The organism is Streptomyces flavidovirens DSM 40150 (assembly GCF_000429085.1).
GTDB lineage: Bacteria > Actinomycetota > Actinomycetes > Streptomycetales > Streptomycetaceae > Streptomyces > Streptomyces flavidovirens.
This window is the reverse complement of sequence record NZ_AUBE01000002.1, coordinates 385322-498015: the sequence shown is the minus strand read 5'-3', so window position 1 is coordinate 498015 and position 112694 is coordinate 385322. Positions and strand designations below refer to the sequence as shown.

The window sequence follows — 112694 nt, the reverse complement described above, 5'->3', positions numbered from 1 at the left end:
GCCCTGGGCGGCGGGTGGCTCCTCGTCTTCGCCTCACGGCGCATCAGCCGCGCCCAGGCGAAGTGGGCGGTGCTCGGCCTGCCGGGACTGGTCGCGGTGGGCGGGTTCGTGTGGCTGTGGGGCCGGACCGAGGGGCGGTGGGGCGAGCCGATCGCGCAGGGCGCGATGGGCGAAGCGCTCTCGGGCGCGTGGCCCGCCGTTGTACGGACGGCGGCCGTCGCCTCCGCGCTCTACCTGGGGTGGCGGGCGCGGAGGCGGTAGGCGCTTTCTTACTTCTTTGTCAGGTGGCTCTGCATCTCGTCGAGGATCTTGTTGGCGGCTGTGTAGCCGATGCCCTGGATCCACAGCTCGTCCTCGACGCCGAAGACCTTGCCGGCCTTCGCGGCGGGCATGTTCTTCCACAGCCCGCTGTCGAGGGTCTGCGTCCGCTTGGCCTTCTTCGGGTCGCCGTACGTCGAGTGGAAGACGACATCGGCGTCCTCACCCGCGAGGTTGATCTTCTCGGGGCTCACGTCGTACGAGAAGCCGTCCTTCGCCTTGTCGGCGATGGCCGGGCGGCCCAGGCCGACGTCGGCCAGGACGGTCGCGATGTAGTTCTGCTTGCCGTAGATGCGGATGTCCGCGCCTTCGATGAAGCGCACCACGTTGACGTTGGTCTTGGCGGCCTTGTCCTTGCCGCCGATCGCTTCGGTGACCTTCGCTGCGTGTGCGGTGTAGTCGGCCACTGCTTGTTCTGCTTCGGCCTTCTTGCCGAGCGCGTCGGCGTGGACCTGGAAGTTCTCCTTCCAGGGGTAGCCGGTGTTCTCCGTCATCACGGTCGGCGCGAGTGCCTTGAGCTCGTCGTACAGGGCGCCGTGCCGCACCTTGCTGGTGAGGATCAGGTCGGGCTTGAGGGCGGCGACGGCCTCCAGGTTGGGGGTCATCATCTCGCCGACGTCCTTGATGCCCGCGACCTTGTCCTTGGGCAGGTAGCTCAGGAAACCGGGCTCGGCGGTGGTGTGCGTCGCGCCGACCGGCTTCACGCCGAGGGTGATCGCGGAGTCCAGCTCGGCGGTGTCCAGGACGACGACGCGCTTCGGGTTGTCCGGGACCGACACGTCGCCCATGGCGGTCTTGACGGTGTGCGTCTTGTTTTCGGCGGAGGGCGCCTTGTCGGCGTCCGCGTCGGAGGAGCCGCAGGCGGAGAGCGTGAGGGCGGCGGTGGCGGCGAGGCAGCCGGCGACGAGGCCGCGGCTGCGGAGGATTCCGGTCATGAAGTGGGCGCCTTTCAGGTTGTACGGGGGGTGGCGGCGGGGTCGCGGGGTGGGGCGGTGGTGTTGGGGTCGGTGCCGTGTCGGGGCGTCTCCTCGGGTGCCGAACGTTCGGGTACTGCGTTGGTTCGTTGGCGGTGGTTGCGTTCGACACCCTGCGGGGAGCGCCCCGGCACGTCCCCTCCTGCCACGTCGGTCCGCGAAGCGGGGGTCCACGGCTCGCCGGGGATCACCAGGGGGGAGCCGGTCACCGGGTCCGGGATCACGACTGACGCGAGGCCGAAGACCTCGCGTACGAGGTTCGCCGTGACGATGTCCTGCGGGTGGCCCTCGGCGACGATGCGGCCCTGCTTCATCGCGACGAGGTGATCGGCGTACCGGGCGGCCTGGTTGAGGTCGTGGAGCACCATGACGACCGTCCGGGCGTGCTCGTGGTTGAGCTGGCGCACCAGGTCCAGTACCTCCACCTGGTGGGAGATGTCGAGGTACGTCGTCGGCTCGTCCAGCAGGAGGAGGTCCGTCTCCTGGGCGAGGGCCATGGCGATCCATACGCGCTGCCGCTGGCCGCCGGAGAGCGCGTCGACCGGCCGTTCGGCGAGTGCGGTGACGTCCGTGCGCTCCATGGCGTCGGTCACCGCGCGCTCGTCCTCGTCCGACCACTGCTGCCACCAGTGCTGGTGCGGCTGGCGGCCGCGCGAGACCAGGTCGGCGACGGTGATGGCCTCGGGCGCGACGGGGCTCTGGGGCAGCAGACCGATCGCCTGCGCGATTTTCCTGGTGGGGATCTTTGCCAGTTCGGCGCCGTCGAGCAGCACCGCGCCGTGCTTCGGTTTGAGCAGCCGGCCCAGCGCGCGGAGGGTGGTGGACTTTCCGCACGCGTTCGGTCCGACGATGACGGTCACCCGGCCGTCGGGTACCGCCAGGTCGAGCTCGTGCACGACCGTGCGGTCCTCATAGGCGAGCGTCAGCTCGCGAGCGGTGAGCCTGCTCACGCCTTGCCTCCAGTACGGCCTTTGATGATCAGCCAGATCAGGTACGGGGCGCCGACCGCCGCCGTCAGTACGCCCACCGGCAGTTCGGTGGGCGACAGCAGGCGGCGGGCCAGCAGGTCCGCCACGACGACAATCAGGGCGCCCATCAGCGCCGAGCAGAGCAGCGGGATCTGCGCGGTGCGGGTCATGCGGCGGGCGATCTGGGGTGCCAGCAGTGCTACGAAGTCGACGGGGCCGGCGGTCGCGGTGGCGACCGATGCGAGCACGACGCCGGTGAGGACCAGGCCCAGGCGTACCCGCCCCAGCCGTACGCCGAGCGCGGTCGCGGTGTCGTCGTCCATCGACACGGTGCGCTGGGCGCGGGCGGCCCACAGCACGGCGGGCAGGAGCAGGAGGAGTGCCCAGGCGAGTGGGGCCGCCTCGTCCCAGCCGCGCCCGTTCAGCGAGCCGGTCATCCAGATCTGCGCCTGCTGGGCGACGAGATAGTCGCCCTTGGTGAGGAAGAGGTGGGTGACGGAGCGCAGGGCGATCGCGAAGCCGATGCCGATGAGCACGAAGCGGGTGGCGTGCAGCCCGCCGCGCCACGCGAAGGCGTAGACGAGCGCGGCGGCGAGGATGCCGCCGGCGATGGAGAGGTACGGCAGTACGGCGTACGAGGTGATCCCGAACGTCATCGCCCCGACGGTGAGCGCGCTCGCGCCCTGGCTGATGCCGATGATGTCGGGGCTGGCGAGCGGATTGCGCGCGACGGTCTGGATGAGCGCCCCGGCGATGCCGAACGCCGCCCCGATGAGCAGTCCGACGGTCATGCGGGGCAAGCGGAGGGTTCCTACGACGAGTTCGTTCGCCGATGGCTGTCCGAAGAGGACCTTCAGTACGTCGGCGGGCGGCACGTTGCTCTCGCCGACGCAGAGGTACGCGACGCACACGGTGGCCAGCGCGAGGGTGAGGACCCCGGCGGCGACGGCGGCCCGCCGGTGCAGGAGGAAGCGTCCTTGCCCGAGCCGTACGAGCGCGTACCCGGCGGGCCGCATTCCGACTGCTGTCGCCGCACTGCTCGCCGTCACGCCGGCACCGCCTTTCGTCGTACGAGCGCCACCAGGAACGGCACGCCGATCAGCGCCGTCATCACGCCCGCCGGAACCTCGCTCGGCGGGAACACGATCCGTCCGGCCACGTCCGAGACCAGCAGCATCACGGGGCCGGTCAGCGCGGCCATCGGCAGCACCCACCGGTGGTCGCTGCCGACGATCGCGCGGGCGATGTGCGGGACCGCGAGCCCGACGAAGGCGATGGGGCCGGCCGCCGCCACCCCCGCCCCGGTCAGGATGGTCGCGCCGATGCCGGCGGTGATCCGTACGGTCGCGACGTTCTGCCCGAGCCCCTTCGCGACGTCCTCGCCGAGCGCCAGCGCGTCGAGCCCGCGCGCCACGGACAGGACGAGCACCGTCCCTGCGAGGAGGAACGGCCAGATCTGCCCGACCACCTCCGCGTCACGACCGGCCACGGAACCGACCTGCCAGAAGCGGAACTCGTCGAGCGCCGCCGCCTTCGTCGTCAGGACCGCCATCGTCACGGACGTGAGCAGCGCGTTGATCGCGGCGCCGCCGAGCGCGAGCTTCACCGGCGTCGCTCCGCCGCGCCCGCTCGCCGCGATGGCGTACACCGCGACCGAGGCGAGCGCCGCGCCGGCGAAGGCGAACCAGACGTAACCGGAGAGCGAGTGGATCCCGGCGAAGGCGATCGCCAGGACCACGCCCACCGAGGCGCCCTGACTGATGCCCAGAATTCCTGGGTCGGCGATCGGATTGCGGGTGATGCCCTGGAGCGCGGTTCCGGCGAGCGCCAGCGCGACGCCGACCATGAGCCCGATCAGCGTGCGCGGCACCCGCATGGTCCGTACGATCTCGGCGGCGTCGCTGTGGCCGCCGTGCAGCAGTACGTCGAAGACCTCGGCCGGCGCGATCGACCGCGCGCCGACAGTGAGGCTCAGCAGCACGGACAGCAGCAGGGCCGCGACGGCGGCGGCTGTCCAGCCGATGCGGCGGGTCACCAGCGCGCGTGTGGTGGGGCTGGTGGCGGCTCGCATCGACCCATTCCGCGTCCGGAGGTTGGTAAGGCTTGGCTAAGTGTACGGGTGGGTCCACGGGCCCCCGCAGGCACAATGGCCCTCATGCCCACGCACTCCGCGACGTCTCCGACGTCCCCGCTGCCCCCGCTGACGGTCGGCTTCGACCTCGACATGACGCTCATCGACTCCCGGCCCGGCATCAAGGCCACCTACGAGGCGCTGGCCGCCGAGACCGGTGCGTACATCGACGCCGACCTCGCGATCACCCGGTTGGGCCCTCCGCTGGAACAGGAACTGGCGTTCTGGTTCCCCGAGGAACGCGTCCAGGAGATGTGTGACCGTTACCGCGAGATCTATCCGACGTACGCGATCACGCCAACTCGCGCGATGCCCGGCGCCCGCGAGGCAATAGCGGCGGTACGGGCGGCGGGCGGCCGGGCCGTCGTCGTCACGGCCAAGCACGAGCCGAACGCCAAGCTGCACCTCGCGCACCTCGGCATCGACCCGGACGCGGTCGTGGGCTGGCTGTGGGCGGAGGCCAAGGCGGAGGCGCTGCGCGAGCACGGCGCCTCGGTGTACGTCGGCGACCACGTCGGCGACGTACGCGGCGCGCGGGCGGCGGGCGCCCTGTCGGTGGCCGTGCCGACGGGGCCCTGCGACGCCGCTGAGCTGCGGGAAGCCGGCGCGGACGTGGTCCTGGACGACCTCACGGCCTTCCCGGCCTGGCTGGCCGGCTACTGCGGGACGGTCGCGGCGCGCGCCTGACGGCGCTGCGCGGCGATGGACCTGAGCACCCCCGCGGCGGCGATCGCGAAGCCGGCGCCCATCAGCATGCAGACGGCGTACGCGACCGGCGGGAAGGGTTCCGTGCCGAGGAAGAGCGGCGCCACGGTGACCAGTGTGGCCAGTGCGCCGACGAAGAAGACGATGGCACCGACGCGTACCAGCCGGTCACCGGCGCCGGCCTCGGGCGATTGGGTTTCAGTCATCACCGGGCCAGGGTAGTTCCCTGCCCGGAGGAACCGCCCGGCGACGTCTTGTCACCAGCCCCTGGACCATTAGCCTTGGTGGTGGCGGGTCCAACGACCCGCTGTAGTGCTATCCAGAGCCGTTTTCCCCGGCCGAACGCGTGAGCGGGAGCAGTCCGGGGATCCGACGAGTACGAGGACGAGGACAGACGGTGCCTACCGGCAAGGTCAAGTGGTTCAACAGTGAGAAGGGCTTCGGCTTCCTCTCCCGCGACGACGGCGGCGACGTCTTCGTTCACTCGTCGGTGCTCCCTGCCGGAGTCGACGCCCTGAAGCCCGGCCAGCGCGTCGAATTCGGCGTCGTGGCGGGTCAGCGCGGCGACCAGGCGCTTTCGGTGACGATCCTCGACCCGACCCCGTCCGTCGCCGCCGCGCAGCGCCGCAAGCCCGACGAACTCGCGTCGATCGTGCAGGACCTGACGACGCTTCTGGAGAACATCACACCGGCGCTGGAGCGCGGCCGCTACCCCGACAAGGCGGCGGGCGCGAAGATCGCGGGCCTCCTGCGCGCGGTGGCCGACCAACTGGACGTGTAGCGCGGGTCGGCGGCCTCGGGGGCCCCTGGCTCCGGAGGCCCGGTCCCGGCTCCCTGTTGTCCTCAAGCGCCGAACGGGCTGAACTTGCCGCGCCCGGAAGGTCGGCTGCGTGCGGGCGTGCCCTGCGGGGCTTTCCCCACCCCGCCCCTTCCCGAACTGGGGCTCCGCCCCAGCCCCCGGTCCTCAAGCGCCGGACGGGCTGGAGTGGGCCAGGGGTGGCTGGATAGTGCCGCTGAGCGGGAATGTTCCCGCTCAGCGGGCCAATCAGCCTGTCCGGCGTTTGAGGACACGCCCGGAGGGCGTCCGGGTACCGCTACTCGAAGGCGAGCGCGTCGCGTGGCAGGGGCGGCACCAGGCCCTCCGCCGCCGCACGCGTCAGCAGGCCCCGTACGGCTGCGTATCCGTCGGTGCCCAGGTCCGCGGTGAACTCGTTCACGTACAGCCCGATGTGCTGGTCCGCCACCGCCGGGTCCATCTCCTGGGCGTGTTCCAGTACGTACGGCCGCGACGCCAGCGGGTCGTCCCACGCCATCCGCACCGACTGCCGCGCCGCGTCCGCGAGCTGACGCAGCCGCTCCGCGCCCAGCGAGCGCTTGGCGATGATCGCGCCCAGCGGGATCGGCAGGCCGGTGGTGTTCTCCCAGTGCTCGCCCATGTCGGCCAGCGAGTGCAGTCCGTAATCCTGATAGGTGAAGCGCGCCTCGTGGATGACGAGCCCCGCGTCGACCTTGCCGTCGCGCACCGCCGGCATGATCTCGTGGAACGGCATGACGGCGATCTCGCCGACCCCGTCCGGGACGACGTCCGCCGCCCACAGCCGGAACAGCAGATACGCCGTCGAGCGCTCGCTGGGCACGGCGACCCGCTTCCCGGTCAGGTCCACACCCGCGTCGCGCGTGAGGCTGTGCTGGTTCACCAGCAGCAGCGGCCCGCAGCCCCGCCCGAGCGCCCCGCCGCACGGCAGCAGCGCGTACTCCTGAAGGACCCACGGCAGCACGGCGTACGACACCTTGAGTACGTCGAACTCCCCGCGCTCGGCCATCGCGTTGGTGATGTCGATGTCCGCGAAGGTCACGTCGAGCGCGGGCGCTCCCGGCACGCGGCCGTGCGCCCAGGCGTCGAAGACGAAGGTGTCGTTGGGGCAGGGCGAGTAAGCGATCTTCAGCGGCTCAGCGGTCATATCCATCCCAACCTTCGAGTACGGGCACGAGCTTCCCGAATGCCCCGGTGAGCGCCTCCAGCGCCTCCCCGATGCGCCAGGCCGCCCGGTCGCGCGGGCCCACGGCGTTCGACACCGCGCGGATCTCCAGCACCGGCACGCCGTGCCGGGCGGCGGCCTCGGCGACGCCGAAACCCTCCATCGCCTCGGCGGCGGCGTACGCGTGCCGGGCGCGCAGCTCGGCGGCGCGGGCGGCGGACCCGGTCACGGTGGAGACGGTCAGCACGGTGCCGGTGACCGCGCCGGTCGCGTCCGCCACGGCCCGTACGAGAGCGGCGGGCGGCAGGTGCTCCACGGTGCCGAAGCCGAGGGCGGTCACCGGGAGGTAACCGTCGGGGGTCTCGGCGCCCAGGTCGGCGGCGACGATCGCGTCGGCGACGACGAGGGAGGCGAGCGGGGCGACGCGGGCGAACCCGCCGCCGATACCGGCGGAGATCACCAGGCCGTACGGGCGCGTCGCGGACGCCAGCGCGAGAGCCGTCGCTGTGCCGGCGGCGGCAGCGGCGGGCCCGACACCGGCGGCGATCACATCGACGCCGTCCGCATCGACGCCGTAAACATCGGGCCCCAACGCGCGCGTGACCGCGTCCCGCTCTGCGGGAACCGCGGTCACGACCAGTACACGCATCGTCAGGAGGTCTTCTCCAGCTTGAAGTGCCAGATGCCGGTGAGCTTCTTGCCCTTCGTCTCGACGACGCTGACCTGCGCCTCGTCGGGGCTCGGCGCGCCCGGCTGCTGCTGTTGCTGCTGGGCGAAGAAGGCACTGCCCGGAATGGTGCGGTACGTCTTCTTGAACGGCTCCTGCTCGGCCTGCTGGCCGTTGATGAAGAGCGTCCAGCCCTTGTCCGCGATCTCGGGGTCGACGCCGAAGCGGACCTTGTCGTCCATGGAGACCTTGACGGTCTTCTCGGCCTTCTTGTTCAGGCAGCCCTGGAGCAGGGATTCCTTGATCGGGGAGCCGTCGTTGTAGCACGAGGCCTCGGTGTGCACCGAGTCCGTGCCGACCGTCACGGTCGCGAGCGGTGTCGGCTTGTCGCAGGCGGACAGGACGAGGAGTCCGGCCGACACGGCACCGATCACGGTGGCGGTGCGGCGGGCCTTACCAGAGAGGAGCGCAACGGTCATGGGGCGAAGGCTATCGCCCGCTCCACCTCACGCCACGCGGGGGTGCGGCGTGCCGCGCCGGGCCGCCCCCAGGAGACCCCGTACGGACAGCGCCACACCCGTGGCGAGGAGACCGGCGGCGACCGACATGCCGAGGGAGCCGTACAGCGGCAGGGCGATCCCGACGGCGCCGCCCACCACCCAGGCCATCTGGAGCAGCGTCTCCGACCGCGCGAACGCGGACGTACGCACCTCCTCGGGTACGTCCCGCTGGATCAGCGCGTCCAGCGACAGCTTGCCCAGCGCCTGGCACAGGCCGGCCGTCGCACCGAGCACCGCCACCATCAGCCCGCCGAAGAACAGGGCGGCGCAGACGGCCACGCCCAGCGTCAGCCCCAGCACGGTCGCGATGATGAGTTCGGGACCGCGCGCCTTGAGCCAGGCACCGATGGCCGTACCGCAGGCATTGCCCACACCGGCCGAGACGCCGACGACCGCCAGCGACACGGCCGCGCTCTGCCCGGAGAGCGGATGCTCGCGGATGAGGAACGCCAGGAAGAAGATCAGGAAGCCGGAGAGGCTGCGCAGCGCCGCGTTCGCCTGGAGGCCGTGCAGTACGGAAGGGCCGACGGTCCGCAGGCCGGGGCGGCGCGGCGCGTGCCCGTGCTCCAGCAGCATGGCCTTCCGCTCGCCCTTCGCGGAGTCGACCTTGTGCGGCATCGTGAAGGCCAGGACCGTACCGGCGACGAACAGAGTGAACGCGCCGTACAGCGGCCAGGCGGGCCCGATCTGTTGCAGCCCCACCCCGACCGGCGCGGCGGCGCCCGTCGCGAGCAGCCCGGCCAGGGTCACCCGCGAGTTGGCCTTGACGAGGGAGAAACCGGGCGGGAGAAGACGTGGCACGACGGCGCTCCGTACGACGCCGTACGCCTTCGAGGACACCAGCACGCCCAGCGCCGCCGGGTAGAGCTCAAGTCCGCCCGTCGCCACCGCGCCCGACATGGCGAGCGCGAGCAGCGCGCGGGCCAGCATGGCGCCGGCCATCGCGGCCCGGCGGCCGTGCGGAATCCGGTCCAGGAGAGGGCCGATCACCGGGGCGAGGAGGGTGAAGGGGGCCATGGTGACGGCGAGATAGAGAGCGACGCGGCCCCGCGCCTCGTCGGTGGGGACGGAGAAGAAGACGGTGGAGGCGAGGGCCACGGTGACCATGACGTCGCCCGCGCCGTTCACTGCGTGCAGCTCGATCAGCTTGCCCAGGCCCGACTCGCCCGCGCCGTGCGCGTGCGTGGCGCGGCGGATTCCCTTCGCCGTACCCGTGAAAGGAAGGTGCAGGGCACGGCCGACCGCCCGGCCCGTTCTGCGGAGTGGACCGGATCCGTCGGACGACTGTGCGGCAGCCACCCCGTCATAGTGCCCCAAGCCCTGCCGGGTCGAACGGGAAACGTGGCGGACGGCGCAGGTGAACCACCACTCCGGGCATTCCGGACTCATCGCCGGTGTCCGCGCTGTATCTCTGCGAAATCTCTGGGAATCTCTGCCGGATCTCTCGGGCCTTCCCGCCGCAAAGACGGCCGCACAGGTGGGCCGAGGGCGGCAGAGGGGGTAGCGTGCACAGCGCGCCACCGGCGGTTGTCCTCGGCCGCGCGCCTCTTCGTCATCCCGCAGAATGGGTGGTGGAAAGTGCGCCCGAGACCGAGACGAGTCGGGCGAGGCGCGGACGTCGACGCGGCCCTTTGGTCCGCTCCGCCCGCAGCTCGCACCTCGTATCTCGTACCTCGTACGGGCATCCGTTGGCGCACCCGTGAGACGGCGTAGGAGAGAAGCGAGACCTGTGAGTGCTGCGACGACGCGAAGCCGAACCCCCGACCGCCTGTGCGCCGAGGCGGTAGACCTTGCCCGGCGGGCGGCCGAGGAGGCCGCCTTCCCCGGCGTGGTCGGCGAGCATGTCTCCCTCTTCGCCGAGGGTGACCGGGTGGTCACCCACCTCTTCGAATGCAAGGAACCCGGTTACCGGGGCTGGCGCTGGGCGGTGACGGTCACCCGCGCCTCGCGGGCCAAGCTGGTCACCATCAACGAGACGGTGCTCCTGCCGGGACCGGACTCGCTGCTGGCGCCGGAGTGGGTGCCGTGGAGCGAGCGGCTGCGGCCGGGGGACATGGGTCCCGGCGACCTGCTCCCCACCGAGGCGGACGACCTGCGCCTGGAACCCGGCTACACGGGCGAGGACGAGCCGCCGCCGGACTCCGCCGTCTCGGAGGAGATGGCGGAACTCGTCGAGGCGGAGGACGCCGAGGTCACGGGCGGCCCGCCGGCGACGCTGCCGCTGGTCCCCACGCGGGGGTCGATCGCGGCGGTCGCCGAAGAGCTGGGGATGCGGCGGGCGCGCGTCCTGTCGCGCTACGGGCTGCACATCGCGGCGGACCGCTGGGACGAGTCGTACGGCGCGAAGACCCCGATGGCGCAGGCCGCGCCGGCGACGTGTGTCTCGTGCGCTTTCCTCGTGCCGCTGGCGGGGTCGCTGCGCCAGGCGTTCGGTGTCTGCGCGAACGAGTACTCCCCGGCGGACGGCCATGTCGTGTCGCTCGCGTACGGCTGCGGGGGGCACTCGGAGGCGGCGGTCATGCCGAAGCCGATGCGGCCCGCGCCGCCGGTGCTCGACTCGATGGCCACCGACGCGTTCCCGCTCCGCCCGGACCCGGAGGGCGGCTCGGTCCCGGCCACCCCGGACGCGACGGAGGACCTGGGCCACTCGTGACCCGGGGCGCGGGAGCCCGCCGCCCGGGACTTTCCCCACCCGCCCCTTCCCGCTGTGACACTTTGCGGCTCCGCCGCGTGAGGGGCCAGCCCCAGACCCCGGACGCCCTCCGGGCAACTTCCAGCCCCTCCGGCGTTTGAGGAGCGGGGTCTGGGGCGGAGCCCCAGTTCGGGAAGGGGCGGGTCGGGGAAAGTCCCGCGCAGCGGCTCCCACCGCAGCCGTACCCGTAACCGCCGCACAGCGACCCCGGCGGTGACGTGGCCGTCGCACGGGCGTCGGCGCGGGATACTTGCGCCCCGTAGACACGGGTAGGCGTCAGTAGTCGGCGATCAGCACCAGCGATCAGCCATCCGTACCTCAGGACGAGCGGAGACAAGCGTGAGCGTCAGGGCCACCGACGAGGCCGACCCCTTCGGGACGGCGCGGCTGCGGCGTGGGGTGCTCGATGCGTGGAGCGCCAGTCCCGCCCGGTTCCGCGAGGACGCCAACGCCGAGGAGGACCTCGCCCTCGGCGGCTACCGCGATCGTCTCGTGGTCGAGCTGGCCCAGAACGCCGCCGACGCCGCCGCCCGCGCCGGCGTAACCGGCCGGCTCCGCCTCACTCTGCACGCGGCCACCGCCGACGCCCCCGCGATCCTCGCCGCCGCCAACACCGGCGCCCCCCTCGACGCCGCCGGGGTCGAATCGCTCAGTACGCTCCGCGCCTCCGCCAAGCGCGAGGAGACGGACGGCGCCGTCGGCCGCTTCGGTGTCGGGTTCGCCGCCGTACTCGCCGTCAGCGACGAGCCCGCCGTCCTCGGCCGGCACGGCGGTGTCCGCTGGTCCCTGGCCGAGGCCAGGGAACTGGCCGTGGGCGCCGCCCAGCACGCCCCCGGACTCGGCGAAGAGCTGCGGCGCCGCGACGGCCACGTACCCCTCCTGCGGCTCCCGCTCCCGGCGGAAGGCTCCGCCCCCGCCGGCTACGACACCGTCGTGGTCCTGCCCCTGCGCGACGGCGGCGCCGTAGACCTCGCCCAGCACCTCCTCGAAGCCATCGACGACGCGCTGTTGCTGACCCTTCCCGGCCTCGCCGAGGTCGTCGTCGAAACCCCCGACGGCACCACCCGTACGCTCACGCGCGCCGAGCACGACGCGTACGTACACATCGACGACACCGCACGCGGCGCCACCCGCACCACCCGCTGGCGCACGGTCACCCGCTCCGGCGCCCTGGCTCCCGCCCTCCTCGCCGACCGGCCCGTCGAAGAGCGCCTGCGCCCCCACTGGGCCGTCACCTGGGCCGTTCCGGTGGACAGCGAGGGAGCCCCGCAGCGCCCCCTCACCGCGCCCGTCGTGCACGCCCCGACGCCGACCGACGAACCCCTCGGCGTACCGGCGCTCCTCATCGCGTCGCTGCCGCTCGACACCACCCGCCGCCACCCCGCGCCGGGCCCGCTCACCGACTTCCTCGTGCAGCGCGCCGCCGACGCGTACGCCGAACTGCTCGGCGAGTGGGAGCCGGTGTCCACCGGGACGGTCGACCTCGTCCCCGGCCCGCTCGGCAAGGGCGAGCTGGACGGCGCCCTGCGCGCCGCCGTCATCGAGCGGCTGCCCCGCGTCGCGTTCCTCGCGCCGGCCGCGCCGTCCGAGGAGCTCACCGCGCTGCGCCCGTTCGAGGCGGAAGTCGTCGAGGGCGCGGGCGCCGACACCGTCCGCGTCATGGCCGAAGTGCTGCCGACCCTGCTGCCCGCCGGCCTCGAACGCCGCGCCGAGCTCCGCACCCTCGGCGTCGGCCGCCTCCCCCTCGGCGACGCCATCGAGCGCCTCGCGGGCGTCGAGCGTGAGCCGTCCTGGTGGCGGCGGCTGTACGAGTCCCTGGCGGGCGTCGACCCGGACCGCCTGTCCGGGCTGCCGGTTCCACTGGCAAGCGGCCGTACGGTCATCGGTCCCCGGCAGGTCCTCCTGCCCCTGGCCGGCGACGCGGACGCCGCCGCCCCCGAGCAGCTCGCCCGCCTCGGCCTCAAGGTCGCCCACCCCGACGCGACCCACCCCCTCCTCGAAAAGCTGGGCGCGCTCCCCGCCACCCCCCGCGCCGTCCTCACCACCCCGCAGGTGCGTGCCGCCGTCGCCGCCTCCATGGACGAGGGCGGCCAGATCTGGGACGAGGACGCCCCCGACGCCGAGGAGCTGGCGGAAACCGTCCTGGCCCTCGTACGGGACGCCGACCTGTCGCCCGGCGACGAGCCGTGGCTCGGCGCGCTCGCGCTGACCGACGAGGACGGCGAACTCTCGCCCGCCGGTGAACTCGTCCTGCCCGGCAGCCCGTTCGCGCAGATCATGCGCGAGGGCGAACTGGCCCTGTGCGACGCCGAACTGGCCGCCCGCTGGGGCGAACAGCCGCTCACCGCCTGCGGCGTCCTGGCCACCTTCGCGCTCGTACGCACAACGGATATTGTTCTCGATCCGGACGAGTTCGAGCCGCGCGACGGGGACTTCGCCGAGCCCGACGACGCGGGGCTGCTCGACGCCGTGGACGTGTGGTGCGAGGACATCCTCGACCAGTTGCCGGAGACCTCCGTGCCGCCGGTCGCCACCGAGATCGTCGCCGTACGGGACCTGGACTTGGTCGACGACGACAAGTGGCCGCAGGCCCTCGCGCTCCTCGCCCAGCCGCCGCTGCGGGACGCGCTGACCCAGCCCGTGCGCGTACTCCTGCCGGACGGGACGACGCAGTCCGTACGCCCGTACACCGCCTGGTGGCTGCGCGACCACCCCGTGCTCGGCGGCCGCCGTCCGGCCGGTCTGCGCTCGGCGGGCGGCGACCCCCTCCTCGAAGGGCTCTACACCTCCGCGAACGCGACCGGTTTCGACGACGAGCAGGTGCTGAGGGCGCTCGGCGTACGGACGTCCGTCGCGGCGCTGCTGGACGAGCCCGGTGGCGCGGCCGAGCTCCTCGGCCGCCTCGCGGACCCGGACCGTACGGTCACCGCGCCCCAACTCCACGCGCTGTACGGTGCTCTGGCCGACCTCGACCCCGAGCAGGTCACCCTCCCCGACGAGCTGCGCGCGGTCATGGACGGCGAGGTGCGGGTGGTCGACGCGTCGGAAGCGGTGGTCGCGGACGCCCCCGACCTGCTGCCGCTCACCTCGGGGCTGCCGCTGCTGCCGGTGGCCCCGTCCCGCGCCGCCGACCTGGCGGAACTGCTCCAGGTGCGCCGCCTCAGCGAGTCGGCGGAGGCCGAGGTGACGTCGGAGGGTGTGGAGCGAGAGGTTCCGGAAGCGGTACGGGTCCTCCTCGGTGCCGGCACCCCGGCGACGTATATCGAACACGAGGAACTGCGCGCGGGCGGAGTCGAGCTGGACTGGCGACGTACGCCCGACGGCATCGTCCACGCGGCCACGCTGGAGGGCGTGGCGGCGGGACTTGCCTGGTCGGCGGGCCAGTGGCCGCGTCGTTTCGAGGTGGCGGCACTGATCGAAGACCCCTCGCGGACGGAAGAATTGGCGCGGGATCGCTGGTTCGACTGAGTTAATTGTTTACGAACTCTCCAAGGGATCCCTACACTTCGTTCGACACTCCAAGATCCCGCCGGGGGGAAACGCGGCGGGGTCGCATCCATGTGGGGACTTACATACATGCGCATACGTGCCACTGTGGCCGCCGTTTCCGGCGCCCTGGCTCTGTCCGCCCTCGCTGTCCCGGCCGCTCAGGCCGAGGACGCGCCGAAGGCGGGTGGCCTGTCGGCTTTCTCCGGCCAGGCCCAGTCCGACGACGTCGTCGGTGACACCAAAATCACGAATGTCGTCATCAACGGCGGCAAGAACATCGTTCTCGGCACGACTGCGGCCAAGACGATCACCGTCTCGGTCACGGCGACCGACAACTCCGGGATCGACGACGCGGACGTTGCCCTCTGGCACGGTTCCTCGGTCGACGATCCTGACGGCTTCCTCCTCACGAACGAGGAGACCGCCACCTGCACGGCGAGCAGCGCCACGACAACCTGCAAGCACACCATCACGGTGGACCCGCAGGCCGACCTGTACAAGAACTCCCTGGCCGGCACGTGGAAGGTCGCGGCCATCGCCTGGGCCAAGGACGGCGACTACATGGAGAAGGACGCGTACAAGACACACCGCGTCCAGCGCTTCTCGAAGCTGACGGTCAACGCCGCGCCCGAGCCGGTCGTGAAGGGCAAGCCCATCACGGTCACGGGCAAGCTCTCCCGCGCCAACTGGGAGACCTCCACCTACGCGGGCTACACCGGCCAGCCGGTGAAGCTTCAGTTCCGCAAGGCCGGTACCAGCACGTACACCACGCTCAAGACGGTGACCACGAACAGCACCGGCAACCTGAAGACCACCGTCACCGCCGCTTCGGACGGCTACTGGCGCTGGAGCTTCGCGGGTACGTCCACCACCCCCGCGGTCTCCGCGGCCGGTGACTACGTCGACGTGCGCTAAGCACTGACGCCCCCGTTTCCGGGGGCGGCGGCAGTCGTCCCGGAGCCTCACCCGCTCCGGGACGACTGCCGCGCCGTATGTCGCACGTGTACGTCGCACGTGTACATCGCTCGGCGCGCGCCGAGCGCTCAGGATTCCGCCCTGGGGGAAAAGCGGGGGGGGACCGCATCAATCGTGGGGACATTCATGCGCATTCGTGCCACTGTGGCCGCCGTTTCCGGCGCCCTGGCTCTGTCCGCCCTTGCCGTCCCGGCCGCTCAGGCGGACGGTGGCCACGGTGACACCGCCATCACCAAGGTGGTGGTCAACGGCGGCAAGAACGTCGTGGTCGGCACCACCGAGGTCAGGACGTTCACCGTGGCGGTCACAGCCGCGGACGACTCAGGGATCAGCGGCGCCGACCTCGCCCTGAACGGGCCGGGCTTCGGCTCGCTGGAGCCAGCCGACGTCGACTGCCTGGACAACACCTGCACCGGCACCTTCTCGGTCGACCCCCGCGTCGACCTGGCCTACGCCAACGAGAAGGCCGGCACCTGGTACGTCGACGCCTGGCTGAACGCGGAGGACGGCGACTACGTCTGGAAGCAGAAGGCGGCCTCCTTCAAGCTCCAGCGCCAGTCCACGCTTTCGGTCAACGCCGCGCCCGAGCCGGTCGTGAAGGGCAAGCCCATCACGGTCACGGGCAAGCTGGCCCGCGCCAACTGGGAGACGTTCACGTACGCGGGCTACACCGGCCAGCCCGTGAAGCTCGAGTTCCGCAAGGCCGGCACCAGCACGTACACCACCCTCAAGACGGTGACGACGAACGGCACCGGCGCTCTGAAGACGACCGCCACGGCGGCGTCCGACGGCTACTGGCGCTACGCGTTCGCGGGTACGACCACCACCCCCGCCTTTACCACCGCCGGTGACTACGTCGACGTGCGCTGAGCAGGCGAGGCACGCGAGGCACGCGAGGCACGCGAGGCACGCGAGGCACGCGAAGGACAGCCCCCGCTAAGCGGGGAAGCGGCGGCCGACCCAGCGCCACACCAGCTCCAGGCCGGCCGCCGCCACCGCCGCGACGCCCACCGCCGTCCACGGCATGGTCGTACCGACCAGCCGCAGCGCGAAGAAGTCCTGCAGCCACGGCACCACCAGCACGACCACGAAGCCGAGACTCATCGCGGCCACCAGGCCGACGCGCCACCAGGTGTACGGGCGGGCGATGATCGCCAGCACCCAGATCGACACCAGGAAGAGCGTCAGCGTCGCCACGCTCGTCTCGGCGGGCAGGGCGTCCGGCCCCGAGTAGTGGGTGCGGGCGAGCAGGTACGTACAGAACGTCGCGGACGCGGCGATGATGCCGCCGGGGATCGAGTACCGCATCACCCTGCGGACGAAGTGCGGCTGGGCCCGCTCCTTGTTCGGCGCCAGCGCCAGGAAGAACGCCGGGACGCCGATCGTCAGCGTCGACAGCAGCGTCAAGTGCCGCGGCAGGAACGGGTACTCGACCTGCGAGCAGACCACCAGGATGGCCAGCAGCACCGAGTAGACCGTCTTCGTCAGGAAGAGGGTCGCGACCCGCGTGATGTTGCCGATGACCCGGCGCCCCTCGGCCACCACCGAAGGCAGCGTCGCGAAGCTGTTGTTGAGCAGCACGATCTGCGCGACCGCCCGCGTGGCCTCCGACCCCGAGCCCATCGCGACCCCGATGTCGGCGTCCTTGAGCGCGAGTACGTCGTTGACGCCGTCGCCCGTCATCGCGACCGTGTGGTCCTTCGACTGGAGCGCCGCCACCATCTCGCGCTTCTGCTGCGGGGTGACGCGGCCGAAGACGGCGTTCTCGTCGAGCGCCCGGGCCATCTCCTTCCGCTCGTCGGGCAGCGTGCGGGCATCCACGGCGTTCGCGGCGCCCGGCATGTCGAGCTTGGCCGCCACCGCGCCGACGGACACCGCGTTGTCGCCGGAGATGACCTTCGTGGCGACGTCCTGGTCGGCGAAGTACCGGAGGGTGTCGGACGCGTCGGGGCGCAGCCGCTGCTCCAGGACGACCAGAGCCGTCGCGTCCGAACCGTCCTTGACCCGCGGGTCGTCGAGCGCTCCTGTGACGCGGGTGAGCAGCAGCACACGCAGTCCCTGCTGGTTGAGCAGGTCGATCTCGTCGAGGTACGGATCGCCCTTCGGCAGCAGTACGTCGGGTGCGCCGAGCAGCCACGAGCTGCTGCGGCCGTCGCCCTCGGTGAAGCTCGCCCCGCTGTATTTGCGGGCGGACGAGAAGGGGAGCGACTGCGTGCAGCGCCAGGAGTCGGTTTCCGGGTAGGCATTCTTGATCGCCTGCAGGCTGGCGTTCGGCCGCGGGTCGGACTCACCCAGGGCACCGAGCACGGTGTGTACGTACGTCTCCCGCGCCCGCGCCCCCGTCCCTGTCCCTGTCCCCGTCCCCTGCGCGGTCTCCACGCCCGCCCCGTTCAGGGTCCGTACCTCCGTGACGTCCATGCCGCCCTCGGTGAGCGTGCCCGTCTTGTCGAGGCAGACGACGTCGACCCGCGCGAGGCCCTCGATCGCGGGCAGTTCCTGGACGAGGCACTGTTTGCGGCCGAGCCTGATCACACCTACCGCGAAGGCGACCGAGGTGAGCAGCACCAGGCCCTCGGGGATCATCGGGACGATGCCGCCGACGGTGCGCGCGATCGAGTTCTTGAGCTCGTTGTCCTTGACGACGAGCTGGCTGATGATCAGGCCGATCGAGGTCGGAACCATCAGCCAGGTGACGAACTTGAGGATCTGGTTGATGCCGCTGCGCAGCTCGGAGTGGACGAGCGTGAAGCGGGACGCCTCCTCGGCGAGCTGGGTGGCGTACGCCTCGCGGCCGACCTTGGTGGCGGTGAACGCGCCGCCGCCCGCGACGACGAAGCTGCCGGACATCACCTGGTCGCCGGGCTGCTTGAGCACCGGATCGGCCTCGCCGGTCAGGAGCGACTCGTCGACCTCCAGGCCGTCGGTCTCGACGACCTCGCCGTCGACGACGGCCTTGTCACCGGGCCCGAGTTCCACCAGGTCACCGAGGACGATCTCGGAGGTGGACACCTCGGCGGAGACCCCGTCGCGGCGGACCCTCGGCCTGGCCTCGCCGATGACGGCGAGGCTGTCGAGAGTCTTCTTGGCACGCAGTTCCTGGACGATGCCGATGGCGGTGTTGGCGACGATGACGAAGCCGAAGAGGCTGTCCTGGATCGGCGCGACGAAGAGCATGATCACCCATAGCACGCCGATGATCGCGTTGAACCGGGTGAAGACGTTGGACCGGACGATCTCGGTGGCGGAACGCGAGCTGCGCACCGGTACGTCGTTGATCTCGCCGCGGGCGACCCGCTCGGCCACTTCGGCCGCGGTGAGCCCGGTGGACCTCGGCGCGGCGACGACCCCGCCCGCGTGGTCCGCGTCCGCCCCGCCTGCCCCGTCCGCGTCGTTTGTTCCGTCCGCGTCGATCTTTGCCCGCTGCGTCATGGTTCCGACCGTACGACCGGATGTGCTGCTTGACCCGTCGAGTGGCAGGAGATCGGCCTGGGGTAGGACGGCGGGGCGGCGGGGATGGGCCCTGGGTCGTACGGCGCCCCTGGCTTCAGGGCCGGGGGCAGGGGCAGGGCCAGGTCGGGGTGAGGTTCGGGATCAGGGTCAGGTCCGGAATCAGGGTGTGTCGCGCCGGGCGTCCGCCGCCTTCGCCGCGTCTGCCGCCTCGGCCACCTTCGCCGCCTTCGCGGCCTCCGCGCGCTTGATCGCCGCTTCGCGCCCGCGCACGTACCAAATGCCGATCAGTCCGAGTCCGGCGCCGGCCAGGCAGGTCCACACCCACCACGCCGAGCCGCGGTCGTCGAACCAGCCGTAGAAGGGGAGCTGCACCAAGAAGAGGGCGAACCAGAGGATCGTGCCGCCGACGATGGTGGCGACGACGGGCCCCTCAAGGGGCTCGGGTGCCTCGTGCTTGGGGGTCCACTTCGCCATGGGCACAGTGTAGGCGGCACATACATGAGCGCGGCGAGGCCGGGAGCCCCAAGGTCTACGCGCGGAGATAGCGATCTTTCCCTTATGTATTCATACTGAAACGGCTTTGGTCTGACTGGTTCTGTTCGTCCGAACATCCAGGGTCGACCGTTTCCAGTTCACTCCCTTAGCTCCCCCTTCTTCCGCATGAGGTCACGCATGTCTCCCTCGGCCACGGCTCCGGTCGACGCCCAGCAGCCGCCGTCTCCCCCGGAGTCGCGGAACGGTCTCGACCGCTTCTTCCGGATCTCCGAGCGGGGCTCCACCGTCGCGCGTGAGATCCGGGGCGGTCTCGCCACCTTCTTCGCGATGGCCTACATCATCGTGCTGAACCCGATCATCCTCGGCAGCGCGAAGGACATGTACGGGCACCAGCTCGACGGCGGCCAGCTCGTCACCGCCACCGTGCTGACCGCCGCGTTCTCCACGCTGCTGATGGGCGTCATCGGCAACGTGCCGATCGCGCTCGCCGCCGGCCTCGGCGTCAACACCGTGGTCGCCCTCCAGCTCGCGCCCCGCATGAGCTGGGCCGACGCGATGGGCATGGTCGTACTCGCCGGATTCGTCGTGATGCTGCTGGTCGCGACCGGGCTGCGCGAGCGCGTGATGAGCGCGGTGCCGATCAGCCTGCGCAAGGGCATCGCCATCGGCATCGGTCTCTTCATCATGCTGATCGGCCTGGTCGACTCGGGCTTCGTCTCCCGCATGCCGGACGCCGCGCACACCACCGTCCCGCTCCAGCTCGGCGCCGACGGCCACCTCAACGGCTGGCCGGTGCTGGTCTTCGTCCTCGGCGTACTGTTGACGCTCGCACTGATCGTCCGCAAGGTGCCCGGTGCGATCCTCATCTCGATCGTCGTGATGACCGTCGTCTCCGTCGTCATCAACGCCGTCGCCGACATCCCGTCCTGGGGCCTGACGACGCCCGAATGGCCCGGAAACCCGCTCGCCTCTCCCGACTTCGGTCTGGTCGGCCAGGTCAGCATCTTCGGCGGCTTCGAGAAGGTCGGCCTGCTGACCGGCGTGCTCTTCGTCTTCACCGTGCTGCTGTCCTGCTTCTTCGACGCGATGGGCACGATCCTCGGCGTCAGCGACGAGGCCAAGCTGCTGGACGAGAAGGGCAACCTCCCCGGCGTCAACAAGGTGCTGCTCATCGACGGCATCGCCGTCGCCGCCGGCGGCGCCACCTCCAGCTCCGCTACCACCTGCTTCGTGGAGTCCACCGCCGGTGTCGGCGAGGGCGCGCGCACGGGCCTGGCGAACGTCGTCACCGGCGGCCTCTTCGCCGTGGGGCTGTTCCTGACGCCGCTGGTCACCATGGTGCCGTCGCAGGCCGCCACACCCGCCCTGCTCGCGGTCAGCTTCCTGATCCTGTCCGGCTCCATCAAGGACATCGACTGGAGCGACTACACGCTCGCGATCCCGGCGTTCCTGACGATGGTGATGATGCCGTTCACGTACTCGATCACGAACGGCATCGGCATCGGCTTCGTCGCCTTCTGCGTACTGCGACTGGCGGCGGGGCGCGGGCGCGAGGTGCCGGTGGCGATGTACGCGGTGTCGGCGGTCTTCGCCTTCTACTACCTGATGCCGGCGCTGCAACTCACGTGAGTCATGTGAGTCCTGTGAGTCCTGTGAGTCCTGTGAGTCACGTAAGGCCGTAGAACTTCTCTGTCTCGTCGACCGCCGTCTTGAAGCGTTCGTCGAAGTCGTCGCGAATGAGCGTCCGGACCACATAGTCCTGGACGCTCATTCCGCGTTTGGCGGCATGGTCCCGGAGACGGTCGTGCAGGTCCCCGTCTATCCGCAGGCTGAGCACTGTCGATCGCATGGGGGACAGGGTTACGTTGCCGCCCCCGGCGGCGCGTCACTTTCCGCAGTGGGCTCACTCGTACGGGTGATGTTGGGTGATGTTGTCAATCGGCTGGTCTTTAGGGTTGCTAATGAGCTAGGCTAAGTACATGCCTGACCTGTCGCACGACGCCAATGCTGCCGCCGTGAACTCCCTGCGCTCGGCCGTCATGCGGCTGGGCCGACGCCTGAAGCATCAGCGCGTCGACGAATCGCTGAGCCCCACCGAGATGTCGGTGCTCGGCACCCTCGCCCGCTGCGGCTCGGCCACCCCCGGTGAGCTGGCCCGCAAGGAGCATGTGCAGCCGCCGTCGATGACCCGCATCGTGGCGCTGCTCGAAGCCAAGGGACTGGTCAGGCTGGAGCCGCATCCCGACGACCGCCGGCAGAAGGTGGTCACCCAGACGGAGACCGCCGAGGCGATGCTCGAAGAGAGCCGCCGCAAGCGGAACGCCTGGCTGGCCGGCCTCGCCGAAGGTCTGGACGAGGACGAATGGGCGAAGCTGCGCGCTGCCGCCCCCGTCCTGGAGAAGCTCGCACACCTCTGACCCCGCGCGCCGCCAAGGAGGCGAACCCACTTTGAGTACGGGATCCGGAGCAGACTCCGCCCCCGCACCGAACACCCACGACGAGACTCTTACCAAGCGATACAAGCGGCACAAGCAGCACCAGCAGCACAAGCAACACAAAGGGACGACGGGCATGTTCTCGTCCCTGAAGATCCGCAATTACCGGCTCTTCGCCACCGGCGCCGTCATATCCAACACCGGTACGTGGATGTCGCGCATCACCCAGGACTGGCTGGTCCTCGACCTCACCGGGTCGGCGGCGGCCGTCGGTATCACCACGGCCCTCCAGTTCCTGCCGATGCTGCTCTTCGGCCTGTACGGCGGTGTCATCGCCGACCGGTACCCGAAGCGGACGCTTCTGCTCTTCAGCCAGGCCGCCCTCGGTCTGTGCGGAGTGGCGCTCGCCGCCCTCACGCTCTCCGGCCACATCCAGGTCTGGCACGTCTACCTGATCGCGTTCCTGCTCGGCATGGTCACGGTCGTCGACAACCCGGCCCGGCAGTCCTTCGTGTCCGAGATGGTCGGACCCGACCAGTTGCGCAACGCCGTCAGCCTCAACTCGGCGAACTTCCAGTCGGCCCGCCTGATCGGCCCCGCCGTCGCGGGTGTGCTGATCACGACGGTCGGCAGCGGCTGGGCGTTCATGCTCAACGGCCTGTCCTTCCTCGCCCCGCTCGCCGGTCTGCTGTTGATGCGCCAGAGCGAGATGCACAAGGTGGAGCGGGCGCCGCGCGGCAAGGGCCAGCTCCGGGAAGGCCTGCGTTACGTCAAGGGCCGCCCCGAGCTGATCTGGCCCATCGTCCTCGTCGGCTTCGTCGGCACGTTCGGCTTCAACTTCCCGATCTGGCTGAGCGCTTTCGCCGACGGCGTCTTCCACGGCGGAGCCGGGCTGTACTCCTTCTTCAACATCCTGATGGCGGCCGGCTCGCTGGCCGGCGCACTGCTGTCCGCCCGCCGCCGCTCCTCGCGGCTGCGGATGCTGGTGGCCGCCGCGATGGCCTTCGGCCTGCTCCAGATCACGGCGTCGTTCTCGCCCGCCCTGTGGCTGTTCGCGCTGCTGCTGGTCCCCATCGGCATGCTCGGCCTGACGGTCAACATCACCGCCAATACGAGCGTCCAGATGGCGACCGACCCCGCGATGCGGGGCCGCGTGATGAGCCTCTACATGATGGTCTTCGCAGGCGGTACGCCGGTGGGCGCGCCCATCCTCGGCTGGGTCACCGACACCTACGGCGCGCGCGTCGGCTTCGCGACGGGCGGCGTGATCTCGCTCCTGGCGGGCATCGGCGTGGCGATCGTACTGGCGCGCCTGGGGGGCCTGCGCCTCAAGGTGGACCTGCGCCGGGGAAGGCAGCATGTGGCGTTCGTACCGAAGGTGCCGAAGGCCCTGGAAGAGGGCGCCGTACGCCCGAAGGAACTGGCGACGGTGGCGTGACGCGAGCGTGAAGCGCGTGACGCGCCTTACACGCGACGCGGCCCCGGACACTCGGAGTGTCCGGGGCCGCGTGGTGTTCTGGGGGCTGTGTTGGGTATTGCCTATTGCTGGGCCCAGCGGTCCAGATGCTTGGCGAGTTCGCGCACGCCTTGGGCCCCCGGCTGGAGTGTGGCCAGGGCTTCCCGTAGCTGCTCCTGCTTGGGGCGCAGCCGGAAGCCGTTGGCCGCCATGAACGAACGCGCCGCGCCGAACGCCAAGGTCTTGTTCTCGTGCTCAAGGGGCTTGAGCAGGGCGATCGTCTGCATCAGAGCCGCCGCCTTGAAATGCACGGATTGGTACACCTCGTAGCCGAACGCCTCGGCCCGGGTGCGGGCGCAGGCGGCGATCAGGGAGCCGAGGTCGTCGGGCTGGGGATCGCCATGAAGCTCCTCGGCCGCCCAGAGGAGATCTGTGAGGTCCAGATGGTTCGTCGTCATGCGGCAACGGACTCCGTACTGGGCGGGGCGTCGGTGTCGGCGTCGCCGTCTGTGTGCTGCGCCGCCGCCTCCACCCTGTCAGCCGCGTCGGCCTCCGCGAGTACGTCGCCGTACAACTCCATCGTTTCGCGGAACGCGGCCTTGAAGCGCTCCACGAACTCGTCGCGCTGGAGGGTCGTGACGACGTACTCCTGGACCGTCATGTCACGAGCCGCCGCCCGCTCCTTGATGGACTCAAGGGAGTCGCTGTCTATCCGCACGCTGAGCATCCTGGTAGCCATGCCGCCATGTTTGCATGGTGTCTGCGCAGGTGAAAGTGGAAGTGCACGTTCGGGTGGGAAGCGACCGCAGTCGATCATCACGTGCCGGAAACTGGTCGTATGAGACTCTTCGCCGCCGTACTTCCGCCCGCCGAGGCCATCGACGAACTTGCCGTCGCCGTCGACCGGCTGCGTGCCCTCCCCGGCGCGGGCGGCCTGCGCTGGACGGGCCACGACGGCTGGCACTTCACGCTCGCCTTCCTCGGGGAGGTGGACGAGGAGATCCTCCCCGTCATCGAGGAACGCTTCGGCCGCGCCGCCGCTCGCCAGGACCCCTTCTCCCTCCGCGTCCACGGCGGCGGCCACTTTGGCCGCCGCGCGCTGTGGGCCGGGGCGGCCGGCGGCCTCGACGCGATGCGGCTGCTCGCGGACCGTGCGGACGCGGCGGCGCGGCGGGCCGGGGTGGCGATGGAGGAGCACCGGGCGTACAAGGCGCACCTCACGATCGCCCGGAGCCGCACCGGCTTCGACACGGACCTTCGGCCGTACGTCGAGGCGCTCGCCCACTTCGAGGGCACGGCCTGGACGGTGGGTGAGCTTGCTCTCGTACGCAGCAACCCGCCGGTCCCCGGCGTGCCGGGCGCCCAGCCGCGGTACGAGCCGGTGAGGGTCTGGCCGCTGGGGCGCTGAGGTGGGGGTGGGGGGGAGGGGGACAGAGTGAGCGCAGGGGCGGCAGGGAGGTGCGGTGCTCCGGGCGGTTACGCTCGATGCGTGGACCCGAAAAGCAGAAACCGGATCATGGCCGGTGCACTCGTGCTGTTGCTCGTCGTCGTCGCCGTGGCGGCCGCGGTCGGCGCGTGATCGGCTGACGGGGCGGCCGGGCCGCCGACCCGGCTAGTCGCCTTGGCGGCCGTGGCCGCCGACGCGTACTGCCGACGTAGACGTAGGGCGCCGATGCTCGACGCCCTACGACCGACGTCCGGCGACACCCGGCTCCGCCGTACCTACCAGGCGAAGGCCTCAGGAGACGGCCCCGGCCCCGGGAAGATCTCGTCCAGCGACGCCAGCACCTCCTCCGTCAGCTCCAGCTCCACCGCGCGCAGCGCCGACTCGAGCTGCTCCGCCGTACGCGGCCCCACGATCGGCCCCGTGATCCCCGGCCGCGTGAGCAGCCAGGCGAGGGCCGCCTCGCCGGGCTCCAGCCCGTGCTTGTCCAGCAGGTCCTCGTACGCCTGCACCTGCGCGCGCACGGTCGTGTTCGCGAGCGCGTCCGCCGACCGCCCGGACGAGGAGCGGGCCGCCCCGCCCTCGCGCTCCTTGCGCAGTACGCCGCCGAGCAGCCCGCCGTGCAGCGGCGACCACGGGATGACCCCGAGCCCGTACTCCTGGGAGGCCGGGATCACCTCCATCTCGGCGCGCCGTTCGGCGAGGTTGTAAAGGCACTGCTCGCTCACCAGCCCGTACGATCCGAGCCGCCGCGCGGTCTCGTTGGCGCGCGCGATGTGCCAGCCGGCGAAGTTCGACGACCCGGCGTACAGGATCTTGCCCTGCTGGACGAGTACGTCCACGGCCTGCCAGATCTCCTCGAACGGCGTGCGCCGGTCGACGTGGTGGAACTGGTAGAGGTCGATGTAGTCGGTCTTCAGCCGCCTGAGGCTGGCCTCGACGGAGCGGCGGATGTTGAGGGCGGAGAGGCGGTCGTGGTTCGGCCAGGGAGGCGTGTCGTCGAGCGACATGTTGGCGTACACCTTGGTGGCGAGGACGGTTTTGTCCCGCCGGTCGCCGCCCTTCGCGAACCAGGAGCCGATGATCTCCTCGGTGCGCCCCTTGTTGGCGCCCCAACCGTAGGCATTGGCAGTGTCGAAGAAGTTGACGCCGGCCCCGAGAGCGGCGTCCATGATGCTGTGGCTGTCGGCCTCGCTCGTCTGGGGCCCGAAGTTCATCGTGCCGAGGACGAGGCGGCTTACCTTGAGTCCCGTGCGTCCGAGTTGCGTGTACTTCATGGTTGCCAAGCCAACGCCTTCGAGCGCGCTCGAAGCAAGGGGACGTGCGTGGAAGTCGCCTCGGAATAAAGCGGTTTGAGGCGGCGCTGGCCCCGGCAGATGGCACTGGCCGATTGAAAGGTGTGTGAGCGCGCGATGAGTGATACCCGTTCAGTGGTTGAGGAGCTGTACCGCCGGATAGGCGAGGGCGAGGGTGACTGCGGGGGTGACCGCGGGGCATTGGGTGAGCTCTTCGCGGAGAAGCTGGAGTGGGACATCTACGGTGCGGAGACCGTGCCGTGGGCCGGGCCGCGCGGCACACGTGAGGAAGTCGTGGAGTTCTTCCGGTCGCTGCCGGATCACCTGCGGGCAGAGGAGTTCGCGGTGGAACGCATCCTCGTCGACGGCGAACACGCGGTGGCACTGGGGCACATGAGGCACATCGTGCTGGCGACGGGCAAGGTCTTCGACTCGCCGTTCGCTTTCCACATCAAGGTCGAGGGCGGCCTGATCACGCGCTACATCACGTTCGAGGACAGCTTGGCGCTGGCGCGGGCGTTCGAGAGCTAGGAGAGAGCTGGGGAAGAGCTGGGCCGGGTAGGTCGCCCAGAAACTGGGGCCGGCGCGGCTGGAATCGCCCCCGTGAAGGCCGTTGGCGGGGGAGGGGTGGTGACGGCGGCCCCGCCTGTGGGTGGGGCCTTTCCCGTCCCGGTCCGAGCCCTTCAGGTGGCCGCTCATGCCCGGCCCACGGCGCCCTAACGTGCGGTCTGACCTGGGCTTTTGTGTTCTGTGGGCCTACGATTCCCCCGTCGCGGAAATCGGGGAAGGGGACCGCCTGGACCGGAACATACGCACGGTGGACGATGTGCTGAAGCTCCTGGACGGCCTGTTCGCGCGGGACGCCGACCGCTGGACGGCAGACGCCGCCGAGTGGTGGGACGGCTTCTACGCGGACCGGGACAAGCCGGTGCCGTTCTTCGTGGCGAAGCCGGACGAGAACCTCGTCTCGTACGCCGACCGAGGCCTGATCACTCCTGGCCGCGCCCTCGACCTGGGCTGCGGACCGGGCCGTAACGCGCTCCACCTCGCCTCGCTGGGCTGGGAAGTGGACGCGATCGACCTGTCCCCGCAGGCCATCCCTGGGCGGAGGACCGCGCGCGGGAGGCGGGGGCAGAGGGGGCCGGGGTCCGGTTCCACTGCGCCGACGCCTTCGCCCTCACCGCCGCCGAACTGGCCGAACTGGGTGGCCCGTACGACCTGATCTACGATTCCGGCTGCTTCCACCACCTGCCGCCGCACCGCCGCGTCAGCTACCTCGCGCTTCTCGACCGGGCACTCGCGCCGGGCGGGCACTTCGCGCTCACCTGCTTCGCGGCGGGCGAGCAGGGCATGGGCTCCGAGGTCCCCGACCCGGACCTGTACCGCGAGTCCCGGCTCCATGGCGGTCTCGCCTACACACCGGAGTCGCTGCGGTGGATCTTCTCCGACGGCCTGACGGAGATCGAGCTGCGCCGCATGCACGACGAACCGCCCGAGTCCCCGGCCTTCGGCGAAGCCTTCCTCTGGACTGGCCTGTTCCGCCGCGACGCGCAGATTGGGTGACGATCAGCGGTCGTTGCGGTACGCCGCGACGAAGGCCGACCAGGTGGTGGGGGAGAGGGTGAGGGCGGGGCGGGTGGTGTCTTTGGAGTCGCGGATGTGGATGTGGGTGGGGGTGCTCGCGATTTCGACGCAGGCCCCGCCCTGGTCGCCGCTGTAGCTGCTCTTGCACCAGTTGAGATCTGTATTCATAGCGTGCCTGCCACCTGCTCAATCAGTTTCGCGGAATCTTCGGGGCTGAGTGCCTGGGCTCGCAGAATGCCATACCGGGCGAACAGGTCGCTCAGGTCCGGCTGTTCGGCGACGAAGTAACTGCCGCTTTGGCCTTCGATGTACGCAAGCTGGCGACGTTCCGCTGTGTCCAGCAGAATCATTGGGCCGTTGAGCGCGGCATGAGTCTCGCGGTCCGGCGGCATGACTTGGATCTCGACGTTCCGCAGCCGGGCGATGCCCAGTACATGGTGCAGTTGCTCCTTCAGGACCTGCGAACCACCGATGGGGCGGGTGAGAGCGATCTGCTCCAGAACGAAGCTGATGACTGGCGCGGGCCTGCGCTCGAACAGCTGCTGACGTTCCAGCCGGTTGGTTACCCGGCCTTCGATCTCTTCGTCATCCAGTGGCGGGCAGTGGCAGTTGAAGACAGCTCGCGCGTACGCCTCGGTCTGGAGGAGGCCCGGAACCAGGTGATTCTCGTACCAGTGAACGACGGCCGCCTTCTCTTCCTCCTCCGCGTATTCCTGAAACCAGGAGGGGAGATGGCTGGCCTTCAGCTCCTTCGCGACAGCTACAAGTGCACCTTGTGCACCCAGCACCTCGTCGGCGTTCGGGACGAACCTGTCCTTCGGCGGGCGCTCCCCTCTCTCCACCATGGCGACTTGGGACTTGGAGAAGCCGATGTGGCGGCCGAGTACCTCCTGTGTCATGGATGCGCGCTCTCGGTAGAAGCGCAGCAGCGCGCCGAACATCTTCGTCTTGCCGGAGCCTCGTTTACTGGTGTGCACAAAGTCCTCCCCGGAGTGCACAGACCTGCACAGCCACGTGTGGTGCTGGTCACATTCAACTCCCGTGCGCAATCGTCTGTTTCATGAACAGAGAAACTGCGCCCTCATGGGTGCCCGCCTCCGGGCATGCCCTGCGACATGCCGGAATCCACTTCGACGCGGTCCGGATTGCAGGGATCCTGGGTGAGCAGGCGGCGTACGAACTGCTCCAGTTCACGGACTTCCGGGCCGGGCCGATCGTCCGCGAAGACACCGGCGCGCGGAACATGTACTTCCTGTTGCCACCGCAAACCGCCGCCTCCCATCGCTGGCCGGCAGGCGTACGCGCGCTGAGCCGCAACGCGGGGTGTGCGGCGTTCGTCGGCGTACCGGCGCTGAGCGGGATGACCTGGCCGCTGCGGTGGCAGTCGCGGCCGACGGTGGAAGTGCCGTTCGTCGACGGCGAGTTGTTGGGCGAAATGGCCGAACGGGCGGTCCGTGCTGTACGGTGACCGCGTCATCACGCTCCGTTAAGACGGAGCGGTCCCCGGCGGTGCTAACGACACCGGCCGAGGACCTACACACCGACTGGATCAGAGGTCCAACGGGATGCTTCGGCATGCTATCGCGCCCTCGCGCGATTATCTGAAGGCCCCGCACGCGATCGTGCGGCATTCACGCCTCAACAACGACGCGAAGATGCTCCTGCTGTACGTACTCGGGCTGCCCGAGAGCAGGTGCGGCAAGCCTCTCGGCGAGCACGCCGCCAGGCTGGGGATCAAGCCGCGTGCGTACCAGAAGGCCAAGGCGCTGCTGGTCGAGTGCGGGTTTCTGCGGGAGGACAAGCGGCAGAACGAGCGCGGGCGTTGGGTTACTGAGCAGGTGGTGACCAACGACGTTGCCGTGTCACCGAGTGTGCGTTTTTCGGCGGTCGGTGATTCGACCGATCGGGTGGTCGGCGGCTCCCCTACGGAGGATGAAGAACAGGAGAAGAAGAACACTCCCCACCCCCCACCCGAACCCGGACCCGGATCCGAACTCGGACCCTTCACGGCTTGGGCAGGGGAAGGCGAAGGCGAAGGGGGAGGTGAAGGTGAAGTCTCGTACGAACCTCCTGTCGGGCGCGCGGATGTCCCGGCTGGCGAACCGCCGGACGAGCTGCGTGGTGACTCGCCGAGGCAGAGCGCGTGTTGCTGTCGCTGCGTCGCCTCGACCGGAACCTGCACCTGGGCGTACGGGAGGCGCGGGGGCTGGTGGAGATGGCGGGCGAGTGGCTGCGGCGTGGGGTTTCGCCCGGGGAACTGCGGCGGGCGCTGAGTACGGGGCTGCCGGTGAACGGGGTGAGGTCGGCTGTCGGCTTCCTGCGGCATCGGCTGGTGCAGAAGATGCCGGAGGTGCCGCCCGTCGCCCGCCCACTCGACACGGCGGCGCTTCCGCCGGATCGCGTCCGGAGCGAGTTGGTGCTGTGCGCGGGGCCGGGCGATGACCACGCGTTCAGGCCGGTGGCGGGCGAGACGGAGTGCGGCGAGTGCCGCAGGGCGTCGGCCAGGGCGGCAGCGGGCTACGAGCCCCGGCCGCGTACCGAGACCGTACGCGCGCCATGGCGGGAACGGGTCGCGGCGGCCGGGGTCGGTCCGGCGTGAGGCGGGAGTGCCGCGCGCGGGGGCCACTTGGGGGTGTTACGGGGGCGTTGACCGCTTCTGCTGAAGGGGCCGCCCTTTGCGGGAGTGTGGCGGTGGAGGGGTGGGCGTAAAGGGCGCTCCTGCGTCGCGTCGCCTACGGCGATTCCGCTCCGCTCCACCCTTGACACCCACCCCTCCACCGCTGGTTCTTTACGGGGGGCGGCCCCCGGGGGCGGGCCCCGGCGCAAGCCCGCATGTGTGCTCGGCTGCCGCTGCCGTGTGGCAGGTGTGTGGGTGGGGCGCGGTCGGTCCGGGGGTGGCTCGGCCCCTGGCTCAGCGACTGCGGCAACGGCCGCTGGTGCGACACCGCACTACTCACGCACGCACGCCCAGGTGGGCGGACGGCCGACGGGGTTGGCCGACCTGCGGGCGGCTGTGGCTGATGTGGACGGATGGAGGCCTGGCCGGGGGCGGCAGCTTGGCCGGGGTGACACAAACCCCGCACAAGACGAACCCGTACATCGATTTTATCCCACTATGGCCGCATTGTGCGGACCTCGGCGACGTCATGTGCTGAGTTGGTCGCGCGACGGCAGGTGGGCGTAGCCGCAGGCTCGTCGTTCTGACCTCCCAGAGAAAACACGAGCAACTCGTACAACCTCCTCGCGTCATCGCAGGTCTGATCGAGCGGTACGCACCGATGTGCGTACCGCTCGGCTCCTCAGGAGGGACTTCCTTGACTTCCGTACGCCCCGCTCGACGCCGTCTCGGCGCTTCCGTCGCCACCGTTCTCGCTGTGACGCTCGGTGCAGGGGTCCTTGCTTCGCCCGTGGTCGTGGCCGCTCCCGCTGCCGTGGCCGGGAGCACCGCCGCCGCCACCGACGAGGCGACTCTGCCCCTCGACGTCGAGATCGTCAGCTCCGGCGACACCGGGTACCTCACGTCCCGGAAGGACGACGCCGGGAACGTGGTGCTGGAGTGGCACAAGTACGCCGACGGCTCGGTGGTGCCGGTCGACGCGGGCACCGTGGGGTATGACAGCAACTCCGACATCGTCGTGACCAGCGCCGGCGACACGGTCTTCGTGCGGGACATGAGGGAAGGCGCCACCATGTCCGCGTCCTTCGACCTCGCGTCCGAGTTCAAGCCCGGCGCCAAGCTCGTCGGCGTGGTCGGCGAGAACCTCTTCGTGAAGGTTCCGACGGGCACCGGGGACTACCACGAGCTGTGGCAGCTCACCCCGGTCGACGGGCTCGCCAAGAAGACGAAGCGCTCGTCCAGCTCTTACAGCATCGACTTCAAGGTCATCGCCTCCACGAGCGACGTCATGCTCGTCCTCAGCAGCAACCGGGTGTTCCCGAGCTCGGCGACTTTCCGGACCGAGTACTGGATGACGCGCACGACCGTCAACGGTGACGCGCCCATCGAGCAGGGCAGCAGGTGGCAAACCGCCCCGTGGACCCACGCTTCGACGGGCGCCTACACCGCCGACTACGTGGCGTGGGCCGAGTACCGGGGCGGGGTCACCGAGCTCGTCGTGGACGGGGAGTACGTCGCCACCCGGCGATTCGCCATGGACAGCTCCATGAGCGGCGCCGTCATCGCCGGCATCTCCAGGGACACGCTGCTCTACGGGGTGCCGGGCAAGGCGGGCGACGAGACGCCGAGCCCGCTGTACGCGCGGAGCATCAAGGACTCCACCGCCGCGCCGTACAAGCTCCTGGAGCACTTCTCCAGCGTGACCCGCGCGCCGGACAGCGCCCTGCTCGTGCGTGGCGCCACGGCCGACGCCGACGGGCTGTTCCGGATCTCGGAGGGGGACGACGGCCGCCCGACCGCCACGCTGGTGGCGGACACGGGCCGGGTCATGGACATCCGGGTGACCGGGTCGAAGGTCGCGACTGCGGTGAGCCTGGAGAAGCCGGGCACCACGGTACCGATGGAGTGGACCCTCTCCCGCCCGAACGCCACCGTGGACCTCACGCTCACGCACGCCACCGGCAAGAAGCTCACCAAGCGCCTGTCCCAGCCGGTCTCCGGCAGCCGCTTCTCCTTCGCCTGGAACGGCGTCCTGGACGGCATCAGCGCCCCGAACGGCGCCTACAGCTGGCAGATCACCGCCACCCCGACCGACGGCGGAGGCCCGGCGACCGCCTCGGGGAGCTTCAAGGTCTCGCGCCAGGCCAACCCGCACGACTTCAACGACAACGGCTCGACGGACGTCCTCGCGCGGGACGCCTCGGGTGTGCTGTGGCGGGACGACCTCTTCGACTGGCCGTCGGGCAGCCAGGTCACCACCGCCAAGCGGACGAAGGTCGGTAGCGGTTGGCAGATCTACAAGCAGATCGAGGCTGCGGGGAACCTCGCCGGTGCCCCGGTCGGCGACCTCGTCGCCCGCGACAGCTCGGGCGTCCTGTGGATGTACCTGGGCAAGGGCGACGGCACCTTCGCGACCCGCACCAAGGTCGGCTCCGGCTGGCAGATCTACAACAAGATCACCGGTGGCAGCGACCTCACCGGCGACAAGCGCCCCGACCTCCTCGCCACCGACACCTCCGGCGTCCTGTGGCTCTACAAGGGCACGGGCAGCTCGTCCGCCCCCTTCGCGACCCGCACCAAGGTCGGCTCCGGCTGGCAGATCTACAACCAGATCACCGCCGTCGGCAACATCGCGGGCAGCACGGCCGGCGACCTCGTCGCCCGTGACACCTCCGGCGTCCTGTGGCTCTACCAGGGCAACGGCACGGGCAAGTTCACCGCCCGAGTCAAGATCGGCTCCGGCTGGAACCGCTTCTCCCACCTCGTCGGCGCCGGCGACGTCACCGGCGACGGCCGCCCCGACCTGATCGGCTACGGCCGGGACGGCACGTACGTCTACCGCTCGACCGGCTCGACGACGGCCCCGTTCAGCCGGCAGACGACCACCCTGTACTCGGGCGAGGGCACCAAGTTCAACAACATCGCCTAGGACCCCGTCCGCCGTCCGCCGCGTGAGCCTTCACGCGGCGGACGGCGGGTGGCGGTCAGGCGCGCGGCCGTGGTCGCGCGCCAACCGCGTAGCCGGGCACGGATGGCCAGCGGACCGTCAGTACTACCGACTCTTCTTCCGCGAACCAAGAGTGGTTGACTCCGTGACCCCAGACGACGTAGTCACCCTGTTGTGCCAAAAGCACACTCCGGTTGGGCAGTTCTACGCGAAAGCGACCACTGATGAGCAGCAGGAGAGCCGTTCGTTCCTCGCCTCTCACCCACTGCGCTCGCTCGTCGCCACGCGGGTGAACGCCCCATTTGATCTCTACAGCCTCGCTGTGGCGAGGATCCGCGGCATCCTTGAAGTGTCCGAGGAGCCATCCCCGGTCCAGTGGCGCATCCTCGCCCGCGTTGCCCACGTACACACTGTCGTTCATGCATCCGCACGCTAGCTGTGCCCGCCGCGTTGAAGGGCAGCGGAGTCAGCGCGTCGCTGCGTACGGCGCTCCCAGGCCCCATGCCCCGTGCATCGCGTTCGCGAAAGCCGCCGCCAGTTTGTGTTCGCCTGTCGGGCCCGGGTGCGTGCCGTCGTACGTGTCCTGGTGGATGTCGTACGTCGGGTGAGGGTCCGCCAGCAGTAGGGGGGACTCGTCAGGCGCGTCGAGGTTCGCGACCACCTTCGTCAGCAGCTCGTTGAAGCGGTCGCACTCGGCGGCGAACGGGGCGTCGGACTCCGCCCGGACGTTGGGGATGACGGGGTGGATCACCATCCGCACCCCCGGACCGGCCGCGCGCGCCTGCGCGATGAAGCGTTCCGCGTTCTCGGCGGTCTGGGCCGCGTCCGTGTAGAAGCCGAGGTCTATCAGGCCCAGCGAGACGAGCAGCACGTCCGCCCTCGTCGACGCGACCGTCTCCCGTATCAGCGGAGCCATGTGCAGCCAGCCCTCGCCCCACCCCGACAGGTGACGGCGGGCGTGCGCCGGAAAGGCGGGATCGGCGTACTCGTACGACAACGGGGCGTTCGCGGTGGTGTCGTACAGCTCGGTGCGGGGGCCGACGATCTGGAAGGGGCCGCCGTACGACGCCACCAGGTGCTGCCACATGCGGTAGCGCCACGTGAAGTCGCCGGTGCGCCCGATGGTCATGGAGTCGCCGACGAACAGGAAGCGCATTGCGTCATCATCCCGGATCACCGCCGTGGCCTGCGACGTGATGATGAACACTTGGGCCATGCGCCCGCTCTCGTACCTCGTCGCCGCCGGTTCCGCCGCCGTCCTTCTCCTGCTCGCGTCCGGCACCGCCGTCGCCGACGACGGCTTCACCATCAAGGACTCGCGGATCACCGAGTCCAGCGGCCTCGCCGCCAGCCGTGTCCACCCCGGCATCTACTGGACGCACAACGACAGCGACGACGGGGCGTTCATCTACGCCGTGGACTCCAGGAGCGGCGAGACGGTCGCGACCCTCACCATGCGCGGGGTCGGAGCACCGCGCGATGTCGAGGCCATCTCCATCGGGTCCGACGGGAACGTGTACGTCGGCGACATCGGCGACAACCTCAACGGGAGCTGGAGCCATGTGTGGATCTACCGCTTTCCCGAGCCCAAGCAGCTCACGAACGCGACAGTCGACGCGACCCAGTTCACCGTCAAGTACGCCGACGGGCCCCGCGACGCCGAGGCGCTGATGGTGCATCCCAAAACCGGCCGCGTCTACATCGCGAGCAAGCACGAGGACGGCGGCGGGCTCTACGAAGGGCCCGTCCGGTTGTCGGCCGGCGGTACGAACGTGTTCCGGCGGGTGGGCGAAGTGCCGTGGGTGACGGACGGGGCGTTCTCGCCCGACGGGAAGGAGCTGGTACTGCGCTCATACCTCAGCGCCCGCGCGTACGAGTGGAAGGACGGCGGGCGGCTGGGGGCCGACCGGCGGGTGGGCGCACCGTTCCAGGGGCAGGCCGAGTCGGTGACGTACACGGCTGACGGGACAGCCATGATGTTCGGCTCGGAGGGCGCCGGCAGCGATGTGCGGCGGGTGGAAGTGGAAGGGGAGAGGGATGGGGATGGGGAGCGGGGTGGGCAGAAGTCGCCTTCCCCCGGCGGGAGTTCGGTGGGCGACGGCAAGGGGAGTGGCGGCGGTGGTGGGACGGTCACTCTCGGGCTTGTCGCGCTCGGTGGCGTCTTTGCCGCGTTCCTCGCGCTGAAGCGGCTGGGGCGGCGGCCGTAGGTGGTGGCGTAACGGAGAGTGATCGTTCGGCGTGCGAGGGTGACGAAGCCCTGGTTCGCTGGAGGGGACCCGCTCTTCCTAGCGTCAAGGAGTGACGATGAGCGTTTCAGGCGAATCCAGTGGCCGGGTGCAGCAAATGCGCGAGAAGGCCGAGCAGCTGAGGCAGGCGGCGGAGCGCGCGACCGATCCGCAGGAGCGTCAGAAGCTGCAGGAGAAGGCACAGCGGCTGCAGGAGCAGAGCCGGCAGGAGGGCTCGATGGGCGGCCAGCAGGTGTTCCCGCCCGAGTAGCCGTCCCGGCTGGAGCCGTCCCGGTGGCCTCCCGTTCCGCGTATGCGGACGGGGGGCCATCGGGTCGTTGCCGCCCGCTACCCCGCCCTGGCTACGGACGGAACGTCCGACTTCCCGCCCCGGATTGTGCACAGCGGCGCAGGACCCGCCGCACCGTCGCCCCTAGCCTCACCGGAACAGCACCTACGAGGGGCGGTATCGGTGAACTGGCTCATCCACGACTACCGCGAGAGCGATCTCGCGGCAGTGGTCCACCTGATCGACACCACGGCCGAGCTCGGGCAGGAGTCCGTCTTCTCGCTCGCCGAGTGCATCGGTGCGCTCACCTCACGGCAGCCCGCCGTCGTCGCCGTGCACCAGGGCGTCCCCATCGGTGCGGCGCTCGCGTGCGTGGCCGGTGAGCGTGCCTGGGTGATGCGTATCGCGATCTCCTCCGCCTGGCGCGGACGCGGTCTGGCCAGTGCGCTTCTCGTGGAGCTGGAGCGACGGCTCGTCGCCGCCCGGGTGGGGCGTATCGCGTACGTACTGCCCGAGGAGGATCTCCTCGGCGAGGGGCTGCTCAACGCGGGGTACACCCGCCGGCCCGCCGTGGCGTACTTCGAGAAGGTCGAGCCGCTGCACGGCCCTTCCGCCAGCCTCCTGGAGGATCTCGGCGGGCGCTTCCTGCCCAGCGACCTCTGGGCCAAGGTGGCGGGCATGGAGGCGGAGAAGGACCTGATCGAGCGGCGCGTCGTACTGCCGCTCGCGCAGCCGGAGCGAGCCGCCCGGCACGGCGTACGGCCGCCGCGTGCGGTTGCTCTTTTCGGGCCTCCCGGAACCGGCAAGACGACGTTCGCGCGAGGCATCGCTTCCAAGCTCGGCTGGCCGTTCGTCGAGCTGCTGCCCTCGCGGCTGGCCGACGAGGGCAATCTCGCGGCCGCCCTGCGCGACGCGTTCGCCCGCATCGCCGAGCTGGAGCGGGTGCTCGTCTTCATCGACGAGGTCGAGGAGATCGCTCCCGTACGGACCGAGCCCGCGCAGCCCGGCGGCATGCACGGAGTGACCAATGAGCTGCTCAAGCTGATACCGGGCTTCCGGGAGGGCGACGAGCGGCTGCTGGTGTGCGCGACCAACTCCATCCGGTCGCTCGACCCGGCGTTCCTGCGGCCCGGACGGTTCGACTACCTCATCCCGATCGGTACGCCGGACACGGCGGCGCGGGCGGCGATCTGGGCCAGGTACACGAACGGCAGGGCGGATGTGGACGTGGCGCGGCTGGTGGCGGCCACCGAGCTGTTCACTCCGGCCGACATCGAGCACGCGGCGCGCATCGCCGCTCAGGCCGCGTTCGAGCGGGACCTGGAGGAGATCGGAGCCGGTACGGGCGATCCGCGCGCGCTCGGCGCGAGTACGGAGGACTATCTGGCGGCCATCGCGCAGTGCCGGCCGACGGTGACGCCCGCGATGGTCGATCAGTTCGATGCGGACATCACGGCGCACGCCCGGTTCTGACAACACGCACGGTTCTGACAAAATAGGACAGACGGCTCGGGGATGCTCACGTCAGTGGGAGGCCACGATCATGGCGTCACAGAGCATGCAAACCCCTTCCGCCACGTCTCATCCGGAACCCGCCCCCCACCGAGACCTTTGGCCGGGGATCGCCGGGGTGGTGGGCGGGGCGCTGCTGATCGCCGGGCACATCCTGTGGCTGCGTACGCCCGACACGACCGGTCCGGGCGCGATCAGGAATGTCGTGACCTTCTATGCGAAGGACAGCAATCAGGCGCTGGCGGAGACCTCGGCCCTGATGCTGCTGGCCGCGGGCCTGCTGTTCATGTTCTTCCTGGTCGCGCTGGGGCGCCTGGCGGGCAACCGCTCCCACCTCGTGCTGGTGGGCGGCACCGTGTTCACCGTGCTGCTCATGGTGTCGGCGATCGCCGGCAACATGTTCGCGATCACGGCGAGCACTTCGGACGTGTTCCGCGTCGGCCCGCAGACGGCGCACATCGCGATCCTGCTCCTGGACCTGGCGTACGCCGCGGCGATCGCGTCGATGGCCGGGGCGGCGGTGCTGCTGTTCGCGGTCTGGCGCGTGGCGCGCGAGTCGCGGGCCGTGCCGATGTGGCTCGCGTGGTTCGGGTTCGTGGTGGCGGTGCTGTCGCTGGGCGCGATGTTCAGCGCCTGGGCCACGCCCGTGCTGCTGGGGGTGTGGATTGTGGCGGCCGGTGTGGTGCTCATTCTGAACGCACGGGTGGCGCAGCGGGACGAGGGACAGCAACCGGCCGTGGCGACCGGCACTCCCTGAGTCCCGATACACCGGCTTGACGGGGGAAACGCCCTGACGCGGGGCACGCCGAGGCTGGATACACCGCCCGACGCCGGTCACTTTTCCCGCGCGCGCTCCGCCACCAGGGTCTCGAAGCCGGCGATCAACCGGCGCAGTCCGAAGCCGAAGTGGTCGAAGTCGGTGGCGAAGGCGTTCTCGTCGAGCCCGGCCACCAGCGGGAACACGCCGCTCGCCATCGCCCGTTCCAGGTACGGCAGCTGGCTTCCCCAGAACTCCTCGTGGCTCAGCCCCGTCTCCTTGGCCGCCTCGGTGGCCTCGGCCTCCATCCGGGCGACGCCGATGACGAAGCTCTGGACCGTGATGATCGCGGAGATCAGCTCCTGGTCTCCCAGCCCCATGTCCTGGAGCCCGGCCAGTGACACTTCGAGGCCGCGCACGGCGGACGGGCCGAGGACCGTGCGCGCCTGGTTGAGCTTCAGCAGCCAGGGGTGGCGCCGCAGGAGATCGAGGTGCGTACGGGCCATGGACTCCACGGCAGTCCGCCAGCCCACCGGCTCCCGCGCGTCGACGGCGTCGAGCGGCTCGCCCTGCACGCGGTCGACCATCAGGTCGAGCAGCTCGGCCTTCCCCGGTACGTAGCGGTACAGCGACATGGTGCCGGTGCCGAGCTCGGTGGACAGGCGGCGCATCGACACCGCGTCCAGGCCCTCGGCGTCGGCGATCGCGACCGCCGCGGCGACGATCCGGTCGAGCGTGAGGCCGGGCTTGGGGCCGCGGCTGGGGCGTTCCCCCGTACCCCAGAGGAGTTCCAGACTGCGGCCGATGTCGCCGCTGCCACTGGTGGTGCTCGTGTCGCCCGTCCCGGTCGTCTTGTTCATGGGCCCACTCTAAATCTTCTGGACAGAAACTGAGTACGGTGTACTCTCATCAGAGTACGCCGTACTCAGTTATGTCGTGAGCGGAAGGAATCCCCTTGTGAGTGCCACCGGTTACGCCGTCCGGGCGGAAGGTCTCCAGAAGCGGTACGCCGAGAAGAAGGGCGCGAAGGGCGGTCCCCACAAGCTCGCCCTCGACGGCTTCGACCTCGCCGTCCGCGCGGGCACCGTCCACGGTCTGCTCGGCCCCAACGGCGCGGGCAAGACGACCGCCGTCCGCGCCCTGGCCACGCTGCTCAAGTTCGACGGCGGCCGGGCCGAGGTCGCGGGCATCGACGTGCGCCGCGATCCCCGGCTCGTACGCCGCCGGATCGGCCTCACCGGCCAGTACGCGGCGCTGGACGAGGTCCTGACCGGGCGGCAGAACCTCGAAATGTTCGGCCGTCTCTTCCACCTGGGCGGCAAACGGGCGAGGGTGCGGGCCGGTGAGCTACTGGAGCAGTTCGATCTGGTGGAGGCCGCCGACAAGGGCGTGGGCGCGTACAGCGGCGGAATGCGGCGCCGGCTCGACCTCGCCGCGTCGATGATCCTCGCCCCGCAGGTGCTCTTCCTCGACGAGCCGACCACCGGGCTCGATCCGCGCGGGCGCGGTGAAGTGTGGGATGCGGTACGGGCCTTGGTCGCCGGGGGAACGACCGTACTGCTGACGACCCAGTACCTGGACGAGGCCGACAGGCTCGCCTCGCACATCACCGTCATCGACCGGGGCCGCACCATAGCCGACGACACCCCCGACGGCCTGAAGAACCGGGTCGGCGGCGACCGTATCGAAGTCGTCGTCGCCCGGGCGGCGGACCTCGCGGTGGCCGCCAAGGTGATCGCCAGGGTCTCGGCGACCGAACCGGAGACGGACGAAGTGGCCCTGCGGGCGCACGCGCAGGTGGGCGACCGGGTGGCGGCGCTGACGGAGGTGGCGCGAACCCTCCAGGACGAGGGGATCGCGGTGGAGGACATCGGGCTGCGCAGGCCGAGCCTCGACGACGTATTCCTGCGCCTGACCGGACACCGCGCGGAACTGGAGGCAGCAGCATGAGCACGGCGAACACCCACACCATGAGCACCGCGACGGAACCGGTCCCGACGGGACCCGAACGACGGCTGTACTGGGCCCTGGCGGACTGCTGGAACGTCACCAGGCGCACCCTCACCCACTACCGGCGCCAGCCCGTCACCATCGTCTGGCAGCTCGGATTCCCGATCGTCTCCGTGCTGCTGTACGGGTTCGTCTTCGGCGAGGCGATGGCGGTGCCCGGGGACGGGGACTACCGGGAGTTCCTGATGCCCGGCATGTTCGCCTCCACCATGGCCTTCGGGTTCATGAACACGACGATGGCCGTGGTCACCGACTCCACGAAGGGCGTCATCGACCGGTTCCGCTCCATGCCGATGGCACCGTCGGCGGTGGCGTCCGGGCGAGGCGTGTCCGATCTGCTGGTCGCCTGCGCCGAGTTGACGATCCTCGCGGTGACCGCCGTCCTCATCGGCTGGGAGGCCGAGGGCGGCGCGCCGGCCGCGGTGGGGGCCTTCGGGCTGCTCCTGCTGCTGCGCTTCAGCCTGATCTGGGTGGGCGTCTGGCTGGGGCTGCTGGTGCCCAGTGCGGAAGCGGCCGGCGGGCTCTACGCGGTGGCGTTCCCGCTGACGATGATCTCCAGCATCTTCGTGGCGCCGTCCCTGATGCCGAGCTGGCTGGGTCCGGTCGCGGCCTGGAACCCCGTCTCGTCGACGGTCACGGCGACCCGTGAGCTGTTCGGGCAGCCGGTGAGCGGCGGCACGTGGATCGAGGACAACGCGGTGCTGATGGCGGTGGTCTGGCCGCTGCTGATCACGGCGGTGTTCCTGCCGCTGGCGGTGCGGCGGTTCCAGGCGTTGAGCCGCTGAGTCGCCGGCCCGGTTGAGGGGTGGGCCCGTGAGGGGGGCGGGCCCACCCCGGTGGTGGCTAGGCCGGGCACTCCTTCCAGGCCAGCCGGTAGATGGTCTTGATGTCGCCGTCCGTCGAGTCCATGGTGATGAAGCTGTTCGTCTTCGTCGGGTCCGAGGTGCCCGCGCTGACCCGCAGTTCGGTGTTGATGTTGAAGTTCCGCTTCACGCCGCAGGGCGCCCAGACGAGCTGGCCCCAGTCGGTTTCGTCGGTCGCCTGCCAGTTGTTGTCGTACGGCCCGGTGTGCGGGTGGGTCCTGGACGCCGTGTCGGGCGAGCCCTGGAAGTAGTACGACGCCTTCTGGACGGCGGTGGCGCCGGCCTGGAGGCGGGCGTAACCGCGGTAGTCGGCGCTGGCGACCGCGTAGGTGAAGCCGTGCGGGACATGCACGATCAGGTTGAGCTGACAGTTCTTGCGGAAGTCGGTCGGCTTCGCGCCCAGGCCAACCTGTGCGAGGTAGTCGCTGTACGTGACGGTGAAGGCCGTGTTGTCCGGGGAGACGGCGACGGCGGCCGTCCCTTGCCGGCAGCCCGAGCCGTTGACGGTCGCTATCTCGATGACGATCTTGTCGGGCGGTGCGACGATCCCGTGGGCCGCGGCGTCTTCGGCCGCTGAGGCGTTCTGTGCGAACAGAGTGGAGGCGAGCAGCGCGGCGGCCGCACCGCCGACGAGTAACGCTCGCTGTCCTGGCGTGTGTCCGGGCATGGTGCTCCGATCGGTCGTCGGGCGAACAAGGGGGGTGCAACCGAAGGAACTGTGGAGCGACATGTACATGTCAAACGTTCAAGCGGTTCCGGCCGGTGATGGAAGCGCCGGAACCCTTCGGACTGTAGGCAGCGGGACGCGACCTGGGTAGAGCGGTTATCGGCCGAGCGTGGAACCGGCGCGTCCGGCGGGTGCACGGAAAGGGGCCCGGCGCGACGGTGTCGCGCCGGGCCCCTTGCCGTACCTATGTCGTACAGCTAGAGCTACAGCTACAGCTTCTCGATCACGTAGTCGACGCAGGCCGTCAGGGCCTTGATGTCGGCCGGGTCGATCGCCGGGAACATCGCCACGCGCAACTGGTTGCGGCCCAGCTTGCGGTACGGCTCCGTGTCGACGATGCCGTTCGCGCGCAGCGCCTTGGCGACCGCCGTGGCGTCGATCTCGTCGGAGAAGTCGATGGTGCCGATGACCTGCGAGCGCTTGGCCGGGTCGGTGACGAACGGCGTCGCGTACTTGGACTCGTCGGCCCAGCCGTACAGGTTGGCCGCCGAGGTCGCGGTGCGGCGGACCGACCAGTCGAGACCGCCCTGCGTGTTGAGCCACTTGAGCTGGTTGTCCAGCAGGAAGAGGGTCGCCAGCGCGGGGGTGTTGTACGTCTGGTTCTTGAGGGAGTTGTCGATCGCCGTGGGCAGGCTGAAGAACTCCGGAATGTGGCGGCCGGACGCGTGGACGCGCGCGGCACGCTCCAGGGCGGCGGGGGAGAAGGCCGCGATCCACAGGCCACCGTCGGAGGCGAAGGACTTCTGCGGGGCGAAGTAGTAGACGTCGGTCTCGGCGATGTCGACCGGCAGGCCGCCCGCGCCGGACGTGGCGTCGACCACCACGAGGGAGCCGGCGTCGGCGCCCTCGACGCGCTTGATGGGGGCCGCGACACCGGTCGAGGTCTCGTTGTGGGTGAAGGCGTAGACGTCCACACCCGCCTCGGCCCGCGGGTCCGGGTGCGTACCCGGGTCGGAGGCGATCACGGTCGGGTCGTCCAGCCAGGGCGCCAGCTTGGCGGCCTTCGCGAACTTCGACGAGAACTCGCCGAAGCTCAGGTGCTGGGACTTCTGCTCGATCAGCCCGTGGGTCGCGATGTCCCAGAAGGCGGTGGAACCGCCGTTGCCCAGGATCACCTCGTAACCCTCGGGGAGCTGGAAGAGGTCGCGTACGCCGTCGCGCACCGAGCCGACCAGGTTCTTGACCGGGGCCTGGCGGTGCGACGTACCGAGGAGTGAGGTGCCGGTGGCGGCCAGGGCGTCCAGCGCCTCCGTACGCACCTTGGAGGGGCCCGCGCCGAAACGGCCGTCGGCGGGCTTCATGTCAGCGGGAATCTGGATCTCAGCCACGAGCCGGAGCGTAGCCGGTCGGCGGAGGTACGGGAGGCGCCCGTCCGGCGGGTGAGACGCGGGCTCCGGCGGGTGAGATGCGAGACCGCCCGCCCCGCCTTACCCCGTCCGGCCCCGTTGCTGCTGCGCCGATCTTCACCCTTTCGGCGTACCGAGCCCGAACCCGAACCCGAGCGCGCGTCCGCGGCCTCGCCGGGAGCGGTGCGTCGTCGGCATCCTTGAGCGCATGGCTGAGCAGCGTGACGAGCGCGAGCACGACGGGCGTGACGGGCGTGACCGGCGTGACGGGCGGGGCGAGGGGCGGCGCGGGCACGACACGGCGGCGCTGGCGCGCGAGCTGCGCGCGGCCGTGCGCGGTGACGTCGCCTTCGACGCGGCGGCGCGCGCCCTGATGACGATGGACGCCTCCAACTACCGGCGCGTGCCGCTCGGTGTCGTCGCGCCGCGCGACACCGCCGACGTGGCCGCCGCGCTCGCCGTCTGCCGGGCGCACGGGGTGCCCGTCGTGCCGCGCGGCGGCGGCACGTCGATCGCCGGGCAGGCGACCGGCACCGGCGTCGTCCTCGACTTCACGCGCCACATGCGCGCGATCACGGACCTGGACCCCGAGACCCGTACGGTCGTGGTGCAGCCGGGCGTCGTCCTCGACGATCTGCGGGCCGCGGCGGGGACGTACGGGCTGACCTTCGGGCCGGACCCCTCCACGCACAGCCGCTGCACGCTCGGCGGCATGATCGGGAACAACTCGTGCGGCTCGCACTCGGTGGCGTGGGGCACGACGGCCGACAACCTCTACGACCTGTCCGTCGTCACGTACGGCGGCGACGAGCTGCGCCTGGCCGAGGGCTGGCAGGGCGCACCCGAAGGCCTGCGCGCACTGGTGAACGGCAACCTCGCGCTCCTGCGCACCGGCTTCCCCGAGCTGCCGCGCCGTATCTCGGGATACGCCCTGGACGCGTTGCTCCCCGAGAACGGGGTGAACCTCGCCCGCGCGTTCTGCGGAAGCGAGGGAACGCTCGGCGTGGTGAGTGAGGCGACCGTACGTCTGGTGGAAGCACCCGGAGCACGAGCACTCGCCGTTCTCGGGTACGCCGGTGAGAGCGCCGCGGCCGAGGCCGCGCCCGCACTCCTCCCGTACGGCCCGCTCACCGTGGAAGGCATGGCCGAAGACCTCGTCCCCGAGAACGAACGGAGGCTGCTCCCGCGCGGCTCCGCCTGGCTCTTCGTGGAGATGGGCGGGGACTCGCCCGCCGAAGCGCTCTCCCGCGCCGAGCGGCTCGTGAAGGCCGCCCAGGCGCTCGACGGAACGGTCGTCACCGACCCGGCCGGACAGCGCGCCCTGTGGCGCGTCCGCGAGGACGCCAGCGGTACGGCGACACGGATGCCGGACGGGAGCGAGGCGTGGCCCGGCTGGGAGGACTGCGCCGTACCGCCCGCACGGCTCGGCGCGTACCTGCGGGACTTCAGGTCGCTGCTCGCCGAGCACGGCCTGCGCGGCACGCCGTACGGCCACTTCGGCGATGGCTGCATCCACGTCCGTATCGACTTCGACCTCCTCAGTGAGACCGGCGTACGCCGCTTCCGCGCCTTCTCCGAGGACCAGGCGGAACTCGTCGTCGCCCACGGCGGCTCACTGTCCGGGGAGCACGGCGACGGACAGGCACGCGCGGAACTGCTCCCGAAGATGTACGGGAACGAACTCGTCGCCCTCTTCGGCCGCTTCAAGGACGTGTGGGACCCGGCCGGCGGAATGAACCCGGGTGTGCTCGCCCGCCCCGCCCGGCTGGACGAGAATCTGCGCTTCGCGGTGCTGCCCAGGGAGCACGTGGACGTCGCCTTCGCGTACCCGCACGACGGCGGGGATTTCCCGGCCGCCGTACGCCGCTGTGTGGGCGTCGCGAAGTGCCGCACCGAGTCGGCGGCCGGAGCGGGTGTCATGTGCCCCTCCTTCCGCGTCACCGGAGACGAACAGCACTCCACGCGCGGGCGCGCGCGCCTGCTGCACGAAATGCTCGCCGGGGAAGTCGTCACGGACGGCTGGCGGTCGCGGGAGGTACGGGACGCACTCGACCTGTGCCTGTCGTGCAAGGGGTGCAGGAGCGACTGCCCGGTGGGCGTCGACATGGCGACGTACAAGGCGGAATTCCTGCACCACCACTACAAGGGCCGGCTGCGTCCCGCAGCGCACTACGCGATGGGCCGGCTTCCCGTGTGGCTGCGCGCGGCGGCTCCGTTCGCGGGTGTGCTGGGCGCCGCTTCGCGGGTACGCCCGCTGGCCGCTCTCGTGAAGCGCCTGGGCGGGATCGCCCCGGAGCGCGACCTGCCCACCCTTGCCCCCAGCACTCTGCGGAGCTGGTGGCGGAGGCGGAACAGGGCGGGGCGGGGGCGTGAGCGGTCCGGCGCACCGGGGGCCACCACGGTCGTCCTGTGGCCCGACACCTTCACCAACCACCTCACGCCGGACGTCGGCCGGGCCGCGGTGCGCGCACTGGAAGCGGCCGGTCTGCGGGTCGTGATGCCACCGCGGCAGCTGTGCTGCGGCCTGACGTACGTCTCCACCGGACAGCTCGACCGGGCCCGCGCGGTCATGCGCCGCACCCTGGACGGCATGGAACGCGCCGCCGGGCTGCCCGTCGTCGTCCTGGAACCGAGCTGCGCGGCCACCCTCAAGGCCGACCTCCCCGAGCTGCTGCCGGACGACCCGAGAGCGGCCGCCCTCGCCTCCTCGGTACGCACCTTCGCGCAGACCCTGGAGGAGTACGCCCCGCACTGGCAGCCCCCGAGGATCGACCGCCCGGCAGCGGGCCAGACCCACTGCCACCAGCACGCCGTACTGGGCGACGCGGCGGAACAGCGGCTGCGGGAGCGGGCCGGTCTCACCGGCGCCCTGAGCGGTGGCTGCTGCGGCCTCGCGGGGAACTTCGGATTCGAGCGCGGCCACTACGACGTGTCGGTCGCCTGCGCCGAGGAACAACTGCTCCCGTCGGTACGCGACGCCGCCCGGGAACGGAGCTCCTGGCGGACGGCTTCTCCTGCCGCACGCAACTGGAGCAACTGACAGGCCGCAGGGCCAGGCACCTGGCGGAGGTGCTGGCGGAGGGACTGGACACCTGAAGGGCTGGACGTACAGCACGACCGTCAGTCCGGCGCGGGCGAGGGTGACGCCTGCGGCCGGTTCGTCGGTGCCCGTACCGGCGATGACGGCGTCCCGGCCGGGGGGACGTGGCCGGCCGGGGTGGCCCCGGCCGTACAGGCTCACCAGGGCAGGGCCTCGGCGCCCACGTCGACCAGGGCCGCCAGAAAGTGCTGCGCGCCGGTGCCGAAGGCGGCGGCCAGGGCGTATCCGACGCTGATGTCGTCGGGGTCGGGCACGGTGTCCTCGGCCCACACCGCGATCACGCCGGCATCGCCGTCCGCCTGGAAGGCACCGAGCCGGGCACCGTCGCGCAGCAGCCGGCTCTCGCCGAGGGTGTGCGGCACGAGCCGGTACGTGACGTCGCCGACGCTGGCGTCGACCCGGTAGGACCGGCGGCTGAGATGCCCTCGGGCCGGCACGAGCAGGGCGGTGGTGTCGCCGACCGTCAGGGAGAGGCGGTGCGCGGACCGGGTGCCCACCGGAGTCACACCGTCTGCCCGGCGGCTGTCCGGCCGGCGGCTGTCCGCCGGGTCGCCGTCGGTCCGCATGAGCAGCGCGGTCGGAATGCCGGGCCCGGAAACCTCCACCCGGCCCATCGCGGTGTCCAGCGTGATGGTGACGGGTCCGGCGGCGCCTTCGTCAGCGATGTGGTGGTGCGGAGATCTCATCGAGAAGCGCCTTCCCCAGGTCGTCGACCGGGTATTCGGTGTTGGACAGTACGACGACACCGCGCGGCCGGAGCGGCGCGGGGGCGTGGTCGCGGTCGAGGGCCAGGTAGGAGGCGGACCCGCCCGTGGCGCCGTTGTGCCAGAGGCGGTCACGGCCGTAATCCTCGTTCACCAGCCAGCCGAGACCGATCCGGTTGCCGGGTACGGCCGCGGCCCGCGGTGCCGTCGCCGACTGGCCGGGGGCCGCTCCGCGCGCGATCGCGGTCAGCAGCCGTGCCATGTCCTCCGCCGTCGACCAGACGCCCACTCCGGCCGGCGCGTACCCCACTGAGAGCCACGGACTGACCGGCGTACCGTCCCGGAAATGCGGCTGCGCCCGGTACTCGGGAAGGGTGTCCGCCGACGAGGCGACGCGGGTCGAGTCCATCCCCAGGGGAGCGAGAACGTACTCGCGCAGGACAGTCGGATAGTCGCGGCCGAGGCTCTGCGCGAGCGCTGTGCCGAGGAGCGCCATGCCCAGGTTGGAGTAGGCGAACTTCCCCCGGCGGCCTGCGGCGCTGGTTTCCAGGGCCTTGTCGATGAGCTGCTCGGCGGGGAGCCCGTTGTACGGGTTGCCGCCCCCGGCCGCCGCCCGCAGGCCGCGCAGGAAGCCCAGGGGACCGCGGCGCGGCAGCCGGGGCAGGCCGGACCTGTGCGTAGCGAGGTCGACGACGGTCGCGGCGGCCGTGGCGCGGTCACGGAACCGGCGCTCCGGCAGCAGGTCCGCGACGGTCGTGTCCCAGTCCGTCCTGCCGGTGTCTACGAGGCGGGCGAGCAGCATGCCGGTCAAGGGCTTGGCCAGCGATCCGATTTCGAAGGAGGTCTTCTCGCAGGCCGTGGGAGGACGGCTGCCGAGCGTGGTGAACCTGGTCCGTTCGCCGTCGAGCAGGGCGACGGACAGGACCTGGCGCCGTTCGGCGTACGGCGCGTCCAGGGCGCGTACCCGTTCTGCCAGCGCTTCGTCGCCATGAACCCAGTGGCCGGTCTCACCGCTGCTGCTCAACGGGGGCTTCCCTTCACGTCGGACAGGGGCTCGGACGGGAGGGCGGCGCGGGCGGTCGTCCGTACGATCGTACAGATGATCGTACGGACCGAGTCCTGGCGGCCGTGGCGAGTACGAGGTGCCGGTGGCCCGCGTGGTGCCGCTGTTGGTGATGCTGGCTGCTGCCAGGCGGTGAGGTGCTGAGGCCCCGGTCAGGGGTGTGGGTAGTGGACGGTGGTGTTCCGCTTACCGTGGAGCGCATGGAACAGCCCACCTCCGCCGCGCCCGGCCATGCGCCCGCCCCCGCCCCCGCTCCTTCGATACCCGACGCAGGTCCGGCGGCGGGCGCTTCCGGCGCCGCAGGAGGGCGGCTCGGGGCCCGGCTCGGGCCGGTGGCGATGGTGGTGGGCGGTGGTATGTCGGTGCAGTTCGGGTCCGCCGTCGCGGTGACGATCATGCCGAGCGTGGGAGCGGCCGGTGTCGTCGCCCTGCGGCTCGCGGCCGCGGCCGTGATCCTGCTCGTCGTGTGCCGGCCGCGTGTGCGCGGTTACGCCCGCGCCGACTGGTGGACCATCGCCGCCTTCGGGCTCGCCATGGCAGGCATGAACGGTCTCTTCTACCAGGCGCTGGACCGTATCCCGCTGGGCGTGGCGGTCACCCTTGAGGTGCTGGGACCGCTCGCCCTCTCCGTGTTCGCGTCCCGCCGCGCCATGAGTGCCGTGTGGGCCGCACTCGCGCTCGGCGGCGTCGCGCTGCTCAGCGGCGGCGGCTTCGACCGGCTCGACCTGGTCGGCGCGGCGTACGCGCTCGCCGCAGGCGGCTGCTGGGCGGCGTACATCCTCTTCAGCGCGCGGACCGGGCGCAGGTTCCCCCAAGCGGACGGGCTGGCGCTCGCGATGGCGGTCGCGGCGCTGCTCAGCCTGCCGCTCGGGGTCGCGGAGGCGGGCGGCAGGCTGCTGGAGCCGCGCACGGTGGCGCTGGGGGTGGCGGTCGCGCTGATGTCGTCGGTGCTGCCGTACACGCTGGAGCTGCTGGCCCTGCGCCGGCTGCCGGCCGCGACTTTCGCCGTACTGATGAGCCTGGAGCCGGCCATCGCGGCGGTCGCCGGGTTCCTCGTGCTGAGTCAGGCCCTGTCCGTGACGGACGCGCTGGCGATCGCGCTGGTCATCGGGGCGAGCATGGGCGCGGTACGGAGCCAGGGGCGGCAGGGCCGGAAGGGGCGGCAGGGGCAGCAGGGGCGGCGGGAGCGGTCCACGCCCGTCTTGTGATTCCGGCGCCCACGAATAATGCAAGCACGCTTGCTTGTTTCTTTAGGGGCTGCCATGCTCCGGACACACCGCCCTACCCCGAGGGGAGCGCACCGTGTCCGATCCGGCAGCCGTGCTCGACGATCTCCGCGCCGAAGGGGAGGAACTCGACCACCTGGTCCGGGGCCTGAGCGCGCAGCAATGGGCGCTCGCCACGCCCGCACCACGCTGGACCGTCGCCCACCAGATCGCGCATCTGGCGTGGACGGACACAGCGGCGCTGCTGTCCGTCACCGATCCCGAGGCCTTCGCGGCGGAGGCCCAGGAGGCGCTGGCCGCGCCCGAGCGCTTCGTCGACGAGGGCGCGGAGGCGGGAGCGGAGCTGCCGGTCGACGAGCTGCTGGCGTGGTGGCGCGACGGCCGCGAACAGCTCCAACGAGCGCTGCGGGCGGCTCCGGACGGGGTGAAGTTCCCCTGGTACGGGCCGCCGATGAGCGCCGCTTCGATGGCCACCGGGCGGCTGATGGAGACCTGGGCGCACGGCCAGGACATCGCGGACGCGGTGGGCGTACGACGGGCGCCGACGGCGCGGCTGCGGCATGTGGCCAGGATCGGGGTGCGGGCGCGCGGCTACGCCTTCGCGGTGCGAGGGATCACCCCGCCCGCCGAGGAGTTCCGGGTGGAGCTGACCGCGCCGGACGGGTCCGGGCTCTGGGCGTACGGGCCCGAGGACGCCCGGCAGCGGGTCACGGGACCGGCGCTCGACTTCTGCCTCCTGGTGACCCAGCGGGCCCACCGTGACGACGTGGCGGTACGGGCCGAGGGCGCCGACGCCGACCGGTGGCTGGACATCGCGCAGGCGTTCGCGGGACCGGCGGGCGCGGGTCGGGAACCGAAGCGGCGGGGCGGGGGAGCCGCGTGACCCCCGGTGGCGGGCAGAGCGGCCGGCGGCCGCTGCGGATCGGGAACGCCTCGGGCTTCTACGGCGACCGCTTCGACGCCATGACGCAGATGCTCACCGGCGGCGAACTCGACGTACTCACAGGGGACTACCTCGCCGAACTGACCATGCTCATCCTCGGACGCGACCGCCTGAAGGACCCCCGTCTCGGGTACGCCAAAACCTTCCTGCGGCAACTGGAGAACAACCTCGGCCACGTCCACGAGCGCGGGGTACGGATCGTGGCCAACGCGGGCGGGCTCAATCCGGGCGCGCTCGCTGACGCCGTACGGGAACTCGCGGAACGGGCCGGGGTGCCGCTGCGGGTCGCGCACGTGGAAGGCGACAGTCTGCCGCTGCCCGAAGGAGCGCTCACCGCCAACGCCTACCTGGGCGGCGGCGGCATCACGAAGTGCCTCGCAGCGGGCGCGGACGTGGTGGTGACGGGGCGCGTCACGGACGCGGCACTGGTCACCGGACCGGCCGCATGGTGGTTCGGTTGGGGCCCCGAGGAGTACGACCGCTTGGCAGGGGCGGTGGTGGCCGGGCATGTGCTGGAGTGCGGGGCACAGGCGACGGGGGGCAACTACGCGTTCTTCTCCGGCCGTTCCCGGTCGAGCGACCGGTCGAGCGGCCGGTCGAGTGACCGGTCAAGTGACCGGTCAAGTGACCGGCCACGTGAGCGGCCAAGTGACGTAAGGCGCCCCGGTTTCCCGCTCGCGGAGATCCACGCCGACGGTTCCTCGGTCATCACGAAGCATCCGGGAACGGGCGGTTACGTCGACACGGGAACAGTCACCGCGCAGCTCCTGTACGAAACGGGCGCACCCCGGTACGCGGGCCCCGACGTCACGGCACGACTCGACACCGTACGCCTCGCGCGGGAGGGGCCCGACCGGGTGCGGATCTCGGGCGTACGCGGAGAGGCGCCGCCACCCACCCTCAAGGCCGGGGTGACCCGGATGGGCGGGTGGCGCAACGAGGTCACGTTCGTACTGACCGGCCTGGACATCGAGGAGAAGGCCGAGCTCGTACGGGCACAACTGGAGGACGCGCTGTCGTCGGCCGAACGCCGCCCGGCCCGGGTCCGCTGGGAACTGGTGCGCACGGACCGGCCGGACGCCGACACGCAGGAACGCGCGAGCGCACTGCTGCGACTGGTCGTGCGGGACCCGGATCCGGCGAACGTCGGCCGTGTGATCAGCGGCGCGGCGATCGAGCTCGCGCTCGGCAGCTACCCCGGTTTCCACGTGACGGCTCCGCCGGGAAAAGGGGCGCCGTACGGAGTCTTCGAGGCGGCGTACGTGGACGCGGGGGAGGTGAAGCACGTCGCGGTGCTGCCGGAGGGGGAGCGGGTGCGGGTGCCGCATCCCGCGCGTACGCGGGTCCTTGAGCCGGTCGGCGACGCGCCGGGCCTGCCGCCCCCACTGACCGGTCCGACACGCAGCGCCCCGATCGGCCTCGTCGCGGGCGCCCGCAGCGGGGACAAGGGCGGGGACGCGAACGTAGGTGTGTGGGTGCGGTCGGACGACGCCTGGCGGTGGCTGGCGAACGAACTGACGGTGGACCGCTTCCGGCGGCTGCTCCCGGAGACGGCGCACCTCCCCGTCGTACGACACGTTCTGCCGAACCTGCGAGCCCTGAATTTCGTGGTCGAGGGCCTCCTGGGCGAGGGAGTCGCCTCCCGGGCCCGTTTCGACCCCCAGGCGAAAGCACTGGGCGAATGGCTGCGCTCCCGCCACATCGACATACCGGAGGTACTCCTGTGAAGTGCGGCCACTTTCAGCCCGTCCGGCGTTTGAGGGCCGGGGTCCGGGGCGGAGCCCCGGTTCGGGAAGCGGTGACCCGGTGACCGTGCTCCCCACCGCACTCGACCCTCACGCCCCCGAGTACGCCGCCAACCGCGCCGCCATGCTCGCCAAACTGGCTGACCTCGACGCCGAGCACGCCAAAGCCCTCGCCGGCGGCGGCGAGAAGTACGTCGCCCGCCACCGCGAGCGCGGCAAGCTGCTCGCCCGCGAGCGCATCGAGCTGCTCCTCGACCCCGACACCCCGTTCCTGGAGCTGTCACCCCTGGCCGCCTGGGGCAGCGCCTCACCCGAGTACGCGGTAGGCGCGTCCATGGTCACGGGAATCGGCGTCGTCGAGGGCGTGGAGTGCCTCATCACCGCCACCGATCCCACCGTCCGCGGCGGCGCCTCCAACCCCTGGACCCTCAAAAAAGCGCTGCGGGCAAACGAGATCGCGTACGCGAACCGCCTCCCGTGCATCAGCCTCGTGGAGTCCGGCGGGGCGGATCTCCCCTCCCAGAAGGAGATCTTCATTCCCGGTGGTGCGCTCTTCCGCGACCTCACCCGCCTCTCGGCCGCCGGAATCCCGACCATCGCGGTCGTCTTCGGCAACTCCACGGCCGGCGGGGCGTACATCCCCGGCATGTCCGACCACACCATCATGATCAAGGAGCGTTCGAAGGTCTTCCTCGGCGGCCCGCCCCTCGTCAAGATGGCCACCGGCGAGGAGTCGGACGACGAATCCCTCGGCGGCGCCGAAATGCACGCCCGTACCTCCGGTCTCGCCGACTACTTCGCCCTGGACGAGCACGACGCCCTGCGTCAGGCCCGCCGCGTCGTCGCCCGCCTCAACTGGCGCAAGGCGCAGGCGGACCCGGCACAGGCCCCCGCCGAGCCGCCCAAGTACGACGAGGAAGAACTCGCCGGCATCGTCCCCGGCGACCTCAAGGTCCCCTTCGATCCGCGCGAAGTGATCGCCCGGATCGTCGACGCCTCGGACTTCGACGAGTTCAAGCCGCTGTACGGGTCCAGCCTCGTCACCGGCTGGGCCCGCCTCCTCGGCCACCCCCTGGGCATCCTCGCCAACGCACAGGGCGTCCTGTTCAGCGCGGAGTCCCAGAAGGCCGCCCAGTTCATCCAGTTGGCGAACCAGCGTGACATCCCCCTCCTCTTCCTCCACAACACCACCGGCTACATGGTCGGCAAGGAGTACGAGCAGGGCGGCATCATCAAACACGGCGCGATGATGATCAACGCGGTGTCGAACTCCAGGGTCCCGCACCTCTCCGTCCTGATGGGCGCCTCCTACGGCGCAGGTCACTACGGCATGTGCGGGCGCGCGTACGACCCCCGCTTCCTCTTCGCCTGGCCGAGCTCCAAGTCGGCCGTCATGGGCCCGCAGCAGCTCGCAGGAGTGCTCTCGATCGTCGCGCGCGCGTCCGCCGCCGCGAAGGGGCAGCCGTACGACGATGAGGCCGACGCGGGGCTGCGCGCCATGGTCGAGCAGCAGATCGAGGCGGAGTCCCTGCCGATGTTCCTGTCGGGGCGGCTGTACGACGACGGGGTCATCGACCCGCGCGACACCAGGACCGTGCTGGGGCTGTGCCTGTCCGCGATCCACACGGCACCGGTCGAGGGCGCGCGCGGCGGCTTCGGCGTCTTCCGGATGTGAAGGGCCTCCCGATGAGTTCGATGATCAACTCCGTCCTTGTGGCCAACCGCGGCGAGATCGCCTGCCGGATCTTCCGCACCTGCGCACACCTCGGCATCACCACCGCCGCCGTGTACTCCGACGCTGACAGGGGCGCGCTCCACGCGCGTTCCGCGGACGCCGCGGTACGCCTGCCGGGGACGGCCCCCGCCGACACGTACCTGCGCGGTGACCTCGTCGTGAAGGCCGCCCTGGCGGCGGGTGCGGACGCCGTGCACCCCGGATACGGCTTCCTCTCCGAGAACGCCGGGTTCGCCCGCGCCGTATTGGACGCGGGTCTGGTGTGGATCGGTCCGCCGCCCGAGGCGATCGACGCCATGGCCTCCAAGACGCGCGCCAAGGAACTCATGGCGGCCTGCGGAGTCCCGCTCCTGGCCCCCGTCGCCCCCGACAAGGCCACCGGCGAAGACCTCCCCCTCCTCCTCAAGGCGGCGGCGGGCGGCGGCGGCAGAGGCATGCGGGTCGTACGCGATCTCGCGGTGCTCCCTGGCGAGCTGACCGCCGCGACCGCGGAAGCACGGTCCGCCTTCGGCGACGGGGAGGTCTTCGCCGAGCCGTACGTCGAACGCGGCCGCCACGTCGAGGTCCAGGTGATGGCCGACGCGCACGGCACGGTCTGGGTGCTCGGCACCCGTGACTGCTCGCTCCAGCGCCGGCACCAGAAAGTCGTCGAGGAGGCCCCCGCACCCGGCTCGGACGACACCCTTCGTACGACGCTGCACGACGCCGCCGTGGCGGCGGCAAAGGCGGTGGACTACCGGGGCGCGGGAACCGTCGAGTTCCTGGTCTCGGCCGAGGGCCGCCCGTACTTCCTGGAGATGAACACCCGCCTCCAGGTCGAGCATCCCGTGACCGAGGCGGTGTACGGCATCGACCTGGTGGCGCTCCAGCTGCGCGTCGCCGAGGGCGAGGCCCTGCCACCCGGACCACCCGCCCCTTCGGGCCACGCGGTGGAGGCCCGCCTCTACGCGGAGGACCCTTCCCGTGACTGGCAGCCCCAGACAGGCCCCCTGCACATGCTGAGCGTCCCCGAGGCCCCCGGACTGCGGCTCGACAGCGGGTACGCCGGCGGAGACGTCGTCGGGGTGCACTACGACCCGATGCTCGCCAAGGTCATCGCCCACGCGCCCACCCGGTCCGAAGCCGTGCGCAAGCTGGCCCATGCCCTGGAGCGGGCCACGATCCACGGCCCCGTGACCAACAGGGAACTGCTCGTACGCTCGCTACGGCACCCCGACTTCGCCGCCGGACGGCTCGACACGGGCTTCTACGACCGGCACCTGGACGCGCTCACCGAGGCTTCCCCGGACCCCTCGCAAGGGGCACTGGCCGCGCTCGCCGCAGCGCTCGCCGACGCCGCCGCCCGGCGGATCACCGGAACCACGACGACGGCCCGGCTCGGCGGCTGGCGCAACGTGCCGTCCCAGCCACAGGTGAAGACCTACCGGACCGAGCCCGACGGCACGGAGCACGAGGTGCGCTACCGGGTCACCCGAGACGGCTTCACCGCCGAAGGCACTCCGGGCGTTCGCGTGCACGACGTACGAGCCGATCACGTGACCCTCGAAACCGACGGCGTACTGCGGCACTTCCACATCACCGTGCACCCCGGCGGCCGGACGTACGCCGACACGCCCACCGGCGGCTCGCACACCCTCACCGCGCTGCCCCGCTTCCCCGACCCCACGGCCCGCACGGAGCCGGGCTCCCTGCTCGCGCCCATGCCGGGAACCGTCGTCCGCGTCGCCGAAGGGCTCACGGAAGGCGATCACGTCACCGCCGGGCAGCCCCTGCTCTGGCTGGAGGCCATGAAGATGGAGCACCGTATCTCCGCTCCCGCCTCCGGCACGCTCACCGCGCTCCACGCCGCCCCCGGCCGCCAGGTCGAGGTCGGCGCCCTGCTCGCCGTCGTACAGGCCGCCGAGCCTGGCGAAGAGTCCCAGGAGGAACAGCAGCCATGAGCACCGCCGTGGTGGAAACCGAAGAACACAAAGCGCTCCGAGCGGCCGTCGCCGCTCTCGGGAAGCGTTACGGACGCGATTACATGACCACCGTCGTACGCGAAGGGGCGCACCCCGACGCGCTCTGGGCCGAGGCCGCGAAGCTCGGTTACCTCGGTGTGAACCTTCCCGAGGAGTACGGCGGAGGAGGCGGCGGGATAGCGGAACTGTCCATAATCCTGGAGGAGCTGGGGGCAGCCGGGTGTCCTCTCCTCATGATGGTCGTCTCGCCCGCCATCTGCGGCACCGTCATCGCCCGCTTCGGTACGGACGAACAGAAGGCCGCCTGGCTGCCGGGGCTCGCCGGCGGAAGCCTCACCATGGCCTTCGGCATCACCGAGCCCGACGCCGGATCGAACTCCCACCGGATCACCACCACCGCCCGCCGCGACGGCGACCACTGGCTGCTCACCGGCCGCAAGGTCTTCATCTCCGGCGTCGACATCGCCGACGCGACCCTCATCGTCGGCCGCACGGAGGACGCGCGGACGGGCCGCCTCAAACCGTGCCTGTTCATCGTCCCCCGCGACACTCCGGGCTTCCGGCGCTCACAGATCGACATGGAACTCCAGGCACCGGAGAAGCAGTTCGAGCTGGTCCTCGACGACGTGCGCCTGCCCACCGAAGCCCTCGTCGGCGACGAGGACGCAGGCCTCCTCCAGCTCTTCGCCGGCCTCAACCCCGAGCGCGTCATGACCGCCGCCTTCGCCGTCGGCATGGGCCGCTACGCCGTCAACAGGGCCGTCGAGTACGCCAGGGAACGCACCGTCTGGAAGGCCCCCGTCGGCGCCCACCAGGCCATCGCCCACCCCCTCGCGCAGGCCCACATCGAACTCGAACTGGCCCGCCTCATGATGCAGAAAGCGGCCCGGCTCTACGACGACGGTGACGACCCGGGAGCCGGGGAGGCCGCCAACATGGCGAAATACGCCGCCGCCGAGGCCTGCGTGAAGGCCGTCGACCAGGCCGTCCACACCCTGGGCGGCAACGGACTCACCCGCGAATACGGCCTCGCGTCGCTGATCACCGCCGCACGGGTGGCCCGTATCGCGCCCGTCAGCCGCGAAATGATCCTGAACTTCGTATCCCACCAGTCCCTGGGACTCCCCAAGTCGTACTAGCACGCGGGATTCTGGCCACCACCCATACCGCGGAAGGGACCGTCATGGCGTTCCAGAGCGAGTACGCACCCGTAGAGCCCGTCGAGCTGCCCATCCACGAGGCGGTGCTCGCAAGGGCCGCCGAGTACGGCGACACTCCCGCCCTGATCGACGGGACGAACGGCGACACGATCACGTACAGCCAACTGGACACCTTCCACCGGCGGATCGCCGCCGCGCTGGCCGAGGCGGGCCTGCGGAAGGGCGACGTACTCGCCCTGCACAGCCCCAACACCATCGCGTACCCCGTGGTCTTCTACGCCGCCACACGCGCCGGGGCGACCGTCACGACCATCCACCCGCTGTCCACCGCGGAGGAGCTCGCCAAGCAGCTCGCCGACGCCCGCGCCCGCTGGATCGTCACCGTCTCACCGCTCCTGGGCGTCGCGCGAAGGGCCGCCGAACTCGTCGGCGGGATCGAGGAGATCTTCGTCTGCGACAGCGCGGAGGGACACCGCTCCGTCCTCGACATGCTCGCCTCGACCGCTCCCGAGCCGCAGCTCACCATCGACCCGTCCGAGGACATCGCGGCGCTCCCGTACTCGTCGGGCACCACAGGCGTTCCCAAGGGCGTGATGCTGACGCACCGCAGCATCGCCACCAACCTGGCGCAGCTCGACCCCTTCATCCCCATGGGCCCCGGCGACCGCATCCTCGCGGTGCTTCCCTTCTTCCACATTTACGGCCTCACCGCGCTCATGAACGCACCCCTGCGCAATGGTGCGACGGTCGTCGTACTTCCGCGGTTCGAACTCGACCAGTTCCTCGGCGCCATCCAGCAGCACCGCATCAACGGCCTGTACGTCGCCCCGCCGATCGTCCTGGCCCTCGCCAAACACCCCGCCGTCACGAAGTACGACCTGTCCGGCCTGGAGTACATCGTCAGCGCCGCGGCTCCGCTCGACGCCGCTCTCGCGCAAGCCTGCTCGCGCCGCCTCGGGCTGCCGCCGGTCCTCCAGGCGTACGGCATGACGGAACTGTCCCCCGGCACCCACGTCGTTCCCCGGAACGCGCCGAACCCGCCGCCGGGAACGGTCGGAAAGCTGCTTCCGGGAACGGAAATGCGCATCCTCTCCCTCGACGACCCCGGAAGGGACGTGGGCGCGGGAGAGGAGGGCGAGATCGCCATCCGCGGCCCCCAGGTGATGAAGGGCTACCTCTGCCGCCCCGACGCCACCGCCGCCATGATCGACGCCGACGGATGGCTGCACACCGGTGACGTCGGAAGGACCGACGCGGACGGCTGGCTGTTCGTCGTCGACCGGGTCAAGGAACTCATCAAGTACAAGGGCTTCCAGGTGGCACCCGCCGAACTCGAAGCGCTCCTTCTCACCCATGAAGCGATCGCCGACGCGGCCGTCATCGGCGTGTACGACCAGGACGGCAACGAAGTGCCCATGGCGTACGTCGTCCCGCAGCCGGCCGCGCGCCTCACCGAGGACGACGTCATGGCGTACGTCGCCGAGCGCGTCGCCCCGTACAAGAAGGTCCGCCGCGTGGCGTTCATCGCAAGCGTCCCCAGGGCGGCCTCCGGAAAGATCCTCAGGCGCGAACTGCGCGAACTGCGCGAACTGCGCGAACTGCAAGCACTGCGCGAACGTGCAGGGGAGAGCGCATGACCCTGGTACCCGCCGCGCACGATCGCGGGATCACCACCCTGACGCTCGACTCACCGGAAAACCGCAACGCGCTGTCCGCGCGCCTCGTCGCCGAGCTCGGCGACGCCCTGTCCGCGTGCGCGAAGGACCCCTCCGTACGCGCCGTGCGACTCACCCACACAGGAGGCACCTTCTGCGCGGGCGCCGACCTCAAATCGCCGCCCGGCCCGGCGGCCTTCGTCGCCCTCCTGCGGAGCATCGTCGAACTGCCCAAGCCGGTCGTGGCCCGTGTGGAGGGACACGTACGGGCCGGCGGGCTCGGACTGCTCGGCGCGTGCGACATCTCGGCGGCGGGGCCCGGCGCGAGCTTCGCGTTCACCGAATCCCGGCTCGGGCTCGCCCCCGCCGTCATCTCGATGCCGCTGCTGCCCCGCCTGGACCCGCGCGCCGCCGCCCGCTACTACCTGACCGGAGAACGGTTCGACGCCGCTGAGGCGGCCCGTGTCGGGCTGATCACCGTCGCGTCCGGGGACCCTGACGTGGACGAGGCGCTCGCACCCGTGCTCGACGGGCTGCGCAGAGCCTCCCCGCAGGGGCTGGCCGAGTCCAAGCGTCTGGTCACGGCTACAGTGCTGGCAGCCTTCGACCGGGACACGGACACGCTCGTCGAGCAGTCCGCGCGTCTGTTCGCCTCACGGGAGGCGGCCGAAGGCGTGACGGCATTCCTCGAACGACGGGACCCCGCATGGGTGCTGTGACCCCGACAACCACCCCGGCCACCGGCAAGGCCCCCAAGCAGGACCGCTCCAGGGCCACCCGGCAGCGCCTGCTGGAAGCCGCGGTGTCGTGCCTGGCCGAGCGCGGCTGGGCGGGCTCCACGGTGTCCGTCGTAGCGGAACGGGCCGGCGTCTCACGCGGCGCGGCCCAGCACCACTTCCCGACGCGGGAAGACCTCTTCACGGCGGCCGTCGAGTACGTCGCCGAGGAACGCTCCACGGCACTGCGCGCCCTATTCCCGCACGGCGCCGCCAACCGCACCGCTGTCGTCGGCGCACTCGTCGGCCTCTACACGGGACCGCTCTTCCGGGCCGCCCTGCACCTGTGGGTGGCAGCCTCCAACGAGGACCCGCTGCGACCGCGCGTCACGGAGCTGGAGGCGCGCGTCGGACGCGAGTCGCACCGGATCGCGGTGGAGCTCCTCGGCGCGGACGAGTCCGTTCCCGGCGTACGCGAAACGGTCCAGGGCTTCCTCGACATGGCGCGCGGCCTCGGCCTGGCCACGCTCCTCACCGACGACGCGGCACGCCGCGAAAGGGTGGTGGCGCAGTGGGCGACGCTTCTGGACAACGCCCTTGAGCCCGCGCCACCAGAGGCGCAGTGAAACGGCGCCGCACCCTCCACGAGGGTGCGGCGCCGCCGTACGTGACGAACTCAGCCCGTGATGTCCCTGAAGCCAGGGATCTCCTGCGGCCCCCGCGCCGTGGGACCGACGTACCGCGCCGACGGCCGCACCAGGCGGGCCGTGCGCTTCTGCTCCAGGATGTGGGCGCTCCAGCCGGCCGTACGCGCACACGTGAACATCGACGTGAACATGTGCGCCGGGACCTCCGCGAAGTCCAGCACGATCGCCGCCCAGAACTCGACGTTCGTCGCGAGCACCCGGTCGGGCCGCCGTGCGTGCAGCTCCTCCAGAGCGGCCTTCTCCAGCGCCTCGGCGACTTCGAAGCGCGGCGCGGCGAGCTCCTTCGCGGTACGCCGCAGAACGCGCGCCCGCGGGTCCTCGGCGCGGTACACGCGGTGGCCGAAGCCCATCAGACGCTCGCCCTTGTCCAGCGCCCGCTTCACGTACGCGGTCGCGTCACCGGTGCGCTCGATCTCCTCGATCATGCCGAGGACGCGCGAGGGGGCACCACCGTGGAGCGGCCCGGACATGGCACCGACCGCGCCGGACAGGGCGGCGGCCACATCGGCGCCGGTCGACGCGATCACGCGCGCCGTGAACGTGGAGGCGTTCATGCCGTGCTCGGCGGCCGACGTCCAGTAGGCGTCGACGGCCTTGACGTGCTTGGGGTCGGGCTCGCCGCGCCAGCGCGTCATGAAGCGCTCGACGACGGTCTCCGCCTTGTCGATCTCCTTCTGCGGGACCATCGGCAGGCCCTGCCCGCGCGCCGACTGGGCGACGTACGACAGCGCCATGACGGCGGCGCGCGCGAGGTCGTCGCGCGCGGTCTGCTCGTCGATGTCGAGCAGCGGTTTCAGGCCCCACACGGGCGCGAGCATCGCGAGCGCGGACTGTACGTCGACACGGATGTCACCGGAGTGGACGGGGATCGGAAACGGTTCGGCGGCCGGCAGTCCGGGGTTGAACGCGCCGTCGACCAGCAGACCCCACACGTTCCCGAAGGACACGTGCCCGACGAGGTCTTCGATGTCGACCCCCCGGTAACGGAGCGCACCGCCCTCCTTGTCCGGTTCTGCGATCTCCGTTTCGAACGCGACGACTCCTTCGAGTCCGGGTACGAAGTCGGACATCAGGCGGCTCCTCATGATGTGTTCGACAAGCATCGACAAGCGGCAAAGGGCGTGTGACCAGGGGTCAGGTCAGGTCCAGTCCGGTCAGCTCCGGTCAGGTTCCGGGCATCATCGCTCACCCCGGTGATTTCCCGCGCGGCAGGTGGTCACCCCACCGCTCCGGAAGCAGGCACGATATCCCCTGCTGTATGGAGGTCACAGTGCCCGGCGCCCACATTTTGGCGGGTTCCGCCGATGCGGGGAAGCGTGATTACCGGCACACTGCCCCATTTCCCGGCCGAGGGTTGATGGCACCGGGTGCCGGGCAAACTGGGCCCCTGCGGCAGGATGGCACCGTGCCGAACCGAGATTTCGATCCCGCCGCCATGCGCGAGCACTATCGCAGCGAAGCCTTCACGGAGGCGCAACTCGCCGCCGAACCGATGGGCCAGTTCGACCACTGGTTCAGAGAGATCGCCACCGCCGGCCTCCACGAGCCGAACGCCATGATCCTTTCCACGGCAACCCCCGCCGGCCGGCCCTCGTCGCGCACGGTCCTGCTCAAGAAGTACGACCACCAGGGCTTCGTCTTCTTCACGAACTACGCCTCCCGCAAGGGCCAGGAGATCGCGGCCAATCCGTACGTCTCGCTGCTCTTCCCGTGGCACCAGGTCGCACGCCAGGTGATAGTCACCGGCACGGCCGTGCGGACCGCCCGCGGCGAGACAGCGGCGTACTTCAGAACACGCCCGCACGGCTCACAGCTCGGCGCCTGGGCGAGCGCCCAGTCCTCCGTGATCGCATCCCGCGAAGAGCTGCTCGCCCGCTACGACGAACTGGCGACGCGCTACCCCCACACCGAGCGCGTACCGGTGCCGCCGGACTGGGGCGGGTACCGGGTCGTCCCCGAGACCGTCGAGTTCTGGCAGGGCCACGCGAACCGCCTGCACGACCGCCTGCGGTACGTCGCCGAGGGCGACGCATGGCGCGTGGAGCGCCTCTGCCCGTAGCGCTCTGCCGCCCAAGGCCCGTGGAACGCAGAAACCCGCGGGCTCTGGTCCCTCCGAAGAGGAGCCGGCCGGACTTACCGGCGAGCCCGCGGGTCAGTGACTGCTGGGATTTCGGCCGACGATCTGCCGGCCTGCACACAAGTGCGACGACGGGCCGTCAGCCCGCAGTCACCTCACGAGTCCGAAATGACATCACTTCCGAACCACCTCCCTTCACGTGTACCGCAAGCCTAAGAACCCCTCCCGCTCGCCACAACCGAATTACCGGGGAGCATTTATTTCCCCGAACGAGGTGTGTGCTGCGTCACGTTCCAGTTGAATGATCCGGGTTACGCAGACAGCAGTGCAGCAAAGGCGAACACCTGCAGGGGGTGCCAGGTGAGTGCTTCCCGGATCGGCGAGACCACCGACGCGTTCGGTCCCGACGAGCCAGGGCCCGGTTCCGGCGATCTTCTCGCCGCGCTTCTCGACGGCATGGACGCGGCGCTCTGCGCCTTCGACGCGGACGGGGTGATCACCCACTGGAACCGCGAGGCGGAGCGGATTCTCGGGTGGACGGCGGACGAGGCGGTCGGGCGGGCCGGATTCGCGGGGTGGGCGGCGCGGCCGGCGGACGCGGACGAGGTGCAGGGGCGGCTGATGTCGGCGATGCACGCTCCGGGGCGGCAGGTGCACGAGTTCGCGCTCCTGCGGAAGGACGGCGGGCGCGTTCTCGTACGGACACAGTCGGCGGGGGTGCCGGGCGCGGAAGGCAAGCCCGCCGGGGTGTACTGCGCGTTCAGCGAGGTGCACACGCAGATCGATCTGGAACGGGCGATCGCGCTGAGCGAGGCGCTCTTCGACGACGCGTCCTGGGGCGTCGTTCTGGTGGACGTGGACCTGCGTCCGACCGTCGTCAACGCGCACGCGGCGCGCGCGCTCGGGGTGGGTCGCACGGCGGTGCTGGGGCGGCCCCTCGGGGAGCTCATCGTGCAGGGCATGGAGGAACTGGAGGGTGCCCTCCAGCACGTACTGGCGGAAGGGGCGCCCCCGACCCCCGCCGAGCTGTGGGTGACGCTGCGCGGTGCGGAGCCGGGCGGCAGGGGCGAGCGGCGGCGGTGCTGGCGCAGTGGCTTCCTGCGGCTGGCTTCGCCGCTCGCGGAGGAGCCGGTTCCGCTGGGGGTGGGCTGGCTGTTCCAGGACATCACCGAGGCGAAGACGGCGGAGCAGGAGGCCGCGCAGTCGCGGTTCCGCGGCAATCAGCTGCACCGGGCGGGGCGCGCCGCCGCCGAGTGCGAGGACCCGATGGAGGCCGCGCTGTCGTACCTCGACTTCGCTCTCGCGGGCTTCGCCGACCACGCGCTCGTGGACCTGGTCGGGGGGGATCACCCGGTGCGTCTGGTCCGGGCCGCGGCCACCCCGTCGGGCGCACCGGGACCGTGCCTTCCGGTGACCGGTGGCGCCGGCATCCCGGTTCCGTACCCGCCGGGCCATCCGGCGTTCCAGTGTCTGGACCGCCTCGGTTCGGTACGGGCGAGCGGGGGCCCGGAGGACTGGGCGGCGCGACGCCAGTGGCCGCAGGACACCGTTCACGCCCTGTGTACGGTGCTGCGCAGCCGCGGGCGGACGCTGGGCGTGGCCACTTTCCTGCGCGGCCCGAGCCGCAGCGCCTTCGAGCGTCCGGACGCGACGTACGCGGAGAACATCGCGGTGCGCGTGGCGGCGGCGATCGACTTGGCGCAGACCCTGAAGCCGTCGTAACGAGCCCGCTCGTGAAGGGACCTGGACGGAATCAGTGCCGGTAGAAAATCCGGTCGCGGTACTCCGTCATCACGCGGCCGTTCCACTCGTGGCCGCCGTCGACGTTGCCCGAGCGCAGCAACGGCGGTTCGATGCCGCGCTCCGCCAGGTCGCCGGCCGCGCAGGCCATGACGGCCTGCATCAGAGCGCTCGTGACCACCGTCGACGCGGGAGCGAACGGTGCCTCGATGCCCTCTGCCGTGAGCTCCGCGTCACCGACGGCGATCTTGCTGTCGAGGACGATGTCGCAGTGGTCCTTGAGGTACGTACCGGAGACGTGCCGGGACTTCGTCGCGCGGGTGTACGCCACCGAGGTCACGCCGATGACCTTCAGGCCGAGCGCCCGCGCGTTCATCGCCATCTCCACCGGCAGCGCGTTGCGCCCGGACAGCGAGATGATCACGAGTACGTCGCCCGGCTTGGCGGGGCTGCTGTCCAGCACGGCTGCCGCGAGCCCGTCGACGCGTTCGAGGGCGGAGCCGAGTGTGGCCGGCATGACGTCCACGCCGACGGTGCCGGGAACGGCGAGCAGGTTCATCAGGGCCAGGCCCCCGGCCCGGTAGACGACGTCCTGCGCGGCGAGCGAGGAGTGGCCGGCGCCGAAGGCGAAGAGCCGCCCGCCCGCCGCCACCGTGTCGGCGACGGCGGCCCCGGCGGCCGCGATGTTCTGGGCCTCCTCGTCGCGGACGCGGTGCAGCAGCCCGATCGCGGCGTCGAAGAACTGACCGGCCAGTTTGCTTTCGCTCATCGCGCGGGAGCCCCTTTCCAGCGGTACGTCGTGCGATCGTCGGGCGACGGTGGCGCGGATCACGTTGCGGTCTGGACCAGTGCCCTGTCAATACGGCAACCGATACGGCAACGCCCGGCGCGGCACGGTTGTCGGCGCTATGCGTCAGAATTGGGTCAGGGCCAGCGCACGAGCAATCGAGGGGCACGAATGTCCGGACTGATCGACACCACGGAGATGTATCTCCGCACCATCCTCGAGCTCGAGGAAGAAGGCGTGGTCCCCATGCGCGCCCGTATCGCCGAGCGGCTCGACCAGAGTGGACCGACGGTGAGCCAGACCGTGGCGCGCATGGAGCGCGACGGGCTGGTGACCGTGGCGGGCGACCGTCACCTGGAGCTGACCGACGAGGGCCGCAAGCTCGCCACCCGCGTGATGCGCAAGCACCGGCTCGCCGAGTGCCTGCTCGTCGACGTGATCGGCCTGGAGTGGGAGCAGGTCCACGCGGAGGCCTGCCGCTGGGAGCACGTGATGAGCGAGGCGGTGGAGAGGCGCGTCCTCGAACTGCTGCGTCACCCGACGGAATCTCCGTACGGGAACCCGATCCCCGGCCTGGAGGAGCTTGGCGAGAAGGCCGAGGCGGACCCGTTCCTGGACGACAACATGGTCAGTCTGAACGACCTGGCGCCGGGCCCGGAGGGCAAGACCGTCGTCGTGCGCCGGATCGGGGAGCCGATCCAGACGGACGCTCAGCTGATGTACACGCTGCGCCGCGCGGGCGTACAGCCCGGCTCGGTCGTGAGTGTGACCCAGTCGCCCGGCGGGGTACTCGTAGGCAGCAGTGGCGAGGCCGCGGAGCTCGATGCCGAGGTGGCCTCGCACGTTTTCGTCGCCAAGCGCTGACACCGGCGCCAGGGCGGCAGGTCCGCCGGTCCCGTGGTGGTGGGGGCCGGTCCGGCGATCCTCCGGAATCCCAGCGACCGGACGGATCGCGTGCCAGTCTGTGACCGAGGCACATGACGTGAGGCCGTCGGCCGGTCCGCCGGTTCGTCGGGGAGGGGGCAGGGGATGCGCCCGTCGTGCTGGCACCGCCCAGGTATCGATCGTGTTCGCTGGGAAGGGGATGGCTCCGGCGCCCTGAAGCGCCGGAGCCTGTCCTCCCCTGTGCCGACCCGGAGCCCCGAGCTCCCGGGGTCGGCCCCCGTGGACCGTCTTCCCCGAGCGGCCCGCCTCCCGCTGAAGATCTCCCCTCGGTGGAGGCGGTCAATCCTTGAGCGTGGTCACTCGAACGAGGGGTGTTGCGCGCGGAACCCGTATTTTCGAATACGGGTTCGATAGTCTGACGGGGCTCGACCACTCACTCATTGGACGGACCACCCGGGGGACGAAGGGGGTGCCAGGAACATGGTGCGGCGCATCGACGTGACGGGAGCCGACGGCGTACGCCTCGCGGCCTGGGATTTCGCCGACCCGCCCAAAGGGAGCGGGGAAACCGACCGCGCCCCCGGCGTCTTACTGCTCCACGGACTGATGGGCCGTGCCTCGCACTGGGCGGGCACCGCGCGCTGGCTCTCGGAGCGCTACCGGGCGGTCGCCATCGACCAGCGCGGTCACGGCCGCAGCGACAAGCCGGCCGACGGCCCGTACACCCGCGAGGCGTACGTCGCCGACGCCGAAGCCGCGGTCGAACAACTGGGCCTCGCGCCCGTCACCCTCATCGGCCACTCCATGGGAGCCCTCACCGCCTGGCAGCTCGCCGCCAAGCGGCCCGATCTCGTCCGTGCCGTCGTCATCTGCGACATGCGGGCGGGCGCGCTCGGTGCCGCGTCCCAGCGCGAGTGGGACGACTGGTTCAAGTCCTGGCCCGTCCCCTTCGCCACACTCGCCGACGTACGCAAATGGTTCGGCGAGGACGACCCCTGGGTGGAGCGCCCGAGTCCGGCGCGCGGCGAGTTCTTCGCCGAGGTGATGACCGAACGGGCCGACGGCTGGCGCCCGCTCTTCTCCCGCCGCCAGATGCTGAAGTCCCGTGAGACCTGGGTGTACGACGCCCACTGGGAGGAGCTGGCGCTGGTCCGCTGCCCCGCCCTGGTGGTCCGTGGCCTCGACGGCGAACTGGGCCGGGCGGAGGCACAGGAGATGGTGCGCGTGCTGCCCCGCGGCAAGTACGCCGAGGTGGTGGACGCGGGCCACCTCGTCCACTACGACCAGCCGGAGGGCTGGCGCACCGCGATCGAGCCGTTCCTGGAGGAGACCGCCCAGGAGCCGGTCATCCCTCCCCTGAGTCACTCCTGATACGCGTCACTCCGCCGACTGCCTCAGCCCTTGCTGACTGCCGTCAGGATCTCCGGAAGCCGCGCCGCCGCCTGCGGCGCCGACCAGCGCACGCCCGCCCACGACAGCAGCGCGCCGTACGCCGCACCCAGCGGCAGGACCAGCCACAACCAGCTTTCCGCGGCCGCCACATGGAGCCAGATCGTCAGCGTGATCAGCGGTGCGCACAGCAGCGCCGCCGCGATCATCCCGCCGAGGATCGAGATCCAGGCGAGGCCCGCCTGTCCCGGTGCGACGTTCTTGTGTGTGCTGCCCTGCGGGATCGAGTACGGGAAGCGCACGGACGCCACCGCCCCCGTCGCCAGCATCGCGCCGAGCAGCGCGAAGGACAGGCCGAGCGCCTCGGGCAGGGCCCGCCAGTCACCCACCAGCGCCGCCGTGATCACGGTGACCAGCGCCGAGTACGGGAGGGTGACCACCAGCAGCGCCAGGGCCCGCGCCCGCAGTTCCTCGTACGCGTCGCGCGGCGTGGAGATGGTCATGGCGACCATCCAGAAGGCGGACGTGTCCTGGCCGAACTGGTTGTACATCTGGATGCCGAGCATCCCGGCCGCGAAACACGCGAAGTAGATCGTGCCGGTTCCCTGGAGCGCGTTGAACACCGGCACGATCAGCCCGATCACCAGCGAAGTCACCCAGGCGGCCTTGGTCTTGGGGTCCCGCCACACGTACCGCAGACTGCGCTCGATCACCGTGCCCGTACGCCCGCCCGGCAGGAACCGCCCGCCGAGCCCTCGTGACGCCTCCTGGCGGCCGGGCTCGGCGGCTTGGAGGGTCGAGCCGTCCGGAGACGTCATGAGCTTGACCAGACTCCGCTCCCAGGACCACAACAGCGCCACCAGCGCCGCCACGGCCAGCAGTAGCTGGGCCGCGCCACGGCCGTACGCCCCGTCGCTCACCGCGTCCACCGCGCCGATCGCCGACGCGGGCGGCACCCAGCTCAGTACGTGCGCGACCGGGTCGAGCTTCGCCAGGCCGCCCGCGTCGCTGAGCCGCTGCGCGCCGAAGTTGACCACCTGGATGCCGACGGCGATCACCAGGCCGCTCAGCACGGCCAGATCGCGCCCCTTGCGGCTGCTCAGCAGCCGGACGTTCGCCGCAGCCACGGCCCGTGCGAGTGCGACACACAGCAGCAGCGTCAGCGCCACGGCGAGGACACCGACGGCCGTGGCCGCCGCGCCGCGCGCCACGGAGATCACCGAGCCCAGCGCCAGGCAGAACGTGAACAGCGGCCCGATCCCGACGAGCGACGCCGTCAGCAGTGCCCGGACCAGCGGCCGGGGCCGCAGCGGCAGCATGACCAGGCGGGACGGGTCGAGCGTCTCGTCGCCGCTGGGGAAGAACAGCGGCATCACCGTCCAGCCGAGCCCCAGAAGGGCCGTCAGCAGCACCACGATCGTCGTCGCGTGCTCGTTCCCGCGAAGCGCGATCAGACCGATGAGCTGAAGCGCGGCGAACAGCAGCGCGATCACGCCGGAGAGGATGTACGCCGCCCTGCGGCCGGACGACTGCCGCAGGCCGTTGCGCAGCAGCGACAGCTTGAGCCGTACGAAGACGGACGTGATTCCCGGAACGGTCGTTGTGCCGTTCGCGGGAATGGTCGCCCCGCCCGCGCTCATCGGGCGTCGCCGCCCAGCCAGTCCAGGCTCTCCCCGCTGTCCCGGTCGTTCGCGCCGACCAGTTCGAGGAAGGCGCTCTGGAGAGAGGGCGCGTCGCCGCGTACCTCCGCGAGCGTTCCCTGCGCGCGGATACGGCCCGCGGCCATCACCGCGACCCAGTCGCACAGCGACTCGACGAGCTCCATCACATGACTGGAGAAGACGACGGTCGCACCGGACCGCGTGTACCGCTCCAGCACGCCACGGATTGTCTGCGCCGACACCGGGTCGACGCCCTCGAAGGGCTCGTCCAGGAACAGCACTTGCGGGTTGTGCAGCAGGGCGGCGGCGAGACCGATCTTCTTGCGCATGCCGGTCGAGTAGTCGACGACCAGCTTGTGCTGCGCGCCGGCCAGGTCCAGTACGTCGAGAAGCTGCGTCGCCCGCTTGTCGACCTCGTCGCCGGGCAGCCCCCGCAGCCGCCCGGAGTACGCGAGGAGTTCACGCCCCGACAGGCGCTCGAAGAGCCGCAGCCCCTCCGGCAGTACGCCGATCCTGGCCTTGACCGCCACCGGGTCCTGCCACACGTCGTGCCCGCCGACCAGAACCGTCCCCGCGTCGGGACGCAACAGCCCCGTGACCATCGACAGGGTGGTCGTCTTGCCCGCGCCGTTCGGCCCCACGAGGCCGATGAACTTGCCGGCGGGCAGCTCCAGATCGATGCCCGCGACGGCGATCTGGTCGCCGAAGCGCTTCCACAGGCCCGCTACACGTACGGCGGCGGGCGGCGCAGTGTGCGCTCCGCCCGCCTCTTCTGATCCCACTGCCCTGTCAGGCATGTCGCACAGCCTCCCGGTGTCCCCGTCCCGCTACGGGGAACACCCTACGGTCGGCGTGTGCGCGCCGCCGCTGCCTCCCGCCCGCAGGAGTAGGCCAGGGGGCTGATCAGTTCCTCCACGTCGGGCAGCCACCGGTTCGCCGGGGTGGGGCGGCGCGCCCACTGCACCGCGCCCATCCCGCCGAGCCGGGTCGGCGGCGCCGCGACGTAGTCGCCCTCGCCCCGCGTGACCAGGTCGATCGCGGTCGGCGTCCAGCCCAGCTTCCGCACCATGTCGGGCACCTTGGCGCCGGCGCCCGGCAGTACGAAGAACAGCATGCGGCGGTCGGGTGTGCAGGTCACCGGACCGAGCGTCAGGTCCATGCGCTCCATCCGGGCCAGGGCCAGGAACCCGGCCGACTCGGGAACGTCCAGGGCGTCGAAGGAGCGGCCCGTCGGCAGCAGGATCGAGGCACGCGGCTGTTCCGACCACAGACGGCGCGCCCCGGTGGCGCTGCCTGTCGCCTGTGACGCCCAGTCGGCCGTGGCGGGATGCGCGCCGGGCGAGGCACAGGAGGGGACACCGCACGAGCAGCGCTCGACGCCCTCGTCCGCCTCCAGCCAGGTGCCCGGGAACACGTCCCAGTGCCGTTCTTCCGTGTACCGCACGGCGCAGTCGAGCAGTTGATCGCCGCGCTGCTTGGGGATCTGGGCGGCATCCGTGACTCCGATGGTGTCTTCCACGAACAACTCAACTCCTGCCGTCACCTTGGGTTACGGGCGTGCGGTCGGCTTGCGGAGGAACATCGATCCTGCACGTGGGGCGCACCGGTGCATGGGCGGGGGCGCGCAGGGGGCCGTGCGGCGGTGGGCGGGTAGCCACATGTGTGGAAGCACGGGAATGGCGTCTGAAAGACCGTCAATACCGTCTCTTCCGGCATGTTCCGCATTCTCTGCATATCTGCCGGGCAGTGATCAAGGTGACCGGCGTGATCAGTTCACGGCGTACGACGTACGACTCACGGACCACGACTCACGGACCACTGCGGCACCAGGGGGTAGTCAATGGCAGCCAGGCCTCTCGTCGCCCGCCAGCCGAACGAACGGTTGCAGGCGCTCATTCAGGAAGCCGGGTGCTCCAACGCCGGGCTCGCCCGCCGCGTCAACATGTGCGGCGCCGAACACGGCCTCGACCTGCGGTACGACAAGACTTCGGTGGCCCGCTGGCTGCGCGGACAGCAGCCCCGCGGGCGGGCTCCCGGCATCATCGCGGAAGCGATCGGGCGCAAACTCGGCCGTACGGTCACAATCGACGAGATCGGCATGGCCAACGGCAAGAACCTGTCCTCCGGGATCGGCCTGCAGTTCGCGCCGACCGTGCTCGGCGCGATCGAGCAGGTCTGCGAGCTGTGGCGCAGCGACGTGGGGCGCCGCGACTTCCTCTCGGGTTCGACGGTCGCCGCTTCGGCACTCGTCGGACCGAGCCGCGACTGGCTGATCACGGGAGCGGACACCCAGGTCGCCAGGTCGGCGGGCGGCGGGAGGGTCGGCGCGTCGGACGTGGAGGCGGTACGGGCGACGACGAACGCCCTCGTGGAACTCGACCACCGCTTCGGCAGCGGGCACGTCAGGCCGATCGTCGTGCACTACCTCAACAGCGTCGTGTCCGGGCTGCTGTCCGGCTCGTACCGCGAGGCGGTGGGACGGGAGCTCTTCGCCGCGGTGGCGCGGCTGACGGAACTGGCCGGCTACATGGCCGTCGACACCGGCCAGCCGGGGCTCGCCCAGCGCTACTACATCCAGGCTCTGCGGCTCGCCCAGGCGGCGGGCGACCGTGCCTACGGCGGCTACGTGCTGGCCGCGTCCATGAGCCACCTCGCCGCCCAGCTCGGCAACCCCCGCGAGATCGCGCAACTGGCGCGGGCCGCGCAGGAGGGGGCGCGGGGACAGGTGACGCCTCGCGCGGAGGCGATGTTCTGCGCGGCGGAGGCGCGCGGGCACGCGCTGATGGGCGACGCGCGGGCATGCAACCAGTTGGCGGGCAGGGCGCTGGGGGCGCTGGAGCGTACCGAGGAGGACACGGGCGACGATCCCGTGTGGATCGCGCACTTCGATCACGCGTACCTCTCCGACGAACTCGCGCACTGTCACCGCGACCTGGGACAGGGCCAGGCGGCGGCCCGGCGTGCCCAGGACGCCCTGGACGGCCATCCGGACACGCGGGCGCGGCGCCGGGCGATCGGGCTCGTCGTACTGGCCACGGCGCAGGTCCAGCAGCGCGAGGTCGAGCAGGCGTGCCACACGGGAGCGCGCGCGGTGGAACTGCTGGCCACGTTGCGTTCGAACCGGGGAGCGGAGTATCTGGAGGACTTCCAGCAGCGGCTGGAGCCGTACCGCGCCGAACCCGCGGTACGGGAATTCGGCGCCCGGCTGGAGGCCCGGGCGGCGTAGCCGGGAGCGGGCGTCGTGGACGGGCGGAGCAGGGGAGACGCGTCGGTGGGCCCTTAACAGCGCCGTGCGGACGCATCGTGTTACAGGGCTCCCCGCCGGGCCTCCGGCGGTATGTGTGGGGACCGTGGGCGCGTGGCAGAGGCGCGGTGTCACCCGGTAGCGTGAACCGACGGTTCCGTAGGTCCACACATACGTCCAGACGTAGGAGTCCCGGTGACGCAGAGCGGACAGGGTGACGAGTCGCGGCTTCCCGCCGCGCGGCCGCCCGCGCACGAAGGTGTCGTGCTGCCCGCGGACGGCAGCGGTCCCTGGATACCCGGGGCGCCCGAGGAGCACGTGGCTCCGGCGGGTGGACAGCCGTGGGGCCAGCCGTGGGGGCCGCAGCAGCCCGACGCGGCGCAGCCGCCTCAGCAGCAGCAGTACGGCGCGCCGCAGCCGCAGCACGGGACGCAGCAGTACGGCGGGCAGCCGGCGCCGCAGCAGCAGTACGGTGCGCCGCAGTCCGCGCCTCAGCAGCAGTACGGCGCCCCGCAGCCGGGAGCGCCCCTGCCACCGCAGCAGCAGCCCGGCGCTCTGCCGCCGCCGCAGCCGCAACCGGGGTCGCAGCAGCAGTACGGGGCGCAGCAGTCACAGCAGCCGCAGTACGGTGCCCAGCCCCACATGCAGCAGCAGTACGGCTCCCAGCCCGCGCCTCAGCAGCCCGGACAGCAGCCCGGACAGCAGCAGTACGGCGTCCCGCAGTCGCAGGCCCCGCAGGCCCCGCAGGCGCAGTCCGCCGCACCGCTCCCCGTGCCGCACCAGTACGGCGCTCCGCAGGCACAGCCGCTGCCGCTGCCCGCGGAGGCCCCCGCCGGAGCCCCGGCGGCCGACGCCGACGCCACCCAGTACCTCCCGTACGTGCCGCCGGCCGGGCCCGGCGCCCTGCCGCCCGAAAACCCGGCGGATTCCACGCAGTTCCTCGGCCGGCACCAGAACGGACCCGCAGCCACCGCGCCCGCAGGGGCCCCCGCGGGCGACGCGGACGCCACGCAGTACCTCCCGCCCGTCCCGAACGCGCAGGGCGTGCCCGAGGCACCCTCCGGAGCCCCCTACGGCATCCGGCCCGGCGCTCCCGAAGACCGGCAGCCGCCCGCGGAGTTCGACAACCTCTTCCGGTCCGACGCCGCCCCGCCGACGGCGGACGCCACGCGACAGATGCCGCCCTTCAACGCGCAGCCGCCGCACCAGCAGCAGCCGCCGTACCAGCAGCCGCAGTTCGGAGCCGCGCCCCAGGGCCGCGCCGCACGCCGTAACGCCGCCACCCAGGCGGGACCGGCGGCGCCCACCGGGCCCACCACGCCCACACCCTCGGCGGGGGCCGCACCGCGCCGGCGCAACTCTCCCCTGGTGCTGATCGCCGCCGTCGTCGTCGGCTGTTCCGTACTCGGCCTCGGGGCGGGCGCGTTGCTCAGCGGTGGCGACGAAAAGAAGACCGAGGACAAGCAGCCGGTCGCTGCCGCGAGCCCGAAGGGAGGCGACGCCTCGCCGCAGGCCGCCGCGGACCCCGCGAAGCCGCAGGCCGAGTCGCTCGACGCGCTGCTCGCCGACAGCAACGACAGCCGCGCCTCCGTGATCAGCGCGGTCCAGTCCATCGGAAGCTGCAAGAACCTGCCGAAGGCGGCGAGTGATCTGCGTGCCGCCGCCAAGCAGCGCAACGATCTGGTGACGCGCCTCGACGGCCTGACCGTCGACAAGCTGCCGAACCACGCGAAGCTGTCGGCCTCGCTCACCACCGCGTGGAAGGCGTCGGCGGCGGCCGACGACCACTACGCGGCCTGGGCCGACCAGGTCGCGGGCAAGAAGGGCTGCAAGAAGGGCCACGCGCGGTCGACGCCGCAGCAGCAGGCGGGCAACCGCGAGAGCGGCAAGGCGTCGCAGGCGAAGAAGGAAGCCGTCGGCATGTGGAACGAGATCGCCAAGCGGTACGGACTGACGGAGCGCGACGCCACGCAGCTCTGACGGCAGCGGACAGGAGGGTGGGGGCGGGGGCCCGTACAGACCCCCGCCCCCACCCTCCTGTCCGATCAGCCGGACCTCCGGACCGGCCGGATCAGCCCGCCCCGCCCCTGGAAGGCGCCTGTACCAGCGTGTCGCCCACGTCCACGAAGTCTTCCTTCACGGACACCAGCCGCCCCTGCCGCACCACTTGGAACGTCACGTCCCTGTTGATGACGCGCGGGATGTCCCGTGTCGCCAACATGTGCTCCAGGCGCCAGCTGAGAGTGGGCGTGAGGCCGCCCGTCTCGACTCCCTCGATACGGTTGAGCTCACCGACCACGTCGGACGCCGAAACGCTGTCCTTGTCGCCGTCCCCGCCGCCCTTCGCCAGCGACTCGATGATCGCCTTGAGCACCGTGTACGCGATCCACGTGGTCTGCACGCCGGGATCGGCGGGGTCGATCCGGTTGTCCGCGAAGGCGTGTTCCCGGATCACCTCGCGCATCGGGTCCCAGCGCGCGTCGCTCGCCACCGGGTACCACCCCGTGACGTACGCGCCCTCGAAGGGCCCGTCCTTGCCGCCCGTACGGTCCAGGAGCGGCTGTCCCACGCTTCCCAGGACCGACGCGACCCGGACGTCCCTCGCGGCCTCGCCCTCCAGCCTCCGGAACGAGTCGAAGAACGTCTCCGTACGGTCGCCGAGCACCGCCGTGACGCAGCCCCTTCCGCTCCCGTACATGTCGAAGGCGCCGGCACTGCTGAGCGCCTTCCGGGCCTGTGCGGTGTAGTCGTTCGCGTCCTCCGGCGCCCGGATGTCGGCGGGCGGTTTACGGCCGCCCTCCGCGAGGCCCGAACCGAGGAGCGTCGGCAGGCTGTCACCGGCGACGGTGTCGGGGCGTACCAGGGACACCCGGTCGCAGTCGCGGGAGAGCTGCCTGCCGTTGCCCGCGAGGAGGGCCGCCTGGCCGCCGTTGACGGGGTAGGAGAGTGAGCTGGCGAACTCCTGGTCGGAGGCGCCGTAGCCGCCGAGGAACGGAACGCCGGCGACCTCCAGCGGCGCCATGAAGGCCCGGCCGTGCTGGCTGTACGAGCCGACGACCGCGACGGCCCCCTGCCGCACGGCCTGCTTGGCGCACCTGGCCGCGCCGACGGTGCTGTTGCGCTCGTTGCAGGTGATGACCTTGAGCTCATGGCCGGCGAGGCCGCCGTTCGCGTTGACCCAGCGGGCGTAGGCCTTCGCCATGGCGGGCATGCCTGGCATGTTGGTGGCGGTGGTGCCTTCCGGGGCCCACGTCATGACAGTTAAGGGCTCCCTGGAACCCCCTGCGGCCCCGGGGAGCACTCCGCAGCCGGTCAGCAGCGACGCCCCGACCGCCGTTGCCGTGGCCGCGGCGGTCACTTTCGCAGCATGTGCGAGGAATAGGCGGGTGGAGGATGGGTTGCGCCGTCCGGTCATGTGCATCCACGCTTCCGCCCCATGGGTAACGGGAGAGTGAGCATGTATCAACGCATGGTGACATCGAGGTGAATTACGGGGGGCTGTACGCCCGTGCTGTCAGGGAACGTACGATCTGCAACCGTGCAAGGTTCGGTGAACTCTTCCCGTCGCGGCCGTCGCTCCCCCACCATGGGCGGCATGCCGCTCAATGACATGCCGTGGTGGCGCTGGCGCACGAACGTGCGGTCGGCGCTGCACATGCTCTCCGATCCCGTCTTCCAGCAGGAGTGCTGGCTGGCCGGCATCGAGGGTTACGGAGACGTGACAGACGCCGTGTACCGGCTGGTGGAGGACACCTGGCTGGACAACTGGTCGGCCGAGAAATACGTCGGCACGATCTTCCGGGACGCCCAGGAGGCGTCGCTCGTCGATGTCGCCGTCCTGCGCGTACTGAAAATCATGCATCAGGTGGGCGCGGACGCCCCCGTGTCCGCGTACCTGGAGCACCACGCCTGGCCGGAAGCGGTACGGGCGGCACGCGAGGCGCACGTACGGCTGGCGGCGAACGACGGGGAGGACCCGGACACCGCGCCGCGCACGCTGGAGGTCATCCGCATCCTGACCGGGTCGGCCTGACCCCGGCCGGATATGGAATCCTCGGGGGCATGAGCGACCCGCATCCCGCCCCTTCGTCAGACCGGTCCTCCTCGGACCAGTACGTCCTCACTCTCTCGTGCCCGGACAAGCAGGGCATCGTGCACGCCGTGTCGAGCTACCTGTTCATGACCGGCTGCAACATCGAGGACAGCCAGCAGTTCGGCGACCCCGACACGGGCCTGTTCTTCATGCGGGTGCACTTCTCGGCGGAGGCTCCGGTGACCGTGGAGAAGCTGCGGGCCAGCTTCGCCGCGATCGGGGACTCGTTCCGGATGGACTGGCAGATCCACCGCCCCGAGGAGCGGATGCGGATCATCCTCATGGTCAGCAAGTTCGGCCACTGCCTGAACGACCTGCTCTTCCGGACGCGGATCGGCGCCCTGCCGGTGGAGATCGCGGCGGTCGTCTCGAACCACACGGACTTCGCCGAGCTGGCCGGCTCGTACGACATTCCCTTCCACCACATTCCGGTGACGCGGGACAACAAGCCGGAGGCGGAGGCGCAGCTCCTTGAACTCGTCCGCTCCGAGAACGTCGAGCTGGTCGTCCTCGCCCGTTACATGCAGGTCCTGTCGGACGACCTGTGCAAGCAGCTCAGCGGCCGGATCATCAACATCCATCACTCCTTCCTGCCGAGCTTCAAGGGCGCGAAGCCTTACCACCAGGCGCACGCGCGCGGTGTGAAGCTCATCGGGGCGACGGCGCACTATGTGACGGCCGACCTCGACGAGGGCCCGATCATCGAGCAGGAGGTCGAGCGGGTGGGCCACGACGTCACGCCGGAGCAGCTGGTGGCGATCGGGCGCGACGTGGAGTGCCAGGCGCTGGCGCGGGCCGTGAAGTGGCACAGCGAACACCGCGTACTGCTCAACGGGCGCCGCACGGTGGTCTTCGCCTAGGGCCGGGGGGCAGGTCCTGGGGCCGGGCCGCTACAGGCGGCTCAGTGACGCCGCCGCGAAGAGTACGTCGCGGATGGCCTCCCGGTCGCCGTTCTGGCCCGCCGCCGCTTCCTGTGGCGGTACGTGGCCCGACGCCAGCCGGCAGAACTCGACACCGTCCAGAGCGACGTGGGCGACCTGGTGGGCGGGGGAGCCGACCGCCGCCGGGGAGTCCAGGGCGATGTACCAGTCGCCGCCGCCCGCGCCTTCGATCTCCAGGTGGAGCGAGCGGCCGGGGGAACCGGCGGTCACCAGACTCTGTGACGGGGCCGCGAGGCCTGCTCTGCGGCGGGCCGCGAGGGTTGCCGGGATCAGCCGTGCGGCCAGGTCGATCATGCCGTTGAGGTGAGCGGCGGCCGGCGGCTCGTACGGATAGTCCACGGCGTCCGCGATGTCCCCCGCGTGCACCCAGCACTCGAAGGCCCGGTCCAGCAGCGCGTCGTGCAGGGGCAGCGCGAAGTCGCCGTACGAGACGGAGACGTCCGCCACGCCGCGGCCCGCGAACGAGACCGTGCGGATCAGGTCGTGGCTCTGCTCGCGCCAGGGTTCGCGGACGGCGCGGGTCGGCGGGAAGGGGGATCCGCGCCAGTACAACTCGGTGAGCTCCGCCGGCGACACGGGTCCCGCCGCGCCAATGGGGTCTGCCCTGTTCGAGGGAAGCGGAGAACTTGGGGAAGGGCCGTCGAGGCCGAGCGCCTTGGCGACCAGGCCGTCGACGGTCATCAGGTGGCCGATGACCCCGGCCACCGTTGTCTTGCGGGTCGTCGCCTCCTCGCCCGCGAACCACTTGAGGCGCACCGGAGCGTGCCAGTCCGAGCCGCCGATGTCCCGCAGCAGGGCGTCCAGGCGCGCTGTCTCGGCGTCGTACGGGGTGGCCCAGCCGGGGACGGGGATGCGGGCGGGTCTGCGGCCCAGGCAGCCGTCGAGGACGCGGTTGCGGAGCAGGGGGTCGAGGTCCAGGCTGCGCTCGGCGTGGAGCAGGCCGACTGCGTCACGCAGCCGCAGGGCCTCGTCCGCGCAGGGCGCGCACTCGGTGAGGTGGTCCTCGACGGCCTTCGTCTCGTCGGCCGAGCACGCGGACAGGGCCCAGGCGCCCAGCAGCGACTTGAGTACGCCGTGGGAGAGGGCCGGGGCGGAAGACGGCGGCGGCAGAGGCGGCGGAGGCAGCGGAGGAGGCGGGGGCGCCGGCTCCAGGACCTCGCGGTTGTCCGCGGCCGCTCTCGGCGACGGTATGCGCGGAGCCCGGCCCTCCGGCCGCCCCGGCCCGCCACTTCCACCCGAGCCGTTGCCCTCGGCCCCGTGCGACCAATGCGGCCCGTGCGACCCGTTGCCCGCGCTCACCGGTGCTGCCCGTATCCGGGCGGGGAAGAGAGACCGTCCTGATGGTGCGGGTTCGCCGTGGACAGCAGTTGCAGGCCGAGGCGCAGTCGTCTGCGCGCCTCGTCCTCCGTGACCCCCAGGTCGGCCGCCGTCTGCCGGTAGTCCCTGCGCTGGAAGTACGCGAGCTCCAGCGCGGCCCGCAGCGGGGCCGGCATCGACGTCACGATGTAGTCCGCGCGGGCGGCGGCCGACGCCCTGCGGACCTTCTGCTCCAGCTCCTCCGAAGTGCCGTCACCGCCGTCCGGCAGCGCCGCCGCCTCGGTCTGCCGCAACCTGTGCACGGCCTGCCGGTGCGTGAGCCTGGCCACCCAGGATCTCATCGAGCCCTGCCGGGGGTCGTACGCGTCCGGGTTCTCCCAGACGTAACCGAACACCTCGCGCGTGATCTGGTCGGCCGCCGCGTCGTCGTCGAGCACCCGGTGGGCCAGGCTGTGCACCAGCGAAGCGAACCTGTCGTACAGCTCGCCGAGCGCCGCCGCCTCGCCGCCTGCCAGCCGCTGCTGCATCCTGCGGTCCCAGCGGGGCGGTGTGTCCTTCGCCATGCGGCCCCCAACCCTGTGCGCCTGCCCACCCTGTGCCCCTCGTCACTTCTTTCGAATCTAGTGCCGGCCACTGACAACGTGGCTCCCTTTACGGCAAGTGCGTCCGCGCCCCGGTCCGCGATGATAATGATCCGGCCCCTTCCGGACGGTGTGTTTCATGGGGCGGCGGCGGGGCAGCCGCCAGATGGAAGGACAACTTCCGCTCAGCAGAACGAAAGGTCCAGACGCGTGACGCTGAAGGTGATCGAGGCCGAGCACAACGCCTGGGCCGTACTGCACGTTTCCGGAGAGCTGGACCTCGTGACCTCACCGGCGGTCCGCCAACACGTCCACGACGCCGTCGCGAACGGCCGCCACCGTGTGGTGCTCGACCTGTCCGAGGTGCTCTTCTGCGACTCCAGCGGGGTCGGCGTCATGATCGCCGCCCGCCGCCTGATGCACTCCTGCGGTGGTGACCTGCGGCTGATCCTGCCCGCTCGTGGCGCCGTCGACGGTTCGCACGTCAACCGCGTGCTCGCCGCGCTCGGTGTGCGCCGCCTCTTCGAGGTCTACCCCGACGTGGTCACGGCCGCCGACGACGAAGCACCGGCGCTCTCCGCCTGAGAGGCCGCTCCCGGTGGGGAATTCCCCGGTCCGCCCGCCCACGTCGTACCCTCCCCCCTATGGACAGCGCAGAGTACGAGCGCAAGACAGCGGCCCGGTTCGCCAGTTTCGACCAGGACGGCAACGGATACATCGACCGCGAGGACTTCAGTGCCGCCGCGGCGGCCCTGCTGGCCGAGTTCGGGACGACCGCCCGTTGCGACAAGGGACAGGCGCTCTACGTGGGGGCCGAGGCCTTCTGGCAGGGCATGGCGGGGATCGCCGACGTGGACGGCGACCAGCGGGTCACCCGCGAGGAGTTCGTCACGGGCGCGGTGAAAAGACTGCGGGACAACCCACAGCGGTTCGCCGAGATCGCCCGCCCGTTCCTGCACGCGGCGATCGCCGTCGCGGCCGGGGACGACGGGACGGGAGTCACTCCGCAGGCCGCCGGGCGCGTACTGCGCGTGCTGGGCGTGCCGGAGGAGAAGGCGCAGGCCGTGGCGGCCGCGCTCGACGCGGACGGTGACGGTCTGATCAGCGAGGACGAGATCCTGACCGCCTTCGCCGCGTACTACACGACGCCCGGCCCGGACGAGCCGCAAGACTGATTTCGCGGGCCTACGCCCGCGAATAGCGTTCGCGCAGTCTGTACTTGAGGACCTTGCGCAGCGTCTCGTTGCGCGGCAGCGCGTCCACGACCTCCAGCCGCTCGGGCAGCTTGTGCACGGACAGCCCCTGCGCCCGCAGATACGCCGTGACCTCCTCCAGGGTCAGCGGTGCGGCGCCCGGGGGCTGTTCGACGACGGCGCACACCTGCTCGCCGCGCGCCGGGTCCGGCAGCCCCACCACGGCCACGTCGCCCACGCCCGGGTGCCGGTGCAGGAGGTCCTCGACCTCCTTGGCGGAAATGTTCTCGCCCTTGCGGATGATGATGTCCTTCAGCCGCCCGGTGAGCACCAGATGGCCGCTCGCGGTGAGGTGCCCGACGTCACCGGTGAGCAGGAAGCCGTCCCTGTCGAAGGCTTCCGCGTTCTGGGCCGGGTCCAGGTAGCCCCGGCACACCGCCTCGCCGCGCAGCCGCACCTCCCCGTCCGCGCCGGCGGGCAGCGGCGTGCCGTCCTCGGCGGTGATGCGTATCTCCATCCCTCCGGGAGGGCGGCCCTCCGTCGTCGCCAGGTTCTCCGCCGTGTCGTCCGGGGAGCCCATCGTGATCATCGGGACTTCGGTCATGCCGTAGCCGTGGGTCAGTTGGCAGCCCATCTCGCGTACGACGGCGTGGTAGATCTCCGGCGGTTTGGGCGCCCCGCCGCCCGCGAGCAGCCGCAGGGTGGGAACGAGCCTGCGGGAGGGGTCCTTGCGCTGTTCGGTGAGGAACATCGAGTAGAAGGCGGTGGACCCGCCCGCGACCGTGACGCCGTGCCTGCGGTAGCCGTCCAGGGCCTCGGGCATCGCGAAGTGCTCGAAGAGGACGGCGGGGAAGCCGTACAGGAGAAGCATCACCAGGTAGTCCGGGCCGCCGATGTGCGCGTACGGGAACGCGATCGAGCCGATGTCGTGCGCGGACAGCCGCAGGGCGTGCGCGAGACACGAACCGCCGGCGATCAGTGAACGGTCGGTGTGCAGGACGCCCTTGGGGTCCGAGGTCGTTCCGGAGGTCCAGTAGATCCAGCGGACCGCGGTGCCGTCGGAAGGCGGCGCGGGGAGCGTTTCCGGGTCCCCGTCCGGAACGGTCCCGTACGCCTCGAAAACGCCACGCGCGCCGAGCCGGTGCGCCATCTCCGTTTGGTCGAAGCCGCGCCACTGGCCCGGCACCGCGAAGAAGTTCGCCTCGGACTCCCGCAGGGCGAATCCGACTTCGTGCTCCCGGTAGAACGGAATGACCGGAGTCTGTACGGCGCCGAGCCGGGCCAGCGCGACCGAGAGGAGCACCGTCTCGATCCTGGTCGGCAACTGCCAGGCGACGACGCTTCCGGGGCGCACCCCCTGCCCGTACAGGCCGGCCGCGACACGCTCGGCGCGGTCTCTGAGTTCGCCGAAGGTCAGTACGCGGTCGTCCTGGAGCAGTACGGGCCGCTCGGGGGTGAGCGCGGCGCGGCGGCCGACGAGTTCCCAGAGCGTACGGGAGGTGCCCAGTGCGTGCGCGGTGTCGGTCGCGGAGTCGGTCACGGCAGGCAGCCCCCTCATAGCTGACTGGTGGTCAGATCGCCCGGAGAGCGTAGGGCTCCGCGCCTTGTCGGTCCAGGGGTGCGGAGCTAGCCTGAAACCTGACGGGTCATCAGAAACGCAGATCGCGAACGCCGGAGGACACGCCCATGGAACTGCCTCGGATCGTCAGCGTCGACGACCATGTGATCGAGCCGGCGCACCTCTTCGAGACCTGGCTTCCGGCGAAGTACCGCGACCGCGGACCCCAGCCGCTGACCGCCGGAATCGGCGAACTCGCCTATGTGGCGGGCAAGTACCAGATCACCATGGACCCCGAAGGGCCGCCCACCGACTGGTGGATCTACGAGGACCTGAAGTTCCCGTACAAGCGCAACATCGCCGCCGTCGGCTTCGACCGCGACGACATGACCCTGGAAGGCATCACCCGCGCGGAGATGCGGCGCGGCTGCTGGGACCCCAGGGCCAGGCTCACCGACATGGATCTCAACCACGTCGAGGCCTCCCTGTGCTTCCCCACCTTCCCGCGCTTTTGCGGGCAGACGTTCGCGGAGGCGCACGACAAGGAAGTCGCCCTCGCCTGCGTGCGCGCGTACAACGACTGGATGGTGGAGGAGTGGTGCGGCGACAGCGGCGGCCGGCTGATCCCGCTGTGCATCATTCCGCTGTGGGACATCGGCCTCGCCGTCGCGGAGATCAAACGGAACGCGGCACGCGGCGTACGGGCGGTCACCTTCAGCGAGATCCCCACCTACCTCGGACTGCCGTCCATCCACTCCGGCCACTGGGACCCCTTCTTCGCAATCTGCGAGGAGACCGGCACCGTCGTCAACATGCACATCGGGTCGTCCTCGCAGATGCCCGCGGCGTCCCCGGACGCACCGCCCGCCGTGCAGGCCGCCCTCAGCTTCAACAACGCCATGGCCTCGATGATGGACTTCCTCTTCAGCGGCGTCCTGGTGAGGTTCCCGCGCCTCAAACTCGCCTACAGCGAGGGCCAGATGGGGTGGATTCCGTACGCCCTTGAGCGCGCCGACGACGTGTGGGAGGAGCACCGCGCGTGGGGCGGCGTCAGGGACCTGATCCCCGAGCCCCCTTCGACGTACTACTACCGGCAGATGTTCTGCTGCTTCTTCCGCGACAAGCACGGCGTCGCCTCCCTGGACGTCGTCGGCCGCGACAACGCCACCTTCGAGACCGACTATCCGCACGTCGACTCGACGTTCCCGCACACGAAGGAAGTCGCGCTCGATCACGTGCAGGGCCTCGACGACGAGACCGTCTACAAGCTGATGCGCGGCAACGCCATCCGCATGCTCGGTCTCGACCTGGACCGCGACCGCGTTTCCGCCGCCGCCCGCGTCCGCTGATGGACCTCACGTACACCGAGGAGGAACAGGACTTCAGGGCGCGCCTGCGGGAGTGGCTGGCGGCCGCCCTGCCCACGCTGCCGCCCCGGCCGGACCCACTGGACTGGCCGGCCAGGCGCGCGTACGACACGGCGTGGCAGCGCAGGCTGTACGACGCGGGGTACGCGGGGCTGCACTGGCCCGCCGACGCGGGCGGGCGGGGCGCCACTCCCACCCAGCATCTGATCTTCCTGGAGGAGACCGAGCTGGCCGGGGCGCCGTACGTCGGCGCGAACTTCGTGGGCCTGCTGCACGCGGGGCCGACCATCGCCGCCGAGGGAACCCCGGAACAGCGCGCCCGCTGGCTGCCGCCGATCCTGAGTGGCGACGAGGTGTGGTGCCAGGGTTTCAGCGAACCGGACGCAGGATCGGACCTGGCGTCGCTGCGTACCAGGGCGGTGCGGGACGGGGACACGTACATCGTCACCGGATCGAAGATCTGGACCTCACACGCCGAGGTCGCCGACTGGTGCGAGCTGCTGGTGCGAACCGAACCGGTGAGCGCGGCCGTTCCCCGACACCGGGGCATCACCTGGCTCGCCATGCCGATGAACGCTCCGGGAGTGACCGTCAGACCCCTGCGAACGCTCACGGGAACGGCCGAATTCGCGGAGATGTTCCTCGACGAGGTACGCGTGCCGGTCGCCAACCGCGTAGGGGACGAGAACGACGGCTGGCGCGTCACCATGGTCACCCTGTTCTTCGAGCGCGGCACGGCCTTCGTCGGCGAGGTCGTCGCGTGCCGCAGAACGCTCCGCGCACTCGCTGCCGCCGCCCGCGCGAACGGCCGCTGGGACGACCAGGAACTGCGCCGCACCCTGGGGCGCCTCAACGCCGAATTCACCGCTCTGTGGCGCCTCACCCAGTGGAACGTCAGCGCAGCACAGCGCACGGGGGGCGCACAGGGCGTTCCCGGCAACGGCGGTTCCGTCTTCAAGCTGCGCTACTCGCACGCACGTCAGGAGCTGTACGACGCTGCCGCGCGGGTGCTCGGCCCCGGCTCCCTCGACCTGTCCCACGACTGGACCCCGGACCGGCTGTCGTCGCTCTCGTACACGATCGCGGCGGGCACGTCCCAGATCCAGTGGAACATCGTCGCCGAGCGCATCCTCGGCCTTCCCAAGGGGCGCTGATGGACTTCCGTCTCACCGGTGACCAGCGTGCGCTCCAGGCAGGCGTACGGGCGCTCCTCGAAGGCCGCTTCGGACGGGAGCGGTTGCGGGCGGCGGTCGGCAAACCGGGCCCCGGACCGAACCCCCCCTTGGACCGTGCCCTCTGGCGGGAGCTCGGGGACGCCGGATTCTTCGCGCTGCGCCTGCCCGCGAAGGACGGCGGAGTGGGCCTCGGCCTGCCCGAGGCGGTCCTCGCCTTCGAGGAGGCGGGGCGAGCGCTGCTGCCGGGCCCCCTGGTGGCCACGCACCTCGCCGCCGGCACGTTGCCGGGGGCGGCCACCGGCGAGAGCGTGGTGACGTGGGTGGACGGCGAGCTGGTGGAGTGGCTGGACGCGGCGGACTGTGTTCTGGGTCCAGGGAACGCGGCGGGAGCGGTGCCCGTACGTTCCGTGGACCCGCTGACGCCGCTGCACCGCGTACCGGCCGGGGCGGACGGCGCGAGGGCCGCCCCGGCGCCCGGAGCCGCCTGCCGGTCCGAGGCCGCCGTCGCCGCCCTCCTGACCGCCGCCGAACAGCTCGGCAGCGCCGCCCGTACCACCGAGGCGGCCGTCCAATACGCGGGCGAGCGCGAGCAGTTCGGCCGGTCGATCGGGGCGTTCCAGGCGGTCAAGCAGCTCTGCGCGCAGATGCTGGTACGCACCGAAGTGACCCGCAGCGCCGTGTACGGGGCGGCGGTGACCGGGGACCCGGTGGAGATCGCCGGGGCCAAGCTGCTCGCCGACGACGCGGCGGTCCGCAACGCACGGGACTGCCTCCAGGTGCACGGCGGCATGGGCTTCACCTGGGAGGCCGACGTACACCTGCACCTCAAGCGGGCGTGGGTGCGCGCCGAACGGTGGCCGACAGCGGGGGAAGCGGCGGACGTACTGGCGGGGGCGCTGCTGTGAGCGGCCTGCCGGGCGGGGCGCCGAGCAGGCGGCCTGGTGACTGTTCGCGCACGGGACGCCTACGGTACGTGCCACCTGTGGCCCTGGGTAGTGCGCCGGTCACCCGAATCCTGCGACTGGTGAGCGATTACCGTGCGTCGATATCGGGTTGTGTCCTTCGTGTGACTCGTCACGGGCCGGAGTCGGGGGTGCGCTCCGGTACCCTCCGTGGGATGCGAGTGGTTGTGATGCGCAGCTCTCCCGGCGTTGCCTCGGTGGTGACTCCGGGCCGCGAGATGTGCGCCGCTCGTGCCGTGCGGGGGCGCCCTGCGCGTCCCTGTTCGACTCCCCGCAGCGTGCGTCGCACAGTATGCACCACGCGTACTCCTTCGCGCTGGAATATGCCCGAAGCGCTTGTTGCGGTGACTGTACGTCAACCATGCTGTTCCATAAGGGAATCACGTTCCGTGACCCTGTGGAGACGCGAGGCGATGTGTCCGCCGGTTCGGATGGTGTGAGCGGTGCAGGTGCTTCAGGTGCAGTTGGAGGTAGGGGCCGACCCGGCCGAGGTGGGGCGTGCCCGGCGGTGGGCACGTTCGCGGCTCGCCGGCTCCGGGATAAGGGTCGACGAGCCGCTGGCCGAGACCCTGATCCTGCTCATCTCGGAACTGGTCACGAACGCGGTGGTGCATACGGGCTGTCCGGCCGTACTGCGCATGCTCTTCGGCGCGGCCGACGACGGCACGGTCCGGGTCGAGGTGGCCGACGCGAGTGCCTGCCCGCCGAAACCGCGGCACGCGGACGGCGACGACACCAACGGGCGCGGGCTGGAGCTGGTCGACGGGCTCGCCGACCGCTGGGGCTGGCAGTCCGAGGGCGCGGGCAAGCGGATCTGGTGCGAGGTGGACCGGGGGGCGCCCGTAGTGGCGTCAGGGGCGTACGAGGTGACTGTGTATGAGCCGTCGTGCGCTGTCACCAATAGTGCATAAGTGGCAGATTGACGATCAGGTGTTGACGGTTCGTGATGACCTGATGACCCTTGACTGAGGCGATTCGCTGCGAGGGGACGCCGAGGATCCGAGCTGCGCTGCGCGCGGCCCGTCCTTGGCGAGTGCGGGTCGTGGTTCGGCGTCAGCTCTTCGAGGCAAGAGGGGCAGGGCCTGTACGCCGGAGCCGGGTGGTGGCCCTTGTGCCGCGCTCGGGGCGTGCGGGAGTGCGTCGCCACCCGGCTGTTCAAAAACGGAAGTCGGTGTCAGGGCGTCTGCGGAGTCTGTGACATCCGGGTCGTCTTGGGTCGTCTGCGGCCTCAGAGGATCGCAACCGGAGCGACCGGGGTGCCCGTTCCCCCGACGAACGGCTCCGGCATCGCGGAGAGCAGAAAGGCGTACCGCCCCTCCTGCGCACAGGCTGTGGACAGCTCCTCCAGATTCCAGTTCTGGCCCTGGATCATGCCCATCTCGACGAGATCGAGGGCGTGTACGGGCAGCCAGAGGTCCTCGATCTCGGGCGGGAAGATCTCGAAGGTGAGCGTGTCGTTCGCGACCGCGGCGACGTCGCGGGCGTGGAACCACTCGGGCGTACGGACGGACAGTCCGGGGGACGGGTAGCCGTAGGCGTGCTTGTCGCCCGCCAGGTAGGTCTGGATCTGCCCGGTCCGTACGAGAACGATGTCACCGGCCCGGACCCTCGTGCGCGCCAGCTCCTCCGCCGCTTCGAGGTCCTCGGGCGTCACCGCGTGATCCCCGGCCAGCCGGTCCACTCCGCGCGCGCGGGCCACGTCGAGGAGCACCCCGCGCGAGACGATGTGCCGCGCCTTGTCTATGCCGCTGAACCGGGCGCGGGTGTGCGCGGTGATGGTGGCGGCCGGGCGGCCGTTGTAGATCTTCCCCGAGTGTGAGGCGTGGGTGAGGGCGTCCCAGTGGGTGGCCGCCTGAAGCCCCATGGTGACGGCGTCGTCGCTGGTGGCGACGGTGCCGGGGCCGAAGAGCTCCTGGTTGATCTGGACCATGGAGTGGAGCGGGTTGACCCGGCCGGGGATCAGCCCTGTCTGTACGCCGTCCTCCTTGAGCGGGAGGGCGAGGGGTATGCGGAGGCCGGTGCGGACGGTGGTCGCGGCGGCGGTGCGTACGACCTCGTCGGTGATGAGGTTCAGGGTGCCGATCTCGTCCCCGGCGCCCCAACGGCCCCAGTTGTTTACGCGCTTGGCGATGTCGTGGAACTGGGCCGGCAGTGACATGGGGCCTCCTTGCGGCATGTGGCTTGTGTTCGGGGGCTTGTGCTCGGGCGACCGGGTGCGCGTAAAATCTAACGGTCCGTCAGAAACTGCGGGAAGGGGCCGGGCGTGGGGAACTTCTTGGCAGGCAAGGTCGTCGCCGTGACCGGTGCCGGGCGCGGTATCGGGCGGGCGGTGGCGCTGGCCTGTGCGGCCGAGGGCGCGAAGGTCGTCGTCAACGACTACGGCGTCTCGATGGAGGGCTCGGAGCCTACGAGCGAGGTCGCCGAGGCGGTGGTGAAGGAGATCGTCGCGGCGGGCGGCGAGGCGGTCGCGGTCGCCGACGACATCTCGACGATGGCGGGCGGGCAGCGGATCGTCGATGTCGCACTGGCGCGGTACGGGCGGGTCGACGGAGTGGTGTGCGTCGCCGGGATCCTGCGCGAGCGGATGCTGTTCAACATGGCTGAGGAGGAGTGGGACCCGGTCGTCGCGACGCACTTGAAGGGCACCTTCACGGTCTTCCGGGCGGCGTCGGCGGTGATGCGCAAGCAGGGCGGCGGGACGCTGATCGGTTTCACGAGCGGCAACCACCAGGGGAGCGTCGCCCAGGCCAACTACAGCGCGGCGAAGGGCGGGGTCATCTCGCTGGTGCGCAGTGCGGCGCTCGGGCTGCACAAGTACGGGGTTACGGCGAACGCGGTGGCTCCGGTGGCGCGTACGCGGATGTCCGCGAACGTACCGATGGAGCTGAAGGAGATCGGCGAGCCGGAGGATGTGGCGGCGCTGGTGGTGTATTTGCTCTCCGAGCGGGCGCGGGAGGAAGGGATCACCGGGCAGGTCTATACGGTCGCCGGCCCGAAGATCGCGGTCTGGGCGCAGCCGAGGGAGTTGCGGGCGGCGTACGCGGAGGGCGGGCGGTGGACGCCGGAGCGGATCGCGGACTTCCTGCCGGGGACGGTGGGGGTGGATCCGATGCCGATGCTGGCGCGGGTGGAGGCGATGGCTGAGGCGGCGGCCAGGAAGGCGCGGCCGAACGCGTGAGGTGGGGGTGGGGGAGCCCTCCGGCGTTTGAGGACCGGGGTCTGGGGCGGAGCCCCCCGCGGCGGAGCCGCACATGTCACAGCCGGGAAGGGGCGGGTAGGGGAACAGCGCCGCAGGCACCCCGCCAACCCCCCAAACCCGCCACACATCCGCAACGAAAAGGAGACCCCCACCGTGGACTTCGCCTTCGGGGCCGACGACGACGCGTTCAGGGGTGAAGCCCGCGAGTGGCTTGCCGCGCATCGCGGGGACGCGGTCGGCCGCGCCTGGGAGCGCGAGCTCGGCAGCGGCGGGTGGATCGGCATCGGGTGGGACGACGGCGGGGCGTACGGCGGCCGGCGGGCCGCCCTGACCCAGCAGGTCGTCTGGGCCGAGGAGTACGCCCGCTCCCGCGCCCCCGCCAGAGCCGGTCACATCGGGGAGAACCTGCTCGCCCCCACCCTCATCGCCTACGGGAGCGAGGCGCAGAAGCAGCGGTACCTGCCCGCGATCGCGCGCGGCGAGGAGTTCTGGTGCCAGGGCTACAGCGAGCCCGGCGCCGGCTCCGACCTGGCCGCGGTGCGCACCGCCGCCGTACGGGACGGGCGCACGTACCGCGTCACCGGACAGAAAATCTGGACCTCCCTCGCTCAGGACGCCGACTGGTGCTTCGTCCTGGCCAGGACCGAGCCGGCGCGGGCCGGCGCGCGGCGCCACCACGGGCTGTCGTTCCTGCTGGTGCCGATGGACCAGCCGGGGCGGATCGACGTACGGCCCATCCGGCAACTGACCGGGACCAGCGAGTTCAACGAGGTGTTCTTCGACGGGGCCGTCGCCGAGGACGTCGTCGGCGGGGAAGGCAACGGCTGGCGCGTCGCCATGGGCCTGCTCGCCCTGGAGCGCGGCGTGTCCACTCTCGTGCAGCAGATCGGGTTCGCGGAGGAGCTGAGGGAGATTGTGCGCGTCGCCGTCGAAACAGCAGACGGAGGCGGAGGGGGCGGGGGCGGGGGAGGGGGGAGTGGCGAGGGCGCCGGGGACCCCGTCCTACGCGCCCGCCTCGTCCGGCTGTGGGCCGAGCTGCACACCATGCGCGCCAACGCCCTCCGTACCCTCGGCACTTCGGAAACCGACCCAGGCGCCCCCAGCGTCGCCAAGCTCCTCTGGGGTGGCTGGCACCGGCGACTCGGCGAGCTGGCCGTGCAGGTGCGGGGCGCCGCCGCGACGGTCGGACCGTACGACTGGGACGAGGAGCGGCCGTACGAACTCGATCCGCTCCAGCGGCTGTTCCTCTTCAGCCGGGCCGACACCATCTACGGCGGCTCCGACGAGATCCAGCGGAACATCATCGCCGAGCGCGTGCTCGGCCTACCCAGGGAGTCCGGATGAGAGGCGGCGGCATGCGGGGTGTTGTCTTCGACGGGAAGGCGGTTCAGGTCGTCGATGATCTTGAGATACGGGACCCCGGGCCCGGCGAGGTCATGGTGGCGGTCGGCGCGGCCGGGCTGTGCCACAGCGATCTGTCGGTCATCGACGGGACCATCCCCTTCCCGGCCCCCGTCGTCCTCGGGCACGAGGGCGCGGGCGTGGTCGAGGCCGTCGGCGCCGGGGTGACGCATGTCGAGCCCGGTGATCACGTGGCCCTGTCGACCATCGCCAACTGCGGGGCGTGCGCGGAGTGCGGCCGCGGCCGGCCGACGATGTGCCGCCAGGCGATCGGGAAGCCCGGCCGGCCCTTCTCGCGCCGCGGCGAACCGCTGTACCAGTTCGCGTCGAACTCCTCCTTCGCCGAGCGCACCATCGTGAAAGCCGTCCAGGCCGTCAAGGTCCCGCACGACATTCCGCTGACCTCGGCGGCGCTCATCGGCTGCGGTGTCGTCACGGGCGTAGGTGCGGCGCTGAACCGGGCGAAGGTCGGCCACGGGGACACCGTCCTCGTCATCGGGACAGGCGGAATCGGGCTGAACGTCATCCAGGGCGCCCGTATCGCGGGGGCGTCGACGATCGTCGCCGTCGATTCCAATCCGGCCAAGGAGGCGGTCGCGCGGCAGTTCGGCGCGACGCACTTCCTTCCGTCGGCCGACGGGGACGCGGTACGGGAGATCCTGCCGACCGGCGCCGACCACGCCTTCGAGTGCGTCGGCAAGGCGGCGCTCATCCGGCAGGCGATCGACGTGCTCGACCGGCACGGACAGGCGGTGCTGCTCGGCGTACCGGACGCCACGACCGAGGCGTCGTTCCTCGTCTCGTCGATGTACTTGGACAAGTCGATCCTCGGCTGCCGGTACGGTTCTTCGCGCCCGCAGCGGGACATCGCGCTGTACGCCGGGCTGTACCGGGAGGGCCGGCTGCTGCTCGACGAGCTGGTGACGAAGACGTACCCCGTGGAGGACTTCGCGAAGGCGGCGGACGATGCCCACCACGGGCGCGTGGCGCGCGGAGTGCTCACCTTCTGACCGGTCGGGCGATACGGGATATGGGCTTCGGGCTCCAGGCCGCCCAGGGCTCGGGCTCCGGCCTCACGTCACGGCCGGCGCCGTGTCCCGCCCGCGGTGGCGCGGAAAGTGCGGCGGTAGACCGTCGGTGGGACGCCGAGGGTCGTCTGCAGGTGCTGGCGCAGTGACGTCGCCGTGCCGAAGCCCGCGTCGCGGGCGATCTGGTCAATGGACAGGTCGGTCGATTCGAGCAGGTGCCTGGCCCGCTCCACGCGCTGCTGGGTCAGCCACTGTCCGGGGCTGATGCCGGCCTCCTCGCGGAACCGGCGCGTGAACGTCCGTACCGACATCGACTCCTGCTCGGCCATGTCGCGTAGCTGGATCGGCTCGTGGAGCCGGCCGAGTGCCCACGCCCGCGCAGTGGTCGTCGTCGCCAGTTGGGGCTCCGGGACCGGGCGGAGGACGTACTGGGCCTGGCCGCCGTCCCGGTGCGGCGGTACGACGCTGCGGCGGGCCACGTCGTTGGCGACCCCGCTGCCGTGGTCGCGCCGCACGATGTGCAGGCAGAGGTCGAGCCCGGCGGCGACCCCGGCGGAGGTCAGGACATCGCCGTCGTCGATGAACAGGACCTCCGCGTCGACCTTGACCGACGGGAACAGCCGCTGGAAGTGCTCGGCTGCCGACCAGTGGGTGGTGGCGGGCCGGCCGTCGAGGTAGCCCGCCGCGGCCAGGACGTAGCCGCCGGTGCAGATGGAGACCATGCGGGTGCCGGGGCGTACGAAGGTGAAGGCGGCCTTGAGGTCCTCGGTCAGTACGCCCTCTTCGTAGACGCACCCGAGTTCGTACGAGGCGGGGATCACGACCGTGTCGGCGGTGGCCAGCGCCTCGGGGCCGTGCTCGACGTCGATGGAGAAGTCGGCGTCGGTACGGACCGGGCCCGGCGGCCGGACGGAACACGTCATGGTCTCGTAGAGGTGCCTGCCCGCCGCGTCCTTCGTAAGACCGAATATGCGGTGCGGGATGCCGAGTTCGAAGGGGAGCAGTCCGTCGAGCGCGAGGACGACGACGCGGTGCGGCATGGCGTGGTACTCCTCGTACTCCTTCTCCACTGGCTCTCCTCGCCGTCTTATTCGCTGGCTGGTACAGACCTTCAGCTGGTACGTATCTCCGCTGTGACGGACAAGCGCGCAGCAGCCCAGGACATTCCCGAGACGGCACGAACGTCGCGAGCGGCGGCCTCCCCAGGCCTCTGGAACCGTAACTTCCGGCTCTTCTTCGTGGCCCGCACGGTCGCCGTCTTCGGCGACGGCATGGTCCCCGTCGCGCTCGCGGCGGGCCTGCTCGGCGCGGGCCGGCCCGGCTCGTCCGTCGGCTACGCCCTCGCCGCGTGGATCGGCCCCTTCGCGGTGCTGGTCCTCTTCGGCGGCGTACTCGCGGACCGCTTCACGCCCCGCCGCATGATGATCCTCGCGGACGGGCTGCGGCTGGCCGGCGCATCGGTGCTCGCGCTGTCCTTCGCGGCCGGTGACCCGTCGGTGTGGGTGGTGTACGGACTGAGCGCGGTCAGCGGCGTGGGCGCGGCGCTCTTCCAGCCCGGAGTCGCTTCGACCGTGCCGCGCGTCGCCCACGACGTACAGCGGGCGAACGCGGTCCTGCGCGTCTGCGAGGCGCTCATGACCATGGCCGGACCGGCCTTCGCGGGGCTTGTGGCCGGTCTTTCGGGCGGGGCGGGGGCGGTCTTCGCCGCGAACGCCGCGACCTTCGGGGTAAGCGGAATCTGCCTGTTCCTGCTGCGGCTGCCGCCCGCCGGAGACCCGGTCGAGCGGGGCTCGCTGCTGGCTGAACTGATCGACGGGTGGCACGAGTTCACTTCGCGGAGCTGGCTGTGGGGTGTGATCGCCATCTGGACGGTGTACGGGCTGACCGTGGCCGGCCCGATGCTGCCGCTGACGGCGGTCCTGGTGACCGAGGCGCACGGCTCGGGCACGTACGGGGCTCTGATGGCGGTCAACGGCGCGGGCAGCGTCGCGGGCGGCCTGCTGGCGCTGCGCCTGCGGCCGGCGCGTCCGCTGGCGGCGGGGGCGGTGGCGCTGCTCGGTGTCGTGGTCAACCTGCTGGTGCTGGGTCTCGACATGTCCGTACTCGCCTTGGGCGTCGGCCAGTTCATCGGTGGTGCGGCGTTCGCGTTCTGGCTGGTGATGTGGTCCACGACAGTCCAGACGCACGTCCCGCCCGACGCGCTGAACCGGCTGCACGCGTACGACGTGTCCGGATCGCTGCTGATGATGGCGGCGGGGCGGGCGCTGGCGGGCCCGGTGGCGGAGATGGTGGGGGCGGAGAGGGTGTTGCTGGCGGGTGTGGTGGTGATGTTGGGGGTGGTCGGGGTGTTGTTGGGGGTCCGGCCGATACGAGAGCTGAGGCGGGTGGGGTGAGGGTGCTTGGAGGTGAGGTGCGCGAGGGTGAGGCGGGTGGGGTGAGGTGCGTGCGGGAGGTGCGTGGAGAACCTCGTGACCGGCCGTCTGTCCCCCTCGTCCCCTCACCTCCCCCTCGTGTCCCGATCCTTGCGAACCATGGCCCTCCGGCCACTCGCCCGTGATCTCGACCGGCCCGAAGCTGAGTGGCGTGACCCAGACAACCGAAGCCGCCGCGCACGCCAACCCCGAGGTCCCCGGCCCCCGTCGGCCGTGGATCCGCAGAATGACACCGCACCGCGCGTGGTTCGTGGCGGCGGTGGCCTTTGTGACGATCATCGGCGGGGCCGCCTTCAACTCCCTGCCCGGCCTGCTGATCGACCCGCTGCACGAGGAGTTCGGCTGGTCGCGCGGCGAGATCGGCCTCGCCGTCTCCATCGACATGGCGCTGTACGGCCTGACCGCGCCGTTTGCCGCCGCGCTCATGGACCGCTTCGGTATGCGCAGGGTGGTGGTCGCGGCGCTGAGCATGGTCGCCGCCGGCGCCCTGCTGAGCGTCTGGATGACGGCCAGCTGGCAGTTGATGCTCTACTGGGGCCTGCTCGTCGGCCTCGGCACCGGCTCGATGGCGCTGGCCTTCTCCGCGACGGTCACCAACCGCTGGTTCGTCGCCCGCCGCGGCCTGGTGACCGGTGTCCTGACGGCCGCGGGCGCGTCCGGTCAACTGGTCTTCCTCCCGCTCTGCGCCTGGATCGTCGAGAACCACGGCTGGCGGCCCGCCTCCGTCACGGTCGCGCTCGCCGCGCTGGTCGTCGTCCCGTTGGTGTGGCTGCTGCTGCGCGACCATCCGGCGGACATCGGACTGGCCCCGTACGGAGGGAAGTTCGTCCGGAAGCCGGCGCCCCGGACGGGCGCGGCGAAGCGGACGGTCGCGGTCCTCTTCGCGGCGGCCAGGACCGGGCCCTTCTGGCTGCTGGCAGGCACCTTCGCCATCTGCGGCGCGTCGACGAACGGCCTCATCCGCACCCACTTCGTACCCTCGGCCCACGATCACGGCATGCCGATCACCGCGGCCGCCTCACTGCTCGCCGTCATCGGCCTCTTCGACGTCATCGGCACGATCGCCTCCGGCTGGCTGACCGACCGCTTCGAGGCGCGCCGCCTGCTGGCCGTGTACTACGCGCTGCGCGGTGTCTCGCTGCTCTTCCTGCCGATGCTGATGGCCCCGACCGTCCACCCGCCGATGATCTTTTTCATCGTCTTCTACGGCCTGGACTGGGTGGCCACGGTTCCGCCGACCCTCGCCCTGTGCCGTGAGCAGTACGGCGATGACTCCGCGATCGTCTTCGGCTGGGTGCTCGCATCGCACCAGGTGGGCGCGGCGGTGGTGGCCTTCGCGGGCGGTGTGGCGCGGGATGTGTTCGGTTCGTACGACGTGGTCTGGTACGCGGCCGGAGCGCTGTGCGCGGCGGCGGCGCTGATGTCCCTGGTGATTCGCCGGAAACCCGCGCCGGTCGGTGTACCTACGCGCTGAACCGGCCGAACCTGCCCCGGTGGAACAGCAGGGGCTCCCCGTCGTCGGACCCGCCGAGCGCCTCCACCCGGCCGACGACGATCAGGTGGTCACCGCCCGTGTGCACGGCGTGGATGCGGCAGTCGATCCAGGCCGGTACGGAGTCGAGCAGCGGCGACCGGGTGACGGGCGCCGCCCGGTATCCGACGCCCGCGAACTTGTCCGCCCCGCTCACCGCGAAGCCCCGGCACAGCTCGCCCTGGTCCGCGCCGAGGATGTTGACGCAGAAGACGCCGGCGCGGGCTATGCGGGGCCAGGTCGTCGACGTACGGGCGACCATGAAGGTGACCAGGGGCGGGTCGAGGGAGAGGGAGGCGAAGGACTGGCAGGCGAAGCCGGCGGGGGCCGTTTCGTCGTCCTCGCCGGCGCCGCCGGGGGCGGTGACGACGGTTACTCCGCTGGCGAAGTGGCCGAGTACGGAGCGGAATTCGACCGGATCGACCGGCAGCCGCTCGTCCGCGCCGACGGCCCGCAGGTCGGGGCGCGGGAGCGCGTCGTAGGGCTCGGCGGCCGTGGGGGCGCCGACCGAACTGAGGTATCGGACGGCGGTGGTCGCCATCCCTGCGTGTCCCATCACACCAGCCATTGAACCTGACGGGCCGTCAGGTTGGAAGGGGGGTGGGAGGGTGGAAGGGCGGGAGGTCTGCGGCCTCACAGGCCCCGGTATTTGGGGGTGCGCCGCTCCACGAAGCTGGCCACGCCCTCGGTCGCGTCCGCCGTCGTCATGTTGATCTCCTGGGCGGCGGCCTCGGCGGCGAAGGCCGTGGCCCGGTCGACGTCGAGGGAGGCGTTGACCAGTTGCTTGGCGAGGGTGATCGACCGGGTCGGGCCGCCTGCGAGCCGCTCGGCCCAGGCGCGGGCGGTCCCGGTCAGTTCGTCGTCCGGCACGACGCGGTTGACCAGACCGAGCCGCTCGGCCTCGGCGGCCGGGACCGAGTCCCCGAAGAACATCAGCTCCTTCGCGCGCTGGGGCCCGATGAGCCGGGGCAGGAGGTACGCGCCGCCGCCGTCGGGGACCAGTCCGCGTCGTACGAAGACTTCGATGAACTTGGCGGATTCGGCGGCCAGTACGAGATCGCAGGCGAACGCGAGGTGGGCGCCGATTCCGGCGGCGGTGCCGTTGACGGCGGCGATCACCGGCTTCTCGCAGTCCAGTACGGCACTGATGAGGCGCTGGGCGCCGAGCCGGATCGTACGGGCGACATCGCCCGCCACCCGGTCCCCACTGCTCGCCGGGGCCCCGCGCAGGTCCGCGCCCGCGCAGAAGCCCTTGCCGGTGGCGGTGATGACGACGGCGCGGACGGTGGGGTCGGCGGAGGCGGTGGCGAGGAGGGAGATGAGGTGGTCGCGTTGGTGGGGGGTGAGGGCGTTCAGGGCGGCGGGGCGGTTGAGGGTGATCCAGGAGACGTTGTTGTCAGTGGCGTGCTGTATCGATGTGTCGGATGCGGGGAGGGGGGAATCTGGGGTCACGGGCTCGCTCCTGGTGGCGGGGGGCGTGGGGGCGTGGAGGCGTGGGGGGCGTGTGGCGGGTGCGGTGCGGGTTGCCTGCGGCGCTGTTCCCCTACCCGCCCCTTCCCGAACTGGGGGCAAGCCCCCAGACCCCCGGACGCCCTGCGGGCGTGTCCTCAAACGCCGGACGGGCTGGATGGTTGCGCAACCAAATCCAGCCCCTCCGGCGTTTGAGGAGCGGGTCCTGGGGCGGAGCCCCAGCCACCCCCGGCCATCTCCAGCCCGTCCGGCGCTTGAGGACCGGGGCCTGGGGCAGCGCCCCGGCACACCCCGGCCCACTCCAGCCCGTCCGGCGTTTGAGGACCGGGGTCTGGGGCAGCGCCCCCGCGGCGGAGCCGCACATGTCGCAGCCGGGAAGGGGCGGGGTGGGGAAAGCTCCGCGCAGCGGCACCCACCCACCCCCCGCCGGCGGCTCACCGGCATACCGCCAGCGCGTCCAGCGCCACCGCCCCCTGGCCGCGCGGCAGGACGATCAGGGGGTTGATGTCCAGCTCCGAGAGGTCGTCGCCCAGTTCCAGGGCCATCCGCTGGACCCGCAGCACGACCTCCACCAGCGCGTCCACATCAGCCGGCGGCGCCCCCCGTACGCCCTCCAGCAGCGCCTGCCCGCGCAGTTCGCCGAGCATGGCCCGCGCCTGGTCCTCGCCGAAGGGCGGCACGCGTACCGACGCGTCGCGGAGCACCTCCACCAGCACGCCCCCGAGCCCCACCGTCACCGTGGGCCCGAACAGCGCGTCCTGCGTCACGCCGACCATCATCTCGACGCCCCGGTCCACCATCTGGCACACCAGGACGCCGTCCAGCGCGATCCCCTCGTACCGCGCGATGTCCGTCAGCTCGCGGTACGCGTCGCGGATCTGGCTGGCGGAGGTGAGCCCCACCTTCACGAGGCCAAGCTCGCTCTTGTGCGCGAGCTGCGGCCCGGACGCCTTCATCACCACGGGGTAACCGACGAGCCCCGCCGCCCGGACGGCCGCCGCCGCGCTGGTCACCAGTTGCTCGCGCGGCACGCGGATGCCGTACGCCCGCAGCAGTTGCTTCGCCGCGTGCTCGCTCAGTTGCTCGCCGGGGCGCATCAGCGCCTGCGCCTTGCGGAAGGAGGGGGAGGGGGTACGCGGCGCCTCGTCGAAGGGGGAGCGGTAGGAGGCGGTGAAGCGGTGGTGGCCGAGGTAGGCGCGTACGGCCGTCACGCAGTTGCCGAAGGTACGGAAGGTGGCGACGCGTGACGACCCGAGCAGCGTCTCGCGGTACGCCGCCTCCGTGCCGACCGGCGAGCCCCACACCACGCACACCAGCTTGTCCGTCGCCTCGGCCGCGTCGGCCAGGTCCTGGGCCAGCTTGTCGCTCATCGGGGGGAAGGGGCCGGTGATCGGGCAGACGAGGACGCCCACGGACGGGTCGGCGAGGATCGCGTCGATGATTTTGCGGCCGCGCCAGTCGCCGACCGGGTGGCCGCCGTTGTCGACGGGGTTCGCCACGCTCAGGTACTCCGGTATCCACGTGTGCAGCTCGGCCTGCTTGGCCGCCGAGAGCTCCGGCAACCGCAGGCCCGCCGCCGTCGCCAGATCCGCGAAGTGCGCGCCCGTACCGCCCGAGATCGAGTAGACGACGACCCCGTCGGCCACCGGCTTCCGCGCCCGCGCCAAGAGGGCTGCCGTGTCCTGGAGTTCGTCGAGTGCGTCCACGCGGATCACGCCGAACTGCCGCATCGCCGCGTCCACCACCTCGTCCGCGCCGGTCAGCTTGCCGGTGTGCGAAGCGGCCGTACGGGCGCCTGCCTCCGTACGCCCCACCTTGACCGCGACCACCGGCACCCCCGCCCGCGCGGCCCGGTCGGCGGCGAGCAGGAAGGAACGGCCGTCCTTGAGGCCCTCGACGTAACAGGCGATCGCGCCGACCTCCGGCCGCTGGGCGAAGTACGAGATGAAGTCGGCGGTCTCCAGGTCGGCCTCGTTGCCGGTGGGCGCCCAGTGGGAGAGGCGTATGCCGAGCTCCTGGAGGGCGTGGAGGGGGCGGCCCTGGTGGCCGGACTGGGTGATCAGGGCGATGGCGGGGCCTTCGAGGTCGTCGCGGAACTTCTCGAAGGCGTTGAGGTTGGTGTTCGGCCCGAGCAGCCGTACGCCGGACCGCTCGACCGCGGCCGCCAGCCGCGACTGGGCGGCGGCGCCGGCCTCGCCCGTCTCGGCGAAGCCGGACGCGAAGGCGACGGCGAACTTCACCTTGGCCTCGGCCAGTTCCCCGACCACCGGTACGGGGTCACCGACCAGCAGCACGGCCAGGTCGACCTGCTCGGGCAGGTCGCGGACGGAGGAGACGCAGGGCAGTCCGAAGACGGCCTCGCGGGTGGGATGGACGGGGTGCAGCCGGGCGCCGACCCGCTCGGCCCAGGCGATCAGCCACCGGGTGATCCCGGCGTTCGGCCTGCCCTCGGCGTCGGACGCGCCGACGACGGCCACCGACTCGGGCCGGAAGAACCGGTCGAGGTCGGGAACGCAGGCGTACAGCGGCCGGCCGCTGACATCGAGGTCTCCGGCCGCGGTGGCGGCGGGGGTCGCCGTGTCGTGGACGGCGGCCTGCGGACTCTCCCCGCAGGCCACAACGCGGGCGCGGAGATCGGTGGTGAGGGTGCCGTGGGTAGATCCAAGCATCGTTTCAGCCCGCTCCTGCTCGTCGGCCGACGTAACTGACGCATAGTCAGATTACTTAACTGACGGCCAGTCAGGAATAGTCGGGCGGGCAAAGCCTGGCGGCGGGCAAAGCATGGCGGTCGACCACGACATCGGCCGGGCCCGGATGCCGTTCCCGCCTCCCCCTGACTCCCTCTACCCGCGCAGGGGCATCATCAAGACCCGTCCCGCGGTCAGTCGCCGAGCACCGGCAGGCAGGGCCGGCTCAGCCGCGCTCGCGGGCCTGCGCCCGGTGCGCGGCCGCGATGCTCTTGGCGATCTTGCGCGCGTCGATGGCGAGTTCGCGGAGCATGCCGCTGATGGGGTTGGTGAACCCCGTGAAGTACAGGCCCGGCGCCTTTGGTGGGGTGCGTGCACCGTGCACCACCGGGCGGCCCCGCCCGTCCAGTACGCCGAGGTGGCCCACCAGGCCGTCCAGTGCCCGCCGGTAGCCGGTCGCCGCGATCACCACCTGCGGGGAGATCCGGGTGCCGTCGGCCAGTACGACCTTGTCCCCGTCGAAGGACTCGACCGCCGCCACAGGCTGCACCGCCCCCCGCTTCACCGCGTCGACGAGCCCCACGTCCTGCACCGGAATGGCGCCCTCCTTGACTCGGGAGTAGAGCCCGGTGGTGGGACGCGGCAGGCCGCGCGCCGAGAGGTCGGGGACCGCGATCCGGCACATCAGGGCACCGGCCCGGTCCACCAGGCCGACCGGCAGGCGGCGTACGAGAATGCCGGTCGCCTGCGCCGGCCAGCCCGCTGTCGAGCGGCGCACGATGTGCGGGACGGTGCGCACGGCCAGGCGTACGCGCGACGCACCGCCCTCCACCAGGTCCACCGCGATCTCCGCCCCCGTGTTGCCCGTACCGACGACCAGAACGTCCTTGCCTTCGTACGGGCGCGGGTCGCGGTAGTGCGCGGCGTGCGTCAGCTCGCCCGTGTACGTGTCGCGGCCGGGCCACTCGGGGACGTACGGCGTGTGGTTGTAGCCGGTGGCGACCACCACCGCCGAACCGGTGAGCTCGCGGCCGCCGGTGGCGTGCAGAAGCCAGCCGCCGCCGGGCGCGGGATCGACGCGGGAGACCTCGACGCCCGTGACGACTTCCAGTTCGTGGAACTCCGCGTACTTCTCCAGGTACCGGACCACGTTGTCCCGCGACACCCACCGCCCGAACGAGCGCGGTATGGGGAGTCCCGGCAGGCCCGACAGGCGCCGTGTGGTGTGCAGGCGCAGCCGGTCGTAGTGGCCGCGCCAGGACGCTCCGACGGAGCCGGACTTCTCCAGTACGACGACTCGGACGCCCCGCTCGCGCAGGGCTGCCGCGGCGGCGAGTCCGCCCGGTCCGCCACCTATGACGTAGACGGGGTGGTCGTGAGTGGTATTGGCCATGATTCGGCAGCGTAATCGCACATATCGTTGATGGGTCTCGGTCAAGACCGGAATCGGTTACGAATCGATCACGGACAGTCGCGGAGTCCTGGCCCTTGCGCGCCGCCCCGCCCATCCGCTGAACTGACGTACCGTCAGATAGTCGAAGGGTGGGTGGAACGGAATGCAGACCCTCTGGCTCAGCGGCGCCGAGTGGCTCGCCGTGCTGCGCATCGGCCTCGGCCTGTGGTGGCTGGAGAGCTGGCGCCACAAGGACAAGAAGGGCTGGTTCGAGCGCGGTACGGGCATCGCCTGGGCGGCGGACGTCGCCGGAAAGCACAAGTGGCCGGCGGTGAAACGCGGCTTCGACGCGGTCGTCGCGCCCCGCCCCAAGGTGATGGCGTACGTCGTCGTGTACGCCGAACTCGCCCTCGGAATGGGGCTGGTTGCCGGCTTCCTGACCCCGATCGCCCTCGCCGCCGGCCTGCTCCTGAACCTGCTCTACCTCGTCCTGATGATCCACGACTGGGCCGAGCAGGGACAGAACGCCATGATGGCGCTGATCTCGGCCGTCGCGCTCTTCGCCATGTCCTGGCAGACGTGGTCCCTCGACCACGCGATCGGATGGTTCGGAGCATGACCGCCGCCGAGCCCGACATCGACGCCTTCACCCGCCCCTACTGGGACGCCGCCGCCGAAGGCCACCTGCTGCTGCGCCGCTGCCGCGCCTGCGCCAGGCCGCACCACTACCCCCGCGAGTTCTGCCCGTACTGCTGGAGCGAGGACGTCCACTGGGTGCGGGCGAGCGGGCGCGCCACGCTCTACACCTGGTCGGTCGTCCACCGCAACGACCTCCCGCCCTTCGGGGACCGCGTCCCGTACGTCGCCGCAGTCGTCGATCTGGCGGAAGGCCCGCGCATGATGACGGAGATCGTCGACTGCGAGGAGGCGGTCCTGCGGATCGGCATGCCGCTGACGGCCACCTTCAGGCGGGAGGGTGAAGGGCCGGCGGTTCCCGTCTTCCGGACGGTTCAGCTCTCCGGGGCCACGCAGAGCTGAGCGGTGACCACCTCGTTCGGCAACTCGGGATCGACGAACTCCCCCTCACGGGGCGGGCCGCAGCGCGCCTCACTGTCGCGGTGGAGCCTGCCGCCTGAGCCGCCTTCGTGACGGCCGCCGTGACGGACTGATCGCCGTTCACAGGCCCGGTGCGCCCCACACCGGGAACCACCGGGCGAGGTCCTTCTCCACCCGGAGGTCGTCGCCCAGTGCCGCCCTGACCTGCAACTCCAGCTGATTGTCGCGTTTTTCTGCACCGCCGGGCAGCGGCGCGAACGGGTAGAACGTGCCGCGCTTGTAGAGGTAGACCAGGGCCAGCGGTCGGTCCTCCGCGTTCCGGAAGCCGACCAGGGAACAGAGCAGGTGGGGGCCGAAGCCGCCGTCCTGGAGCAGGGTGTTGACCGCGTGCAGGTCGTTGACCAGGGCGGCCGTGTCGTCGGGGGCGTGGCGGGCGAGCAGCCAGGTGTATCCGTACGCGTCCCGGCTGAACTCCACCGGGATCCCGCCCCGGCCGGTGTCGGCGTCGAGGAGTTCCCGTACGTCCTGCTGGATACGGGCAAAGCTGCCGCCCTCCACGCCCGCGAAGCAGACCGAGCCGCGACCGGTGGGGGTGAAGCCCAGGCCCGCCTGGAGGGTGAGGGCGGCGGAGGGGACGGCGAAGAGCTGGTCCAGGTCCGGGCGGACCGGCTTGCTCCGGCCCAGGAGGGAGTCGAGCAGACCCATGAACGTTCCTTACGGCCGGGACAGGTCGGCGGAGATGCGGGCGAGCTGGTCGAGGCGCTGTTCGAGCGTCGGGTGTGAGGAGAGCAGCCGGCCCAGGCTCTCCTTGGAGGAGAATGCGGGCACGAAGTAGAAGGCGTTGTACGGCTCCGCCTTCCGCAGGTCCTGCGTCGGGATCCGTGCCATCTGACTGTCGACCTTGGTGAGGGCGGAGGCGAGCGCCGACGGGCGGCCGGTGAGCAGCGCGGCGGCGCGGTCGGCGGACAGCTCGCGGTAGCGGGAGAGCAGCCGGGTCAGCAGGAAGCTCAGTGCGTACACCACCGCGCTGATCAGCGGGATCAGCATGATCACGATGCCGGCGGGATCGTTGCTCCGGTGGTTGCGGGCGAAACCGCCCCACAGGGCGACACGGGTGATGACGCCCGCGAGCACGCCGAGGAACGAGGCGATCGTCATGACTGCGACATCGCGGTGCGCGACGTGTGACATCTCGTGGGCGAGGACGCCCTCCAGCTCCTCGGGTTCCAGCCTGCGCAGCAGGCCCGTCGTGGCGCAGACGAGCGCGGTGCGCTCGCCACGGCCGGTGGCGAAGGCGTTCGGGACGTCGCTCTGGGCGATCGCCACCCGTGGTTTCGGCATATCGGCCAGTGCGCAGATCCGGTCGACGGTGCCGTGCAGCTCCGGCGCCTGCTCGGGGGTGACCTCCCGCGCGCCCATGCTGAAGGCCGCGATGCGGTCGCTGAACCAGAACTGTGCGATGAAGAGGCCGCCCGTGATGATCAGGATGATCGGCCAGGAACCGCGCAGGGCCGCGAGAAGCACGCCGACGAAGACGACGTACAGCAGTCCGATCAAGAACATCGTGGTGACCATGCGCGTCGTCAGACCGCTGTCCGGGGCGTATCGGGTGCGAGTTCCCGCCATGGTGACTCCCTTGCCTACCGTGGCTCACCTTTCTCCTATGATGCCCCTTTGTTGTTGAAATCGGATAAATGGGTGGGAGTCCGTCGCCAGGTTGCTGCGCTGCCGCGTTGCTACGGCCAGAGGAGTTCCCGGGTCCACGATCCGCCGTCGCGGCGGTAGCGCAGCCGGACGTGCCGCCGCTTCGGGTCGCCCTGGAAGAACTCGACCTCCTCAGGCTCGACGACGTAACGCGTCCAGCTCTTCACCTCCCGCTCGGGCTCGGCCTCAGCCAGCTCCCAGGCCGCCTCGGACGCCAGGGCGAGCTCCGCCTGCGAGTCCAGTACCTCGCTCTGCCGCCCCACCAGCGCCGATGCCAGCGCGCCGGTCGAGCGGGCGTGCAAATCGGCCTGGCTCTCCGCCGGAGTGGCGGCGGCGACCGGGCCCCGTACGCGTACCTGCCGCCCCTGCGCGGCCCAGTAGAAACCGAGCGCCGCGTACGGACGGGCGGCGAGCTGGCGGCCCTTCGTGCTGGTGGCGTGCGAGGCGAAGTGCCAGCCCCGGTCGTCCGCGTCGTGCAGCATCAGCGTCCGTACGTCGGGCCGCCCCTCGGCGTCAACGGTGGCCAGGGACATGGTGTGCGGCTCGGGCTGCCCGGCGGCCACGGCCTCGGTGAACCAGGCGTGGAACAGGGGGAGGGGAGCGGGGGGCGCGGCGGCCGGGTCGAAGGCGGGGAGATCGACATCCCATACGCGCAGCGAGCGGAGGGTCTCGTGGAAGCTGGTCATCGAGTCATCATCCGCTCTCCGGGGGCAGCGCCACTCGAACGGGTGGAGTCCGGGTGAGTGACGTGATGCGCACCACTCACGGTGATAGCTTTTTTCTTAGATGTATATCTAGAGGGGGTATCGCCATGGCGCGCACCGTGATCGACCTGGATGACGAGGCTCTGGAAGAAGCCGCACGATTTCTTGGCACGACGACCAAGAGGGACACCGTCAACACCGCCCTGCGGGAGATCGTGGACCGGCGGAAGCGGGCGGAGGCGGTGGAGCGCATGCGGCAGATGGTCGCGGAGGGTGAAATCGACTTTTCCGTGATCGAGAAGGATGCGCAGGCGGGCACGGACGAAGCCGGTCGACACACGGCATGACGGAGCGCTATCTGGCTGATACCAGCGCTCTCATCCGCTTCTACCGTGGTCAGACCGATGCGAGCTGGGACGCGGTGGTCAATGCCGGGCTCGTCGGTCTGTGCGAGCCGGTGCGTCAGGAGCTTTTGCAGGGCGCCGGGGGGAGAGCCGCCTTCCACGACATGGACAGGCTGCTGCGAGCGACCTTCCCCTACTACCCCATAAGGGGGTCGGCCTGGGAGGACGCTGCCGAACTGCAGCACGAGCTCGCCAGACGTGGCTGGCATCAATGCGCAAGCCCCGTCGATCTTCTGGTGTCCGTCACCGCCGCTCACCACAAGCTGACCGTGCTCCACCAGGACAACGACTTCGACACCATCGCCCGCATCACCGGGCAGCCCGTACGCCGTATCGAGTGAGTCCCCGGCGTCACCCGTCCCGCCCCAGCACCAGCGTCCCCGACGAGCAGAACCAGCCGCCCGTCCCCGACGCGACCGCCAGCTCCGGCAGCGCGCCGCCCGCCTTGCGGACCTGGCCTTCGCCCGCCTCGCCGCGCAGTTGCCGTACCGCCTCCACCAGCAGGAACAGGCCCCTCATCCCCGGATGGCAGGCGGACAGACCGCCGCCGTCGGTATTCACCGGGAGCCCGCCGTCGCGCAGCAGCCGGCCCTTCTCGACGTACGCACCGCCCTCGCCCTTCTCGCAGAAGCCGAGATCCTCCAGCGTCACCAGCGTCATGTAGGTGAAGGCGTCGTAGATCTCGGCGAGGTCGATGTCCGACGGACGCACTCCGGCGCGCTCGAAGGCGAGGCGCCCGGAGACGGCTGCCGGGGAGACCGTGAAGTCCTCCCACTCGGACATGGTGGTGTGCGATACGGCGGTCCCCGCGCCCAGCACCCAGACCGGTTCCTTCGCCGCGTCCGGTACGTACTCCTGCGCCACCATCAGCACCGCGCAGCCGCCGTCGCTGCGGATGCAGCAGTGCAGCTTGGTGAAGGGGTCGGCGATCATCGGGCCGGACAGTACGTCGTCCACCGTCACCGGGTCGCGGAACATCGCGTCGGGGTTCGTGGCCGCGTTCGCCCGCGCCTGGACGGCGACCTCGGCGAGCTGCTCCAGGGTCGTGCCGTACCCGTGCATGTGGCGGCGGGCGGCCATCGCGTACTTGGCGACGAGCGTGTGCCCGTACGGGACTTCGAACTGCAGCGGGCCCCGCGCGCCGAACGAGAGGTTCGCGGTGCGGCGCCGCGCCTTGATGTCGGCGCGGGCGGTGGAGCCGTACACCAGCAGTACGGCATTGGCATGGCCGGCGGCGATCGCGTCCGCTGCGTGCGCGGCCATGACTTCCCAGGTGGAGCCGCCGACGCCGGTCGAGTCGACCCAGGTGGGGCGCAGCCCGAGGTACTCGGCGACCTCGACCGGCGCGAGCGTGCCGAGGCCGGCCGACGCGAAGCCGTCGATGACCGACCGGTCGAGCCCGGAGTCGGCGAGGGCGCGGCGGGCGGCCTGAGCGTGCAGGGCGTAGGGAGTGGCGTCGTCGACACGTCCGCAGTCGGAGACGGCTGTGCCGACGATGGCGACCTTGCGGCGTGGGTGGACCGGCGGCGTTGGCAGCATAAAACTGACGGTACATCAGGTAGGTGAGCGCCAGGAGGGGAGTGCCAGGAGGTGGGAAATCATCCCTCCCGCGCCCCTGTGCATCTCGCCCGCTCACCCCTAACATGACGGCCCGTCAGTCAGGGGAGGGAGTTCCATGGACGCCGCCTTCACCGTGGAGCAGGACGAGATCCGGCGCACGCTGCGCGAACTGCTGGCCAAGCGATGCGGTCCCGACGACGTGAAGTCGGCCGTACGGACCGCCACCGGGTACGACGCCGGCCTCTGGCGGCAGCTCGCCGAACAGATCGGGCTGCCCGGCCTCGCCCTCCCCACCGCTTACGGCGGAGTCGGCTGCGGGACCGTCGAACTCGCCCTCGCCTGCGAGGAAACAGGCCGCGCCCTGCTGCCGTCCCCGCTGTTCGCCACGGCCGCGCTCGCCGCACCGCTGATCGCCGCACTGGGTACGGAAGCCCAGCGCGCCACCCTGCTCCCGCCCGTCGCCGACGGCACGCTGACCGCCGCTCTCGCCGTCCCCGGCGGCAGCCTCTCGGCCGCGCTCGGCCTCACCGCGGACAACGCCGGTGGCGAGTGGGCGGGCGGCGGCAGGTCCGGTGGCGTACAGGCCCGGCGTACGGCGGCGGCGGACGGACGGGGCGGCACGTGGACGCTGTACGGCGAAGCGGCGCAGGTGCTCGACGGGCACAGCGCCGGCCTGCTGCTCGTCGCCGCCCACACCGGCGGCTTCGCCCGCAGCCGCACCTTGCTGTTCCTCGTACGGGCCGACGCTCCAGGGCTCGTCCGCGTACGGCAGACCGCCCTGGACGAGACCCGGCCCCAGGCGCGCATCGAATTGCGGGACGTGGAGGGTGAGTTGCTGGGGGCCGATGACGCCGCCGACGTGCCGGGCGCGCTGGCGGAAGCCGGGCGTACCGCCGCTGTCGTGCTCGCCGCCGAGGCGGTCGGGGCCGCCTCGCAGGCCCTGGAGCGAACCGTCGATCACGTCAGGACACGGGAGCAGTTCGGGCGGGCCATCGGCTCCTTCCAGGCGGTCAAGCACCGGCTGGCCGACCTCTACGTACAGGTGCAGGCGGCGCGCTCGGCGGCGTACTACGCGGCCTGGGACCCGGCGACTGGGGGCCTCGCGCTGGCGCAGGCCGTCGAGGCGCTGCGTACGACCGCGGGGGAGGCCGTTCAGTTGCACGGCGGGATCGGCTTCACGTGGGAGCACGACGCGCACCTCTACTTCAAGCGGGCGGCGTCAGACGAGCTGCTGTTCGGCCCCGCCCACCGCCTGCGCGAGCGCGCGGCGCGCGTTGCGGGGCTCTTCGGCGGTACGGAGTCGGAGACGGGGACGGGGACGGTGGCGGGGACGGGGACGGGGACGGTCACGGAGATGGAGGAGGGAGCGGTGGGAGTGGCGGGGCGAGGGGTGACGGGCTGATGCCGCCCGGAGTACGCCTCATGCAGAAGGTGTCATCGACCCGCGCCTTCGCCAGGATCGCCCCGCACGTGATCCCCGCCATGGACCGCGCGGTCCACCGCCTGACCCGCGGCAAGGTGATGCTGAGCGCCCGGATGCTGCCGGGTGTGATCCTCACGGCGCAGGGTGCCAGGAGCGGCCTGCCCCGCACCACGCCCCTGGCGTGCATGCCGGAGCCGAGCGGTGGCGGAGGTGAGGGCGGTGGGGGTGGTGAGGGTGGTGGTCGGGAGTGCCGCCGCTGGATTGTGACCGGCAGCAACTTCGGCCGGACCGGGCATCCCGCCTGGACGGCCAACCTCATGACGCACCCGGACGCCCGTATTAGCTGGCGGGGCCGGGACATCGAGGTCAGGGCGCGGTTGCTGGGGGGCGCCGAGCGGGAGGCGGTGTGGCTGGCGGTGCTGAAGTTCTGGCCGCCGTACGCGACGTACCAGGCGAGGGTGGAGCGGGAGATCCGGCTCTTCCGGCTGGAGGAGCGGCGAAGCCGCTGAAAGTGCCGCAGCGGCGGACCGGCCCAGGGGGCCGCCGCTGCGTAGACAGGACTGGGGCACTGGCTTCGGAAGGGTGCGGTTCGAGGGCCTGCGTCGTGGCCCACGTCGTGGCCTGCGTAGTGACCTGCGTTGCGGCCTGCTTCGTCGGCTGCTCGGCGGCTACTTCGTCGGCTTCTTGCCGGTGATGCCCAGGTGCACCAACAGGGCCAGGTTGGGGCGCAGTTCGCTCTGCTTCACACCCCAGGTCTGGAAGCCCTTCTGGTGCGAGGCGACCGCCGCCAGCATGGCGACGAGCGACCCGGCCATGGCGGCGGGGCTGATGTCCTTGTCGACCTTGCCCTTGGACTGGAGCTCTTTCACCGTGTCCGTAAGGGAGTTGGTGACCGAGTTCAGGATCTTCATGCGGATCTTGTAGAACCGCTTGTCGCCCTCCGCGGCGCCGAGGTCGACAACCCGGAGGATGGCGTCGTTTTTGCGCCAAAAGTCGAGGAAGCCCTCGACAAGTTCTTCGGAGGTCGCCCAGCCCGCCTTGCCGACCCAGGAGCGGCCGGAGACGAGTTCGGTCAACCCGGCACCCTCCTTGGCCATTTCTTCCGCGATTTCGAGGACAGCGCCCTCCACATCAGGGAAGTACTGGTAGAAAGTCGCGGGTGAAGTCCCCGCCTTCCGGGCCACATCGATGACTTTGACGTCGCGGTAGGGCGAGGAGCTGAGCATCTCGCTGAGGCAGTCGAGCAGCTTCTGCCGCGTCGCCTGACCGCGTCGTCCGGCCACGCGGCCGTCGACGGTGCGTACTTGTCCTGTCATGCCGTCAGCTTACCGAGGGGTGATCGGAGCGCGATTCGGCCGACTGCAAATGGGGAACCGGCCAGCCGCCCCGGCCCGCCGCTCGACTGTCGGGATGCCGCTAATCGCCCGCCACTCGCCCGTCCGTCGGCCGCCACTCGCCCGCTTGCCGCCTCCAGCCGCGCCTGACCCGAATAGACTTATCAACAGCCTGTGGACAACTTTGGTGGACAACCCATGTGCGCCATGGCGTGATGGCCCGATAGTGGACTACTTGTTCCTTTTTATCCCCTGCGTGAGGCGCGGCGGCCCGTTAGCTTGGATGTGACGGGCGCCACACAGCGTTCTGCCCTGCGTGACGGAAGGACCCGGGCCCATGGCCGTATATGCGGAAGGCATCCCATGCTGGGTCGATGTGACGCTGGACGACGTCGAAGCGGGCAAGCGTTTCTACGGTGGGCTCTTCGGCTGGACGTTTGAGGACCCCGGCATCGACGAGCGGGCAAAAACGGGCTGGTCGGGCAGGGCGGGGCAGGCCGCGTTCGTCAATGCCCTCAGTGGCGGCAAGAAGGTCGCCGCCCTCGCCCCCAAGCGGGACGGGCGGATGCCCACCGCCTGGGGTGTCTACTTCGCCACCGACGACGCGGCGGCGCTCGCCCGGAGGATCCGGGAGGCGGGCGGCCAGATGGTGACGGACCCGCTGCCCGTACCCCCGCTGGGCACAATGGCTGTGGCCGCCGACCCGGGCGGCGCGGTCTTCGGGCTCTGGCAGGCGGGCAGCCATGCCGGTTTCGAGAAGCGGGACCAGCCGGGCTCGTTCTGCTGGACGGAGGTCTACGCGCGCGACAAGGACCGGACCGATCCCTTCTACGAGACCGTCTTCGGCTTCCAGGGCTTCGACCTCGACGAGGAGGGCGAGGACTTCAGGACGTGGTCCCCGGCGGGCGCCGATCCCGGCCCCGATACGGCCATCGGTGGCCGCAGTGTCATGGGTGACGCCTTCCCGGTCGAGATGCCGGACCACTTCATGATCTATTTCGTGGTCGAAGACTGCGACGGGGCGGCGGCTAAGGCCGTCGGGCTCGGCGGCCGCGTCCAGGCGCAGCCGTTCGACACGCCGTACGGCCGGATCGCGGTGCTCACCGACAATCAGGGCGCGACTTTCGCCGTACTGGCGGAACTGGCGGAACTGGCTGAGCCGGCTGAGGCCGCTGGACCGGCTGAAGCGGCTGAGCCGGCTGGGCCGACTGAGGCGGCGGCCCCGGCTGAAGGGGCCGAACAGGCTGCCGCTGCCGAACGCGCTGAGCCTTCCGAGCCTTCGGAACCAGCCGGCCCTTCTGGAGCTCCGGAACCTGCGGAGCCTTCCGAACCTGCTGAACCCTCCGCACCGTCTGAACCTTCCGAACCGCCCGCGCCCCCCGCACCCTCCGAACCTTCGAAGTCCGCACGCCTGGCCGAAAGTGACGAGGTCGACGAACGCCCCGGACCTGACGGGCCCCGGAAAAACGAGACGTAGCGCCCCATCACCGACATTTTTCGTCCGCGCGCCCTGTCCGAATCCGGGTGAGACACCCCGGTCCGCCCCCGGGTTCGCCACCACCGCCTCAGACAGGAAGAATCAGGGTTGCGCACCGCTGGGTGGTGCCCAGTGGTGAGACGCTTCACGGGGCTGTGTTTGCGGCCTCGTACGGGGAGGTGGCAGGCAAGTTATGGAGCAGCTGACGCAGCATGACCCGCGGCGGATCGGCCCGTTCGAGGTACTGGCCCGGCTTGGGGCCGGCGGCATGGGGCTGGTCTATCTCGCGCGGTCGGCGTCCGGCCGGCGCGTGGCGATCAAGACGGTAAGGACCGAGCTCGCCGAGGACCAGCTGTTCCGCGTCCGCTTCACGCGCGAAGTGGAGGCGGCGCGGGCCGTCAGCGGCTTCTACACGGCCGCCGTCGTGGATGCCGATCCGCGGGCGGCGGTGCCGTGGCTGGCCACGGCGTACGTACCCGCGCCCTCCCTCGAAGAAATAGTGAATGAATGCGGGCCGATGCCGGCCCAGGCGGTGCGCTGGCTGGCGGCGGGTATCGCCGAGGCGCTCCAGTCCATCCACGGGGCGGGCCTGGTCCACCGCGACCTCAAGCCGTCGAACGTCCTGGTGGTGGAGGACGGGCCGCGCGTCATCGACTTCGGCATTGCCTCCGGCGTCTCCAACACGCGGCTGACCATGACCAACGTCGCCGTCGGTACGCCCGCCTACATGTCGCCCGAGCAGGCGCGCGACTCGCGCAGCGTGACGGGGGCCAGCGACATCTTCTCGCTCGGTTCGACGCTGGTCTTCGCGGCGACCGGGCACGCGCCGTTCCACGGCGTGAACCCGGTCGAGACGGTCTTCATGCTGCTGCGCGAGGGCCCGGACGTCGAGGGTCTGCCCGACGAGCTGCGCCCGCTGATCGAGTCGTGCATGCAGATGGAAGCGGTACGGCGGCCCAGCCCGGCCGACCTCCAGGCGCAGCTCTCGCCGCACCTCTTCGCCTCCGGCGAGGACGACAGCGGTACGGCGTCCGCGTGGCTGCCCGCGCGGGCCACCGCGATGATCGAACAGCGGCGGGGCGGGCGTCCCGCGCTGCCGAGTACGCCGTCGTCGCGGGCGCACTCCACACCGCCGAGACCGCCGGGCCCGCCGCCGTTCGCCCCGGTGGCGTCCCGGTCCGAGGCGCCGGCTTCGGCGTCTGCGCCGGCCTCCGCGGACGGGCGCGCTCCGCAGGGCGCGCACGCCGGCCCCGCGGCGCAAGGCGCTCAGGGGCCGCATGGGGCTCAGGGGCCGCATGCGGCTCAGGGGCCGCATGCGGCTCAGGGTGCGCATGCCGCGCAAGCCGGTGCTCATGCCCCGCACGCCCCGCAGCATGCCGCTGTACGGCTGCCCGGCTCCACGGTGCCGATCGGCCCCGGCCCCCGCGTGGCCGGCGGTCGCGCCGGGGCGGGTCCCGCGCCGGGCGAGCACGCAACGGGCTGGATCAGGCCCCCGGCCGGGGTGACCGCCTCCCCGAATGCCTCGCCGAACGGTGCGGACGCCGCCACCGGCCTCGTACCGCCGCCCGTCTCCGCCCCGCCGCCCCCGGCCATTCCGCCGCCCGCGCAGTCGGCCGACGGCGCGGGGCCTTCCGGGGGATGGCGGCCGTGGCGGTTCCGCATGTCCAACGACGTGTGGGGCACACCGGCCGTCGCGGGCGACCTGGTGTACGTCACCTCCTTCGAGGTGCACGCCCTCGATGTGGCGAGCGGCCGGCGAAAGTTCAAGACGCGGGACGTCGCCTGGGCGATGGCGGTCGCGGGCGGCCGTATCCACGCCTCCGACGGCCCGACGCTGTACGCCCTCGACGCCGCCGACGGCCAGGAGCGGTGGCGGCTCCAGACCGACGCGTGGGTGTACTCCCTCAAGGCCGACCGCGGCACGGTGGTGACCGGCACGCGCGGCGGCGGCGTCCAGGCATGGGAGGCGTCCAACGGCCAGAAGCTGTGGGAACTCACCGGCGCGCAGAGCGACTTCGAGACCCCGGAGGCAGGTCCCGCCGTACACGACGACACGGTGTACGTGTGGCAGGACGCGCGGCTGCGCGCCCTGGACTCCCGTACCGGCATCGAGCGCTGGTCGTACCCGATCGGCGACGCGGCGTCCTGCGGCGGAGTCCCGCTGCGGCTGACGTCGGCGCCGGACGGCTGTGTGTACGTCGCCGCCGGCCCGCGCGTCCTCGCCATCGAGGCCGTCAGCGGCCGTGTGCGGTGGCACTTCGAGGCCCCCGCGGTCTTCCTCAGCCCGCCCGCGTTCGCGCCGGGTCCTGCGGTCACGGGCGGTGGCGTCTACCTGGCCGACTACCTCGGCACGGTGTACGCCCTGGACGCCTCCACCGGCAAGGACCGGTGGCGTATCGCCACGGAGTCGCGCCAGTCCATCGAGCCGGTGCTGGTCGCCGCGGGCAACATCCATGTGGGCAGCGGCAGCGCGCTCTACACCCTGGACGCGGTGACCGGTACCCCGAAGTGGCGCTTCGCGGCGGGCGGCGACGTCATCGGCGCGCCCGTGGTCTCCGACGGCCGCGTCCACTTCGGCTCGGCCGACCACTGCCTCTACACGCTGGACGCGAGCGGCGGCCAGTTGCGCTGGAAGCTCGCGACGGGCGGTGAGATCACCGGGTCGCCGGTGGCACGGGGTGGTGTGGTGTACGCGTGCAGCAAGGACCGGTGCGTGTACGCGCTGGACGCGGTGAAGGGCACGGCGACGGGCCGGGCGTCGGGTACGCGCGCCTGAGGCGGGGTGGCCTGCGGTAGAGGTGACCGCTGCCGCTAGCGGTAGCGGTCATCCGGCGGGGGCGGGGGCGGCCGGTCGTCGAGTCCGCCCGGTGCGCCCGGTCCGCCGGGTCCGCCGGGGCCCGGACGCCAGGGGAAGTGGTGCTCGGTCCCTTGCTCCGGTGCGCGCTCGTGCGGCGCGTGGTCGCGGTCGTAGTCGCGGTCGTAGTCCTGCTCGCGCTCGTAGTCGTGCTCGGGTTCGCGGCGCCGGTGTCTGTCGCCGTCCACGCGCCGGTGCCGTTGCCCGCGTCCGAGCATCACGGCAGCGGCCAGCAGGAGGAGTACGCCGCCGCCGAACGCGAGCGCGACGCCGATGTCCAGGCCGGAGCCGTCGCTGTTGACGGTGAGGCCGCCGCGCGCCTGGCCGACGCGGACCATCCAGAGCACGGTGAAGCCGAGCACGACGACCCCGGCGAGGGCGACCATCAGCCGGGACCGCAGCAGCAGCCCGGCCAGGGTCAGCAGGGCGGCGAAGGCGAACG

At 71.1% G+C, this 112694-nt stretch carries 102 protein-coding genes and 2 pseudogenes (2 of these 104 running past the window's edge); 59 read left to right on the top strand and 45 right to left on the bottom strand.

What is annotated here, in order from left to right:
• Positions 1 to 261: the 3' portion of a hypothetical protein gene (locus G412_RS0105015; protein WP_028811094.1), read on the top strand. The gene continues 804 nt to the left of window position 1, outside the view; the window shows 261 of its 1065 coding nt (coding positions 805-1065); the start codon falls outside the window, past its left edge; the stop codon is at positions 259 to 261.
• 8 nt (positions 262 to 269) lie between these two features.
• Here the strand turns inward: G412_RS0105015 and G412_RS0105010 are convergent, their stop codons facing one another.
• Genes G412_RS0105010 through G412_RS0104995 form a run of 4 tightly spaced genes read right to left on the bottom strand, consistent with a single transcriptional unit; the run spans position 270 to position 4331 of the window.
• Positions 270 to 1253 (bottom strand): ABC transporter substrate-binding protein, encoded by a 984-nt coding sequence (locus tag G412_RS0105010; protein WP_028811093.1) that lies wholly within the window; start codon positions 1251 to 1253, stop codon positions 270 to 272.
• A 14-nt stretch (positions 1254 to 1267) separates the two neighbouring features.
• Positions 1268 to 2242 (bottom strand): ABC transporter ATP-binding protein, encoded by a 975-nt coding sequence (locus tag G412_RS33380; protein ID WP_078606794.1) that lies wholly within the window; start codon positions 2240 to 2242, stop codon positions 1268 to 1270.
• The gene (locus G412_RS0105000) at positions 2239 to 3276 is read right to left on the bottom strand and encodes a FecCD family ABC transporter permease (protein ID WP_208857841.1); all 1038 of its coding nucleotides are present in this window, start codon (positions 3274 to 3276) and stop codon (positions 2239 to 2241) included. The genes G412_RS33380 and G412_RS0105000 overlap by 4 nt, the downstream gene beginning before the upstream one ends.
• Before the next feature lie 29 nt (positions 3277 to 3305).
• Positions 3306 to 4331 carry a FecCD family ABC transporter permease gene (locus G412_RS0104995; RefSeq protein ID WP_028811091.1) on the bottom strand — a complete coding sequence of 342 codons (1026 nt, stop codon included), beginning with the start codon at positions 4329 to 4331 and terminating at the stop codon, positions 3306 to 3308.
• Between the two features lie 75 nt (positions 4332 to 4406).
• Here G412_RS0104995 and G412_RS0104990 point away from each other — a divergent pair, with 75 nt between their 5' ends.
• Positions 4407 to 5078, top strand: a complete 672-nt coding sequence (locus G412_RS0104990; protein ID WP_078606793.1) for an HAD family hydrolase — start codon at positions 4407 to 4409, stop codon at positions 5076 to 5078.
• On the opposite strand, the gene G412_RS0104985 is transcribed toward G412_RS0104990, so the two are convergent.
• Positions 5048 to 5302: a hypothetical protein gene (locus G412_RS0104985; protein WP_028811089.1), complete on the bottom strand. Its 255-nt coding sequence runs from the start codon at positions 5300 to 5302 to the stop codon at positions 5048 to 5050. The genes G412_RS0104990 and G412_RS0104985 overlap by 31 nt on opposite strands.
• Before the next feature lie 191 nt (positions 5303 to 5493).
• On the opposite strand from G412_RS0104985, the gene G412_RS41340 reads away from it, so the two are divergent.
• Positions 5494 to 5877: a cold-shock protein gene (locus G412_RS41340; RefSeq protein ID WP_028811088.1), complete on the top strand. Its 384-nt coding sequence runs from the start codon at positions 5494 to 5496 to the stop codon at positions 5875 to 5877.
• Positions 5878 to 6190: 313 nt separating this feature from the next.
• Here G412_RS41340 and G412_RS0104975 read toward each other — a convergent pair whose 3' ends face one another.
• From G412_RS0104975 to G412_RS0104960, 4 genes are read right to left on the bottom strand one after another with little or no spacing between them, the layout of a single operon-like run.
• The gene (locus G412_RS0104975; protein ID WP_028811087.1) at positions 6191 to 7057 is read right to left on the bottom strand and encodes a 1,4-dihydroxy-6-naphtoate synthase; all 867 of its coding nucleotides are present in this window, start codon (positions 7055 to 7057) and stop codon (positions 6191 to 6193) included.
• Positions 7047 to 7724, bottom strand: coding sequence for a futalosine hydrolase (locus G412_RS0104970; protein ID WP_028811086.1), 678 nt, complete (start codon positions 7722 to 7724; stop codon positions 7047 to 7049). The genes G412_RS0104975 and G412_RS0104970 overlap by 11 nt, the downstream gene beginning before the upstream one ends.
• Before the next feature lie 2 nt (positions 7725 to 7726).
• Entirely contained in the window at positions 7727 to 8221 is a 495-nt protein-coding gene (locus tag G412_RS0104965) for a hypothetical protein (RefSeq protein ID WP_028811085.1), read from the bottom strand.
• A 27-nt stretch (positions 8222 to 8248) separates the two neighbouring features.
• Positions 8249 to 9601, bottom strand: coding sequence for an MFS transporter (locus tag G412_RS0104960; RefSeq protein ID WP_028811084.1), 1353 nt, complete (start codon positions 9599 to 9601; stop codon positions 8249 to 8251).
• Between the two features lie 430 nt (positions 9602 to 10031).
• On the opposite strand from G412_RS0104960, the gene G412_RS0104955 reads away from it, so the two are divergent.
• The 4 genes from G412_RS0104955 (at position 10032) to G412_RS0104940 (ending at position 16328) form a co-directional block, all read left to right on the top strand.
• Positions 10032 to 10955, top strand: coding sequence for a DUF3027 domain-containing protein (locus tag G412_RS0104955; protein ID WP_028811083.1), 924 nt, complete (start codon positions 10032 to 10034; stop codon positions 10953 to 10955).
• Positions 10956 to 11333: 378 nt separating this feature from the next.
• Entirely contained in the window at positions 11334 to 14462 is a 3129-nt protein-coding gene (locus tag G412_RS0104950) for a sacsin N-terminal ATP-binding-like domain-containing protein (protein ID WP_028811082.1), read from the top strand.
• 108 nt (positions 14463 to 14570) lie between these two features.
• On the top strand, positions 14571 to 15398 hold the full coding sequence (locus G412_RS0104945; protein ID WP_028811081.1) for a DUF5707 domain-containing protein: 828 nt from the start codon (positions 14571 to 14573) through the stop codon (positions 15396 to 15398).
• A gap of 186 nt (positions 15399 to 15584) precedes the next feature.
• Complete coding sequence (locus tag G412_RS0104940) at positions 15585 to 16328, top strand: hypothetical protein (protein WP_028811080.1); 744 nt, start codon at positions 15585 to 15587, stop codon at positions 16326 to 16328.
• A 66-nt stretch (positions 16329 to 16394) separates the two neighbouring features.
• On the opposite strand, the gene G412_RS0104935 is transcribed toward G412_RS0104940, so the two are convergent.
• Positions 16395 to 18887, bottom strand: a complete 2493-nt coding sequence (locus G412_RS0104935) for an HAD-IC family P-type ATPase (RefSeq protein WP_028811079.1) — start codon at positions 18885 to 18887, stop codon at positions 16395 to 16397.
• A 180-nt stretch (positions 18888 to 19067) separates the two neighbouring features.
• On the bottom strand, positions 19068 to 19382 hold the full coding sequence (locus G412_RS33375) for a DUF2530 domain-containing protein (RefSeq protein ID WP_037647642.1): 315 nt from the start codon (positions 19380 to 19382) through the stop codon (positions 19068 to 19070).
• Between the two features lie 198 nt (positions 19383 to 19580).
• Here G412_RS33375 and G412_RS0104925 point away from each other — a divergent pair, with 198 nt between their 5' ends.
• Positions 19581 to 21032: an NCS2 family permease gene (locus tag G412_RS0104925; protein ID WP_028811078.1), complete on the top strand. Its 1452-nt coding sequence runs from the start codon at positions 19581 to 19583 to the stop codon at positions 21030 to 21032.
• A 37-nt stretch (positions 21033 to 21069) separates the two neighbouring features.
• Here the strand turns inward: G412_RS0104925 and G412_RS37715 are convergent, their stop codons facing one another.
• A complete protein-coding gene (locus G412_RS37715; RefSeq protein ID WP_028811077.1) occupies positions 21070 to 21252 on the bottom strand; it encodes a type II toxin-antitoxin system HicB family antitoxin in 183 nt (60 codons plus the stop codon).
• A 130-nt stretch (positions 21253 to 21382) separates the two neighbouring features.
• On the opposite strand from G412_RS37715, the gene G412_RS0104915 reads away from it, so the two are divergent.
• Entirely contained in the window at positions 21383 to 21820 is a 438-nt protein-coding gene (locus G412_RS0104915) for a MarR family winged helix-turn-helix transcriptional regulator (RefSeq protein WP_028811076.1), read from the top strand.
• Positions 21821 to 21851: 31 nt separating this feature from the next.
• Positions 21852 to 23276: an MFS transporter gene (locus tag G412_RS33370; protein WP_037647641.1), complete on the top strand. Its 1425-nt coding sequence runs from the start codon at positions 21852 to 21854 to the stop codon at positions 23274 to 23276.
• 101 nt (positions 23277 to 23377) lie between these two features.
• Here the strand turns inward: G412_RS33370 and G412_RS33365 are convergent, their stop codons facing one another.
• Positions 23378 to 23752 (bottom strand): hypothetical protein, encoded by a 375-nt coding sequence (locus G412_RS33365; protein ID WP_051338136.1) that lies wholly within the window; start codon positions 23750 to 23752, stop codon positions 23378 to 23380.
• Positions 23749 to 24033: a hypothetical protein gene (locus tag G412_RS40725; RefSeq protein WP_037647640.1), complete on the bottom strand. Its 285-nt coding sequence runs from the start codon at positions 24031 to 24033 to the stop codon at positions 23749 to 23751. The genes G412_RS33365 and G412_RS40725 overlap by 4 nt, the downstream gene beginning before the upstream one ends.
• Positions 24034 to 24132: 99 nt before the next feature.
• Between G412_RS40725 and thpR the strand changes: the two genes are divergently transcribed.
• Positions 24133 to 24702, top strand: coding sequence for an RNA 2',3'-cyclic phosphodiesterase (thpR, locus tag G412_RS0104895; protein ID WP_028811075.1), 570 nt, complete (start codon positions 24133 to 24135; stop codon positions 24700 to 24702).
• A 314-nt stretch (positions 24703 to 25016) separates the two neighbouring features.
• Here thpR and G412_RS0104885 read toward each other — a convergent pair whose 3' ends face one another.
• Positions 25017 to 26015 (bottom strand): aldo/keto reductase, encoded by a 999-nt coding sequence (locus G412_RS0104885; protein ID WP_028811074.1) that lies wholly within the window; start codon positions 26013 to 26015, stop codon positions 25017 to 25019.
• 135 nt (positions 26016 to 26150) lie between these two features.
• Here G412_RS0104885 and G412_RS0104880 point away from each other — a divergent pair, with 135 nt between their 5' ends.
• Positions 26151 to 26564, top strand: coding sequence for a nuclear transport factor 2 family protein (locus tag G412_RS0104880; RefSeq protein WP_028811073.1), 414 nt, complete (start codon positions 26151 to 26153; stop codon positions 26562 to 26564).
• 265 nt (positions 26565 to 26829) lie between these two features.
• Positions 26830 to 27596: pseudogene (locus G412_RS33355) on the top strand (class I SAM-dependent methyltransferase).
• A gap of 3 nt (positions 27597 to 27599) precedes the next feature.
• Here the strand turns inward: G412_RS33355 and G412_RS0104870 are convergent.
• Together G412_RS0104870 and G412_RS0104865 are read right to left on the bottom strand one after the other, a co-directional pair.
• Positions 27600 to 27785, bottom strand: coding sequence for a DUF397 domain-containing protein (locus G412_RS0104870; RefSeq protein WP_028811072.1), 186 nt, complete (start codon positions 27783 to 27785; stop codon positions 27600 to 27602).
• Entirely contained in the window at positions 27782 to 28558 is a 777-nt protein-coding gene (locus G412_RS0104865; RefSeq protein ID WP_028811071.1) for a helix-turn-helix domain-containing protein, read from the bottom strand. Before G412_RS0104865 ends, G412_RS0104870 begins: the two co-directional genes overlap by 4 nt.
• Positions 28559 to 28677: 119 nt before the next feature.
• Here G412_RS0104865 and G412_RS0104860 point away from each other — a divergent pair, with 119 nt between their 5' ends.
• From G412_RS0104860 to G412_RS0104850, 3 genes are all read left to right on the top strand, one after another.
• Complete coding sequence (locus G412_RS0104860) at positions 28678 to 29085, top strand: hypothetical protein (RefSeq protein WP_028811070.1); 408 nt, start codon at positions 28678 to 28680, stop codon at positions 29083 to 29085.
• Positions 29086 to 29760: 675 nt separating this feature from the next.
• Complete coding sequence (locus G412_RS33350) at positions 29761 to 30216, top strand: hypothetical protein (protein WP_051338135.1); 456 nt, start codon at positions 29761 to 29763, stop codon at positions 30214 to 30216.
• Positions 30217 to 30931: 715 nt separating this feature from the next.
• On the top strand, positions 30932 to 33163 hold the full coding sequence (locus G412_RS0104850) for an FG-GAP repeat domain-containing protein (protein WP_028811069.1): 2232 nt from the start codon (positions 30932 to 30934) through the stop codon (positions 33161 to 33163).
• Positions 33164 to 33218: 55 nt separating this feature from the next.
• Here the strand turns inward: G412_RS0104850 and G412_RS37705 are convergent, their stop codons facing one another.
• Positions 33219 to 33602: a cupin domain-containing protein gene (locus G412_RS37705; protein ID WP_078606792.1), complete on the bottom strand. Its 384-nt coding sequence runs from the start codon at positions 33600 to 33602 to the stop codon at positions 33219 to 33221.
• A gap of 45 nt (positions 33603 to 33647) precedes the next feature.
• On the bottom strand, positions 33648 to 34397 hold the full coding sequence (locus G412_RS0104840) for a GDSL-type esterase/lipase family protein (RefSeq protein ID WP_244282850.1): 750 nt from the start codon (positions 34395 to 34397) through the stop codon (positions 33648 to 33650).
• On the opposite strand from G412_RS0104840, the gene G412_RS0104835 reads away from it, so the two are divergent.
• From G412_RS0104835 to G412_RS0104820, 4 genes are all read left to right on the top strand, one after another.
• Positions 34396 to 35388 carry a hypothetical protein gene (locus G412_RS0104835; RefSeq protein WP_028811066.1) on the top strand — a complete coding sequence of 331 codons (993 nt, stop codon included), beginning with the start codon at positions 34396 to 34398 and terminating at the stop codon, positions 35386 to 35388. The two genes, G412_RS0104840 and G412_RS0104835, sit on opposite strands and share 2 nt — an antisense overlap.
• Positions 35389 to 35485: 97 nt before the next feature.
• A complete protein-coding gene (locus G412_RS0104830; RefSeq protein WP_028811065.1) occupies positions 35486 to 35677 on the top strand; it encodes a DUF6381 family protein in 192 nt (63 codons plus the stop codon).
• 201 nt (positions 35678 to 35878) lie between these two features.
• Positions 35879 to 37168 (top strand): ATP-binding protein, encoded by a 1290-nt coding sequence (locus tag G412_RS0104825; protein WP_028811064.1) that lies wholly within the window; start codon positions 35879 to 35881, stop codon positions 37166 to 37168.
• Positions 37169 to 37325: 157 nt separating this feature from the next.
• The gene (locus tag G412_RS0104820; RefSeq protein ID WP_028811063.1) at positions 37326 to 37964 is read left to right on the top strand and encodes a hypothetical protein; all 639 of its coding nucleotides are present in this window, start codon (positions 37326 to 37328) and stop codon (positions 37962 to 37964) included.
• Positions 37965 to 38041: 77 nt separating this feature from the next.
• Here G412_RS0104820 and G412_RS0104815 read toward each other — a convergent pair whose 3' ends face one another.
• A complete protein-coding gene (locus G412_RS0104815; RefSeq protein ID WP_028811062.1) occupies positions 38042 to 38824 on the bottom strand; it encodes a TetR/AcrR family transcriptional regulator C-terminal domain-containing protein in 783 nt (260 codons plus the stop codon).
• A gap of 97 nt (positions 38825 to 38921) precedes the next feature.
• Between G412_RS0104815 and G412_RS0104810 the strand changes: the two genes are divergently transcribed.
• Both G412_RS0104810 and G412_RS0104805 read left to right on the top strand, forming a co-directional pair.
• Positions 38922 to 39914, top strand: coding sequence for a daunorubicin resistance protein DrrA family ABC transporter ATP-binding protein (locus G412_RS0104810; protein ID WP_028811061.1), 993 nt, complete (start codon positions 38922 to 38924; stop codon positions 39912 to 39914).
• Between the two features lie 20 nt (positions 39915 to 39934).
• Entirely contained in the window at positions 39935 to 40759 is an 825-nt protein-coding gene (locus G412_RS0104805; protein WP_028811060.1) for an ABC transporter permease, read from the top strand.
• 58 nt (positions 40760 to 40817) lie between these two features.
• Here G412_RS0104805 and G412_RS0104800 read toward each other — a convergent pair whose 3' ends face one another.
• A complete protein-coding gene (locus tag G412_RS0104800) occupies positions 40818 to 41504 on the bottom strand; it encodes a DUF4360 domain-containing protein (protein ID WP_028811059.1) in 687 nt (228 codons plus the stop codon).
• A 269-nt stretch (positions 41505 to 41773) separates the two neighbouring features.
• Positions 41774 to 42892, bottom strand: a complete 1119-nt coding sequence (gene serC / locus G412_RS0104795) for a phosphoserine transaminase (protein WP_028811058.1) — start codon at positions 42890 to 42892, stop codon at positions 41774 to 41776.
• Between the two features lie 226 nt (positions 42893 to 43118).
• Here serC and G412_RS33345 point away from each other — a divergent pair, with 226 nt between their 5' ends.
• Positions 43119 to 45950: an FAD-binding and (Fe-S)-binding domain-containing protein gene (locus G412_RS33345; protein ID WP_425274446.1), complete on the top strand. Its 2832-nt coding sequence runs from the start codon at positions 43119 to 43121 to the stop codon at positions 45948 to 45950.
• 197 nt (positions 45951 to 46147) lie between these two features.
• Here the strand turns inward: G412_RS33345 and G412_RS0104785 are convergent, their stop codons facing one another.
• On the bottom strand, positions 46148 to 46696 hold the full coding sequence (locus tag G412_RS0104785; RefSeq protein WP_037647637.1) for a hypothetical protein: 549 nt from the start codon (positions 46694 to 46696) through the stop codon (positions 46148 to 46150).
• Complete coding sequence (locus tag G412_RS39565) at positions 46668 to 47738, bottom strand: serine hydrolase domain-containing protein (RefSeq protein WP_051338134.1); 1071 nt, start codon at positions 47736 to 47738, stop codon at positions 46668 to 46670. Before G412_RS39565 ends, G412_RS0104785 begins: the two co-directional genes overlap by 29 nt.
• Before the next feature lie 239 nt (positions 47739 to 47977).
• Here G412_RS39565 and G412_RS33335 point away from each other — a divergent pair, with 239 nt between their 5' ends.
• The 9 genes from G412_RS33335 (at position 47978) to G412_RS0104735 (ending at position 59544) form a co-directional block, all read left to right on the top strand.
• Entirely contained in the window at positions 47978 to 48985 is a 1008-nt protein-coding gene (locus G412_RS33335; RefSeq protein WP_051338133.1) for an EamA family transporter, read from the top strand.
• Between the two features lie 94 nt (positions 48986 to 49079).
• Complete coding sequence (locus G412_RS0104770; RefSeq protein WP_028811056.1) at positions 49080 to 49886, top strand: TIGR03084 family metal-binding protein; 807 nt, start codon at positions 49080 to 49082, stop codon at positions 49884 to 49886.
• Positions 49887 to 49966: 80 nt separating this feature from the next.
• The gene (locus tag G412_RS0104765; RefSeq protein WP_208857839.1) at positions 49967 to 51673 is read left to right on the top strand and encodes an acyclic terpene utilization AtuA family protein; all 1707 of its coding nucleotides are present in this window, start codon (positions 49967 to 49969) and stop codon (positions 51671 to 51673) included.
• Positions 51674 to 51752: 79 nt separating this feature from the next.
• Complete coding sequence (locus G412_RS0104760; RefSeq protein WP_028811054.1) at positions 51753 to 53366, top strand: acyl-CoA carboxylase subunit beta; 1614 nt, start codon at positions 51753 to 51755, stop codon at positions 53364 to 53366.
• Between the two features lie 20 nt (positions 53367 to 53386).
• Positions 53387 to 55366 (top strand): ATP-binding protein, encoded by a 1980-nt coding sequence (locus tag G412_RS0104755; protein ID WP_028811053.1) that lies wholly within the window; start codon positions 53387 to 53389, stop codon positions 55364 to 55366.
• Positions 55363 to 56526, top strand: coding sequence for an acyl-CoA dehydrogenase family protein (locus tag G412_RS0104750; protein WP_028811052.1), 1164 nt, complete (start codon positions 55363 to 55365; stop codon positions 56524 to 56526). Before G412_RS0104755 ends, G412_RS0104750 begins: the two co-directional genes overlap by 4 nt.
• A 44-nt stretch (positions 56527 to 56570) precedes the next feature.
• Positions 56571 to 58184 (top strand): 4-coumarate--CoA ligase family protein, encoded by a 1614-nt coding sequence (locus G412_RS0104745; protein WP_028811051.1) that lies wholly within the window; start codon positions 56571 to 56573, stop codon positions 58182 to 58184.
• Positions 58181 to 58921 carry an enoyl-CoA hydratase family protein gene (locus G412_RS0104740; protein ID WP_028811050.1) on the top strand — a complete coding sequence of 247 codons (741 nt, stop codon included), beginning with the start codon at positions 58181 to 58183 and terminating at the stop codon, positions 58919 to 58921. The genes G412_RS0104745 and G412_RS0104740 overlap by 4 nt, the downstream gene beginning before the upstream one ends.
• Entirely contained in the window at positions 58909 to 59544 is a 636-nt protein-coding gene (locus tag G412_RS0104735) for a TetR/AcrR family transcriptional regulator (RefSeq protein ID WP_028811049.1), read from the top strand. The genes G412_RS0104740 and G412_RS0104735 overlap by 13 nt, the downstream gene beginning before the upstream one ends.
• Before the next feature lie 50 nt (positions 59545 to 59594).
• On the opposite strand, the gene G412_RS0104730 is transcribed toward G412_RS0104735, so the two are convergent.
• Entirely contained in the window at positions 59595 to 60695 is a 1101-nt protein-coding gene (locus tag G412_RS0104730) for a citrate synthase 2 (RefSeq protein WP_028811048.1), read from the bottom strand.
• Between the two features lie 365 nt (positions 60696 to 61060).
• On the opposite strand from G412_RS0104730, the gene pdxH reads away from it, so the two are divergent.
• Together pdxH and G412_RS0104720 are read left to right on the top strand one after the other, a co-directional pair.
• A complete protein-coding gene (pdxH, locus tag G412_RS0104725) occupies positions 61061 to 61684 on the top strand; it encodes a pyridoxamine 5'-phosphate oxidase (RefSeq protein WP_028811047.1) in 624 nt (207 codons plus the stop codon).
• A 378-nt stretch (positions 61685 to 62062) separates the two neighbouring features.
• On the top strand, positions 62063 to 63424 hold the full coding sequence (locus G412_RS0104720) for a PAS domain-containing protein (protein WP_028811046.1): 1362 nt from the start codon (positions 62063 to 62065) through the stop codon (positions 63422 to 63424).
• A 31-nt stretch (positions 63425 to 63455) separates the two neighbouring features.
• Here the strand turns inward: G412_RS0104720 and G412_RS0104715 are convergent, their stop codons facing one another.
• Positions 63456 to 64211 carry an SIS domain-containing protein gene (locus G412_RS0104715; RefSeq protein WP_028811045.1) on the bottom strand — a complete coding sequence of 252 codons (756 nt, stop codon included), beginning with the start codon at positions 64209 to 64211 and terminating at the stop codon, positions 63456 to 63458.
• A 189-nt stretch (positions 64212 to 64400) separates the two neighbouring features.
• Between G412_RS0104715 and G412_RS0104710 the strand changes: the two genes are divergently transcribed.
• Together G412_RS0104710 and G412_RS0104700 are read left to right on the top strand one after the other, a co-directional pair.
• The gene (locus G412_RS0104710; RefSeq protein WP_028811044.1) at positions 64401 to 65093 is read left to right on the top strand and encodes an iron-dependent transcriptional repressor DtxR; all 693 of its coding nucleotides are present in this window, start codon (positions 64401 to 64403) and stop codon (positions 65091 to 65093) included.
• A gap of 501 nt (positions 65094 to 65594) precedes the next feature.
• The gene (locus G412_RS0104700; RefSeq protein WP_028811043.1) at positions 65595 to 66485 is read left to right on the top strand and encodes an alpha/beta fold hydrolase; all 891 of its coding nucleotides are present in this window, start codon (positions 65595 to 65597) and stop codon (positions 66483 to 66485) included.
• Positions 66486 to 66508: 23 nt separating this feature from the next.
• On the opposite strand, the gene G412_RS0104695 is transcribed toward G412_RS0104700, so the two are convergent.
• From G412_RS0104695 to G412_RS0104685, 3 genes are read right to left on the bottom strand one after another with little or no spacing between them, the layout of a single operon-like run.
• Complete coding sequence (locus G412_RS0104695) at positions 66509 to 68143, bottom strand: hypothetical protein (RefSeq protein ID WP_051338132.1); 1635 nt, start codon at positions 68141 to 68143, stop codon at positions 66509 to 66511.
• Positions 68140 to 68961, bottom strand: coding sequence for an ABC transporter ATP-binding protein (locus G412_RS0104690; protein ID WP_028811041.1), 822 nt, complete (start codon positions 68959 to 68961; stop codon positions 68140 to 68142). Before G412_RS0104690 ends, G412_RS0104695 begins: the two co-directional genes overlap by 4 nt.
• A gap of 44 nt (positions 68962 to 69005) precedes the next feature.
• Positions 69006 to 69683, bottom strand: a complete 678-nt coding sequence (locus tag G412_RS0104685) for a bifunctional DNA primase/polymerase (protein WP_028811040.1) — start codon at positions 69681 to 69683, stop codon at positions 69006 to 69008.
• Between the two features lie 321 nt (positions 69684 to 70004).
• Between G412_RS0104685 and G412_RS0104680 the strand changes: the two genes are divergently transcribed.
• Both G412_RS0104680 and G412_RS0104675 read left to right on the top strand, forming a co-directional pair.
• Positions 70005 to 71390, top strand: a complete 1386-nt coding sequence (locus tag G412_RS0104680; RefSeq protein ID WP_028811039.1) for an NsdA family TPR-like regulatory protein — start codon at positions 70005 to 70007, stop codon at positions 71388 to 71390.
• A 213-nt stretch (positions 71391 to 71603) separates the two neighbouring features.
• On the top strand, positions 71604 to 73388 hold the full coding sequence (locus G412_RS0104675; protein WP_028811038.1) for a hypothetical protein: 1785 nt from the start codon (positions 71604 to 71606) through the stop codon (positions 73386 to 73388).
• 91 nt (positions 73389 to 73479) lie between these two features.
• Here the strand turns inward: G412_RS0104675 and G412_RS0104670 are convergent, their stop codons facing one another.
• A complete protein-coding gene (locus tag G412_RS0104670) occupies positions 73480 to 74823 on the bottom strand; it encodes an ABC transporter substrate-binding protein (protein WP_028811037.1) in 1344 nt (447 codons plus the stop codon).
• Between the two features lie 171 nt (positions 74824 to 74994).
• On the opposite strand from G412_RS0104670, the gene G412_RS0104665 reads away from it, so the two are divergent.
• Positions 74995 to 75441 carry an SCO4402 family protein gene (locus G412_RS0104665; protein WP_028811036.1) on the top strand — a complete coding sequence of 149 codons (447 nt, stop codon included), beginning with the start codon at positions 74995 to 74997 and terminating at the stop codon, positions 75439 to 75441.
• Between the two features lie 29 nt (positions 75442 to 75470).
• A complete protein-coding gene (gene purU, locus G412_RS0104660) occupies positions 75471 to 76361 on the top strand; it encodes a formyltetrahydrofolate deformylase (RefSeq protein ID WP_028811035.1) in 891 nt (296 codons plus the stop codon).
• 30 nt (positions 76362 to 76391) lie between these two features.
• On the opposite strand, the gene G412_RS33325 is transcribed toward purU, so the two are convergent.
• The gene (locus G412_RS33325) at positions 76392 to 77741 is read right to left on the bottom strand and encodes a maleylpyruvate isomerase N-terminal domain-containing protein (protein ID WP_078606788.1); all 1350 of its coding nucleotides are present in this window, start codon (positions 77739 to 77741) and stop codon (positions 76392 to 76394) included.
• Positions 77738 to 78322, bottom strand: coding sequence for a sigma-70 family RNA polymerase sigma factor (locus G412_RS0104650; protein WP_028811034.1), 585 nt, complete (start codon positions 78320 to 78322; stop codon positions 77738 to 77740). Before G412_RS0104650 ends, G412_RS33325 begins: the two co-directional genes overlap by 4 nt.
• A gap of 228 nt (positions 78323 to 78550) precedes the next feature.
• Here G412_RS0104650 and G412_RS0104645 point away from each other — a divergent pair, with 228 nt between their 5' ends.
• Positions 78551 to 78925 carry an STAS domain-containing protein gene (locus tag G412_RS0104645; protein WP_028811033.1) on the top strand — a complete coding sequence of 125 codons (375 nt, stop codon included), beginning with the start codon at positions 78551 to 78553 and terminating at the stop codon, positions 78923 to 78925.
• A 59-nt stretch (positions 78926 to 78984) separates the two neighbouring features.
• Positions 78985 to 79515, top strand: coding sequence for an EF-hand domain-containing protein (locus G412_RS0104640; RefSeq protein WP_028811032.1), 531 nt, complete (start codon positions 78985 to 78987; stop codon positions 79513 to 79515).
• 10 nt (positions 79516 to 79525) lie between these two features.
• Here G412_RS0104640 and G412_RS0104635 read toward each other — a convergent pair whose 3' ends face one another.
• Positions 79526 to 81073, bottom strand: a complete 1548-nt coding sequence (locus G412_RS0104635) for a class I adenylate-forming enzyme family protein (protein ID WP_037647624.1) — start codon at positions 81071 to 81073, stop codon at positions 79526 to 79528.
• A 146-nt stretch (positions 81074 to 81219) separates the two neighbouring features.
• Here G412_RS0104635 and G412_RS0104630 point away from each other — a divergent pair, with 146 nt between their 5' ends.
• The 4 genes from G412_RS0104630 to G412_RS0104615 all read left to right on the top strand — a co-directional run bounded on the left by G412_RS0104630 (position 81220) and on the right by G412_RS0104615 (position 85506).
• The gene (locus G412_RS0104630; RefSeq protein ID WP_028811030.1) at positions 81220 to 82440 is read left to right on the top strand and encodes an amidohydrolase family protein; all 1221 of its coding nucleotides are present in this window, start codon (positions 81220 to 81222) and stop codon (positions 82438 to 82440) included.
• The gene (locus G412_RS0104625; protein WP_028811029.1) at positions 82440 to 83612 is read left to right on the top strand and encodes an acyl-CoA dehydrogenase family protein; all 1173 of its coding nucleotides are present in this window, start codon (positions 82440 to 82442) and stop codon (positions 83610 to 83612) included. Before G412_RS0104630 ends, G412_RS0104625 begins: the two co-directional genes overlap by 1 nt.
• Positions 83612 to 84538 (top strand): acyl-CoA dehydrogenase family protein, encoded by a 927-nt coding sequence (locus G412_RS0104620; protein ID WP_028811028.1) that lies wholly within the window; start codon positions 83612 to 83614, stop codon positions 84536 to 84538. The genes G412_RS0104625 and G412_RS0104620 overlap by 1 nt, the downstream gene beginning before the upstream one ends.
• 500 nt (positions 84539 to 85038) lie before the next feature.
• Positions 85039 to 85506 (top strand): ATP-binding protein, encoded by a 468-nt coding sequence (locus tag G412_RS0104615; protein WP_028811027.1) that lies wholly within the window; start codon positions 85039 to 85041, stop codon positions 85504 to 85506.
• Between the two features lie 317 nt (positions 85507 to 85823).
• Here G412_RS0104615 and G412_RS0104610 read toward each other — a convergent pair whose 3' ends face one another.
• On the bottom strand, positions 85824 to 86753 hold the full coding sequence (locus G412_RS0104610; RefSeq protein ID WP_028811026.1) for a cyclase family protein: 930 nt from the start codon (positions 86751 to 86753) through the stop codon (positions 85824 to 85826).
• 105 nt (positions 86754 to 86858) lie between these two features.
• Between G412_RS0104610 and G412_RS0104605 the strand changes: the two genes are divergently transcribed.
• The 3 genes from G412_RS0104605 (at position 86859) to G412_RS0104595 (ending at position 90205) form a co-directional block, all read left to right on the top strand.
• Positions 86859 to 87773: an SDR family NAD(P)-dependent oxidoreductase gene (locus tag G412_RS0104605; RefSeq protein ID WP_028811025.1), complete on the top strand. Its 915-nt coding sequence runs from the start codon at positions 86859 to 86861 to the stop codon at positions 87771 to 87773.
• 174 nt (positions 87774 to 87947) lie between these two features.
• Positions 87948 to 89138 carry an acyl-CoA dehydrogenase family protein gene (locus G412_RS0104600; protein ID WP_028811024.1) on the top strand — a complete coding sequence of 397 codons (1191 nt, stop codon included), beginning with the start codon at positions 87948 to 87950 and terminating at the stop codon, positions 89136 to 89138.
• An 11-nt stretch (positions 89139 to 89149) separates the two neighbouring features.
• The gene (locus G412_RS0104595; RefSeq protein ID WP_028811023.1) at positions 89150 to 90205 is read left to right on the top strand and encodes a Zn-dependent alcohol dehydrogenase; all 1056 of its coding nucleotides are present in this window, start codon (positions 89150 to 89152) and stop codon (positions 90203 to 90205) included.
• 68 nt (positions 90206 to 90273) lie between these two features.
• On the opposite strand, the gene G412_RS0104590 is transcribed toward G412_RS0104595, so the two are convergent.
• Positions 90274 to 91263 (bottom strand): GlxA family transcriptional regulator, encoded by a 990-nt coding sequence (locus G412_RS0104590; RefSeq protein ID WP_028811022.1) that lies wholly within the window; start codon positions 91261 to 91263, stop codon positions 90274 to 90276.
• 123 nt (positions 91264 to 91386) lie between these two features.
• Between G412_RS0104590 and G412_RS0104585 the strand changes: the two genes are divergently transcribed.
• On the top strand, positions 91387 to 92616 hold the full coding sequence (locus G412_RS0104585; protein ID WP_051338151.1) for an MFS transporter: 1230 nt from the start codon (positions 91387 to 91389) through the stop codon (positions 92614 to 92616).
• A gap of 190 nt (positions 92617 to 92806) precedes the next feature.
• The gene (locus G412_RS0104580; RefSeq protein ID WP_028811020.1) at positions 92807 to 94129 is read left to right on the top strand and encodes an MFS transporter; all 1323 of its coding nucleotides are present in this window, start codon (positions 92807 to 92809) and stop codon (positions 94127 to 94129) included.
• On the opposite strand, the gene G412_RS0104575 is transcribed toward G412_RS0104580, so the two are convergent.
• The 4 genes from G412_RS0104575 to G412_RS33320 form a co-directional block, all read right to left on the bottom strand.
• Complete coding sequence (locus tag G412_RS0104575) at positions 94119 to 94727, bottom strand: flavin reductase family protein (RefSeq protein ID WP_028811019.1); 609 nt, start codon at positions 94725 to 94727, stop codon at positions 94119 to 94121. The two genes, G412_RS0104580 and G412_RS0104575, sit on opposite strands and share 11 nt — an antisense overlap.
• A gap of 92 nt (positions 94728 to 94819) precedes the next feature.
• Positions 94820 to 95638 carry an enoyl-CoA hydratase/isomerase family protein gene (locus G412_RS0104570; RefSeq protein ID WP_028811018.1) on the bottom strand — a complete coding sequence of 273 codons (819 nt, stop codon included), beginning with the start codon at positions 95636 to 95638 and terminating at the stop codon, positions 94820 to 94822.
• A 452-nt stretch (positions 95639 to 96090) separates the two neighbouring features.
• The gene (locus G412_RS0104565) at positions 96091 to 98325 is read right to left on the bottom strand and encodes an acetate--CoA ligase family protein (RefSeq protein WP_028811017.1); all 2235 of its coding nucleotides are present in this window, start codon (positions 98323 to 98325) and stop codon (positions 96091 to 96093) included.
• 244 nt (positions 98326 to 98569) lie between these two features.
• Complete coding sequence (locus G412_RS33320) at positions 98570 to 99736, bottom strand: flavin-containing monooxygenase (RefSeq protein WP_051338130.1); 1167 nt, start codon at positions 99734 to 99736, stop codon at positions 98570 to 98572.
• 163 nt (positions 99737 to 99899) lie between these two features.
• Here G412_RS33320 and G412_RS0104555 point away from each other — a divergent pair, with 163 nt between their 5' ends.
• Entirely contained in the window at positions 99900 to 100355 is a 456-nt protein-coding gene (locus tag G412_RS0104555; protein WP_028811016.1) for a DoxX family membrane protein, read from the top strand.
• Positions 100352 to 100774 carry a Zn-ribbon domain-containing OB-fold protein gene (locus tag G412_RS33315; protein ID WP_037647619.1) on the top strand — a complete coding sequence of 141 codons (423 nt, stop codon included), beginning with the start codon at positions 100352 to 100354 and terminating at the stop codon, positions 100772 to 100774. The genes G412_RS0104555 and G412_RS33315 overlap by 4 nt, the downstream gene beginning before the upstream one ends.
• 138 nt (positions 100775 to 100912) lie before the next feature.
• On the opposite strand, the gene pspAB is transcribed toward G412_RS33315, so the two are convergent.
• From pspAB to G412_RS0104535, 3 genes are all read right to left on the bottom strand, one after another.
• A complete protein-coding gene (gene pspAB, locus G412_RS0104545; RefSeq protein WP_028811015.1) occupies positions 100913 to 101497 on the bottom strand; it encodes a PspA-associated protein PspAB in 585 nt (194 codons plus the stop codon).
• 9 nt (positions 101498 to 101506) lie between these two features.
• Positions 101507 to 102418 (bottom strand): zinc metalloprotease HtpX, encoded by a 912-nt coding sequence (gene htpX / locus G412_RS0104540; protein WP_028811014.1) that lies wholly within the window; start codon positions 102416 to 102418, stop codon positions 101507 to 101509.
• A 110-nt stretch (positions 102419 to 102528) separates the two neighbouring features.
• Positions 102529 to 103182 (bottom strand): pyridoxine/pyridoxamine 5'-phosphate oxidase, encoded by a 654-nt coding sequence (locus G412_RS0104535; RefSeq protein ID WP_028811013.1) that lies wholly within the window; start codon positions 103180 to 103182, stop codon positions 102529 to 102531.
• 125 nt (positions 103183 to 103307) lie between these two features.
• Between G412_RS0104535 and G412_RS0104530 the strand changes: the two genes are divergently transcribed.
• Positions 103308 to 103547, top strand: coding sequence for a type II toxin-antitoxin system VapB family antitoxin (locus tag G412_RS0104530; RefSeq protein WP_028811012.1), 240 nt, complete (start codon positions 103308 to 103310; stop codon positions 103545 to 103547).
• Positions 103544 to 103945, top strand: a complete 402-nt coding sequence (locus tag G412_RS0104525) for a PIN domain nuclease (RefSeq protein WP_028811011.1) — start codon at positions 103544 to 103546, stop codon at positions 103943 to 103945. The genes G412_RS0104530 and G412_RS0104525 overlap by 4 nt, the downstream gene beginning before the upstream one ends.
• Before the next feature lie 10 nt (positions 103946 to 103955).
• Here G412_RS0104525 and G412_RS0104520 read toward each other — a convergent pair whose 3' ends face one another.
• Positions 103956 to 105143, bottom strand: coding sequence for a thiolase C-terminal domain-containing protein (locus tag G412_RS0104520; protein ID WP_028811010.1), 1188 nt, complete (start codon positions 105141 to 105143; stop codon positions 103956 to 103958).
• Positions 105144 to 105279: 136 nt separating this feature from the next.
• On the opposite strand from G412_RS0104520, the gene G412_RS33310 reads away from it, so the two are divergent.
• Positions 105280 to 106566 (top strand): acyl-CoA dehydrogenase family protein, encoded by a 1287-nt coding sequence (locus G412_RS33310; RefSeq protein WP_078606786.1) that lies wholly within the window; start codon positions 105280 to 105282, stop codon positions 106564 to 106566.
• Positions 106566 to 107096: a nitroreductase family deazaflavin-dependent oxidoreductase gene (locus G412_RS0104510; protein WP_028811009.1), complete on the top strand. Its 531-nt coding sequence runs from the start codon at positions 106566 to 106568 to the stop codon at positions 107094 to 107096. The genes G412_RS33310 and G412_RS0104510 overlap by 1 nt, the downstream gene beginning before the upstream one ends.
• A 159-nt stretch (positions 107097 to 107255) precedes the next feature.
• Here G412_RS0104510 and G412_RS0104505 read toward each other — a convergent pair whose 3' ends face one another.
• Positions 107256 to 107903: a TetR family transcriptional regulator gene (locus tag G412_RS0104505; RefSeq protein WP_037647617.1), complete on the bottom strand. Its 648-nt coding sequence runs from the start codon at positions 107901 to 107903 to the stop codon at positions 107256 to 107258.
• Between the two features lie 355 nt (positions 107904 to 108258).
• Between G412_RS0104505 and kbpA the strand changes: the two are divergent.
• Positions 108259 to 109056, top strand: a pseudogene (gene kbpA, locus G412_RS33305) (AfsK-binding protein KbpA); the annotation flags it as partial.
• Between the two features lie 535 nt (positions 109057 to 109591).
• Positions 109592 to 112174 (top strand): protein serine/threonine kinase AfsK, encoded by a 2583-nt coding sequence (gene afsK, locus G412_RS0104495; RefSeq protein ID WP_028811007.1) that lies wholly within the window; start codon positions 109592 to 109594, stop codon positions 112172 to 112174.
• Positions 112175 to 112209: 35 nt separating this feature from the next.
• On the opposite strand, the gene G412_RS40425 is transcribed toward afsK, so the two are convergent.
• A protein-coding gene (locus tag G412_RS40425) for a hypothetical protein (RefSeq protein WP_028811006.1) crosses the window boundary here: on the bottom strand, positions 112210 to 112694 show its 3' portion. Its footprint extends 172 nt past the window's final position; only the last 485 of its 657 coding nucleotides appear in the window; the start codon falls outside the window, past its right edge — the gene reads right to left on this strand; the stop codon is at positions 112210 to 112212.

Coding starts and splice junctions, on each gene's coding strand:
- G412_RS0105010 (WP_028811093.1), bottom strand. CDS start 1,253: ATGACCGGAATCCTCCGCAGCCGCGGCCTCGTCGCCGGCTGCCTCGCC.
- G412_RS0105000 (WP_208857841.1), bottom strand. CDS start 3,276: ATGCGGCCCGCCGGGTACGCGCTCGTACGGCTCGGGCAAGGACGCTTC.
- G412_RS0104995 (WP_028811091.1), bottom strand. CDS start 4,331: ATGCGAGCCGCCACCAGCCCCACCACACGCGCGCTGGTGACCCGCCGC.
- G412_RS0104990 (WP_078606793.1), top strand. CDS start 4,407: ATGGCCCTCATGCCCACGCACTCCGCGACGTCTCCGACGTCCCCGCTG.
- G412_RS0104985 (WP_028811089.1), bottom strand. CDS start 5,302: ATGACTGAAACCCAATCGCCCGAGGCCGGCGCCGGTGACCGGCTGGTA.
- G412_RS0104975 (WP_028811087.1), bottom strand. CDS start 7,057: ATGACCGCTGAGCCGCTGAAGATCGCTTACTCGCCCTGCCCCAACGAC.
- G412_RS0104970 (WP_028811086.1), bottom strand. CDS start 7,724: ATGCGTGTACTGGTCGTGACCGCGGTTCCCGCAGAGCGGGACGCGGTC.
- G412_RS0104965 (WP_028811085.1), bottom strand. CDS start 8,221: ATGACCGTTGCGCTCCTCTCTGGTAAGGCCCGCCGCACCGCCACCGTG.
- G412_RS0104945 (WP_028811081.1), top strand. CDS start 14,571: ATGCGCATACGTGCCACTGTGGCCGCCGTTTCCGGCGCCCTGGCTCTG.
- G412_RS0104940 (WP_028811080.1), top strand. CDS start 15,585: ATGCGCATTCGTGCCACTGTGGCCGCCGTTTCCGGCGCCCTGGCTCTG.
- G412_RS0104935 (WP_028811079.1), bottom strand. CDS start 18,887: ATGACGCAGCGGGCAAAGATCGACGCGGACGGAACAAACGACGCGGAC.
- G412_RS33375 (WP_037647642.1), bottom strand. CDS start 19,382: ATGGCGAAGTGGACCCCCAAGCACGAGGCACCCGAGCCCCTTGAGGGG.
- G412_RS0104925 (WP_028811078.1), top strand. CDS start 19,581: ATGTCTCCCTCGGCCACGGCTCCGGTCGACGCCCAGCAGCCGCCGTCT.
- G412_RS37715 (WP_028811077.1), bottom strand. CDS start 21,252: ATGCGATCGACAGTGCTCAGCCTGCGGATAGACGGGGACCTGCACGAC.
- G412_RS0104915 (WP_028811076.1), top strand. CDS start 21,383: ATGCCTGACCTGTCGCACGACGCCAATGCTGCCGCCGTGAACTCCCTG.
- G412_RS33365 (WP_051338136.1), bottom strand. CDS start 23,752: ATGACGACGAACCATCTGGACCTCACAGATCTCCTCTGGGCGGCCGAG.
- G412_RS40725 (WP_037647640.1), bottom strand. CDS start 24,033: ATGGCTACCAGGATGCTCAGCGTGCGGATAGACAGCGACTCCCTTGAG.
- thpR (WP_028811075.1), top strand. CDS start 24,133: ATGAGACTCTTCGCCGCCGTACTTCCGCCCGCCGAGGCCATCGACGAA.
- G412_RS0104885 (WP_028811074.1), bottom strand. CDS start 26,015: ATGAAGTACACGCAACTCGGACGCACGGGACTCAAGGTAAGCCGCCTC.
- G412_RS0104880 (WP_028811073.1), top strand. CDS start 26,151: ATGAGTGATACCCGTTCAGTGGTTGAGGAGCTGTACCGCCGGATAGGC.
- G412_RS0104870 (WP_028811072.1), bottom strand. CDS start 27,785: ATGAATACAGATCTCAACTGGTGCAAGAGCAGCTACAGCGGCGACCAG.
- G412_RS0104865 (WP_028811071.1), bottom strand. CDS start 28,558: ATGTTCGGCGCGCTGCTGCGCTTCTACCGAGAGCGCGCATCCATGACA.
- G412_RS0104860 (WP_028811070.1), top strand. CDS start 28,678: ATGAACAGAGAAACTGCGCCCTCATGGGTGCCCGCCTCCGGGCATGCC.
- G412_RS37705 (WP_078606792.1), bottom strand. CDS start 33,602: ATGAACGACAGTGTGTACGTGGGCAACGCGGGCGAGGATGCGCCACTG.
- G412_RS0104835 (WP_028811066.1), top strand. CDS start 34,396: ATGCGCCCGCTCTCGTACCTCGTCGCCGCCGGTTCCGCCGCCGTCCTT.
- G412_RS0104840 (WP_244282850.1), bottom strand. CDS start 34,397: ATGGCCCAAGTGTTCATCATCACGTCGCAGGCCACGGCGGTGATCCGG.
- G412_RS0104830 (WP_028811065.1), top strand. CDS start 35,486: ATGAGCGTTTCAGGCGAATCCAGTGGCCGGGTGCAGCAAATGCGCGAG.
- G412_RS0104815 (WP_028811062.1), bottom strand. CDS start 38,824: ATGAACAAGACGACCGGGACGGGCGACACGAGCACCACCAGTGGCAGC.
- G412_RS0104805 (WP_028811060.1), top strand. CDS start 39,935: ATGAGCACCGCGACGGAACCGGTCCCGACGGGACCCGAACGACGGCTG.
- G412_RS0104800 (WP_028811059.1), bottom strand. CDS start 41,504: ATGCCCGGACACACGCCAGGACAGCGAGCGTTACTCGTCGGCGGTGCG.
- G412_RS33345 (WP_425274446.1), top strand. CDS start 43,119: ATGGCTGAGCAGCGTGACGAGCGCGAGCACGACGGGCGTGACGGGCGT.
- G412_RS0104785 (WP_037647637.1), bottom strand. CDS start 46,696: ATGAGATCTCCGCACCACCACATCGCTGACGAAGGCGCCGCCGGACCC.
- G412_RS33335 (WP_051338133.1), top strand. CDS start 47,978: ATGGAACAGCCCACCTCCGCCGCGCCCGGCCATGCGCCCGCCCCCGCC.
- G412_RS0104765 (WP_208857839.1), top strand. CDS start 49,967: ATGACGCAGATGCTCACCGGCGGCGAACTCGACGTACTCACAGGGGAC.
- G412_RS0104755 (WP_028811053.1), top strand. CDS start 53,387: ATGATCAACTCCGTCCTTGTGGCCAACCGCGGCGAGATCGCCTGCCGG.
- G412_RS0104750 (WP_028811052.1), top strand. CDS start 55,363: ATGAGCACCGCCGTGGTGGAAACCGAAGAACACAAAGCGCTCCGAGCG.
- G412_RS0104745 (WP_028811051.1), top strand. CDS start 56,571: ATGGCGTTCCAGAGCGAGTACGCACCCGTAGAGCCCGTCGAGCTGCCC.
- G412_RS0104740 (WP_028811050.1), top strand. CDS start 58,181: ATGACCCTGGTACCCGCCGCGCACGATCGCGGGATCACCACCCTGACG.
- G412_RS0104735 (WP_028811049.1), top strand. CDS start 58,909: ATGGGTGCTGTGACCCCGACAACCACCCCGGCCACCGGCAAGGCCCCC.
- G412_RS0104730 (WP_028811048.1), bottom strand. CDS start 60,695: ATGTCCGACTTCGTACCCGGACTCGAAGGAGTCGTCGCGTTCGAAACG.
- pdxH (WP_028811047.1), top strand. CDS start 61,061: ATGCGCGAGCACTATCGCAGCGAAGCCTTCACGGAGGCGCAACTCGCC.
- G412_RS0104715 (WP_028811045.1), bottom strand. CDS start 64,211: ATGAGCGAAAGCAAACTGGCCGGTCAGTTCTTCGACGCCGCGATCGGG.
- G412_RS0104710 (WP_028811044.1), top strand. CDS start 64,401: ATGTCCGGACTGATCGACACCACGGAGATGTATCTCCGCACCATCCTC.
- G412_RS0104700 (WP_028811043.1), top strand. CDS start 65,595: ATGGTGCGGCGCATCGACGTGACGGGAGCCGACGGCGTACGCCTCGCG.
- G412_RS0104695 (WP_051338132.1), bottom strand. CDS start 68,143: ATGAGCGCGGGCGGGGCGACCATTCCCGCGAACGGCACAACGACCGTT.
- G412_RS0104690 (WP_028811041.1), bottom strand. CDS start 68,961: ATGCCTGACAGGGCAGTGGGATCAGAAGAGGCGGGCGGAGCGCACACT.
- G412_RS0104680 (WP_028811039.1), top strand. CDS start 70,005: ATGGCAGCCAGGCCTCTCGTCGCCCGCCAGCCGAACGAACGGTTGCAG.
- G412_RS0104670 (WP_028811037.1), bottom strand. CDS start 74,823: ATGACCGGACGGCGCAACCCATCCTCCACCCGCCTATTCCTCGCACAT.
- G412_RS0104665 (WP_028811036.1), top strand. CDS start 74,995: ATGGGCGGCATGCCGCTCAATGACATGCCGTGGTGGCGCTGGCGCACG.
- purU (WP_028811035.1), top strand. CDS start 75,471: ATGAGCGACCCGCATCCCGCCCCTTCGTCAGACCGGTCCTCCTCGGAC.
- G412_RS0104650 (WP_028811034.1), bottom strand. CDS start 78,322: ATGGCGAAGGACACACCGCCCCGCTGGGACCGCAGGATGCAGCAGCGG.
- G412_RS0104640 (WP_028811032.1), top strand. CDS start 78,985: ATGGACAGCGCAGAGTACGAGCGCAAGACAGCGGCCCGGTTCGCCAGT.
- G412_RS0104630 (WP_028811030.1), top strand. CDS start 81,220: ATGGAACTGCCTCGGATCGTCAGCGTCGACGACCATGTGATCGAGCCG.
- G412_RS0104625 (WP_028811029.1), top strand. CDS start 82,440: ATGGACCTCACGTACACCGAGGAGGAACAGGACTTCAGGGCGCGCCTG.
- G412_RS0104620 (WP_028811028.1), top strand. CDS start 83,612: ATGGACTTCCGTCTCACCGGTGACCAGCGTGCGCTCCAGGCAGGCGTA.
- G412_RS0104610 (WP_028811026.1), bottom strand. CDS start 86,753: ATGTCACTGCCGGCCCAGTTCCACGACATCGCCAAGCGCGTAAACAAC.
- G412_RS0104595 (WP_028811023.1), top strand. CDS start 89,150: ATGCGGGGTGTTGTCTTCGACGGGAAGGCGGTTCAGGTCGTCGATGAT.
- G412_RS0104590 (WP_028811022.1), bottom strand. CDS start 91,263: ATGCCGCACCGCGTCGTCGTCCTCGCGCTCGACGGACTGCTCCCCTTC.
- G412_RS0104575 (WP_028811019.1), bottom strand. CDS start 94,727: ATGGCGACCACCGCCGTCCGATACCTCAGTTCGGTCGGCGCCCCCACG.
- G412_RS0104565 (WP_028811017.1), bottom strand. CDS start 98,325: ATGCTTGGATCTACCCACGGCACCCTCACCACCGATCTCCGCGCCCGC.
- G412_RS33320 (WP_051338130.1), bottom strand. CDS start 99,736: ATGGCCAATACCACTCACGACCACCCCGTCTACGTCATAGGTGGCGGA.
- G412_RS0104555 (WP_028811016.1), top strand. CDS start 99,900: ATGCAGACCCTCTGGCTCAGCGGCGCCGAGTGGCTCGCCGTGCTGCGC.
- G412_RS33315 (WP_037647619.1), top strand. CDS start 100,352: ATGACCGCCGCCGAGCCCGACATCGACGCCTTCACCCGCCCCTACTGG.
- pspAB (WP_028811015.1), bottom strand. CDS start 101,497: ATGGGTCTGCTCGACTCCCTCCTGGGCCGGAGCAAGCCGGTCCGCCCG.
- htpX (WP_028811014.1), bottom strand. CDS start 102,418: ATGGCGGGAACTCGCACCCGATACGCCCCGGACAGCGGTCTGACGACG.
- G412_RS0104535 (WP_028811013.1), bottom strand. CDS start 103,182: ATGACCAGCTTCCACGAGACCCTCCGCTCGCTGCGCGTATGGGATGTC.
- G412_RS0104530 (WP_028811012.1), top strand. CDS start 103,308: ATGGCGCGCACCGTGATCGACCTGGATGACGAGGCTCTGGAAGAAGCC.
- G412_RS0104525 (WP_028811011.1), top strand. CDS start 103,544: ATGACGGAGCGCTATCTGGCTGATACCAGCGCTCTCATCCGCTTCTAC.
- G412_RS0104520 (WP_028811010.1), bottom strand. CDS start 105,143: ATGCTGCCAACGCCGCCGGTCCACCCACGCCGCAAGGTCGCCATCGTC.
- G412_RS33310 (WP_078606786.1), top strand. CDS start 105,280: ATGGACGCCGCCTTCACCGTGGAGCAGGACGAGATCCGGCGCACGCTG.
- G412_RS0104510 (WP_028811009.1), top strand. CDS start 106,566: ATGCCGCCCGGAGTACGCCTCATGCAGAAGGTGTCATCGACCCGCGCC.
- G412_RS0104505 (WP_037647617.1), bottom strand. CDS start 107,903: ATGACAGGACAAGTACGCACCGTCGACGGCCGCGTGGCCGGACGACGC.
- afsK (WP_028811007.1), top strand. CDS start 109,592: ATGGAGCAGCTGACGCAGCATGACCCGCGGCGGATCGGCCCGTTCGAG.